The 115,343-nt window shown below is 72.5% G+C and carries 99 protein-coding genes and 2 pseudogenes (1 of these 101 only partly in view); 58 read left to right on the top strand and 43 right to left on the bottom strand.

Translation table 11 applies throughout. The annotated features are described in order from the left end of the window. Together PV342_RS19130 and PV342_RS19125 are read right to left on the bottom strand one after the other, a co-directional pair. On the bottom strand, positions 1-1,857 hold the 5' portion of the coding sequence (locus PV342_RS19130) for a Tex family protein (RefSeq protein WP_386992855.1). Its footprint begins 540 nt before the window's first position; 1,857 of the gene's 2,397 nt are visible here — the first part of the coding sequence; its start codon is at positions 1,855-1,857; its stop codon lies beyond the left edge, outside the window. A gap of 75 nt (positions 1,858-1,932) precedes the next feature. Further along, positions 1,933-2,511: a GNAT family N-acetyltransferase gene (locus PV342_RS19125; RefSeq protein WP_500318024.1), complete on the bottom strand. Its 579-nt coding sequence runs from the start codon at positions 2,509-2,511 to the stop codon at positions 1,933-1,935. Positions 2,512-2,580: 69 nt separating this feature from the next. Here PV342_RS19125 and PV342_RS19120 point away from each other — a divergent pair, with 69 nt between their 5' ends. Both PV342_RS19120 and PV342_RS19115 read left to right on the top strand, forming a co-directional pair. Further along, the gene (locus PV342_RS19120) at positions 2,581-3,444 is read left to right on the top strand and encodes a DUF6528 family protein (protein ID WP_500318023.1); all 864 of its coding nucleotides are present in this window, start codon (positions 2,581-2,583) and stop codon (positions 3,442-3,444) included. A 217-nt stretch (positions 3,445-3,661) separates the two neighbouring features. Next, positions 3,662-4,666 carry an aldo/keto reductase family protein gene (locus PV342_RS19115; protein ID WP_018562271.1) on the top strand — a complete coding sequence of 335 codons (1,005 nt, stop codon included), beginning with the start codon at positions 3,662-3,664 and terminating at the stop codon, positions 4,664-4,666. A gap of 58 nt (positions 4,667-4,724) precedes the next feature. Here PV342_RS19115 and PV342_RS19110 read toward each other — a convergent pair whose 3' ends face one another. From PV342_RS19110 to PV342_RS19100, 3 genes are all read right to left on the bottom strand, one after another. Further along, a complete protein-coding gene (locus PV342_RS19110) occupies positions 4,725-6,683 on the bottom strand; it encodes a primary-amine oxidase (protein WP_400797852.1) in 1,959 nt (652 codons plus the stop codon). A gap of 100 nt (positions 6,684-6,783) precedes the next feature. Then, positions 6,784-8,331 (bottom strand): APC family permease, encoded by a 1,548-nt coding sequence (locus PV342_RS19105; protein WP_400797849.1) that lies wholly within the window; start codon positions 8,329-8,331, stop codon positions 6,784-6,786. A gap of 55 nt (positions 8,332-8,386) precedes the next feature. Beyond that, positions 8,387-9,352: a hypothetical protein gene (locus PV342_RS19100; RefSeq protein ID WP_400797846.1), complete on the bottom strand. Its 966-nt coding sequence runs from the start codon at positions 9,350-9,352 to the stop codon at positions 8,387-8,389. A 272-nt stretch (positions 9,353-9,624) separates the two neighbouring features. Here PV342_RS19100 and PV342_RS19095 point away from each other — a divergent pair, with 272 nt between their 5' ends. The 3 genes from PV342_RS19095 to PV342_RS19085 all read left to right on the top strand — a co-directional run bounded on the left by PV342_RS19095 (position 9,625) and on the right by PV342_RS19085 (position 12,755). Continuing rightward, positions 9,625-10,959: an NsdA family TPR-like regulatory protein gene (locus tag PV342_RS19095; RefSeq protein WP_400797843.1), complete on the top strand. Its 1,335-nt coding sequence runs from the start codon at positions 9,625-9,627 to the stop codon at positions 10,957-10,959. A gap of 250 nt (positions 10,960-11,209) precedes the next feature. Then, on the top strand, positions 11,210-12,310 hold the full coding sequence (locus PV342_RS19090) for a WD40/YVTN/BNR-like repeat-containing protein (protein ID WP_472974997.1): 1,101 nt from the start codon (positions 11,210-11,212) through the stop codon (positions 12,308-12,310). 10 nt (positions 12,311-12,320) lie between these two features. After that, positions 12,321-12,755, top strand: coding sequence for an ankyrin repeat domain-containing protein (locus tag PV342_RS19085; RefSeq protein ID WP_400797837.1), 435 nt, complete (start codon positions 12,321-12,323; stop codon positions 12,753-12,755). 62 nt (positions 12,756-12,817) lie between these two features. Here the strand turns inward: PV342_RS19085 and PV342_RS19080 are convergent, their stop codons facing one another. Further along, entirely contained in the window at positions 12,818-13,714 is an 897-nt protein-coding gene (locus PV342_RS19080) for a hypothetical protein (protein WP_500318019.1), read from the bottom strand. Beyond that, entirely contained in the window at positions 13,714-14,994 is a 1,281-nt protein-coding gene (locus PV342_RS19075) for a VWA domain-containing protein (protein WP_500318017.1), read from the bottom strand. Before PV342_RS19075 ends, PV342_RS19080 begins: the two co-directional genes overlap by 1 nt. Before the next feature lie 404 nt (positions 14,995-15,398). Between PV342_RS19075 and PV342_RS19070 the strand changes: the two genes are divergently transcribed. Both PV342_RS19070 and PV342_RS19065 read left to right on the top strand, forming a co-directional pair. Beyond that, on the top strand, positions 15,399-16,919 hold the full coding sequence (locus PV342_RS19070; protein WP_500318016.1) for an ADP-ribosylglycohydrolase family protein: 1,521 nt from the start codon (positions 15,399-15,401) through the stop codon (positions 16,917-16,919). 413 nt (positions 16,920-17,332) lie between these two features. Further along, on the top strand, positions 17,333-18,199 hold the full coding sequence (locus tag PV342_RS19065) for a Sco1979 family transcriptional regulator (protein WP_500318014.1): 867 nt from the start codon (positions 17,333-17,335) through the stop codon (positions 18,197-18,199). A 58-nt stretch (positions 18,200-18,257) separates the two neighbouring features. On the opposite strand, the gene PV342_RS19060 is transcribed toward PV342_RS19065, so the two are convergent. Further along, positions 18,258-19,130 (bottom strand): SRPBCC family protein, encoded by an 873-nt coding sequence (locus PV342_RS19060; RefSeq protein ID WP_400797827.1) that lies wholly within the window; start codon positions 19,128-19,130, stop codon positions 18,258-18,260. Continuing rightward, complete coding sequence (locus tag PV342_RS19055; RefSeq protein ID WP_018560330.1) at positions 19,127-19,450, bottom strand: ArsR/SmtB family transcription factor; 324 nt, start codon at positions 19,448-19,450, stop codon at positions 19,127-19,129. Before PV342_RS19055 ends, PV342_RS19060 begins: the two co-directional genes overlap by 4 nt. A 131-nt stretch (positions 19,451-19,581) precedes the next feature. Between PV342_RS19055 and PV342_RS19050 the strand changes: the two genes are divergently transcribed. Together PV342_RS19050 and PV342_RS19045 are read left to right on the top strand one after the other, a co-directional pair. After that, positions 19,582-19,995, top strand: coding sequence for a PaaI family thioesterase (locus tag PV342_RS19050; protein ID WP_026251240.1), 414 nt, complete (start codon positions 19,582-19,584; stop codon positions 19,993-19,995). A 191-nt stretch (positions 19,996-20,186) separates the two neighbouring features. After that, entirely contained in the window at positions 20,187-21,425 is a 1,239-nt protein-coding gene (locus tag PV342_RS19045) for a phosphodiester glycosidase family protein (RefSeq protein WP_400797820.1), read from the top strand. Between the two features lie 43 nt (positions 21,426-21,468). Here PV342_RS19045 and pspAB read toward each other — a convergent pair whose 3' ends face one another. The 3 genes from pspAB to PV342_RS19030 form a co-directional block, all read right to left on the bottom strand. After that, complete coding sequence (gene pspAB, locus PV342_RS19040; protein ID WP_386997458.1) at positions 21,469-22,053, bottom strand: PspA-associated protein PspAB; 585 nt, start codon at positions 22,051-22,053, stop codon at positions 21,469-21,471. After that, complete coding sequence (gene htpX / locus PV342_RS19035) at positions 22,053-22,955, bottom strand: zinc metalloprotease HtpX (RefSeq protein WP_361008541.1); 903 nt, start codon at positions 22,953-22,955, stop codon at positions 22,053-22,055. Before htpX ends, pspAB begins: the two co-directional genes overlap by 1 nt. 108 nt (positions 22,956-23,063) lie before the next feature. Continuing rightward, positions 23,064-24,017: a quinone oxidoreductase family protein gene (locus PV342_RS19030; RefSeq protein WP_392605262.1), complete on the bottom strand. Its 954-nt coding sequence runs from the start codon at positions 24,015-24,017 to the stop codon at positions 23,064-23,066. Between the two features lie 397 nt (positions 24,018-24,414). Between PV342_RS19030 and PV342_RS19025 the strand changes: the two genes are divergently transcribed. The 3 genes from PV342_RS19025 to PV342_RS19015 are packed head-to-tail and all read left to right on the top strand — an operon-like array spanning position 24,415 to position 26,959. Beyond that, positions 24,415-25,314, top strand: coding sequence for a lysylphosphatidylglycerol synthase transmembrane domain-containing protein (locus PV342_RS19025; protein ID WP_400797815.1), 900 nt, complete (start codon positions 24,415-24,417; stop codon positions 25,312-25,314). 22 nt (positions 25,315-25,336) lie between these two features. After that, positions 25,337-26,428, top strand: coding sequence for a hypothetical protein (locus tag PV342_RS19020; protein ID WP_500318012.1), 1,092 nt, complete (start codon positions 25,337-25,339; stop codon positions 26,426-26,428). 48 nt (positions 26,429-26,476) lie between these two features. Then, entirely contained in the window at positions 26,477-26,959 is a 483-nt protein-coding gene (locus PV342_RS19015) for a GNAT family N-acetyltransferase (RefSeq protein ID WP_500318010.1), read from the top strand. 19 nt (positions 26,960-26,978) lie between these two features. On the opposite strand, the gene PV342_RS19010 is transcribed toward PV342_RS19015, so the two are convergent. Beyond that, on the bottom strand, positions 26,979-28,184 hold the full coding sequence (locus PV342_RS19010) for a citrate synthase (RefSeq protein WP_500318040.1): 1,206 nt from the start codon (positions 28,182-28,184) through the stop codon (positions 26,979-26,981). A gap of 55 nt (positions 28,185-28,239) precedes the next feature. On the opposite strand from PV342_RS19010, the gene PV342_RS19005 reads away from it, so the two are divergent. Beyond that, entirely contained in the window at positions 28,240-29,484 is a 1,245-nt protein-coding gene (locus PV342_RS19005) for a citrate/2-methylcitrate synthase (protein WP_500318008.1), read from the top strand. A gap of 175 nt (positions 29,485-29,659) precedes the next feature. Here PV342_RS19005 and valS read toward each other — a convergent pair whose 3' ends face one another. After that, positions 29,660-32,221, bottom strand: a complete 2,562-nt coding sequence (valS, locus tag PV342_RS19000; RefSeq protein WP_500318006.1) for a valine--tRNA ligase — start codon at positions 32,219-32,221, stop codon at positions 29,660-29,662. A 106-nt stretch (positions 32,222-32,327) separates the two neighbouring features. Here valS and PV342_RS18995 point away from each other — a divergent pair, with 106 nt between their 5' ends. Beyond that, positions 32,328-32,807, top strand: coding sequence for a MarR family winged helix-turn-helix transcriptional regulator (locus PV342_RS18995; RefSeq protein WP_386997466.1), 480 nt, complete (start codon positions 32,328-32,330; stop codon positions 32,805-32,807). 9 nt (positions 32,808-32,816) lie between these two features. Further along, positions 32,817-33,272, top strand: coding sequence for a universal stress protein (locus PV342_RS18990; protein WP_361008559.1), 456 nt, complete (start codon positions 32,817-32,819; stop codon positions 33,270-33,272). Positions 33,273-33,323: 51 nt separating this feature from the next. Here PV342_RS18990 and PV342_RS18985 read toward each other — a convergent pair whose 3' ends face one another. After that, positions 33,324-34,283, bottom strand: coding sequence for an NADP-dependent oxidoreductase (locus tag PV342_RS18985; RefSeq protein ID WP_500318002.1), 960 nt, complete (start codon positions 34,281-34,283; stop codon positions 33,324-33,326). A gap of 212 nt (positions 34,284-34,495) precedes the next feature. Between PV342_RS18985 and trxA the strand changes: the two genes are divergently transcribed. From trxA to PV342_RS18935, 10 genes and pseudogenes are all read left to right on the top strand, one after another. Beyond that, a complete protein-coding gene (gene trxA, locus PV342_RS18980; protein WP_018560345.1) occupies positions 34,496-34,879 on the top strand; it encodes a thioredoxin in 384 nt (127 codons plus the stop codon). Positions 34,880-34,912: 33 nt separating this feature from the next. Further along, positions 34,913-35,268 (top strand): annotated as a pseudogene (locus tag PV342_RS18975) (AMP-binding protein); the annotation flags it as partial. A 242-nt stretch (positions 35,269-35,510) separates the two neighbouring features. Next, positions 35,511-36,788, top strand: a complete 1,278-nt coding sequence (gene egtA, locus PV342_RS18970) for an ergothioneine biosynthesis glutamate--cysteine ligase EgtA (RefSeq protein WP_400797798.1) — start codon at positions 35,511-35,513, stop codon at positions 36,786-36,788. Next, positions 36,785-38,116: an ergothioneine biosynthesis protein EgtB gene (egtB, locus tag PV342_RS18965; protein ID WP_433426162.1), complete on the top strand. Its 1,332-nt coding sequence runs from the start codon at positions 36,785-36,787 to the stop codon at positions 38,114-38,116. Before egtA ends, egtB begins: the two co-directional genes overlap by 4 nt. A 28-nt stretch (positions 38,117-38,144) precedes the next feature. Next, positions 38,145-38,900, top strand: a complete 756-nt coding sequence (gene egtC, locus PV342_RS18960; RefSeq protein WP_386997471.1) for an ergothioneine biosynthesis protein EgtC — start codon at positions 38,145-38,147, stop codon at positions 38,898-38,900. Continuing rightward, entirely contained in the window at positions 38,897-39,859 is a 963-nt protein-coding gene (gene egtD, locus PV342_RS18955; RefSeq protein ID WP_386997472.1) for an L-histidine N(alpha)-methyltransferase, read from the top strand. The genes egtC and egtD overlap by 4 nt, the downstream gene beginning before the upstream one ends. Before the next feature lie 139 nt (positions 39,860-39,998). Further along, a complete protein-coding gene (locus PV342_RS18950; RefSeq protein ID WP_386997474.1) occupies positions 39,999-40,550 on the top strand; it encodes a MarR family winged helix-turn-helix transcriptional regulator in 552 nt (183 codons plus the stop codon). Between the two features lie 136 nt (positions 40,551-40,686). Continuing rightward, complete coding sequence (locus PV342_RS18945) at positions 40,687-41,469, top strand: GNAT family N-acetyltransferase (RefSeq protein ID WP_500318000.1); 783 nt, start codon at positions 40,687-40,689, stop codon at positions 41,467-41,469. 1 nt (position 41,470) lies between these two features. After that, complete coding sequence (locus tag PV342_RS18940; protein WP_400797786.1) at positions 41,471-42,379, top strand: lysophospholipid acyltransferase family protein; 909 nt, start codon at positions 41,471-41,473, stop codon at positions 42,377-42,379. 147 nt (positions 42,380-42,526) lie between these two features. After that, a pseudogene (locus PV342_RS18935) lies at positions 42,527-43,395 on the top strand (S1 family peptidase). 7 nt (positions 43,396-43,402) lie between these two features. Here PV342_RS18935 and PV342_RS18930 read toward each other — a convergent pair. Then, a complete protein-coding gene (locus tag PV342_RS18930) occupies positions 43,403-45,226 on the bottom strand; it encodes an AMP-dependent synthetase/ligase (protein WP_500317999.1) in 1,824 nt (607 codons plus the stop codon). A gap of 144 nt (positions 45,227-45,370) precedes the next feature. Between PV342_RS18930 and PV342_RS18925 the strand changes: the two genes are divergently transcribed. The 4 genes from PV342_RS18925 to PV342_RS18910 all read left to right on the top strand — a co-directional run bounded on the left by PV342_RS18925 (position 45,371) and on the right by PV342_RS18910 (position 50,283). Continuing rightward, complete coding sequence (locus PV342_RS18925; RefSeq protein ID WP_018560355.1) at positions 45,371-45,613, top strand: hypothetical protein; 243 nt, start codon at positions 45,371-45,373, stop codon at positions 45,611-45,613. A 164-nt stretch (positions 45,614-45,777) separates the two neighbouring features. Then, positions 45,778-47,253 carry an SDR family NAD(P)-dependent oxidoreductase gene (locus tag PV342_RS18920; RefSeq protein ID WP_500317997.1) on the top strand — a complete coding sequence of 492 codons (1,476 nt, stop codon included), beginning with the start codon at positions 45,778-45,780 and terminating at the stop codon, positions 47,251-47,253. Positions 47,254-47,343: 90 nt separating this feature from the next. Further along, positions 47,344-49,686, top strand: a complete 2,343-nt coding sequence (locus tag PV342_RS18915; RefSeq protein ID WP_500317995.1) for an FHA domain-containing protein — start codon at positions 47,344-47,346, stop codon at positions 49,684-49,686. Between the two features lie 3 nt (positions 49,687-49,689). Further along, positions 49,690-50,283, top strand: a complete 594-nt coding sequence (locus PV342_RS18910; RefSeq protein WP_392605294.1) for an SH3 domain-containing protein — start codon at positions 49,690-49,692, stop codon at positions 50,281-50,283. A gap of 17 nt (positions 50,284-50,300) precedes the next feature. Here PV342_RS18910 and PV342_RS18905 read toward each other — a convergent pair whose 3' ends face one another. Beyond that, on the bottom strand, positions 50,301-51,599 hold the full coding sequence (locus PV342_RS18905; RefSeq protein ID WP_500317993.1) for a streptophobe family protein: 1,299 nt from the start codon (positions 51,597-51,599) through the stop codon (positions 50,301-50,303). 89 nt (positions 51,600-51,688) lie between these two features. Between PV342_RS18905 and PV342_RS18900 the strand changes: the two genes are divergently transcribed. From PV342_RS18900 to PV342_RS18890, 3 genes are all read left to right on the top strand, one after another. Further along, complete coding sequence (locus PV342_RS18900; protein ID WP_500317991.1) at positions 51,689-52,552, top strand: DUF6777 domain-containing protein; 864 nt, start codon at positions 51,689-51,691, stop codon at positions 52,550-52,552. A 112-nt stretch (positions 52,553-52,664) separates the two neighbouring features. Further along, positions 52,665-52,772, top strand: a complete 108-nt coding sequence (locus PV342_RS18895; protein WP_500317989.1) for a hypothetical protein — start codon at positions 52,665-52,667, stop codon at positions 52,770-52,772. Then, positions 52,754-52,969 (top strand): MerR family DNA-binding protein, encoded by a 216-nt coding sequence (locus tag PV342_RS18890; RefSeq protein ID WP_500317987.1) that lies wholly within the window; start codon positions 52,754-52,756, stop codon positions 52,967-52,969. Before PV342_RS18895 ends, PV342_RS18890 begins: the two co-directional genes overlap by 19 nt. Before the next feature lie 506 nt (positions 52,970-53,475). Here PV342_RS18890 and PV342_RS18885 read toward each other — a convergent pair. After that, positions 53,476-53,931 carry a Crp/Fnr family transcriptional regulator gene (locus PV342_RS18885; protein ID WP_400797759.1) on the bottom strand — a complete coding sequence of 152 codons (456 nt, stop codon included), beginning with the start codon at positions 53,929-53,931 and terminating at the stop codon, positions 53,476-53,478. 46 nt (positions 53,932-53,977) lie between these two features. Next, positions 53,978-55,267, bottom strand: a complete 1,290-nt coding sequence (locus PV342_RS18880; RefSeq protein WP_500317985.1) for an alpha/beta family hydrolase — start codon at positions 55,265-55,267, stop codon at positions 53,978-53,980. 86 nt (positions 55,268-55,353) lie between these two features. Between PV342_RS18880 and PV342_RS18875 the strand changes: the two genes are divergently transcribed. Further along, on the top strand, positions 55,354-56,088 hold the full coding sequence (locus tag PV342_RS18875; RefSeq protein WP_391575969.1) for a DUF72 domain-containing protein: 735 nt from the start codon (positions 55,354-55,356) through the stop codon (positions 56,086-56,088). After that, positions 56,085-56,369: an acylphosphatase gene (locus PV342_RS18870; RefSeq protein ID WP_400797745.1), complete on the top strand. Its 285-nt coding sequence runs from the start codon at positions 56,085-56,087 to the stop codon at positions 56,367-56,369. The genes PV342_RS18875 and PV342_RS18870 overlap by 4 nt, the downstream gene beginning before the upstream one ends. A 28-nt stretch (positions 56,370-56,397) precedes the next feature. Here the strand turns inward: PV342_RS18870 and PV342_RS18865 are convergent, their stop codons facing one another. The 4 genes from PV342_RS18865 to polX form a co-directional block, all read right to left on the bottom strand. Further along, positions 56,398-57,828 (bottom strand): lipase maturation factor family protein, encoded by a 1,431-nt coding sequence (locus PV342_RS18865; protein WP_391575967.1) that lies wholly within the window; start codon positions 57,826-57,828, stop codon positions 56,398-56,400. Between the two features lie 91 nt (positions 57,829-57,919). Further along, on the bottom strand, positions 57,920-58,702 hold the full coding sequence (locus PV342_RS18860) for a VOC family protein (protein WP_018560367.1): 783 nt from the start codon (positions 58,700-58,702) through the stop codon (positions 57,920-57,922). A 145-nt stretch (positions 58,703-58,847) separates the two neighbouring features. Then, positions 58,848-59,258: a hypothetical protein gene (locus PV342_RS18855; protein ID WP_018560368.1), complete on the bottom strand. Its 411-nt coding sequence runs from the start codon at positions 59,256-59,258 to the stop codon at positions 58,848-58,850. A gap of 63 nt (positions 59,259-59,321) precedes the next feature. After that, positions 59,322-61,055 carry a DNA polymerase/3'-5' exonuclease PolX gene (polX, locus tag PV342_RS18850; protein WP_500317982.1) on the bottom strand — a complete coding sequence of 578 codons (1,734 nt, stop codon included), beginning with the start codon at positions 61,053-61,055 and terminating at the stop codon, positions 59,322-59,324. A 127-nt stretch (positions 61,056-61,182) separates the two neighbouring features. On the opposite strand from polX, the gene PV342_RS18845 reads away from it, so the two are divergent. From PV342_RS18845 to PV342_RS18825, 5 genes are all read left to right on the top strand, one after another. After that, positions 61,183-61,398, top strand: a complete 216-nt coding sequence (locus PV342_RS18845) for a dodecin (protein ID WP_089223498.1) — start codon at positions 61,183-61,185, stop codon at positions 61,396-61,398. A 76-nt stretch (positions 61,399-61,474) separates the two neighbouring features. Beyond that, positions 61,475-61,924, top strand: a complete 450-nt coding sequence (locus tag PV342_RS18840) for a VOC family protein (RefSeq protein WP_386997495.1) — start codon at positions 61,475-61,477, stop codon at positions 61,922-61,924. A 124-nt stretch (positions 61,925-62,048) separates the two neighbouring features. Continuing rightward, on the top strand, positions 62,049-62,609 hold the full coding sequence (locus PV342_RS18835) for a (2Fe-2S)-binding protein (RefSeq protein WP_500317979.1): 561 nt from the start codon (positions 62,049-62,051) through the stop codon (positions 62,607-62,609). Positions 62,610-62,613: 4 nt separating this feature from the next. After that, positions 62,614-63,603 carry an FAD binding domain-containing protein gene (locus PV342_RS18830; protein WP_400797721.1) on the top strand — a complete coding sequence of 330 codons (990 nt, stop codon included), beginning with the start codon at positions 62,614-62,616 and terminating at the stop codon, positions 63,601-63,603. Continuing rightward, positions 63,600-65,834, top strand: a complete 2,235-nt coding sequence (locus PV342_RS18825) for a xanthine dehydrogenase family protein molybdopterin-binding subunit (protein ID WP_500317977.1) — start codon at positions 63,600-63,602, stop codon at positions 65,832-65,834. The genes PV342_RS18830 and PV342_RS18825 overlap by 4 nt, the downstream gene beginning before the upstream one ends. On the opposite strand, the gene PV342_RS18820 is transcribed toward PV342_RS18825, so the two are convergent. From PV342_RS18820 to PV342_RS18800, 5 genes are read right to left on the bottom strand one after another with little or no spacing between them, the layout of a single operon-like run. Then, positions 65,831-66,481, bottom strand: a complete 651-nt coding sequence (locus tag PV342_RS18820) for a DedA family protein (RefSeq protein ID WP_400797715.1) — start codon at positions 66,479-66,481, stop codon at positions 65,831-65,833. The two genes, PV342_RS18825 and PV342_RS18820, sit on opposite strands and share 4 nt — an antisense overlap. A gap of 4 nt (positions 66,482-66,485) precedes the next feature. Next, on the bottom strand, positions 66,486-67,685 hold the full coding sequence (locus PV342_RS18815) for an ABC transporter ATP-binding protein (protein ID WP_386997501.1): 1,200 nt from the start codon (positions 67,683-67,685) through the stop codon (positions 66,486-66,488). 10 nt (positions 67,686-67,695) lie between these two features. Continuing rightward, entirely contained in the window at positions 67,696-68,535 is an 840-nt protein-coding gene (locus PV342_RS18810) for a carbohydrate ABC transporter permease (protein WP_500317975.1), read from the bottom strand. Further along, positions 68,532-69,416 carry a carbohydrate ABC transporter permease gene (locus PV342_RS18805; protein WP_361010290.1) on the bottom strand — a complete coding sequence of 295 codons (885 nt, stop codon included), beginning with the start codon at positions 69,414-69,416 and terminating at the stop codon, positions 68,532-68,534. Before PV342_RS18805 ends, PV342_RS18810 begins: the two co-directional genes overlap by 4 nt. Next, positions 69,413-70,684, bottom strand: coding sequence for an ABC transporter substrate-binding protein (locus PV342_RS18800; protein WP_500317973.1), 1,272 nt, complete (start codon positions 70,682-70,684; stop codon positions 69,413-69,415). The genes PV342_RS18805 and PV342_RS18800 overlap by 4 nt, the downstream gene beginning before the upstream one ends. Before the next feature lie 168 nt (positions 70,685-70,852). Here PV342_RS18800 and PV342_RS18795 point away from each other — a divergent pair, with 168 nt between their 5' ends. The 3 genes from PV342_RS18795 to PV342_RS18785 all read left to right on the top strand — a co-directional run bounded on the left by PV342_RS18795 (position 70,853) and on the right by PV342_RS18785 (position 74,198). After that, positions 70,853-72,112 carry an FUSC family protein gene (locus PV342_RS18795; protein WP_500317972.1) on the top strand — a complete coding sequence of 420 codons (1,260 nt, stop codon included), beginning with the start codon at positions 70,853-70,855 and terminating at the stop codon, positions 72,110-72,112. 20 nt (positions 72,113-72,132) lie between these two features. After that, on the top strand, positions 72,133-72,939 hold the full coding sequence (gene dapB / locus PV342_RS18790) for a 4-hydroxy-tetrahydrodipicolinate reductase (protein WP_386997505.1): 807 nt from the start codon (positions 72,133-72,135) through the stop codon (positions 72,937-72,939). A gap of 152 nt (positions 72,940-73,091) precedes the next feature. Beyond that, positions 73,092-74,198, top strand: a complete 1,107-nt coding sequence (locus PV342_RS18785) for a hypothetical protein (RefSeq protein ID WP_500317970.1) — start codon at positions 73,092-73,094, stop codon at positions 74,196-74,198. Between the two features lie 81 nt (positions 74,199-74,279). Here PV342_RS18785 and chvE read toward each other — a convergent pair whose 3' ends face one another. Further along, complete coding sequence (chvE, locus tag PV342_RS18780) at positions 74,280-75,386, bottom strand: multiple monosaccharide ABC transporter substrate-binding protein (protein ID WP_361010277.1); 1,107 nt, start codon at positions 75,384-75,386, stop codon at positions 74,280-74,282. Positions 75,387-75,658: 272 nt separating this feature from the next. Further along, complete coding sequence (panD, locus tag PV342_RS18775; protein ID WP_400797698.1) at positions 75,659-76,081, bottom strand: aspartate 1-decarboxylase; 423 nt, start codon at positions 76,079-76,081, stop codon at positions 75,659-75,661. Between the two features lie 889 nt (positions 76,082-76,970). Here panD and PV342_RS18770 point away from each other — a divergent pair. Further along, the gene (locus PV342_RS18770) at positions 76,971-77,528 is read left to right on the top strand and encodes a MarR family winged helix-turn-helix transcriptional regulator (protein ID WP_500317968.1); all 558 of its coding nucleotides are present in this window, start codon (positions 76,971-76,973) and stop codon (positions 77,526-77,528) included. A 649-nt stretch (positions 77,529-78,177) separates the two neighbouring features. Here PV342_RS18770 and PV342_RS18765 read toward each other — a convergent pair. Both PV342_RS18765 and PV342_RS18760 read right to left on the bottom strand, forming a co-directional pair. Beyond that, positions 78,178-79,659 carry a DHA2 family efflux MFS transporter permease subunit gene (locus PV342_RS18765; protein ID WP_500317967.1) on the bottom strand — a complete coding sequence of 494 codons (1,482 nt, stop codon included), beginning with the start codon at positions 79,657-79,659 and terminating at the stop codon, positions 78,178-78,180. Positions 79,660-80,235: 576 nt separating this feature from the next. After that, complete coding sequence (locus tag PV342_RS18760; RefSeq protein ID WP_400797689.1) at positions 80,236-80,817, bottom strand: TetR/AcrR family transcriptional regulator; 582 nt, start codon at positions 80,815-80,817, stop codon at positions 80,236-80,238. A gap of 418 nt (positions 80,818-81,235) precedes the next feature. On the opposite strand from PV342_RS18760, the gene PV342_RS18755 reads away from it, so the two are divergent. Beyond that, positions 81,236-83,467 (top strand): ATP-binding SpoIIE family protein phosphatase, encoded by a 2,232-nt coding sequence (locus PV342_RS18755; RefSeq protein ID WP_500317966.1) that lies wholly within the window; start codon positions 81,236-81,238, stop codon positions 83,465-83,467. Positions 83,468-83,581: 114 nt separating this feature from the next. Here the strand turns inward: PV342_RS18755 and PV342_RS18750 are convergent, their stop codons facing one another. Together PV342_RS18750 and PV342_RS18745 are read right to left on the bottom strand one after the other, a co-directional pair. Further along, entirely contained in the window at positions 83,582-84,568 is a 987-nt protein-coding gene (locus PV342_RS18750) for a zinc-dependent alcohol dehydrogenase family protein (protein WP_386997512.1), read from the bottom strand. Between the two features lie 135 nt (positions 84,569-84,703). After that, positions 84,704-85,288 (bottom strand): TetR/AcrR family transcriptional regulator, encoded by a 585-nt coding sequence (locus tag PV342_RS18745; RefSeq protein ID WP_500317964.1) that lies wholly within the window; start codon positions 85,286-85,288, stop codon positions 84,704-84,706. Between the two features lie 610 nt (positions 85,289-85,898). Between PV342_RS18745 and PV342_RS18740 the strand changes: the two genes are divergently transcribed. The 7 genes from PV342_RS18740 (at position 85,899) to PV342_RS18710 (ending at position 92,954) form a co-directional block, all read left to right on the top strand. Next, a complete protein-coding gene (locus PV342_RS18740) occupies positions 85,899-86,501 on the top strand; it encodes a VOC family protein (RefSeq protein ID WP_500317962.1) in 603 nt (200 codons plus the stop codon). 290 nt (positions 86,502-86,791) lie between these two features. Next, on the top strand, positions 86,792-87,922 hold the full coding sequence (locus tag PV342_RS18735) for an NAD(P)/FAD-dependent oxidoreductase (RefSeq protein ID WP_500317960.1): 1,131 nt from the start codon (positions 86,792-86,794) through the stop codon (positions 87,920-87,922). Between the two features lie 169 nt (positions 87,923-88,091). Next, a complete protein-coding gene (locus PV342_RS18730) occupies positions 88,092-88,556 on the top strand; it encodes a nuclear transport factor 2 family protein (RefSeq protein ID WP_500317958.1) in 465 nt (154 codons plus the stop codon). Continuing rightward, positions 88,553-89,413, top strand: a complete 861-nt coding sequence (locus tag PV342_RS18725; protein WP_500317956.1) for a fumarylacetoacetate hydrolase family protein — start codon at positions 88,553-88,555, stop codon at positions 89,411-89,413. Before PV342_RS18730 ends, PV342_RS18725 begins: the two co-directional genes overlap by 4 nt. A 104-nt stretch (positions 89,414-89,517) precedes the next feature. Next, positions 89,518-90,276, top strand: a complete 759-nt coding sequence (locus tag PV342_RS18720) for a CoA transferase subunit A (RefSeq protein WP_500317955.1) — start codon at positions 89,518-89,520, stop codon at positions 90,274-90,276. A 51-nt stretch (positions 90,277-90,327) separates the two neighbouring features. Next, positions 90,328-90,993: a 3-oxoacid CoA-transferase subunit B gene (locus tag PV342_RS18715; protein ID WP_400797667.1), complete on the top strand. Its 666-nt coding sequence runs from the start codon at positions 90,328-90,330 to the stop codon at positions 90,991-90,993. Between the two features lie 1,001 nt (positions 90,994-91,994). Then, complete coding sequence (locus tag PV342_RS18710; RefSeq protein WP_500317953.1) at positions 91,995-92,954, top strand: NADP-dependent oxidoreductase; 960 nt, start codon at positions 91,995-91,997, stop codon at positions 92,952-92,954. Between the two features lie 149 nt (positions 92,955-93,103). On the opposite strand, the gene PV342_RS18705 is transcribed toward PV342_RS18710, so the two are convergent. From PV342_RS18705 to PV342_RS18685, 5 genes are read right to left on the bottom strand one after another with little or no spacing between them, the layout of a single operon-like run. Further along, complete coding sequence (locus tag PV342_RS18705) at positions 93,104-93,967, bottom strand: MBL fold metallo-hydrolase (protein ID WP_500317952.1); 864 nt, start codon at positions 93,965-93,967, stop codon at positions 93,104-93,106. Further along, a complete protein-coding gene (locus tag PV342_RS18700; protein WP_500317950.1) occupies positions 93,964-95,391 on the bottom strand; it encodes an MFS transporter in 1,428 nt (475 codons plus the stop codon). The genes PV342_RS18705 and PV342_RS18700 overlap by 4 nt, the downstream gene beginning before the upstream one ends. A gap of 25 nt (positions 95,392-95,416) precedes the next feature. Beyond that, a complete protein-coding gene (locus PV342_RS18695; RefSeq protein WP_400797655.1) occupies positions 95,417-96,544 on the bottom strand; it encodes a zinc-binding dehydrogenase in 1,128 nt (375 codons plus the stop codon). Beyond that, positions 96,541-97,416 (bottom strand): NAD(P)-dependent oxidoreductase, encoded by an 876-nt coding sequence (locus PV342_RS18690; protein WP_386997324.1) that lies wholly within the window; start codon positions 97,414-97,416, stop codon positions 96,541-96,543. Before PV342_RS18690 ends, PV342_RS18695 begins: the two co-directional genes overlap by 4 nt. Positions 97,417-97,468: 52 nt before the next feature. Next, a complete protein-coding gene (locus PV342_RS18685; protein WP_500317948.1) occupies positions 97,469-98,392 on the bottom strand; it encodes an SDR family NAD(P)-dependent oxidoreductase in 924 nt (307 codons plus the stop codon). 132 nt (positions 98,393-98,524) lie between these two features. On the opposite strand from PV342_RS18685, the gene PV342_RS18680 reads away from it, so the two are divergent. From PV342_RS18680 to PV342_RS18650, 7 genes are all read left to right on the top strand, one after another. Beyond that, complete coding sequence (locus PV342_RS18680) at positions 98,525-99,409, top strand: helix-turn-helix transcriptional regulator (protein WP_400797646.1); 885 nt, start codon at positions 98,525-98,527, stop codon at positions 99,407-99,409. 260 nt (positions 99,410-99,669) lie between these two features. Beyond that, entirely contained in the window at positions 99,670-101,994 is a 2,325-nt protein-coding gene (locus tag PV342_RS18675; RefSeq protein WP_400797643.1) for an LLM class flavin-dependent oxidoreductase, read from the top strand. A 259-nt stretch (positions 101,995-102,253) separates the two neighbouring features. Then, the gene (locus PV342_RS18670; protein ID WP_400797640.1) at positions 102,254-102,640 is read left to right on the top strand and encodes a winged helix-turn-helix transcriptional regulator; all 387 of its coding nucleotides are present in this window, start codon (positions 102,254-102,256) and stop codon (positions 102,638-102,640) included. A gap of 583 nt (positions 102,641-103,223) precedes the next feature. Continuing rightward, complete coding sequence (locus PV342_RS18665) at positions 103,224-103,835, top strand: nuclear transport factor 2 family protein (protein ID WP_400797637.1); 612 nt, start codon at positions 103,224-103,226, stop codon at positions 103,833-103,835. 52 nt (positions 103,836-103,887) lie between these two features. Beyond that, positions 103,888-104,988 carry a Gfo/Idh/MocA family protein gene (locus tag PV342_RS18660; protein ID WP_405771612.1) on the top strand — a complete coding sequence of 367 codons (1,101 nt, stop codon included), beginning with the start codon at positions 103,888-103,890 and terminating at the stop codon, positions 104,986-104,988. A gap of 447 nt (positions 104,989-105,435) precedes the next feature. Further along, positions 105,436-106,650, top strand: coding sequence for an acyl-CoA dehydrogenase family protein (locus tag PV342_RS18655; RefSeq protein ID WP_500317946.1), 1,215 nt, complete (start codon positions 105,436-105,438; stop codon positions 106,648-106,650). A 191-nt stretch (positions 106,651-106,841) separates the two neighbouring features. Further along, the gene (locus PV342_RS18650) at positions 106,842-107,282 is read left to right on the top strand and encodes a nuclear transport factor 2 family protein (protein ID WP_400797629.1); all 441 of its coding nucleotides are present in this window, start codon (positions 106,842-106,844) and stop codon (positions 107,280-107,282) included. 119 nt (positions 107,283-107,401) lie between these two features. Here PV342_RS18650 and PV342_RS18645 read toward each other — a convergent pair whose 3' ends face one another. The 4 genes from PV342_RS18645 to PV342_RS18630 form a co-directional block, all read right to left on the bottom strand. Next, complete coding sequence (locus PV342_RS18645; RefSeq protein ID WP_500317944.1) at positions 107,402-107,572, bottom strand: hypothetical protein; 171 nt, start codon at positions 107,570-107,572, stop codon at positions 107,402-107,404. Positions 107,573-108,059: 487 nt separating this feature from the next. Then, positions 108,060-109,055: an ABC transporter ATP-binding protein gene (locus PV342_RS18640; RefSeq protein WP_500317942.1), complete on the bottom strand. Its 996-nt coding sequence runs from the start codon at positions 109,053-109,055 to the stop codon at positions 108,060-108,062. After that, positions 109,052-111,826 carry a hypothetical protein gene (locus PV342_RS18635; protein ID WP_500317940.1) on the bottom strand — a complete coding sequence of 925 codons (2,775 nt, stop codon included), beginning with the start codon at positions 111,824-111,826 and terminating at the stop codon, positions 109,052-109,054. The genes PV342_RS18640 and PV342_RS18635 overlap by 4 nt, the downstream gene beginning before the upstream one ends. Position 111,827: 1 nt before the next feature. After that, positions 111,828-115,166 (bottom strand): ABC transporter permease, encoded by a 3,339-nt coding sequence (locus tag PV342_RS18630; protein WP_500317938.1) that lies wholly within the window; start codon positions 115,164-115,166, stop codon positions 111,828-111,830. Positions 115,167-115,343: the final 177 nt, after the last annotated feature.

Raw genomic sequence — 115,343 nt, 5'->3', positions numbered from 1 at the left:
GATGTCGCTGACGGTCGGCAGACCGAAGGTGTCGTCGACGAACTCCTGCGGCCTCAGCCCCCGCAGCACCGTGGAGTTGCCGATGAGCGCCTTGATGTCGGTGCCCGCCGCCGTGCTCATGCGCCGTACGACGGGATAGGACTCGGGGTGCACGCTGGAGGCGTCCAGCGGGTCGTCGCCGTCGGGGATCCGCAGGAAGCCGGCGCACTGCTCGTACGCCTTCGGGCCGAGCCGGGCCACGTCCTTCAGGGCGGTGCGCCGGCGGAACGGGCCGTTGGTGTCCCGGTGGGCGACGATGTTGGCGGCCAGGCTCTCGGTGATCCCGGAGACCCGGCGCAGCAGCGGCACGGAGGCGGTGTTGACGTCGACGCCGACGCCGTTCACACAGTCCTCGACGACCGCGTCGAGCGAGCGCGAGAGCTTCACCTCGGACAGGTCGTGCTGGTACTGGCCGACGCCGATCGACTTGGGGTCGATCTTGACGAGTTCGGCGAGCGGGTCCTGGAGGCGGCGGGCGATGGAGACCGCGCCCCGCAGCGACACGTCGAGGTCGGGCAGCTCGGCAGAGGCGTAGGCGGAGGCGGAGTACACCGAGGCGCCGGCCTCCGAGACGACGGCCTTGGTGAGCTTCAGCTCCGGGTGGCGCTTGACGAGATCCGCGGCAAGCTTGTCGGTCTCGCGCGAGGCGGTGCCGTTGCCGATGGCGACGAGGTCGACCTTGTGCGCGGCGGCGAGCCGGGCGAGCGTCGCGATGGAGGCGTCCCACTGGTTGCGCGGCACGTGCGGGTAGATGGTGTCGGTGGCGACGACCTTGCCCGTCGCGTCGACCACGGCCACCTTGACGCCGGTGCGGAAGCCCGGGTCCAGGCCCATGGTGGCGCGCGTGCCGGCGGGGGCGGCGAGCAGCAGGTCGCGCAGGTTGGCGGCGAAGACCCGGACCGCCTCGTCCTCGGCGTCCTGGCGCAGCTGGACGCGCAGGTCGAGGCCCAGCCGTACGAGGAAGCGGGTGCGCCAGGCCCAGCGCACGCTGTCGCCGAGCCACTTGTCGGCGGGACGGCCGCGGTCGGTGATGCCGAAGTGGTGGGCGATCTTGCGCTCGAAGGTGGAGGGGCCCTCCTCGACGGGCTCCTCCGGCTCCATGGTGAGGTCGAGGACCTCCTCCTTCTCGCCGCGCAGCATGGCGAGCACACGGTGCGAGGGGAGCTTGGTGAACGGCTCGGCGAAGTCGAAGTAGTCCGCGAACTTCGCGCCCTCCTCCTCCTTGCCCTCGCGCACCTTGGCGACGAGCCGGCCCCGCTCCCACATCCGGGTGCGGAGTTCACCGACGAGGTCGGCGTCCTCGGACCACCGCTCGGTGAGGATCGACCGGGCGCCCTCCAGCGCCGCCGCGGCGTCGGCGACGCCCTTGTCGGCGTCGACGAAGCCGGCGGCCTCGGTCTGCGGGTCCAGGGACGGATCACCGACGAGGCGGTCGGCGAGCGGCTCCAGGCCCGCCTCGCGGGCGATCTGCGCCTTGGTGCGCCGCTTGGGCTTGTAGGGCAGGTAGATGTCCTCGAGGCGGGCCTTGGAGTCCGCGGCGAGGATCTGCGCCTTCAGTGCGTCGTCGAGCTTGCCCTGGGACTCGATGGACTCCAGGATCGCGGCCCGCCGCTCGTCCAGTTCGCGCAGGTAGCGCAGGCGCTCCTCGAGCGTCCGCAGCTGGGCGTCGTCGAGACCGTCCGTCGCCTCCTTGCGGTACCGGGCCACGAACGGCACGGTCGCACCGCCGTCGAGCAGCTCGACTGCCGATGTGACCTGACCTTCCCGTACGCCGAGTTCCTCGGCGATCCTGCGCTCGACCGAGACCGTTGTCGTCACGATGTGCGACCTGCTTTCTGGCTGGACTACCGGTGCATTATTGCGGAGCCCGGCCGTCCGGCCGCGAGCCTGGGCCTATGCCGCGCCGGAGTCGGCGCCGGAGTCCGGGCCGCAGTACGCGCCGGGGTCCGGTCCGAGACGCTTCTCGAACCAGTGGTCGGCGTAGCGTTCTCCGTTGTAGTCGGCGATCTCGCGGTAGCCCAGCTTCGCGTACAGGGTCCGTGCCTCGACCAGGTCGGCCCGCGTGTCCAGGCGGATCACATCCGCGCCCAGGTGATCGCGCGCCGCGCGCTCCGCCGCCCCCACCAGCAGCGCGGCCCCGCCGGTGCGGCGGGCCGCCGGGGCGACCCAGACACGGCGGAGTTCGGCGACGCCCGGGGCGAGGAGACGGACGCCCGCGCACCCGGCCGGGCGGCCCCCGTGCCGGCCGACGAGGAAGCGCCCGCAGGCGCCGGAGAGGTCGTCACTGGTGTGCTCGGTGAGCAGGTCGTCGATCTCGCCCCGGGTCATCGGCCTGCCGTAGTAGCGGCTGACGATGTCGTCGTAGTACCTCCACAGCAGGTCCTTCGAGACGGGGTCGTCAACGGCGAGCGGGGCGATCTCCCATTGGGGCGAAGCGTGGACGTTCGGTCGCGGTACGGTCACGCGGCCCATCGTGGCAGCACCCGCCGTCGCTATCCTCCGAATATTCGTTGGCACGTCAACGACGTACGGGGGCACGACATGACGCGGCACGCCGCGCGGAAGAGCCATCCCATCGCCACGGCGGACCAGTCCTGCAACGGCGTCCTGGTCTTCGACCCCGAGGCCGCCGACTGGTCGGGACCCGCCGCCGTGACCTGGCGCTGGAGTGCGCCGGGCGGGGCCGGCACGAGCTGGCAGCACCTGTCGGACGTGCGGCTGCGCAGGACGCAGGCGTACGGGCGGGTGGTGCTCGTGGCCGCGTCCGGCGGCCGGGCGGCGATGGTGCGCGAGGACACCGGGGCGATCGTGTGGCAGACGGTGACCCCGGCCGACAGCCCGCACGCGATCGAGCGCATCCCGGGCGGGGTGATCGTGGTGGCCTCCGGGGCGCCCGGGCGGCTGCGGCTGTACGCGGACACCGAGCAGAGCGCGCCGTTCCGCACGGTGCCGCTGCCGAGGGCGCGCGGTGTGCTGTACGACCCGGAGCACGGGGCGCTGTGGGCGATCGGCGCCGGGCGGCTGGTGCGCTACACGGTGTCGGGCCGGGGCGCGGCGACCACGCTGACGGAGCACAGCGCCGTCCGCTTCGAGGGCGAGGGCCGTGATCTGCAGCCGGTGTACGGCGAGCCGGGGTCGCTGTGGTTCACCGACACGTACGGGGTGTACCGGCTGGACGTCGCGACCCGCAGGTACCGGCAGGTGGACGGGGCGAGCTGGGTGAGCGCGTACACCAGCCAGCCGACCGGGACGCGGATCCGGGCCCGTTCGCAGGCGGCGGGGCCCCGCGGCTGGGGCGGGCCGACGGTCGAGTTCCTCGACGCCGACGGAACGCCGGAGTACGCGCGGACCCGTCCCGGTGCGGAGTTCGCCACGGTGCGCCTGTGGACCCCGGACTTCCGCTGAGGCGGACGCGACGAGGCGGGCCGGGTCGCGACAGAGCGGGCCGGGGCGGGGACCCGCCCCCGGGCCGCAACCCGGGCATGTAATGATCAGATGTACTTGCCCCTGCCACCTTTCCTGCGGCCGACGCCCGACCGGGCGCCGCGCCCCCGGCCGGCCCCGGTGCGCCAGCACCCGGCCGGCCGGCACCCACGCACACGCCCCCGGAGGCTTCGCTCCCATGGAATACCGCCATCTCGGCCGTAGCGGCCTGGTCATCAGCGAGATCGCGTACGGCAACTGGCTCACCCACGGCTCGCAGGTGGAGGCGGACGCCGCCACGGCGTGCGTGCGCGCGGCACTGGACGTCGGCATCACCAGCTTCGACACCGCCGACGTCTACGCGGGCACGCGCGCCGAGTCCGTCCTCGGTGAGGCGCTGAAGGGCGAGCGCCGCGAGGGCATCGAGCTCTTCACCAAGGTCTTCTGGCCGACCGGTCCGGGCCGCAACGACCGCGGGCTGTCGCGCAAGCACATCATGGAGTCGATCGCCGGCTCGCTGCGCCGCCTGCAGACCGACTACGTCGACCTGTACCAGGCGCACCGGTACGACGTGGACACCCCGCTCGAGGAGACGATGGAGGCGTTCGCCGACGTCGTCCACTCGGGCAAGGCCCTCTACATCGGCGTCTCCGAGTGGCCGGCCGAGCAGATCCGGCGCGCCCACGCCATGGCGCGGGAGCTGCGCATCCCGCTGGTGTCGAACCAGCCGCAGTACAACGCCCTGTGGCGGACCATCGAGGGCGAGGTCATCCCGGCCTGCGAGGAACTGGGCATGGGCCAGATCGTCTTCTCGCCGATCGCGCAGGGCGTGCTGACCGGCAAGTACCGGCGGGGGCAGGAGCCCCCGGCGGGCTCGCGTGCCACCGACGACAAGGGCGGCGCGGGCATGATCTCGCGGTGGATGCGCGACGACGTGCTCGACGCCGTCCAGCGGCTCCAGCCGCTCGCCGCGGAGGCCGGGCTGTCCCTGGCCCAGCTGGCGGTGGCGTGGGTGCTGCAGAACTCCAACGTCTCGGCGGCCATCGTCGGCGCCTCCCGTCCGGAGCAGGTCGCGGAGAACGCCGAGGCGGCGGGCGTCGTCCTGGAGAAGGAGCTGATGGCGCGCATCGAGGAGATCCTGGAGCCGGTCGCCGAGACCGACCCCAAGCGGGTCCACGAGAACGTCCCTCCGCACCGCTCCTGAGCGGTGCGCCCCGGCCCCGCGGTCCGCACGGACCGCGGGGCCGGGGCACGGGTGCGCGTCAGGCGGTGTGGCAGTGGCCCTCGCCCCGCGGGGTCTCCTTGGGGAGGTCGAGCGAGGGGTTGCGGTCGAAGAAGCCGGTCGGCTTGAGGGTGAACCCGCTGTGGTCGACGGGCATGACCGGCCACTCCTCCAGCCGCGGCAGGTGGGTGGGGCCGAAGGTGTGCCAGACGGTCAGCTCGGTGTCCTCCAGCGACTCGCCTCCCGCGGTCCACAGGGGCAGTCCGGCGCCGCCCGCGTTCTGGTTGGGGTAGTCGCCCGCGGGGAAGCGCCGCTCGGGGCGGTGCCGGGTGACCCACACGTGCTTGGTGCCGTAGGCCATGCGCCGGGCGACCGCCGAGTCGGGCTGGGCGAGCACGACCGGGCCGGGCTGCGGCACGAGGGTGTACGCCACGGGCTTGCCCATGCGGTTGAGGGAGCCGGGGTTGGTGATCCGCCAGCGGCGGCCCGCCAGCGGGTCGGCGAGGCGGCCGCCCTCGGCGCTGTCGGCGAGCGGGGTCACCCGGGTGGTGAAGACGTTGCCGTTGGGGTTGTCCGGTCCGCTCGGGACGGGGACGACGTCCACCTCCTCCACCGTGTTGGCGTGGCCGTCGACCGCCGCGTCCAGCCGTACGCAGAACAGGTGCTGGTGGAACGGGGCGAGCAGGCCGGGAGCGACCTCCGTGCCGACCGCGTCGGCGGTGCCGGGCTCGACGGCGGAGGTCTGAACGATGCCGGTGGACTTGGCCTCGAAGGCGATCGTGCCGTCCTGGTGGAAGTACCAGTAGAAGCCGTAGTCGTAGTTGCCCACGGTGGCGATGTAGGAGACGACCAGGCGGCGCGCGCGGCGGCTCTCGGCGGCCATGTCGTTGAAGATGTCGGTGTGCTTCCACAGGAGGCCGTAGTCCTCCTCGTGGATGCAGATGGCGTTGGGCAGCGTCTCGGGGTTGCCGAGGTCGTCGGAGAGGACGGCGTCGAGGTAGGTGATCTCGCCGAGGCAGTCGCAGCCCAGCTTCAGGGCGTTGGCGTTGCGGCCCAGCGAGTACTCGCCGGCGTCGAGGAAGGCGACCCAGTTGCGGTCGTCGCCGGGCTCGGCGTAGGCGACGGCCATCTCGGCCAGGGAGGCGCGGTGCAGCACGGGACGGACGCGGTCGCCGTCCTCGTGGGCGATCTGGTGCAGGACCAGGCCCTCGCGGCCGTTGAAGTCGATGCGGAAGCGCCACTTCTGCCAGGTCAGCAGGCGGCCGCTCAGGGCGAAGGACGGCCCCTCCGGCTGGGTGATCTCCAGCGGGCGCAGATCGGTGCGGGCCGGGCCGTTGAACTCGGCCTCGTAGCGGCCGCATTCGGTGGGAATCGGCACGGCGCCGGTGTCGATGAGGCGGACGACCTTGCGCTCGATGACGTCGACGTCGGCGACGAGCCCGGCGACCGGGTGCGCCCAGGGGCTGTCGGAGGCGTCGCAGCGCAGCCAGGTCAGGGAGCGCATCAGGCGGGCGCCGGGGCGGTCCTCGAAGCGCAGCGGGCCTGCGCCGAGGGGGGCGGCGACGGCGAGGTCGAGGTCGGTGACGCCGCGCTCGGCCATGGCCTTGCGCCAGCCGGGATCGGCCTTCACGACCTGCTCGACGATCTCGTACTCCTCGAAGGTGACCGGCGGCTGGCCCTCCTGCTCGGTGTCGAGTGCGCGGTGGGCGACGACGGCGCCCGCGGTGACGTCGACCAGCGCCTCGGCGGCGGCGCCGGTGACCGAGTCGAGGAGGGTGACGCGCAGCCGGCGTACCACAGGGTCCCCGTCGCGGTGGGCGTCGGCGGTGTGCCGGTCGGGCTCGTCGAGGAGGACCAGGGGGAAGCGGGTCGCGTCGGTGACCCTGCCCTCCTCGGCCAGGATGCGGCGGGCGGCGGAGATCTCGTCGGCGGTCAGCGGGTCGAGGGGGTGGGGTGCGGCGGGCGCGGCGTCTGCGTCGGTGTGGCAGCAGGAGGACATGGGACAACCCTCTTGTACGTGAGTCGTTGCGCTACGGGGCACTGCGGACCCGGCACCGGCCCGCCGCTCCCCGGCGGTGGGGGCGGCGGGCCGGACGGGGTCAGGAGGCGGCGGTCTCCGCTTCGGTGTCCGTGGTCTCACGGGCCTGCTCGATCCGGAACGCCTCGTTGCCGAGGCCGATGCGGGCGTGCATCTCGGGACGCGTGGAGCGCAGGACCAGGCCGTAGCCCAGGCCGCCGACGACGGTGACACCGATGATGCCGGGCAGCATCCAGGAGACGGCGGAGCCGGCGCCGGCGACCAGGACGTCGAAGTCCTTGACCGCGTAGACCGCGATGACGACCAGCGCGATGCCCGCCAGAGCGGAGGCCGCGATCCTCGGCGCCTGGGTGCGCAGCGCGCCGCGCCGGACGAAGTAGCCGATGACCGCGAAGGCCGTGGTGGCCAGCAGCACGATGATGCCCAGGGCGCCGACGTTGCCGCCCCAGGTGAAGAGCTTGAGCACGGGCGCGGTCGGGTCGTGGTCGGCGGCTCCGCTGCTGTCGGTGACGGCGAAGGCGACGACGGCGACGAGGGAGATGACGGTCTGCAGCAGCGAACCGTGGGCGGGGGCACCGCTCTTGGGGTTGGTACGCCCGAAGGCGGGGGGCAGCAGGCCCTCGCGGCCCATGGCGAAGGCGTAGCGGGCGACGACGTTGTGGAAGCTGAGCAGGCAGGCGAACATGCCGGTCACGTACAGGACGTGGAGGACGTCGGTAAAGGTGGCGCCGATGATCGACTCGCTGAGCCCGAACAGCAGCCCGGGACCCTGCTTCTGCGACTGGCCGACGATCTGCGACGGACCGGTGGCCACGCTCAGCGCCCAGGAGCTGATGGCGAAGAAGACCGCGACGAAGGTGACGGCGAGGAAGGTCACCCGGGCGACGAGCACCTGCGGCCGGCTGGTCTCCTCGGCGTAGACGGGGGGCTGCTCGAAGCCGACGAACGCGGCGATGCACAGGCACAGCGCCGTACCGAGCCCGGCGCCGCTGAGAGTGCCCGGGTCGAAGGCGTGCAGCGACAGTCCCTCCTTGCCGGGGTTGCCGATGGCGGCGACGTCGAAGATGACGACCAGGGTGATCTCGATCAGCAGCAGGACGCCCAGGACCTTGGCGTTGAGGTCGATCTTCAGCCAGCCGAGCGCGCCGACCACGAGGACGCCCAGGACTGCCGGTATCCACCAGGCGACCGTGGTGTGCAGGTAGGTCTCGAACAGTCCGGAGATCTCGAAACCGAACAGGCCGTAGACGCCGAACTGCAGGGCGCTGTAGGACACGAGCGCGACGAGCGACGCGCCGGCGCCCGCGGTGCCGCCGAGGCCGCGCGCAATGTAGGCGTAGAAGGCGCCCGCGTTGTGCACATGGCGGCTCATCTCGGCGTATCCGACGCTGAAGAGGATGAGCACCAAGCCGAGGATCACGAACAGCAGCGGCTGCCCGATGATGCCCATGACTCCGTACGCGGTGGGCATGACGCCCGCTACAACCATGAGCGGGGCGTTGGCGGCGACCACGGACAGGAGCAGGCCGGGCATGCCGAGCCGGTCGGCCCGCAGGGCTCTCTCCTCGCCCTTGAACGTGCTGATCCCAGGGTTGTTGCCCGTCAGCATGATGGTTCCTTCCTTGGAGGGGTGATGGTGTGCTGGTGCGTCATGTGAGCGGGCCCTACGGGGAGCCGGGGCCGAGGACGGCCTCGCGCGCGGCGCGGAAGGCCTTCTTGGGGTCGCGGTCCGGATAGGCCCACGGGATGCGGGTGGCGTGTACGCCGATCCGGTTGAACAGGGCCGCGGCCTCGGCGGTGCGGCCCTGCAGGTACTGCGCGTGGACGAGGAAGTTGAGGTCGAGGTGGAGGCGCGGGTGGTCGTGCCCGTCGCCGTCGAACTCCAGCCACCAGTCGAAGCCCCGCTTGAGCGCCTGCCGGGCCCGCCATCCGTCCCAGTGCCCGGAGGCCGCGGGGTCGGCGGGCAGGGTGCCGGCGGTGGCCTGGACGCGATACAGCTCCGCGTGCGCGACGACCGGGAGGACGGCCAGCGGTGAGCCGGCGGGCGCCTCGCCGACGGCCCAGTCCACGAACTCGTACACCTCGTGGAAGGCGCCGCCGTCCGCGGCCGCCTGGGGGCGCTCGGCGAGGCAGGCCGTCATCAGGTGGTGCCCGTGGTGGTGGCTGCGGTGGCGGCCGCGGACCTGGTCGAAGGCGCGTATCTGCTCGTCGTCACTGCCGGTGTGGCGGGCCAGGATCAGCAGGCAGAGCCACGGGGTGGGGTCGGCCGGCGTGAGCGCGGCGGCGGCGAGGCAGGCCTCGCGGGCCTGTTCGGGCTTCTCCTTGCCGGCGACGGCACGGAACACCGTCGCGGAGGCCAGCAGCGCGGCCGCGTCGGAGCTGCCGGGTTCGGCGAGTTGCCACTCGCGGGCCCAGGTGGCGCTGGCGCCGCCCTCGCCGAGGACGACCAGGCGGTGCCCGCGGCGGTCCCAGTCGTCGCCGGTCTCGGCGAGCAGGCTGCGGGCGGCCGTCCAGCGTCCCTGGGCGAGCGCGGCGCGGGCGTCGGCCAGTGGCTCGTCGTCCAGGGCAGGATCGAACCGCAGGTCGTCCCGGGAGCGGGAGAAACCGAACGGGGGTGGAGGAGGAGTCATCCTCGGGGTGCCTCCACGGCGCGCACGTGAGGTCCGGCCCGGGGCGGGGCTTCCCGTTCGGCGTCCGGTGATCGCTTGATCACACAAAGCCAACCGGTATGAGCAGGTCCACTTCAAGTCTGGTTCTGTTGTCTCGATGTAGTCCCGCACGTGTGTCCGAGCACGGGCGGGCGCCGCGGGACACGGAACGGGACGGATCGCGGCGATCGCCTGCGCGGCACACGCCGCGCCTGATATTCGAACGTACGAATATGAGACGAAGGAGCATCGCCGTGGCGGACGACACCGCGCCGGCACCGCCTCATCCCCTGGCGTCCGTACGGCGCAGCCACGGCTGGAGCTATCAGGACCTCGCTCGGGTCGTCGCCGACAACGCCCGTGCCCTGGGCGTGCCCATGGCGGCCCGGCGGGAGAAGGTGTGGCGCTGGGAACACTGGGGCGTGGTGCCGGAGAGGGACAGCCAGCGCGCCCTCGCCCGGGCGCTGGGCGTACCGCCACGGGAGGTCGACGCCCGCCCGTGGCCCGGCTGGTTACCGACGTTCGACGGCATCCCCGACGGGCTGCCGTGGACCCGGGCGGGCGGTCTCGACGCGCTGGACGCCCTGCTGGACGGCGGGGGACGCGATCCGCGGAGCCACCCCGTGCTGGAGGGACGGCGGTTCCGCGACGCCGTCACCGACTGGAGCGCCGCGACGGACGGCGCGCGGGGCAGCGGGCCGTCGCCGGGCGGCGCGGGAGCGGTCGCCGACCGGGAGGGGCCGGCGGCCGACGAGGAGACCGTGGCCTGGCTGGAGCGCGGTGTGCTCGGCCTGCGCCGGCTGGACGACCGGTTCGGCGGCGCGGCCGTGCGGCACCGGGTGGAGGCCGATCTGCGGATCGCCCTGGACCTGCTGCGCCGGGGGCCGTGCCGGGACGGACTCGACGCACGCCTGCTGCGCGCCGCCGCAGGGCTGGCCCAGCTGGGCGGCTGGTCCGCCACGGACTGCGGACGGCACGGGGCCGCCCAGCGGCACTACCTCACCGGACTGCGCCTCGCGCACGGCGCGGAGGACCGCCCGCAGGCCGCCAACCTGTGGGCGGGAATGAGCCTCCAGGCCGTGTTCGCGGGCCGCCACGACGACGCCCTCGCCGCGGCCCGGGCCGCGGAGTCCGCGGCGGCGGGGGCGACCTCGCGCACCCGCGCGATGCTCGCCACCCGCCGGGCCCGGGCCCACGCGGGACTCGGCGAGGACTCGGCGTGCCGCAGGTCGTTGGAGGAGGCGGGGCGGCTGCTGGACACCGCGCCGGGCGACGACGACCCCTCGTGGATCTACTGGTTCGACGAGGCGGAACTGTGCGCGCAGAGCGGGATCGCGCTGCTGGACCTCGGCCGTGCGGAGGAGGCCGCCCCGTTGCTGGAGAAGGCGCTGGCGATCCAGGATCCCCTCTACCGGCGCGACCGCACGCTCTACACCGCGCGTGCCGCGCTCGCCCGCGCCCTGACCGGCGACCTCGGCACCGCCCGCGCCCTGACCGGGGACGCCGTGGAACTCGCCCGGGACTGCGGGTCCCCCCGGGTGGCCATCGCCGTCGAGCAGGCCAGGACGGCGCTGTCGGCGGCCCGTTAACGATCCGTCCCTGCCGGACCGACCGGTGCCGCCGTCGCGGCGCGGGTCACCCGGGCCCGCCGCCGGCAGCGGGCCCGGGTGACGTACTCGGGGGCCGCGCTCACCGCGATCCGGCCGTGCTCCACGAGGCCGTCCGGCGCCCCGCGTGCGAACCCCGGGCCAGATGACCGCAGTCGGCGTGGTGGCCGCGGGCGCGGTGCGCCGGAGGCGGTCTGGTGCGGTGCCGCGCGGTGGGCTAGGTTGCCGCGCCATGACGCCGATGGGGACGATGAGACGGGTGTGGACGGCCGTGCTGTGCGGGGCGGCGCTCGCCGCGCTGACGGCGGTCCCGGCCCGCGCGACGGGTGAACGGCCCGGTCCGCGCTGGGAACTGAAGGAGACCGGCAGCACGGCGCGCTTCCGCGGGCTGGCGGCGGTCGGCAGGGACACCGCCTGGGTGGCCGGTTCCGAGGGCACGGTGCTGCGCACGGTGGACGGCGGACGCCACTGGGCGGACGTGTCGCCGCCCGGTGCCGCCGAGCTGCAGTTCCGTGACATCGAGGCGTTCGACGCGCGGCGCGCGGTGGTGCTGGCGATCGGCGAGGGCGAGGCGTCCCGCGTGCTGCGCACCCAGGACGGCGGCGTGACCTGGACGGAGACCTTCCGCAACACCGACCCCCGGGCCTTCTACGACTGCGTCACCTTCTTCGACGACCGGCACGGCCTCGCCGTCAGCGACCCGGTCGACGGCAGGTACCGGATGCTGTCCACCGCTGACGGGGGCCGCAGTTGGCGGGTGCTGCCCTCCGCCGGCATGCCGCCCGCGCTCGCCGGCGAGGCCTCCTTCGCGGCGAGCGGTCAGTGCCTGGTGAGCCGTGGCCCGCGCGACGTGTGGCTGGCGACCGGCGGGGCGTCGCAGGCCCGTGTCCTGCACTCCCGCGACCGGGGGCTGACCTGGACCGTGGCGGCGTCCACGCTGCCCGCCGGCGACCCGGCCAAGGGCGTGTTCGCACTGGCCTTCCGCGACGCGCGGCACGGGATCGCCGTGGGCGGGGACTACCGCCCCGACCAGGCCTCCCCCGAGGCCGCCGCGGTGTCCCGCGACGGCGGCGCGACCTGGTCCGGTTCCGGACGTCCCCCCGCCGCCTACCGTTCGGGCGTGACCTGGCTGCCGCACTCCTCGCGCGCGGCGATCGCGGTGGGCCCGTCCGGCAGCGACCTGAGCCTGGACGGCGGCCGGACCTGGCGGACGTTCGACACCGGGTCCTACGACACCGTCGACTGCGCCCCGGACCTGGGCTGCTGGGCCGCCGGCGAGCAGGGCCGCGTCGCGCGCCTCGGGATCGGCCGCGGCGGGGCGGCCACCGCGTGACCCGCTCCCGGTGAACCGCAGACGCCGCAAGAAGCTCAGCCGGGCCCTGGTGACCGCGGCGGGGAGCGGCGCCCTCCGTACCGCCCGGGAGCTGCTGCGCCGGGGGGCGTCCCCCGAACACGCCGACCCGGACGGCACGACCCCGCTCTACGCGGCCTCGGTGAGCGGCGCGGCAGCAGTGGCCGCGCTGCTCCTGGCGGCGGGAGCGCGGCCGGACACCGAGAGCGGCCACGGCGACGAGGGCACACCGCTGTGCGCCGCCGCCTGCTGGGGCCACGAGGAGACGGTGTGTCAGCTGCTGGCCCACGGCGCGGACCCCGGGCTGCGCGAGGACCACGGCACGGGGCTCACCCCGCTGGAATGGGCGGAACGCGGCCCGCACCCGGGGACGGCGGAGCTGCTGCGCGCGGCGGCGGCGCGGAGGGCGCCCGCCGGGCAGGGGTGAACGCGCACGCGCCGGTACGGAGCCTCCGGGGCTCCGTACCGGCGCGTGACCGGTCCCGCGGGTCAGGCGACCGGGCGGACGCGCCCCCGACCACGGGTGAGGCTGTAGCCGGCGACGCCCGCGAGCGCGGCGAGCACGCCTCCGGCCGCGGTCCAGATCCAGCGGTCGGACCACCAGCCGCCGCCCCAGCCGTCCTCGGGCTGGGCCAGACCCGCCGGCACCGGGGAGGCGCTGGGGTCGGCCTCGTCGTCCGCCGCCTCGTCGGACTCCTCCGTGGCGGAGGCGGAGGGCACGGCATTGGGGTCGAGGGTGGCCCCGGCCTTGGCGACGGGGGTGAGCGGGGCGGCGAGTTCACCGTCGACGGCCTTGGAGCCGCCCGCGTCCGTCGAGGTGGTGCCGATCTGCGCCTGGACGGGCAGACCGAGGTCCTGGTCCGGGAGCCGCAGCACGGTCAGCCGGATGTAGTAGGCGCCCGGCAGGGGGTCGTCGGCCCAGGCCTCGGACCACGCGCGGACGGTGCGCAGCCGGCAGCTCAGCTCCAGCTGGGTGTCCTGCGCGGACGCCGTCCTGGTCGGCTTGCCCGAGGCGCACGCCTGACGGCGGCGCAGGCCGTCGTAGACGTCGAGCTGCCAGGTCTGGTTGCCGTGCCGGGTCGCGGCCTCCGGCAGTGTGACGGTCGCGGAGACCGTGGGCACCTCGCCCGCGGCGGCGGGGAACACCCAGTACAGGTAGTCACCGGTGGAGGCACTGGCCGGGGTGGTCCGCACCCCCGGCCGGAGGTTGCCCGCGGTGCGGAACCCGGTGCCGGGCTGGACGGTCTCCTCGGTGGCGCCGGTGCCGCTCGCGCCCGGGCTGGGCGTGGCGTCGTCGGCCGCGGCGGTGCCCGCTCCGGCGGCGAACAGGGCCGCAACGGCGAGCAGTACGGCGGCCGCCCGGCGCGCCGTTCGGATGGTACGCATCAGTTGGTCCTCCAGACGGCGACGCGCCAGCGCGAGATCCAGCCCCACAGCACACCGGCGACCAGACCGGTCACGACCATCAGCGCCAGCAGCCACCAGCCGCGGCCCAGGCCGAAGGAGGCGACGTCGGAGGGCTCGTCGGGCGAGGAGACCAGGTCGACGCTGAGTTCGAGCGGCAGGCCCGGGGTGCGCTTGACGGCGTCGGGGGCGGAGAAGGAGTTGCTGACCTCGATGCACACGGTGCGGGCGGTCACGGCGTCGGAGTCGTCGCGTTCGGGCCAGGCGTAGCGCAGGCCGGACGAGATGACGTCGGTGCGTCCGCTGCTCGCCTCGGAACCCCGTACGAGTTCCCGGCCACCGCTGGTGACGGCCCGTACGAGGACGCCGTAGTCGCGGTTGACGGCGCGGTCGGCGCCGACGCTGACGGAGGCGCGCAGTTCCTGGCCGTCGGTGACGCTCACCCGGTACCAGCGGTGCTCGGTGAACGCCTCGCGGTCGCTGTAGACGCCGGCCCCGAGCAGCGGGGCGTCCCCGCAGCGGTCGGCGCCCTGGGTGACGGTGGGGGTGACGACCACGTTGTCGGCCGAGCGGTCGACGAGTTGCTTGATGCGGTCGGAGAGCTGGTCGGCGTGGTCGACGGCGGTGTAGGTGCCGCCGGTGGCCTCGGCGATGCAGCTGAGCTGCTCGCGGATCTTGGTGTTGGGCACCAGGCCGAGGGTGTCGACGACCAGGTGGGTTCCCTCGGCGGCGAGTTCGCGTGCGACCTCGCAGGGGTCGAGCGGCTGGCAGGTGTCCTCGCCGTCGGTGATGAGCACGATGCGGCGGGTGCCGTCGCCGCCGGCGAGGTCCTTGCCCGCGGCCTGCAAAGCGGGGCCGATCGGCGTCCATCCGGTGGGGGCGAGGGTGGCGACCGCCGTCTTGGCCTCGGTGCGGTCGACGGTGCCGACCGGGTAGAGAGCCTCGGTGTCCCTGCAGCCGACCTTCTTGTCCTTGCCGGGGTAGTTGGCGCCGAGGGTGCGTATGCCGAGCCGTACCTCGTCCGGTACGGCGTCGATGACCTCGTTGAACGCCTGCTTGGCCGCCGACATGCGGGACCTGCCGTCGATGTCGTTGGCGCGCATCGAACCGCTGACGTCGAGCACCAACTCGACCTTGGGGGGCTCGGGAGCGGTCTCCGGCCCGTCGTCCGCGGCGGCCGGCGCCGCGGCCGGGAAGAGCGCGGTGGCGAGGGTGGCCGCGAGGCCGCAGAGCCCCGCCGCCAGCCGTTTGCTTATGATCATTGGCGGATCCTATGGAAGATCCGCCGCCGCCCCCAACTCGGCCCGGCCCGCTCCTCCCTGGCCCTCCCCGAAGCGGCCCGGGACACGGCGCGGAGCAGCGGGCGTCCGCCGTCACCTCTCTCGTCCGGCTCGGCCGACCGGCCTGACGGCCCGTCACATCGGGCGCCCACCCCGCTGCCGCCACCTGCGGGACCGCGCCCGATCCGCCTCCCGAACCCATAGTGTCCTATTGACGATAAGGGGGGTCCCGTGGAAGGCTGACGTGGCATCACACCGGAGATCCCTTCTGAACCGGCAGCCCCGGAATGCCCCGGAGCCGCCGCGTTCGGCCAGGACCGCGCTCGCCCCGGCACCCGCCGTTCGCCCCGTCCCGCATGTGCCGCCGGATCATTTGGAGGACGCCCGTGGCCCACGCCCCCGTACCCCATCCCCACCTGGACGCACGGGCCGCCGACCGGGCCGCCGGGGTGCTGCTCGGCGCGGCCGTGGGCGACGCGCTGGGTGTGCCGTACGAGTTCAAGGCGACGCTGCGTGAGGACCAGCGGCCGCGGATGATCGGCGGCGGCCTGGGTCCGTACGAGCCGGGCGAGTACTCCGACGACACCCAGATGCAGGTCTGCGTCGCCCAGGTGGCGGCGACCGGGGCGGACCTGCGCGGCCCCGAGGCCCTGGACGCGATCGCCGCCGGCTTCCAGCGCTGGCTGAGCGAAGGCGCCAGCGACGTCGGCAACCAGACCCGAACGGTTCTGGGCGCCGCCGGACGGCTGCCCGGAAGCCCCGCGGAAGCACTGCGGGAGGCCGCGCGCCGGTACGCCGCGGGGCACCGGCTCACCGCGGGGAACGGCTCGTTGATGCGGACCGGGATCGTGGCCCTCGCGCACCTCGGCGACCCCGCCGCGATGGCCGAGGCCGCCACCGCCGTCAGCGCGCTCACCCACCCCGACCCCGACTGCGCCGACGCCTGCGTCCTGTGGTGCTCCGGCATCCGCACCGCCGTACTGCACGGCACCTTCGACGGCGTCCGCGACGGCCTGACCCTGCTCCCGCCCGAACGCCGCCAGACATGGGCCGACCGGCTGGACGAGGCACAAACCCACCCCCCGCACCACTTCGCCAACAACGGCTGGGTCGTCCACGCGCTCCAGGCCGCCTGGTCGGCCATCACCCACACCACCGTCCCCGAACTGAACCCCGCCCAAGGCCACTTCCCCGCCCAGCACCTGCGCCACGCCCTGGAAGCGGCCGTGCGGGCCGGCACGGACACCGACACCGTCGCGGCGATCACCGGCGCCCTGCTCGGCGCACGCTGGGGCTGCTCCGCCATCCCCCTGGACTGGCAGCAGACCGTCCACGGCTGGCCGGCCCTGACCGCTCCGGACCTCGTCCGGCTGGCAGTGCTCACCGCCCGGAGCGGGAACGACGACAACACCGGCTGGCCCTCGGCACCCCGCCTGCCGGCCGCCGGCCACGCCGGCTTCGCCGTTCCCCACCCGCACGACAACGGGGTGATCCTCGGCAACCTGGCCCTGGCGCAGGGCGCCGAGCCGGTCGACGTCGACGCCGTGGTCTCGCTCTGCCGTGTCGGTTCGGACCCGCTCCTGCCCGGCGCCGACGTCGAGCAGGTCCGGGTCTGGCTGGTGGACAGCGAGGGAGCGAACGCCAACCTCCACCACGTCGTGGACCAGGCCGCCCGCCAGGTACTGCGGCTACGGCGGGAGGGCAAGCGGGTCCTGCTCCACTGCCATGCCGGGCAGAGCCGCACCCCGGCCGTCGCCGCCGTCTACAGCCACCTGGCCAAGGGCACCGACGCCGAGAGCGCGCTGCGGGATCTGCGCCGCGCGCTGACCGGTGGCTGGCACCTCGACGCGCACCCCGAACTCCGGTCCGCCGTCCACGATCTGACCACCCCCACGGTGCCCGCCTGAGCCCGGCTCGACCAGGGCGGCCGGGAGGCACCCGGTCCGGAACCCGCCGGGCGTCCGTCCTGAGACTTCCCCGGGGAGCGAGTACGCCTCGGGCCGGGAGGAGCACGGCCGGGGTCGCCGCCCCGGTGGGTGAGCCGCGCCCGTCCGTAACCCCAGGCCCGGATCCCGCGTGACACCGGGGCCGGGGCCGGGGCGGCGACCGTCCGGACGGTCCTGGCCGAGGGCCGCGCTCGGCGCCGACCCGCCACGGAGGAGCCGCCATCACGTCAGATGAGCCCGACGGCACGTCAACTGTGTCGGCGAACCGCGGCATGGCGCGTTCTGCACTTTGCAAAGCGTCGCCAACATGCTGTGCCGCGCCCTGACGTCATGACAAACTACGCGGGGATCAGCGGTGTTGGAGGAGATTGACCGTGACTGAAGCGCGGGCGGCAAGCGCTCCCACCGTACTGCGGGTGGTACTCGGCAGACGCTTGCAGGACCTCAGGGAGAGGGCCGGGCTCTCCTACGAGCAGGCGGCCCGCGCCCTGGACGTCACTCATGCCACGGTGCGCCGCATCGAGAAGGCCGAGGTGGGCCTGCGGATCCCGTACGTGGAGAAGCTACTCCTCACCTACGGCGTCACCGCGCCCGCCGAGATCGCCAACTTCCTGGAGCTGGCCCGCGAGGCCAACCGCCCGGGCTGGTGGCACCGCTTCCGCGACGTGCTCCCGGAATGGTTCAGCGCCTTCGTCAGCCTGGAGGGCTCCGCCGAGCTGATCCGCGCCTACGAGCCGCACTACGTCCCCGGGCTGCTGCAGACCCCGCAGTACGCGCAGGCCGTACTGCGCGCGGGCCGGCCGCACGCCCCGCAGGAGGAGATCGAGCGCGGCGTCGCGCTGCGGATGCAGCGGCAGGCGCTGCTCACCCGCGACGACCCGCCGCTGCTGTGGGTCGTGCTGGACGAGACGGTGCTGCGACGTCCCATCGGCGGGCCCGAGGTGATGCGCCGGCAGATCGACCGCTTGATCGAGGCGTGCGGGATGCCCCAGGTGCGGCTGCAGGTGCTGCCCTTCGCCTCGGGGCCGCACCCGGCGATGTACGGGCCGTTCCACATCTTCCGCTTCCCGCTGCCGGAGCTGCCGGACATCGCGTACGCGGAGAGCCTGATCGGCGCCGTCTACCTCGACGAACGCGAGGACGTCTCGCGGTTCCGCGAGGCCCTGGACCGGATGAGCGCCCAGGCGCTGCCCGCGGGCCCCACCCGTGAGTTCCTGGAGGAGGCACGGGACCGCCTGTGAGGGCGGGCGCCGTGCCGTCCACGGGTCAGCGGGTCAGCGGGTCAGCGAGGTCCACGGGTCAGCGCGGCATCGCGGCCAGCTTCGCCGCGAGGCTCTCCACGCGGTCACGCCAGACGTCCAGCGCGTGGGCGGCGGGCACCTCGGGCACACCGGTCTGGGTGAGGACGAGCCGCGCGCCGTGCCCGGTGCCCCGGGTCAGCTCCCAGCGTACGGTGCCCTCGTGGCGGCCGTGAAGGTCCCAGGGGTAGGCGAGCACCTGCTGCGGGCGCAGTTCGCTCACCGGCCCGGCGGCGAAGTCGCCCACGACGAAGCCGCGCGGCACGGGTCCGCCGACCTCGGGCGCGGCCACCCCGCCGAGCAGGGTCTTCCACACCGTCGCCACGGGCTGGGTCAGCTGCCGCTCGAAGCGGATCCGCCAGCCGACGGGCAGTTCCTCGGCGGCACCGCGGTCGAGGCCGAACTCCTTGACGTAGCGCTCGTGGGCCGCCTTCATGTCCCCCGGGCCGGGCACGGGCTCGCCGGCCAGTTCGGGGTCGATGCCGGCGATGCAGGCGTCCCAGCCGGCCGCGAAGCTGGCGGCGCCCGGGCGGTCGGCGAAGGTGTGGGTCAGGATCAGGACGGAGCCGAGGGACTCCGGGATCAGCTCCCAGCGCAGCACGTCCTCGTCCCAGGTGTAGGCGACGACGTGCGGCGGGTCCCACTCGACGACCTCGCCCTCCATGGTCTCGCCCTCGCCGTGCCGGAACGGGAAGCGGACCTTGCCGCCCAGCCGCGGCTCCATCTCCACGTCGGAGGGGAACCACTTCGACAGGTGCCCGGGCTCGGTCAGGGCCCGCCACACCTTCTCCGGCGGGTGGGCGAGCCGCCGCTCCATCCGCAGCGCGGTCCGGCCGTCCGCGGTGGTCAGCGTCTCGCCGGTGTCCGTGGTCATGGCTCCTCCATCTCGTCAGGCATGGCGTCCAAATGCCGCTCCAGCGCGTCCAGGCCGGTGCCCCACAGGCCGCGGTAGGGCGCGAGCCAGGCGTCCACCTCCCGCAGGGGCTCGGGGCGCAGCTCGTACCAGCGGCGCTGCGCCTCGGCGCGCACGCGGACCAGGCCCGCCTCGCGGAGCACGCGCAGGTGCTTGGACGTACCGGGCTGGCTGAGGCCGAGGTGCTCGGTGAGTTCGCCGACGAGACGGGGGCGCTCCAGGAGCAGATCGAGGATCCGCCGCCGCGTCGGCTCGGCCAGCACGTCGAAGGGTATGGACACGCTCCCCAATATACTCCTGAGGATATATACCCGCAACGGAATGCAAGCGTCGCGCGCGAGGAGCGGCCGGACGCGCCCGAGGCTCTCCGCGCCCTGGTGCGCGCCCCCGACGGTGGGTCAGAATGTCCGCCGTGACGATCACCACCGCCGAGGCGGACAAGGTCCTGGCCGACAACTTCGCGCCCTGGGTGCAGGACCTGGGGCTCACCGTCGAGGAGACCGGGGAGCGGCACGCCGTGCTGCGGCTGCCCTGGTCGGACCGGCTGGCCCGGGAGGGCGGCGCGCTGTCGGGCCAGGCGCTGATGGCCGCCGCCGACACGGCGACCGTGATCGCGGTGTCGGCTGCGCGCGGCGGCTACGGGCCCATGACGACCGTCCAGCAGTCGACGACCTTCCAGCGGGCCGTCATGGGCACCGACGTCCTGGTCACCGCGCGGGTCACCAAGCTCGGGCGGCGGCTGGCGTTCATCGACATCGAGCTCACCCCGGAAGGCGCCGGCGAGCCCGCGGCGCACGCGACCACGGTCTACGCCTTCCCTGGCTGACGCGACCGGGGCGGCCAAGGGGCGGCCCTGGCGGCAGGGCCGCCGCACCCCGCCCGGCCGATCCCCTTCCCTCCGGCTTTTCACCGTATCGAGTCGGATCCCCTCGTACGCGGCGTGGTGGTGCGACAACCCCGCCGGTCCGGGCAACCATTGACCTCTCGTCAGGTAATCGGTTTTCGGGCTGGAGCGACGTGACTCGACGACCCCGCCGGGTGCGCCTGGCGATCTCGGCGGCGCTGGCGTGGAGCGCGCTGCTCGGCGGCACGAGCGGCGCCGTCGCGGCGGTCGCCGGTGACGGACTGCGCTACGGCGCGACCACCGTGCTCGTCCCGGGCGTGGACTACCGGACGTTCACCTACCGGGGAGCCCACGGCACGGCCCGCGGGCACCTGCTGACGGTGGACCTGCGCAGCCCCGGCGTCGCGGTGGACCTGCTGCACCCCGGCGTCGTCGCCGGCCGCGGCAAGGTCTCTGGGCTCGCGAACGCCGCCGGAGCCGTGGGCGGCATCAACGCCGACTTCTTCAACATGAGCGAGAGCCAGCACCCCGGGGTGCCCGCGACCGGTGCCCCGGTCGGGCCGGCGATCGCCGCCGGACGGACCCTGAAGTCGGCTGTGCCCCTGGGCCAGCGCTTCGGGCCCAGGCTCCCGCCCGGCACGTCGACCGAGGACGTCCTCGGGGTCGGGACCGACGGGGTCGCCCGGCTCGACCGGCTCCGGCTGGCGGGCTCGGTCGGCTTCGAGGAGGGCACGGTGGCCCTGGACGGACTGAACCAGTACGCGCTCCCGGTCGGCGGCGTGGGGGCGTACACCTCGGACTGGGGCAGCGCCTCCCGGCTCCGGGCCGCCTGCGGCGACGACATCAGGCGCGGGGCCCCGTGCAGCGACGACACCTACGAGGTCACGGTCAGCCAGGGCGAGGTCGTGGACGTCGCCGATCGTCCGGGAGAGGGCGAGATCCCGCCGGACGCGGTGGTCCTCGTCGGCCGGGAGGCGGGCGCGGAGGCGCTGCGCACGCTGGAACCCGGTGACACGGTGGACGTGCGGCAGCGGCTGGTGGCCTCCGCGTACGGCGGCGGCTACCGCTTCGCCGTCGGGGGCTGTCCGATCCTGCGCGACGGATTTCCGCTGGTCGGGCTGGAGAACGGCGTCGCGGCGACCCGCACGGCGGCGGGCTACGGCGCGGGCGGGCGGGTGATGTACCTGCTGGCCCTGGACGGCAGGGCCGAGTCCCGCGCCGGACTCACGGTCCTCGAACTCGCCTCCCTGATGTCCGGCATCGGCGCCCAGGCGGCCGTCAACCTCGACGGCGGCGGCTCCTCCACCCTCGTCACCCGATCCCCCGGCTCGCCTGCCGTCAAGGTCCGCAACCACCCGGCGGGCGGCACGGAACGCCTCGTCGCCAACGGCATCGGCGTCTTCGCCGGCTGAGGCCGCATGCCCCGGGGCGGTGCCGGCGCGCCCGTCCGGGGCCTCAGCCGCCCAGGCCCGGCGCGCCCCAGAGCGGGAACCAGCGGCCGAGGTCCTCCTCGAGGCGCAGGTCGTTCCCGAGCAGCGCCTTGACCTGGAGCTCCAGGGGGTTGTCGCGCTTCTCCCCCGCCAGCGGGGCGAACGGGTAGAACGACCCGCGTTTGTAGAGGTAGACCAGCGCCAGGGAGCGCCCCTCCTCGTCGCGGAAGGCGGCCAGCGAGCAGAGCAGCTGGGGGCCGAAGCCGTGCCCCTCCAGCGCCGAGTTGACCGCGTGGAGGTCGCCGACCAGGACCGGCAGGTCCTGTGCCGGGCGCCGGACGACCAGCCAGCTGTACCCGTACGCGTCACGAACCGACTCCACCGGGACGGCGCCCTGGCCGGTGTCCATGTCGAGGAGCGCCCGCACGTCCTGCTGGACCTCGGCGAACGCGCCCCCCTCCACGGCGGCGAAGCACACGGAGCCCACACCGGTGGGCCGGAATCCGGCCGCGGCCTCCAGGGTCACGGCCGCCGAGGGGAGCCCGAACAGCTGGTCCAGGTCGGGCCTGACGGGCTTGCTGCGGCCGAGCAGCGTGTCCAGGAACCCCATCAGCGCCGCCCCAGCTCGACGGAGATCCGGCCGAGCTGCTGCAGCCGCTGCTCCAGGGTGGGGTGCGTGGAGAGCAGCTGGGCCAGGCTCTGGCCGCCCGTGAGGGCGGGGACGAAGTAGAAGGCGTTGAACGGCTCGGCCTTGCGCAGGTCCTCGGTGGGGATGCGGGCCATCTGGCCGGAGACCTTGGTCAGTGCGGACGCCAGGACGGAGGGCCGCCCGGTGAGCAGTGCGGCGGACCGGTCGGCGGACAGCTCGCGGTAGCGGGAGAGCATCCGGGTCAGCAGGAAGCTGACGCAGTAGACGAGTGCGCTGACCAGCGGGATGAGGATGACCACGATCGCGGTGCCGGGGTCCCGGCTGTTGCGCCCGAGGCCGCCCCACAGGCCGATGCGGGTGACCACCCCGGCGAGGACGCCCAGGAAGGAGGCGATCGTCATGACCGCCACGTCCCGGTGGGCGACGTGGGACAGTTCGTGGGCGATCACGCCTTCCAGCTCCTCGGGCTCCAGCCGGCGCAGCAGTCCGGTGGTGGCGCACACCAGGGCCGCCTTCTCGTTGCGGCCGGTCGCGAAGGCGTTCGGGACGTCGCTGTCGGCGATGGCGACGCGGGGTTTGGGCATGTCGGCCAGGGCGCAGATCCGGTCGACGACGCCGTGCAGTTCGGGGGCCTGCTCGGGCGTGACCTCGCGGGCGCCCATGCTGAAGGCGGCGATCCGGTCGCTGAACCAGAACTGGGCGACGAAAAGCCCGCCCGCGACGATCAAAATCAGCGGCCAGGCACCGCGCAGCAGTGCCAGCAGGACGCCCACGAACACGACGTAGAGCAGCCCGATCATGAACATGGTGACCACCATGCGGGTGGTCAGCCCCCGGTCGGGGGCGAAGCGGGTCCTGTCCATGGCCCCTCCCGTTCCTCGGGCCGCCGGCCGCGGCTTCGTGCTCCGCTGTCGATTGTGCCTCCGCGCGGAGGCGAACGGCGGGGCGCGGGCGCGGCCGGCGCGCGGCGGTCAGCCCGCCGGGTCGAGCGTCAGTTTTCCGTAAGTACGGCGGGCCCGCAGGTCCTCGTGGGCGCGGGCGACATCCGACAGCGGGTAGCTCCCGCCCTCCTGGGGCTTCAGCCGTCCCTCGGCGGTCATGGCCAGCAGCTCGGCCATCGGCTCGCGGTACATGCCGGGGCGCCCCAGGCAGTGCATCAGCCAGAAGCCGACGACGGCCCGGGAGCGGCCCATGAGCTGCGCGGCCTGGACCGGGGCCGGGGGGACCCGGGAGGCGAGTCCGTAGGTCACCAGGCGGCCGAAGGGGGCGAGCGCGGCCAGCGAGGCGTCGAAGACCGGGCCGCCGGTCATCTCCAGCACGATGTCGACCTTCTTGCCGCCGTTGGCCTCGACGAGCCGCTCCTTCAGCCCCGCGGCGTCCGCCTCGATCGCGACGTCGGCGCCGAGCTCCAGCGCCAGGTCGCGCTTCTCCTTGGAGGAGGCGGTGGCGATGACCCGTCCCGCGCCGAACTCCTTGGCGAGCTGTACGGCGAGCGAGCCGGTGCCGCCCGCGGCGGCGTGGACGACCACGGACTCGCCCTCGGCCATGCGGGCGGAGGTGCGCAGCAGGTGCCAGGCCGTGAGGCCCTGCACGACCAGCGCGAGGGCCTGGCCGTCGGTGACGCCCTCGGGCACGTCGTGGGCGAGGTACTCCTCGACGACGGCCTTCTCGGCGTAGCCGCCGTTGTCGGTGAGGGCGACGACGCGGCGGCCCCCGGCGGTACGGCCGACCACCTCGGCTCCGGGCACGAGGGGCAGGGTGGCCTTGGAGAGGTAGGAGTTCTCCACCATGTGCGTGTCCGCGTAGTTGACGCCCGCCGAGGAGACCTCGACCAGCAGTTGCCCCGGCCCCGGCACGGGTTCGGGCAGGTCGACCTGCCGCAGCACCTCGGGCCCGCCGAACTCGGTGATCTGGATCGCGCGCACCGCGACTCCCTCCGCGTACGTCCTACGTCGTCCGGGCCACGATATCCCGTAACACCGACCAGTCGGTATGTGACGTTCACCGTACTCCGGAAGAAGAAGGACGGGCGCACCGAGCACCGTGCACCGCACGCCGTCCGCCCCTCCCCCGTCCGGCACCTCGCCCCGCCCCGACGCCACCGGCACGGGGTGCTCCGGGGGCGCGTCCGGCCCCGTCCCGTACCACGGGAGGGCCGGACGCGCCGCCGGATGAGCGGTACGGGTCGCCGCACCGTATGGTCGTGCGTAGGTACGGCAGGGGCTGCGCCGGGGAGCGCCTCACGGCAGCGGGGGCGACCGCGGCGACCGGAAGGGCAAGAACGGCATGTGGCGGCGCCTCCCAGTGCGTCAGATCGTCGGTGTGGCACCGCTGTTGGTGGTGGCCCTGATCGTCCTGCGGCAGTGGCCCATGGTCGACGCCGGTACCGACCGGCTGGGTTCCGCCGACGCCGAGTGGCTGCTGGCGGCCGGGGCCGCGACGCTGCTCGCCTGGGTGTGCTCGGCGGCCGCCCAGCAAGGTGCCGTGCTGGAACAACTGCCCCCGGGACGCCTGCTGGCCACGCAGTTCGCGGCCTCGGCGGCCAACCACATCCTCCCGGCGGGCGTCGGCGGAAACGCCGTCAACCTGCGCTTCCTGCTGCGCTGCGGCCTGTCGCCCAGCCGTTCCGCGGCCGCGCTGACCGTGCGGGCGCTGGCGGCCTGCGTGGTGCGGATCGGGCTGCTGGTCGTCCTGCTGGCGGCCTTCCCTCACGCCCTGGACATGCGCAAGGTCGTGCCCGGTCGGCCCGGCCTCGACCTCGCGCTGATGGCCGGGGCGGCGCTCTGCCTGGTCCTGGTCGTCCTGCTGTCGGTGCGCCACATCCGCCGCACGGTGGGCTCGTTCCTCGGCACGGTCGCCACCGACGTCCGGGCCGTGCACGGCCGTTCCGCGCGGGTGGCGGCCCTGTGGGCGGGCTCCCTGGCGTTCCCGGTGATGCACGCCGCGGTGCTGGTCGCGGTCGTACGGTCGCTGCACGCGCCGGTCCCGGCCGCGCACGTGGCCGTGGCGTACCTGGCGGGGAGCGCTGCGGCGGCCCTGCTGCCGACGCCGGGCGGACTCGGCTCGCTGGACGTCGCCCTGGCCCTGGCGCTGGTCACCGCCGGGGCGACCGGGGTGGCCGCGACCTCCGCGGTGCTGGCGTACCGCATCGTCACCGTATGGCTGCCCCTGCTCCCCGGTGTGCTGGTGCTGGCGGCACTGGTCCGCCGGAGGGTGCTGTGAACCGGCCGGGGAGGGAACTCCCGTGCGCGTCCTGACCGGTCTCGTGGGCGCGCTGGTCGTGGCCGGCACCTTCTCGTCGGTGCTGCGCACGCTGGTGATCCCGCGGCCCACTCGGTCCAGCTTCACGCGCCTGGTGCACATGGCGGTCCACCTGCCCTTCCAGTTCGTCGCGGACCGCTGCCGCACGCCCGAGGCCAAGGACCGCGTCCTCGTACCGGTGGCCGCGGTGTCCATCCTCGCCAACCTCGTCGGCTGGCTGGTCGCGTTCTGGGCGGGCTACGCCATGCTGCAGGCCGCCGTCAGCGACCTCGATCCGGTCGACGCGCTGCGGGAGGCGGGTTCGTCGCTGTTCACGCTGGGCTTCGCCAGCAGCCACCACGTCGACCTCACCGTCATCGACTTCATCGCCGCGGCGACCGGCCCGATCACCATCGGCCTCCAGATCGGCTACCTGCCGACCCTGTACGCCGCGTACTCCCGCCGCGAGGCGGAGGTGACCCTGCTGCAGGCCCGGGCCGGCAACCCGCCCTGGGGGCCGGAGATCCTCGCCCGCTACGCCCAGATCGGGCTCACCGACAGCCTCACCGAACTGTTCCGCAACTGGGAGCGGTGGGCGGCCGAGGTGAGCGAGAGCCACACCAGCTACACGGTGCTCAGCCGGTTCCGCTCCCCGCAGCCCGACCGCAGCTGGCTGATCGCCCTGCTGGCCGTCATGGACGCCGCCGCCATGCAGCTCGCCCTCAACCCCGGGCGCCCGCAGGCCGAGGCCCGGCTCGCCCTGCGGGCGGGCTTCGTCTGCCTGCGGGACATCGCCGGGATCTGGCGGATCCCGTACAACGCCGATCCCTCGCCCGACGCCGCGATCCGGCTGCCGTACGAGGAGTTCGCCGCGGCCGTCGCCCACGCGGCGGCCAACGGCTACCCGCTGGAGCGGACCGCCGAGGAGGCGTGGCCGCACTTCCGCGGCTGGCGGGTCAACTACGAGGACTTGGCCTACCGTTTCGCCTACCTCTTCGACGCGGTCCCCGCGCCCTGGTCCGGCCCCCGCCGCACCCAGGAGGAGACCCTCACCCCGGTCACCCCCGTCGACCGCAAGCCCGCCGGCCCGAAGTAGCGTCGGCCCGGTCGCCGGCCGGCGCGGCGGGCGCCGTACCGTGACACCATGCCCAGCACCCCCGGACCGACGGCCGTCACCCGCCCCGCGCGGCCCGCCGACCTGCCGCATCTGCTGCGGTGGGAGCGCGACTACATCCGTACCGTCGAACCGGCCGCCGAGGCGGCCTGGACCGGGGCGATCGACCGCAACCTGGCCCTGTGGGTGCAGTGCCTGGACCGCACCCTGATCCTGGAGGCCGACGGGGAACCGGGCGGCTCGATGATGTGGATGCCCACGGACGGCACGGACAGCACGGACGGCACGGCGACGCTGATCGGCATCCATGTCGTGCCCGCCCTGCGGCGCCACGGCTTCGGCCACCTCCTCCTCGACGCGTTCGCCGCGCAGGCCCGCGCGGCCGGCCGCACGACGCTCGCGCTCGGCGTCCACCGCGCCAATCCGGCCCGCCGCCTGTACGAGGACGCCGGCTACCGGCACACCGGCGAGGACGGCGACTACCTCCTGATGGAACGCCCCGCCACGCCCTGACCGGTGCCCCGCGGGGCGGTCACGCCGCCGGCACCGGCTGGGGCGGCACCGGGCCGACGTAACGGGCGGCCGGACGGATGATCTTGCTGTCCTCGGCCTGCTCCAGGACGTTGGCGCACCAGCCCACGACACGGGCGCAGGCGAAGGTCGGGGTGAACATCTCGCGCGGCAGGCCGCACAGCTCCATGACCACGCCCGCGTAGAACTCGACATTGGTGTGGAGTTCGCGGCCGGGCTTCAGCTCGGCGAGTATCTCCTCGACCCGCGCCTCGACCCGGACGGCGAGGTCGACGAGCGGGCCACCGAAGGAGAGGGCGATCCCCTTGAGCATCCGGGACCTGGGGTCCTCGGTGCGGTAGACGGGGTGGCCGAACCCCATGATGCGCTCCCCCGCCAGGACACGTTCGCGGATCCACGGGTCGATGCGGTCCGGGGAGCCGATGGCGTCGAGGGTGTCCAGGGCGCGGCTCGGCGCGCCGCCGTGGAGCGGGCCGGACAGCGCACCGACGGCGCCGGTGAGACACGCCGCGAGGTCGGCGCCGGTCGAGGCGATGACGCGGGCGGTGAAGGTGGACGCGTTGAAGCCGTGGTCGACGGTGGAGATCAGATAGCGCTCGACGGCCCGCGCACGGGCCGGGTCGGGCTCCTCGCCGGTGAGCATGTACAGGTAGTTGGCCGCGAACGGCAGGTCGTCGCGCGGTTCGACGGGCTCCTGGCCCTGTCCGAGCCGGTACAGGGCGGTCAGCAGCGTCGGCACGGCGGCGCTCGCGGCGAGGGCGTCGGACAGCCGTCGCTCCGGCTCGACGTCGTACAGCGGGCGGAAGCCCTCGGCCGCCCCCAGCAGGGACAGCGCGGAACGCAGCCCGGCGAGGGGACCGCTGAGGGCGCCGGCGCGGGCGACGGCGGGCAGCGCGTCGTGGACGGCCCCGGGCAGCCGGCGCAGCGGGGCGACGCGCCGGGCGAAGGCGGCGCGCCCGGCGGCGTCGGGCAGTGTGCCGAGCAGCATCAGGTGCCAGACGTCCTCGAAGGTGCGGCTCTGCGCCAGGTCCACGGCCGAGTACTGGCGGTAGTGGTAGAAGCCCTCGGTGCCGCGGACGTCGCCGAGCGCGGTCTCGGTGACGACGACTCCCTTCAGGCCGCGGGGTACGTCGGGGGTGACGGGCGTGACGGTCACGGTGGTCCTCCGGTCATGCTGCGACGACTCGACATTGATCAGACCATCCATCATTGATTCAATCCCCGTCAATATTGATTCAGTCAATATGTGATGGGATGGAGTCATGACGACGGAGGAACGGGCGACGGAGGAGCGGCTGAGCACCCGCGAGGCGGCCGAGCGGCTCGGGGTGAAACCGGAGACGGTGTACGCCTACGTCAGCCGCGGCCTGCTGAGCAGCCGGCGCGCCCCCGGCGGGCGGGGCAGCACCTTCGACCCCGACGAGGTCGACGCCCTCGCGCGCCGCAACCGCCGTGCCGCGCAGCAGGCCCCCGAGGAGGGCGCCACGGGCGCCGTACGCACCGCCATCACCCTCATCGACGGGGACCGCCACTACTTCCGCGGGGTCGACGCCACGGCCCTGGCCGAACGGTACGGCTACGAGGAGGTGGCGGAGTGGCTGTGGACGGGCGTCCTGAGCCGCGGCGTGCGCTTCACCGCGCCGCCGCAGGCACTGGCGGCCGCCCGGCGGGCGGTCGCGGCGCTGCCCGGGCACAGCGGCCCGATGGACCGGCTGCGGGCGATCGCCGTCGCGGCGGCCGTGGAGGACCCGCTCCGCTTCGACCTCTCCCCCGGGGCCGTGCTCGACGCCGCCCGCGGCCTGATCCCCACGCTCGTGCGCGCCCTTCCCGCGGCCGGGACCGCGCACCAGGGCGAGGGCCGGCTGGCCCGGCGGCTGTGGTCCCGGCTGACCGGCAGGCCGGCCGACGAGACGTCACTGCGGGTGCTGGACGCGGCCCTCGTCCTGCTCGTCGACCACGACCTGGCCGCCTCGACGCTCGCCGTGCGCATCGCGGCGTCCGCCCGTGCCCACCCGTACGCCGTGGTGTCGGCCGGACTCGGCGCCCTCGACGGCCCCCTGCACGGCGCCGCCAGCGGCCTCGCCCACCGCATGCTCTCCGAGGTCCTCGACCGCGGCAGCGCCGCGGCCGTCGTCGCCGACCACCTGCGCGCGGGCGGCCCCGTCCCGGGGCTGGGCCACCGCCTCTACCGGGCCGAGGACCCGCGCGCGGTCATGCTCCTCCGGCTGCTCGAGGACGTCCCGTACGCGGCCGGGGCCCTCGCCGCCGCCGGCGAGGTGGCCGCCACGACGGCCCGTCACACCCCCGTCCACCCCAACGTCGACCTGGCCCTCGCGGTGCTCTCCGTCTCCGCGGGCATGGCCCCGGAGGCCGGCGAGACGGTCTTCGCCGTCGCCCGGACGGCGGGCTGGATCGCCCACGCCTTGGAGGAGTACGAGGAGCCCCCGCTGCGTATGCGCCCGAGCGGCCACTATGTCGGGCCGCGCCCGCCGCAGCCGGTGCCGTAGCCGTTCTTGTCGGGGAGGGATCGGGGCGGCGCTCTGCCGGTGTTCGGCTGTCCCGTCGTCTCGCGCCCGAAGGACGCGAAGCGGCGGGCTGCGGAAGACGCGGCGCTCGCGGTGACAACGGCGGCGGAGTAGCACGGGGTGACGGCCGGCCGGGCCCCGGCCGGCCGTCACCGGGTCAGGAGGACGCCTCCGGAAGACGCACCTCGTACGCCAGCCCGTCACCGCCCGCCGGGACGCGTTCCACCGCCGCCGCGCGGGCCGCGGCGCGGACGTCGTCCTCGGCCATGGCGAGGAGCGCCAGCGCCGGGGCGGGACCGGTGACGACGAGCCGGGCGATCTCCGACCGCATCGACAGCCGCGCCTCGGACTTGGCCCTGCGGACCGCGGTGATCGCGTCGCGGGCGGTGGCCAGGACGCGCGGGTCGCCGTCGCCGGCGAGTGCCCGCACCGCGTCCGCGTCGGGCCACTCGGCGCGGTGGACGGAGTCCTCCCGCCACCACGACCAGACCTCCTCGGTGACGAAGGGCAGGAAGGGCGCGAACAGCCTCAGCAGGACGGACAGGGCGGTGGCCAGCGTGGCGAGGGCGGAGGTGTCGCCGTCGTAGGCGCGGCCCTTGACCAGCTCGACGTAGTCGTCGCAGAAGTCCCAGAAGAAGGACTCGACCTGTTCCAGGGCGCGGGCGTGGTCGAAGTCCTCCAGGGCGTCGGTGGCGGCGCGGACGGTCGACGCGAGGGCCGCCAGGAGGGCGCGGTCCAGCGGCGAGGTGATCTCCGGGACGCCCGCGTCCGGCGTCGCGCCGGAGGTGAGCACGAAGCGGCCGACGTTGAGGATCTTGATGGCGAGGCGGCGGCCGATCTTCATCTGCCCGGTGTCGAAGGCGGTGTCCGTGCCGGGCCGGGCGGAGGCCGCCCAGTAGCGGACGGCGTCGGAGCCGTGCTGCTCGAGCAGGTCCCCGGGGGTGACCGCCCTGCCCCGGGACTTGGACATCTTCTTGCGGTCCGGGTCGAGGATCCAGCCCGAGATCGCCGCGTGCCGCCACGGCAGGACGTCCTGCTCGGCGTGGGCGCGGACGATGCTGCCGAACAGCCAGGTGCGGATGATCTCGTGGGCCTGCGGCCGCAGGTCCATCGGGAAGACCTTGGCGAACAGCTCGTCGTCGGTGCCCCATCCGGCGGCGATCTGCGGGGTGAGCGACGAGGTCGCCCAGGTGTCCATGACGTCCGGGTCGCCGGTGAAACCGCCGGGCACCCCCCGCTGCTCCTCGTGGTAGCCGTCGGGGACGTCGGTGCCCGGGTCGACGGGCAGCGCGGACTCGTCGGGGACGAGCGGCTTGTCGTGGACGGGCTCGCCGGCCTCGTCGAGCGGGTACCAGACGGGGACGGGGACGCCGAACCAGCGCTGGCGGCTGATCAGCCAGTCGCCGTTGAGCCCGCCGACCCAGCTCTCGTAGCGGACCCGCATGTGCTCCGGGTGCCAGCGCAGTTCGCGGCCCCGCTGCAGCAGCCGGTCCCGCAGGGCCTCGTCGCGGCCGCCGTTGCGCAGGTACCACTGCCGGGTGGTGACGATCTCCAGCGGCCGGTCGCCCTTCTCGTAGAACTTGACGGCGTGGACGACCGGTTCGGGCTCGCCCTCCAGCTCGCCGCGCTCACGCAGCATCTCCACCAGCCGCTCGCGGCCGGTGTGCGCGGTGGCCCCGGCCAGCCGTCCGTACGCCTCGCGGGCCTGCGCCGTGCCCAGGGCGGCCGGCGGCGCGGGCAGGAAGCGTCCGTCGCGGCCGAGGACCGGGCGGGTGGGCAGACGGAGTTCACGCCACCAGGTGACGTCGGTGGTGTCGCCGAAGGTGCAGACCATGGCGATGCCGGTGCCCTTGTCCGGGTCGGCCAGCCGGTGGGCGTGGACGGGGACCTCGACGCCGAGGACCGGGGTCGTGACGGTCGTGCCGATGAGGTCCCGGTAGCGCTCGTCGTCAGGGTGGGCGACCAGCGCGACGCAGGCCGGGAGGAGTTCGGGCCGGGTGGTGGCGACGACGACCCGGCCGCCGCCGGGTCGGTGGAAGGCCAGCCGGTGGTAGGCGCCGGGACGTTCGCGGTCCTCCAGCTCCGCCTGGGCGACGGCGGTGCGGAAGGTGGTGTCCCACAGGGTGGGCGCCTCGGCCGAGTAGGCCTCGCCGCGCGCCAGGTTGCGCAGGAAGGCGCGCTGGGAGGCGGCTCGGGAGCGGGCGCCGACGGTCCGGTAGGTGAGCGTCCAGTCGACCGACAGGCCGAGGCGGCGCCACAGTTCCTCGAAGGCCTTCTCGTCCTCGGCGGTGAGGGCCTCGCACAGTTCGATGAAGTTCCGCCGGGAGACGGGCCGCTGGTGCGCGCCGGGGCGCTCGGGCGGGGTGAGACCGGGGTCGTAGGGGAGCGAGGGGTCGCAGCGGACCCCGTAGTGGTTCTGGACCCGGCGCTCGGTGGGCAGGCCGTTGTCGTCCCAGCCCATGGGGTAGAAGACGGTCTGCCCGCGCATGCGCCGGTAGCGGGCGACGGTGTCGGTGTGGGTGTACGAGAAGACGTGTCCGATGTGGAGCGATCCGCTGGCCGTGGGCGGCGGGGTGTCGATGGAGAAGATCTCCTCGCGCGGCCTCGACCGGTCGAAGCGGTGTACGCCCGACTCGTCCCAGCGCCGCGACCATTTCGCTTCGAGCCCGTCGAGGGAGGGCTTGCCGGGGACGTCGTGATGACGAGGCGGGGGGTTCATGCCGCCTCATGGTAGGCAGCCCGGCCCGGGTGGCCGAACGATTTATCCATCGAATCATTCGCGCCACCGATGATTCGGTAACGGACCTTTTTGCTAGGCTCGGACCATGGATTCCACGGCATCCGCGCCCGACTTCACCGGCCTGCTGCAGTACGCCAGCCACGCCATGACGAACCGGCTGGCCGCCGCCCTGGCCGAGGTCGGGCTCACCCCCCGCGGGTACTGCGTGCTGCTGCACGCGCTCCCCGGACAGCTGACGCAGGCTCAACTCGCCGAGGTCTCCCAGCAGGACAAGACCACGATGGTCGTCACCATGGACGAGCTCGAGCGGGCCGGCCTCGCCGAGCGGCACCCCTCCCCCACGGACCGCCGGGCCCGCATCATCACCGTGACGGAACCCGGACGGGAGCTCGTCGCCCGCGGCAGGGAGATCACCGCGCGCGTCCACGGCGACCTGCTGGCCGCCCTCCCCGAGGACGAGCGGACGGTCTTCGCCTCCGCGCTGCAGCGGCTGGTGGACGGCCATCTCGCCGCGGCCGGGGATTCCCCGCGTCCGGTGCGGCGCGCGCGCCAGTCGCGCACGTAGGCTCGGAACGTGAGCGACAAGGCGCCTTTCGAGCGGGGCACGGACGGCCCCAAGGTGATCGTGGCGGGACTGGACGGATCCGAGCCGTCGTGGCGCGCCGCGGCGTACGCGGCGGGGCTGGCGCGGCGCCAGAACGCGCTGCTGGCGATCGTCTACGTGCAGCCGGTCCTGGCGGCGGGAGCCGCCTTCGGCGCCCCGGTCGCGGAGGCGACCGCCGAGATCGCCGACCAGCTCAAGGCGGAGATAGAGAAGGCCGCCGCCCGCTTCCAGTCGGTGTCCAGCCTGCGCTGGGAGTTCCACACCTTCGTGGGCGACCCGTTCAGCGGGCTGTCGCAGGCCTCGAACGAACTCAAGGCGGACGCCGTCGTGGTGGGCGCGTCGGAAAAGGCCGGGCACCGGATCGTGGGCTCGGTGGCGGTACGGCTGGTCAAGGCGGGCCGCTGGCCGGTGACCGTCGTCCCGTAGGCTCCGCGGGCATCCCGGAGCGGGCGGTCCCGGCGGTCCCGGGCCCGGCGGTCAGGTCCCGTCGGCGACGTGGATGACGACCTTGCCTCGGCGGTGCTCGTGCTCCAGCGCCTCGTAGGCGGCGCGGGTCTCGGTGAGGGGCACCACGCGGTCGACCCGCGGGGTGAGCTTGCCGCCGTCGATGAGCCGTGAGACCGCTTCCAGGCCCGCCCGGTCCGGCTCGACGACGAAGAAGACGCCTCGGGCGCCGTGCGCGCGGGCGACGTCCGGGTCGGGCGGGGACACGATGCTCACCAGCAGGCCGCCCGGGCGCAGCACCGACCAGGAGCGGGCCTGCGTGTCGCCGCCGACGGCGTCGAAGACGACGTCCACGTCCGCCACCTCGTCCTCGAAGCGGCTGCCCGCGTAGTCGAGGACCCGCCGCGCGCCGAGTCCGGCGACGAAGCCGGCGTCGCGCGCGGCGGCGGTCGCCGTGACCTGCGCGCCGAGTGCCGCGGCGATCTGGACGGCGAAGGAACCGACGCCGCCCGCCGCGCCGTGCACGAGGACGTGCCGGCCGGGGGTGACCCCGGCGTGCCGGGCGAGCGCCTGCCAGGCGGTGAGCGCGGCGAGCGGGACCGAGGCGGCCGCGTCGTGGTCGATCCGCCGGGGCTTGGGGGCCAGGAGGCCCGCGGGGAGGGTGACGAACTCGGCGGCGGCGCCGTCGTGGACGAAGGGGATCAGCGCGTAGACGGCCTCCCCGACCCTCGGGGTGACGACGCCCGGTCCCACGTCGGCGACCACGCCGGAGACCTCGTGCGAGGGGATGGTGGGGGTGCGGTCGCGGCCGGAGCCGTCGAAGCTGTCGGTCCAGGTCGCGTCCCAGTCGAGCTCCCCCGCGGTCACGGAGGCCGCCCGCACCGCGACCAGGGCCTCGCCCGGGTGCGGCTCGGGGCGGGGCGCGGTCTCGTAGCGGAGCTGTTCCGGTCCGCCGCGCCGGTGGGCCCGTACGGCGTGCATCGTCGTCACCATCGACCGCTCCCGTGGTCGCTCCGTGCCTGCCCGGCGGGGGCGGCGGACGCCCCCGCCCCCTCCAGCATCCGGCCCGGCCCGGCTCCCGGCATCCCGTTCCGCGGGCGGCGGCAGGAGGACGCGCCGGGACGGCGTTCGGAATAGCGCAGCGCTGCCTTCGGTTACGGTCAGTGGGTCCCGACCGACGGCACCCGGAAGCAGGTAAGGGAAGCATGAGCACTGTTGAGCTCACCAAGGACAACTTCGACGAGGTCGTGGGCAACAACGATTTCGTCCTGATCGACTTCTGGGCGTCCTGGTGCGGCCCGTGCCGGATGTTCGCCCCCGTCTACGAGGCGGCCGCGGAGAAGAACACCGACCTCGTGTTCGGCAAGATCGACACGGAGGCGCAGCCCGAGCTGGCCGCCGCGTTCCAGATCCAGTCCATCCCGACGCTGATGATCATCCGCGACAAGGTGGCCGTCTTCTCGCAGCCCGGCGCGCTGCCGGCGCCCGCGTTCGAGGACCTGATCAAGCAGGCCCGCGACCTGGACATGGACGAGGTCCGCAAGTCCATCGCCGAGCAGGGCGCGGACCAGGACGCCCCGAAGGCCTGACATCTGACGGCTCGTCAACTATGGTGCGGCCCCATGGGACGTGCCATGGCGGAGTTCGTCGAGGGCCAGTGGGGCGATCCGCGCCCCGGGCTGCCGTACGGGGAGCGCAGGCTCAGCCGCCATGACGTCGCGGCCGCCTCCGCCGCCCGCGCGGCGCTCCCGGCCGACCTGCTGCCGCACGGCGCCGAACCGCACGTCGGAGTGCTCCTGGGCAACGTCCCGGAGTTCCCGCTGTGGCTCGGCGCCGCGGCGTACGCGGGGGCCGCCGTCGTGGGGGTCGACCCGACCCGGCGCGTGCGGAGCCGGCCCGGGACCCCGCGCACACCGAATGCGCGGTACTGGTCACCGAACGCGCGCACCTGCCGTCGCTGCGCGCCTTGCGACGGCCCTGACACCAACCCTCTGACCTGCACAGATGCGCCCTGGAGATGCGGGCCGCGAGGTGGCGGTCCACTCTTGATTCGGACCGGACGGCAGAGGCCGCCCTTGACACGGGTGTCACCTGCCGTCCCTCGGCCGTTCGCCCGGGGCGCTCTTGAGTGCCCCGCGCCGAAGGGCTTAGGTGGTACGGACACCGCCCGGCCGCGGCCGGGCGGACACGGAGAACCGCCTTCGACGGGAGGTCCCGGCCATGCCCGGCACCAGTCAGCGGATGGAGACGTCCGAACCGATCAGCGAGACAGCGGCGGAGGACCATATACAGGGCATCTGTTTCAAGACCGGCCCTCCGCGCCGCATAGGCGTGGAACTGGAATGGTTCCTACACGACCCGCACGACCCGGCCCGCCCGGTGGGCCCCGCACGGCTCGGCGCCGCCGTCGCCGGACTGCGCGACCTGCACCTCCGTTCCCGGCTCACGACCGAGCCCGGCGGACAGCTGGAGCTCAGCTCGCTGCCCGCCCCCACCCTGACTGCGTGCGTCGACGCCGCGGCCGCGGACCTCCACTCCGTACGCCACCGGCTCCGCCGGGAGGGCCTGGCCCTGGCGGGCCACGGCCACGACCCGTGGCGACGGCCGCGACGGCTGCTGGACGAGGCCCGGTACGCGGCCATGGAGACGTACTTCGACCGTTCCGGACCCGCGGGCCGGGCCATGATGTGCTCGACGGCCTCCGTCCAGGTCTGCCTGGACTCGGGCACCGAGGAGCCGGGCCCCTTCGGGCTCGGCAGGCGCTGGCTGCTGGCGCACCTGCTGGGCGCGGTCCTCGTGGCGGCGTTCGCCAACTCGCCGCTCAGCACGGGACGTCCGACCGGCTGGCGGTCAACCCGGCAGGCGGTGTGGGCGGCCCTGGACCCGGGACGCACCCTCGCCCCGCCCTCCGGACCCGATCCGCGGACCGCCTGGACGGCCTACGCCCTGGACGCCCCGGTGCTGTGCATCCGTGGCGAGGAGGCGCCCTGGACGGTGCCCGACGGGCTCACCTTCCGTGACTGGATCCGTGAGGGGTCGCACCGCCGGCCGACCCTCGCCGACCTGGACTACCACCTGTCGACGCTCTTCCCGCCGGTGCGGCCGCGCGGCTACCTGGAGCTGCGCATGATCGACGCGCAGCCGGGGCGGGACGGCTGGATCGTGCCGCTGGCCGTGGCCGTGGCGCTCTTCGACGACGCCGCCGCCTCCGAGGTCGCCTACCGGGCGGTCAAGCCGCTCGCCGACGCGGCGGGCCGGGACCCGGCGCCCCGCAACCCGCTGTGGCGGCGCGCCGCCCGGCACGGCCTGGCCGACCCCGAACTCCACGCCATCGCCGTGACCTGCTTCGCCGCGGCCCGCGAGGCCCTGCCCCGGCTCGGGGCGGACCGGGCCGTGCAGGGGGCGGTCGACGACTTCACCGAGCGCTACGTCCAGCGCGGACGCTGTCCCGCCGACGACATGCTCGACGCCCTTCTACGCAAGGAGAGCCGCACGTGACCGCACCCGCGCTCGACCCCGAAGCCCTGCGCCGGCGGGCGCTGGACGCCCTGACCACCGCGCGTGAGCGCACCCGGGCGCTCACCACGTGCGTCGACGACCGTGAACTCACCGCGCAGCACTCCCCGTTGATGTCCCCCCTGGTGTGGGACCTGGCCCACATCGGCAACCAGGAGGAGCAGTGGCTGCTGCGGAACGTCGGCGGCCGTGAGGCCCTGCGGCCCGACATCGACCCGATCTACGACGCCTTCGAGCATCCGCGCTCGGAGCGCCCCACGCTCCCGCTGCTGCCGCCCGCCGAGGCGCACGCCTACGCGGCCGAGGTACGCGGCAGGGTGCTCGACATCCTGGAGCGCGCGCCGCTGCACGGCACTCCGCTCACCGACGCGGCCTTCGCCTTCGGCATGATCGCCCAGCACGAACAGCAGCACGACGAGACGATGCTGATCACCCATCAGCTGCGCCGTGGCCCGGTGGCCCTGACCGCGCCCCCGCCGCCGCCCGCACCCGCGGACACGGCGCTGTTGCCGGCCGAGGTCCTCGTCCCCGGCGGTCCGTTCACCATGGGCACCTCGACCGAGCCGTGGTCGCTGGACAACGAACGCCCCTCGCACGTGCGCGAGGTGGCACCGTTCTTCATCGACACCGTCCCGGTGAGCAACGGCGCCTACCTGGCCTTCGTCGAGGACGGCGGCTACGAGGACGAACGCTGGTGGACCCCGGCCGGCTGGGCGCACGTCCGCGAACACGGCCTGGCCGCCCCGCTGTTCTGGCACCGGGAGGGCGGTGCGTGGCTGCGCCGCCGCTTCGGGGTGACCGAGCCGGTGCCGCGCGAGGAGCCCGTGCTGCACGTGTGCTGGTACGAGGCCGACGCCTACGCCCGCTGGGCCGGACGCCGGCTGCCGACCGAGACGGAGTGGGAGAAGGCGGCCCGGCACGACCCGGCGACCGGGCGCTCCCGACGCTACCCGTGGGGCGACGCCGACCCCGGCCCGGAGCACGCCAACCTCGGCCAGCGGCACCTGCAGCCGGCCCCGGTGGGCAGCTACCCGGCCGGAGCCTCGCCGCTGGGCGTACGGCAGCTGGTCGGTGACGTGTGGGAGTGGACGGCGAGCGACTTCACGCCCTATCCGGGCTTCGCCCCGTTCCCGTACAAGGAGTACTCGGAGGTCTTCTTCGGCCCCGACCACAAGGTGCTGCGCGGCGGTTCCTTCGCCGTGGACAAGGTGGCCTGCCGGGGCACGTTCCGCAACTGGGACTACCCGGTCCGGCGGCAGATCTTCTCCGGCTTCCGCACCGCCCGCGACGCCCGCCCGGAGCAGGTGTGAGGGCCCCGGGCAGACGGAGGCGCGGCTGATGTGCCGGCACCTGGCGTACGTCGGTCCGCCCGTCGCGCTCCGCGAACTCGTCATCGACCCGCCGCACTCGCTGTACCGCCAGTCGTGGGCGCCGCGGCGGCAGAAGTACGGCACGGTCAACGCCGACGGCTTCGGCCTGGGCTGGTACGCGGAGGGGGACCCGCTGCCCGCGCGCTACCGGCGCGCCGGGCCGATCTGGGACGACCCGTCCTTCGCGGACGTGTGCCGGGTGACGCGCTCCGGGGCGCTGCTCGGCGCGGTCCGCGACATCACCGAGGGCTCGGTGGCCGACGAGTCCGCCGCCGCCCCGTACACGGCGGACCGCTGGCTGTTCAGCCACAACGGCGCGCTGCGCGGCTGGCCGCACTCGGTCGCCGAGGCGGCCCGCACCCTGCCCCCCGAGGAGCTGCTGAGCCTGGAGGCACGCTGCGACTCGGCCCTGGCCTGGGCGCTGACCCTGCACCGGCTGCGGGCCGGCGCCCCGGCGGACGAGGCGCTCGCCGACGCCGTCGGCCGGCTGGCCGCGCTGACCCCCGACTCACGGCTCAACTTCCTGCTGACCGACGGCCTGGCGATCGCGGGCACCGCCTGGGGCGACACGCTCTGGTACCTGGACACGCCCGGCCGCTCCCTCGTCGTGGCCTCCGAGCCGTACGACGACAGTCCGCGCTGGACCGAGGTCCCCGACCGCCACCTGCTCTACGGCGATCCCACCGAGGTCCTGCTGATCCCGCTCAAGGAGCCGCACCTGTGAGCCCGTTCACCCTCACCCGCACCCTGCCCGCCGACGCCACCGCGGCCGCGCTGCGCGCCGACGTGGCCCACGGGCTGACCCGCAGCCCCAAGCAGCTCCCGCCCAAGTGGTTCTACGACGCCCGGGGCAGCGAGCTGTTCGAGGAGATCACCCGGCTGCCCGAGTACTACCCGACCCGCGCCGAGCGGGAGATCCTGCACGCGCGGGCGCCGGAGATCGCCAAGGCGAGCGGTGCCCGCACCCTGGTCGAGCTGGGCTCCGGCTCCTCGGAGAAGACCCGGCTGCTGATCGGCGCGCTGGGCGGGCCGCTGACGTACGTGCCGATCGACGTCAGCGAGTCCGCGCTCACCGGTGCGGGCCAGGCCCTGCTCGCCGACCACCGGGACCTGTCCGTGCACGCGCTGGTCGCCGACTTCGAGCACGGGCTCGCCCTGCCGGAGACACCCGGCCCCCGGCTGGTCGCGTTCCTCGGCGGCACGATCGGCAACCTCCTGCCGCAGGAGCGGGCCCGCTTCCTCTCCTCGGTCCGCGCGCTGCTCTCCGAGGGCGACGCGCTGCTCCTCGGCACCGACCTGGTCAAGGACGAGACGACGCTGGTGGCGGCGTACGACGACGCTCAGGGCGTCACCGCCGCCTTCAACAAGAACGTGCTGTCGGTCATCGACCGCGAGCTCGGCGCGGACTTCCACCCGGACGACTTCGACCACGTCGCCGTGTGGGACCGCGAGGAGGAGTGGATCGAGATGCGCCTGCGGGCGCGCGCCGACGTGACCGTGAAGGTCCCCGCGCTCGACCTGTCCGTGGACTTCGCGCGCGGGGAGACGATGCGCACCGAGGTCTCCGCCAAGTTCCGCGAGGAGGGCGTGCGGGCCGAGCTGGCCGCCGCCGGTCTCGCCCTGCGGCACTGGTGGACCGACGCCGAGGGCCGGTTCGCGCTGTCGCTGGCCTTCCCCGCCTGATCCGTGCCCGTCCGCGGTGGCCGGTCCCGGAGCGGGGCCGGCCACCGCGCCGCTTCCACCGCACCCCGGCGCGCCTGATGACCGCAGGCCGGCACGGGGACGGCCGGTCCGTCGCCGGGCCCCGGCGACGCGTACGATCATGCGGACGCCGCCGGAGCCGCCGGCGTACGGAGGAAGGACGACTCGCGTGGAGGACGCCGTCGCGACGGTGCTGCGCCAGTGGCAGGACGTCTACCCCGATCTGGACTTCGGGCCGGTCGCCGTGATCGGCCGGCTGAACCGCTGCGCCGCACTGCTGCAGCAGGTCACCGAGACGCCGCTGGGCCGCGAGGGCCTCAGCCGCCCGGAGTACGACATCCTCATCGCCCTGCGCCGCGTCGGCGGCGAGCTGACACCGGGCCGGCTGGCCCGGGAGACCTTCGCCTCGGGGGCCGCGGTCACCAAGCGGATCAAACTGCTGGAGGAGCGCGGCCTGGTGTCCCGCCGCCCCGACGGCCGCGACCGCCGGGTCTCCCACCTGCGGCTCACCGACGAGGGCCGGGCGCTCGTCGACCGCGTGCTGCCCGAGCAGCTCGCCTACGAGACGGGGCTGGTGTCCGGTCTCCCGGAGGCCCGCCGCGAGGAGCTGGCGGGCATCCTCGGCGAACTCCTGCTGCTGCTCGAAGGCCGCCTGGGCGCGCTTTCCGGGTGAAGCGGGCGGCCCGCGGGCCCACGGCACCGGCACTTCAGCGAGCCCACATCTGCCCGCTCCGTCAACGACACGCCAAGGCAAGGCCGCGACGGGACATCTAGGGGTGTCCCCGTCCCCCTGACCAGGGAATCGTGCCATGACCGCTTCGTACGAACTCGCTCCCGTCGTCGACACCCCGATCGACCGGCCCCGCTATTCGGTGAGCCTCGCCCAGGACGAGGCCGAGGTGCGGGCCGCGCAGCGTCTGCGGCACCAGGTGTTCGCCGGGGAGATGGGGGCCGTGCTGGACACCCCCGAGCCGGGCCTGGACGTCGACGCCCTCGACGCCTACTGCGACCACCTGCTGGTGAAGGAGGACCTCACCGGCGAGGTCGTCGGCACCTACCGGCTGCTCACCCCCGCGAACGCCCGCCGCGCCGGCCGCACCTACTCCGAGTCCGAGTTCGACCTGAGCCGGCTCGCCCCGATCCAGCACGACATGGTCGAGGTGGGCCGGTCGTGCGTGCACCCCGCGCACCGGGACGGGGCCGTCGTCGCCCTGATGTGGGGCGGCATCACCCGCTACATGGCGACCACCGGCCACAACTGGGTCGCCGGCTGCTGCTCGGTGGGGCTGAACGACGGCGGCGCGATGGCGGCCGGCGTGTGGGACCGCGTCTCCGCCAAGAACCTGGCCCCCGAGGAGTACCGGGTCTCCCCGCTCCGCCCCTGGGACCCGGCGGGCATCGCCCGCCCGGCCCGCACCACGCTGCCCGCGCTGCTCCGCGGCTACCTGCGGCTGGGTGCCTGGGTGTGCGGCGAGCCCGCCCACGACCCGGACTTCGGCGTCGCCGACCTGTTCATCCTGCTCTCGCTGGAGCGCACCGACGAGCGCTACCTGCGCCACTTCGGCGCCCTCGGCTCGCTCGGGTCGGCCTGAGATGGCCGCGACGTGGTGGTCGCCGGTCTCGTCCTGCACGCCGCAGGCGTGCGTGACCGGCGACGGTCCGGTGGTGGGCCGGGTCCGGCGGACGCTGCGGTACACCGCCGCGGTGGCCGTGCTGCTGGTCGGCGTCGCGCTGTCGGCGCCGCTCGGCGCGCTGTGCGGCCAGGCGGGGCGCGAGCGGCTGATCCGGCGGTGGACCCGCTCGGTGATGGCGGCCTTCGGTGTCCGGGTACGGCTGCCGGAACCGGCGCCGCGGGAGCCGGGCCGCGGCCTGCTGGTGGTCGCCAACCACGTGTCGTGGCTCGACATCCTTCTCGTCGCCGCGGTCTTCCCGGGCCGCAACGTCGCCAAGCGTGAGATCCGCGACTGGCCGGTGATCGGGCGGCTGTGCGTTCGCGGCCGCACGATCTTCATCGACCGCGAGCGGATCCGCTCGCTGCCCGGCACGGTGGCCGAGGTCGCGCAGGCGCTGCGCTCGGGCGCGACGGTGGTGGCCTTCCCGGAGGGCAGCACCTGGTGCGGCCGCGAGGAAGGACGCTACCGCCGGGCGCTGTTCCAGTCCGCGCTGGACGCGGGTGCCGACGTGCAGCCGCTGCTCGTCCGCTACCGGGACGCGGACGGGCGGCCCAGCACCGAGGCGGCGTTCCTCGGCGAGGACACCCTGATGGACTCGGTGCGCCGAGTGGTGGCGGCCCGCGGCCTCACCGCGGAGGTGGCGGCGCTCCCGCGCATCGCGGCGCACTCGCTGCCGGACCGGCGTTCGCTGGCGAGCGCAGCCCACCGTGCCCCGGCGCCCCGCCCGGCCGTACCGGTCCAGGCCGGACCCCGCGAGCACGGCACGAACGTCCGGATCGACGCTCCCGCCCTCCGGGCCGGCGAACGGGTCGCGGGGCTGCCCGGCTGACGGACCGTCACCGGGCCGCGCCCGCCGGCCATCCCTTCGGCCGGGCGCGGTCCGGCGGTCCGGGGCCCTCTTGTGACCACCCTCTCGAGTCATAACAATGTACATGCCAAAACCGAAAGAACTTCGGTCTCGAGAGGACCCCCCCACATGAAACGACCTCTCAGAGGATTCTTCGCGGCCGCCCTGGCGGCCCTCGCCGCTGTCGCGACCCTCGGCCTGTCCGCCGCCCCCGCCACGGCGACCGGCCCGGACGCCGCGGCCCACCCCACGCCGGCGCGGCGGTCACCGTCGACTTCGCGGGGACGGTGTCGCTCAGCAACTGCTCCGGATCGCTCATCCGCTTCCCGGGCTCCGCGTCCACCGACCCCGCCCTGGTGCTCTCCAACGGGCACTGCCTGACCAGCGGCTTCCTCGACCCCGGCGAGGTGCTGGTCGATCAGGCGTCCACACGCGCCTTCGGGCTGCTCAACGCCTCTGGGCGCTCGGTCGCCACGCTGCGCGCCACCAAGCTCGCGTACGCGACCATGACCGACACCGACATCTCGGTGTACCAGCTGGGCCGCACCTACGCGCAGATCCAGTCCTCCTACGGGATCTCGGCGCTGGAGGTCTCCGGTACGCACCCCGTGCAGGGCACGGCCATCAAGGTCGTCTCCGGCTACTGGAAGACCATCTACAGCTGCGGCATCGACGGCTTCGTCCACCTCCTCAAGGAGGGCGACTGGACCTGGAAGGACTCGGTCCGCTACACCTCCTCGTGCAACACCATCGGCGGCACCTCGGGGTCGCCCGTCATCGACACCGCGACCGGCAAGGTCGTCGCCGTCAACAACACGGGCAACGAGGACGGCGGCCGCTGCACCCTCAACAACCCCTGCGAGGTGGACGCGAACGGCACCGTCACCGTCCGCCGGGGCATCAACTACGCCGAGCAGACCTACGGGATCGGCGCCTGCGTGACCACGGGCAACCGCTTCGACCTCACCCTGCCGGGGTGCGGGCTCCCGAAGCCGTGACGGCGGTTCAGCGCCGGTACATCGCGTCGATCTCGGCGGCGTAGGCCTCCTCGACCGCCCGGCGCCTGAGCTTGCGCGAGGGGGTGACCAGCCCCCGCTCCTCGCTGAACGAGGCGGCCAGCACGCGGAACGAGCGGATCGACTCCGCCCTCGACACCCGCGTGTTGGCCGCCGACACCGCCCTGCGCACCTCGGTCTCCAGGTCCGGGTCGCGCACCAGCTCCTGCAGCCCCGCCTCGGCCTTGCCGCGCAGCCGCAGCCACTGGGCCGTCGCCTCGGTGTCCAGGGTCACCAGGGCCGTCACGTACGGCCGGTCGTTCCCGATGACCAGGCAGTGCTCGACCAGCGGGTGCTCGCGCACCCGTTCCTCCAGGACGGCCGGGGAGAGGTTCTTGCCGCTGGTGGTGACGATGATCTCCTTCTTGCGGCCGGTGATCGTCAGATAGCCGTGCTCGTCGAGGAAGCCGAGGTCGCCGGTGTGCAGCCAGCCGTCGCGCAGGGCCTGCGCCGTGGCCTCGGGGTCGCCGAGGTAGCCGGAGAAGACCGCCGGGCCGCGCAGCAGGATCTCGCCCTCGTCGGAGATCCGGACGGCGGTCCCGGGCACGGGGTGGCCCACCGTGCCGTAGCGCACCCGGCCGGGCGGGTTGGCGGTGGCCGCCGAGGTGGACTCGGTGAGCCCGTAGCCCTCGTACACCGTGACCCCCGCGCCCTCCAGGAACAGCCCGAGCCGCCGTCCCATGGTGGAGCCGCCGCTCACCGCGTTGCGGACCCGGCCGCCCAGCGCCTCACGGACCCTGGCGTACACCATCCGGTCGTAGAAGCGGTGCAGCACGCGCAGCGCCGCGCTCGGTCCCGGCCCGGTGCCCAGCGCACGGCGCTCGCGGGCCTCGGCGAACCGCACCGCCACGTCGACGGCCTTGTCGAACACCCCGAGGTGGCCCGCCTCCTCCGCCTTGTCCCGCGCGGAGTTGAAGACCTTCTCGAAGACGTACGGCACGGCGAGCACGAAGGTCGGCCGGAACAGCGCCAGGTCGGGCAGGAGTTCGGCGGCCGTCATCTCGGGCTGGTGGCCCAGGCGCACCCTCGCCCGCACGGCCGCCACCTGGATCATGCGGCCGAAGACATGGGCCAGCGGCAGGAACAGCAGCACGGACGGCTGCGCGGAGGCGCCGCTGTCGAAGACCGGTCGCCAGCCGGCGATGAGGTTGTCGGTCTGGCACATGAAGTTGCCGTGGGTCAGCACGCAGCCCCGGGGGCGCCCCGTGGTGCCCGAGGTGTAGATCACGGTGGCGACGGCGTCGGGGGTGACGGCGAGCCGGTGCCGGTGGACCACGTCATCGGAGATCCGCTCCCCGTCCGCCACGAGCTGCTTGACCGCTCCGGCGTCCAGCTGCCAGACGCGGGTCACGGCGGGCAGCCGGTCGATCACCGAGCCCAGCGTCATCGCGTGGTCCTCGTGCTCCAGGACGCAGCCGACGGCGCCGGTGTCGTGGAGGATCCAGCGCAGCTGCTCGGCGGAGGAGGACGGGTAGACGGGGACCGGCTGGGCCCCGACGGTCCACAGCGCGAAGTCGAAGAGCGTCCACTCGTAGCGGGTGCGCGACATGATCCCCACCCGGTCCCCGAACCGCACCCCGTGCGCGAGCAGCCCCTTGGCCAGGGCCATCACCTCGTCCCGGAAGCCGGCCGCGGTCACGTCCCGCCAGTGGCCGTCCTCCTTGCGGCCCAGCCGCACCTCGTCGGGGGCCTGCGCCGCGGTCTCGAACACCACGTCGGCGAGACCGCCGGCAAGGGTGGCCGGGACCAGCGCGGGCAGACTGAATTCGCGCACGCGGGCACCTCGTGGGGGTCGGGGCGGGCGGAGAAGCGTAACGTAACGGATCTCTCACTCACTGTCGGCCGAGGGCCCGTCGTCGTCCCGCTTCTTCACCAAACCTCCCCCGGCGAGAGATCATGGATACAGGAGGTGACCTCCATGACCACCAGGATCCGACTCCACGGCGGCCCCGGGGACGGTCTGACCCTCGGCATCGCCCTGGGAGCCGGGGGGCAGCCCCCCGAGGGCATCCTGTACGACCCGCTGGCCATCAGCGTGCAGGACGCCGGGGCGCACCAGGCGTGGCCCGACAGCGCCGCGTACTACAAGCGCCTCGAGCACATGGCCGACGAGCCGTGGGACTACGAGTACGAGAGCGAGGCCACCGCCCCCCTGGAGTGACCCGCAGCCGCGCCGCGGACCGCCTCCGGGACCGCCCCGGGGCACCTCCCGCGGCCGCCGGCCCGGGCACGGGTGAAAGCCGCCGTTTTGGCCGGGCGCCGCCGCCTCCGTAGAGTTCCGCAGGACACCAGCGGGAACACACGATCCAGGGAACGACGGCGGGCATGACGGCGACCGAGAACGAGCAGAGCACGGCCACGGCCTGGGACGGCGTCCCCGGCATCGACCCGGTACGCCTGGAACTGTGCCTCAGCGTGCTGAGGGAACTCGACGAGCTGCCGCTGGACCACCCCGACGCGATCACCGTGCGCAGGGCCACGGCCGGCATCTACCGGACGGTGAAGCAGCGGCGCCGCCAGGAGCGGCGTTCCGCCAAGACGGCCCACGACAAGTCCGTCACCGAGGCCACGGCCACCGGTTCCGCGGAACGCATCGACGACGAGACCCAGGGGCTGCTGCCGTCCTCCTCGGTCATCGGTGAGATCGCCGGCATTCTGCAGCGGCCGCGCTCCTGCTACGTGTGCAAGGGCCGCTATGTCGAGGTCGACGCCTTCTACCACCAGCTGTGCCAGAGCTGCGCGGCGTCCAACCGCGCCCGGCGCGAGGCGCGGGCCGACCTGAGCGGCCGACGCGCCCTGCTCACCGGCGGCCGGGCCAAGATCGGCATGTACATCGCGCTGCGGCTGCTGCGCGACGGCGCCCACACCACCGTCACCACGCGCTTCCCCGCGGACGCGATCCGGCGCTTCAAGGCGATGCCGGACAGCGACGAATGGATCCACCGCCTCAAGATCGTCGGGGTCGACCTGCGCGACCCGGCGCAGGTGGTGGCGCTCGCGGACTCGGTGGCCGCCGAGGGCCCGCTGGACATCCTGATCAACAACGCGGCGCAGACCGTACGCCGGTCCCCGGCCGCGTACGCGGAACTGGTGGCCGCCGAGTCCGCACCCCTCCCGGCCGGGGCCCTGCCGGCCTCGGAGGTCTTCGGCGCCTTCGGCAGCGGCGCCCAGCCCGCGCTGCCGGCCCCGCGCGCGGAGCTGGCCGCCCGGGCCCGGGAGGTCACGGACCTGGCGCTGGTGAGCGGTTCGGCCTCGCTCGCCCGGATCGAGGCCGGCACGGCGATCGACGCCGGCGGGCTGATCCCCGACCTGGACGCGGAGAACAGCTGGAGCCGCGCCGTGGGCGAGGTCGACCCGGTCGAGATGCTCGAAGTGCAGCTGTGCAACGAGACCGCGCCCTTCATCCTGGTCAGCAGGCTGCGCCCGGCGATGGCGGCCGCCGCCGCCCGCCGCAAGTACGTAGTGAACGTCTCCGCGATGGAGGGCAAGTTCACCCGCGGCTACAAGGGTGCGGGCCATCCGCACACCAACATGGCCAAGGCCGCGCTCAACATGCTGACCCGCACCAGCGCCCGGGAGATGCTGGAGAGCGACGGCATCCTGATGACCAGCGTCGACACCGGCTGGATCACCGACGAGCGCCCGCACCCGGACAAGGTCCGCATGGCCGAGGAGGGCTTCCACGCCCCGCTGGACCTGATCGACGGCGCCGCCCGCGTCTACGACCCGATCGTCCGCGGCGAGCAGGGCGAGGACCTGTTCGGGGTGTTCCTCAAGGACTACGCGCCGACCGACTGGTAAGCCCCGGCACCGTCCCTCAGGGCCATGTGACGGCCCGTTGCGGGTCAGGTGGGACAGGCGGTGCGGCCGGTCCGCGGCTACGATCGAAGCGTGGCCGAGCGAGGTTCCGCGCCCACCGCGCCCAAGCTCGTGCTCGAGACCGACGGGGACACCCGGATCCTGGTCCCGGGTCGGGACTACCACGTCGGTCGCGACCCCGACGGCGACGTCGTCCTCGACGACCCGCGGGTGTCGTGGCACCACGCGGTGATCCGCCCCGCGGGCGACAGCTGGATGCTGCACGACGTGGGCAGCACCAACGGCACCTTCGTCAACGGCCGGCAGGTCCGGCAGTGGGGCGTCGGCCCGGGCAGCGTCATCCGCTTCGGGCACGCCGAGCAAGGGCCGTGCGCCCGGCTGAGCAACGCGGAGGCCCCCACGGGCGTCTACCGGGCGCCGCCCGTATTGTCCCCCGCGGCGACGGGCACCTTCCGTCACCCGACGTCGGTCCGGTCGCTGCCGCACCGCACGATCCACATCGGGCGCGCCTCCGACAACGACCTGGTCGTCTCGGACCTGCTGGTCTCCCGCCACCACGCCGAGCTGCGGTCGCTGCCGGACGGCGGCTACGAGATCGTCGACCTGCACAGCCACAACGGCACCTACCTGGACGGCCAGCGCGTCGACCGGGCGGTCGTGCACCAGGGCGACATCATCGACGTCGGCCACGCGGTGTTCCGGCTGGTCGGCGAAGAGCTGCAGGAGTTCACCGACACCGGCGAGGTCTCGCTCAACGTCCGCGACCTGTCGGTGCGGGTGGGCGCCGCCGGCAAGGTGCTGCTGGACGACATCAGTTTCCCCGTCGGCGAGAAGTGCCTGCTGGCGGTGGTCGGGCCGAGCGGCTCCGGCAAGTCGACGCTGCTGAACGCGCTGACCGGGCTGCGCCCGGCGGACCAGGGCACGGTGCTCTACGACGGGCGGGACCTGTACCGGGAGTACGCGGACCTGCGCCAGCGCATCGGCCTCGTCCCCCAGGACGACATCCTGCACCAGCAGCTCCCCGTGGGCCGCGCCCTGTCGTACGCGGCCGAACTGCGCTTCCCCGGCGACACTGCCAAGGAGGAGCGGCAGGCCCGGGTGGACGAGGTGATCGCCGAACTGGGCCTGGAGGCCAGGGTGCGGCAGCCGGTCCACACGCTCTCCGGTGGCCAGCGCAAGCGGGTGAGCGTCGCCCTGGAGCTGCTGACCAAACCCTCGCTGCTCTTCCTGGACGAGCCGACCTCGGGCCTGGACCCGGGAATGGACCGCTCGGTGATGACGATGCTGCGCGAACTCGCCGACGACGGCCGCACGGTCATCGTGGTGACGCACAGCGTGCTCAGCCTGGAGGTCTGCGACCGCCTGCTGGTGATGGCGCCCGGCGGGCGCATGGCCTACTACGGGCCGCCCTCCAAGACCCTCCCCTTCTTCGGCTTCCGGCAGTGGCCGGAGGCCTTCGAGGCGTTCGAGCACGAGGAGAACCGCGACTGGACGGGCCAGTACGAGGCCTCCCCGCTCTACGACGAGTACATCGCGGCGGCGCTGGAACCCGCGGGCCCCGAGGCCCCGGGGGGACTCGAACCCCTCGAACCGCCCAAGCCCCAGGGCTGGGGCGGCCAGTTGTGGACGCTGGTCCGCCGCTACACGGCGTCGCTCGCCGCCGACCGCACCTTCCTGGCGATCATGGTGGCGCTGCCCTTCGTGATGGGCGGGATGGCGCGCGCCCTGGCGGGCGGCGCGCTGGGCCGCAACAACGCGCTCAATGTGCTGCTGATCCTGTGCGTCGGCTCGGTCCTCACCGGGGCGGCCAACGCGGTCCGCGAGCTGGTCAAGGAACGCGTGATCTACCAGCGGGAGCGGGCCGTCGGCCTGTCCCGCTCGGCGTACCTGGCGTCCAAGGTGGTGGTGCTGGGACTGGTCACCGTCGCCCAGGCGGTGGTGCTGACGATGGTGGCCCTGGTCGGCGTGCGGCTGAGACCCCAGGGCGGCGGCGGGGTCCTGATGCCGGCGCTGCTGGAGATCACGCTGGCGGTGGCGCTGCTGGCGTTCACCTCGATGATGCTCGGGCTGCTGATCTCGGCCCTGGTGCGGAAGGAGGAGGTGACCATGCCGCTGCTGGTGCTGCTCGCCATCGTGCAGGTCGTCTTCTGCGGTGCGCTGCTTCCGCTGCACGGGGTCCCGGGCCTGGAGCAGGTGGCCTGGCTGGTGCCGTCGCGCTGGGCACTGGGGGCGATGGCCGCGACGCTGGACCTGCACGCCATCACGCCCAGCACCGTCACCTCGGACCCGCTCTTCCGGTCCGTCCCCTCGATGTGGCTCCTGGACATGGGCATGCTCGTGGTGCTGTCGGCGGTCTTCGGGCTCGTCGTCACCAGGCTGCTGCGGCGCCAGGAGCCGGCCGTCATGCGGAGGTAGGCCGTGGTGTACGAGCCGGAGTTCGTCCCGACCCACGTCGCCCCGTCCGCGGGGCTCCCCACCTGGCGGGCGCCGGACGACTCCAGCCCCTCCGCCGCGCTGGACCCGCTGCTGCCGGTGCGGGTGACCGAGCACCGGGGCGACTGGGCGCGGATCGTGTGCTCCAACGGCTGGTCCGCCTGGGTGGACGGACGGCTGCTGATCACGGTCCCGCAGGGCCCTCCGGCCGTCGGCGGCTCCCCGGCCCGCACGGCGGACGCCCGGCCCCTGCTGGGCCGGCTGGTGGAGGCGCTCGGCTCGTACCGCTCCTTGGTGCAGGACCTGGCGGCCGGCCGGATCGACCTGGAGACCTTCGACCGCGGTACGAGCGGCATCAGGATCGGAGCCGTCGTCGACGGGGACGCGGTCTGGCTCTTCGACGCCGAGCACGACCGCTGGTGCTACTGCGACGGCACCCGCATGGCGACCTACGCCGCCTCCTCACCGCCCGACGCGCGCCCGGGCGACCCCGGCCCCCCGCCCCCGGCGAAGCCCCCGGTCGGCGGCGACTCCTCCCCCACCGAGACGCACCCGATCACGTGGACGGGTGAGGCCTGACGACGCGCGGGGCGGCGTCAGGGGGTCGTCCCGCCCGGCCGGGCGGGGCGGGCGCGGGCAACGAGGTGAGCGGCCATGCTGCCGAGCAGACCGGCCGCCACGCCCCACAGCGCGGCGATGCCGATCGCGGGGAGCAGGTTCGGGAGCAGCACGATCGAGCCGCCGAGGCCGCCGGTGTCCGAGGGGTCGCCGATGCCGAACAGGGACAGCCCGTAGTGCGCGTCGATCCGGGTGAGCACGCCGATCAGCAGCATGGCCACCGCGGACGCCGCCGCCAGGTGGACGGCGTTGCGCACGTGCCCCGTGCCGGGCGGCGCGCGCCGGGCGGTGGCCCAGCCGGCGCCCAGCATGGCGACGGCGACGGCGACCACCAGCCACCACGTCCTTCCGTCCTGCTCGGACAGCGACGCGAGGTCGAGCGTGACGTCCCCGTCCCCGCTGCGCAGCACGGCGGCCAGCGCCTCCGGCATCGGCACGCCGAGTGCCCCCTGCACATTGCCGTGCCACGAGGCGCCCATGCCGATCCCGAGCGCGAGCCAGGCCACGTTGGGCAGGCCGAGGAAGACCACGGCGAAGCCGTCGGCGGGCTCCGCGCGGGTGAAGGCGGTGACCACCGCGATCACGCCGCCGGCGACCACGTAGGCGAGCAGCACGCCCACCATGGCGCGGGCGGCCGGCCGGACGACGGTGTGCGCGGGCACCAGCCGGGACGGCAGCGGCGCCCTCCGCGACACGGCGAAGGCCAGGACCAGGACGACGGCCAGCCAGAGCAGCCCGGCGACGACCGAGACCGGTACGTCGGCGCGAAAGCCCACGGTGGGGGTGACCCCGAGCAGGTCGCCGAGGTCGTTGAGGAACTCCTCGCCCGTGGAGATGGTGAAGGTGTGGCGTGCGCCGAGGGCGATCAGCAGCGTGGCGAGGGCCCACAGCACGGCCGTACGGACGAAGAGCCACAGCATCCGGCGCCCGGGGACCACCGCGTGCCGGCGCAGCGGCCGTACGACCACGTAGGCGGTGACCAGGGCCCCGGCCAGGGCGACGGACAGCGGGAAGACGGTCACGGCCGCGTCCGACCGGGCGATGGTGCCCGCGCCGCCCTCCAGACCGACGCGGCCGCCGACGGCCATGACCACGGTGGCCGCGATGACCGGCAGGAACGCGCCCTGCGGCAGCTCCGAGGCCCCCGCCAGCCAGAGTCCGAGGGCCGCCACGACCACCATGACGGCGTACCCGGCCAGAACCGCCGCCAGCGCGTGCAGCCAGCCGTGGGCGAACCCCGGGGCGGGGGGCGGGGCGGAGGGCGGATGCCGGGTCACGGTGTCAGGCTAAGCAGCCCGGCGGCAGCCCGCCCGTCCGGAATGCCCCGGCTTGCGGCCCGGTCGGAGGGTGGACGGAGAATGCGGGAGTGACCCCACCTCCGCCCCGGGAGCCACCCGGCGCCCCCGACCCCGGCCATGCACCTCCCGCGCACGCGCGCCGGAGGTGGTGGACGTCGAGCGCCGGGCTGTCGGCACTGGCCGCGCTCGGGGCCGCGGCGCTCGTCCTGGCGGTCTTCCTGGCCACGCGGGGAGGGAGTGGGGGCACCGGCGCGCCGGAGAATAGCCCCTCGCCCACCCGGCCGCGGATCGTGCTGCAGCCGGCCCAGGTGGCGGGTCAGGACGCCTTCACCGCCGGCACGGCCGACGACCCCCCTCCCGCGGACGCCCCGGCGCCCACCCTGACCCCCGAACCCGCCGGCGCGTACGGGGCGCCGAGCGTCTCCGGCGGTACCCGCGCCCTGTACGGCGGCACCAAGGGCAGGGCCTCCTGCGACGTCGCCGAGCAGACCCGGTACCTGACCGAGGACCCCGGCAAGGCGGCCGCCTTCGCCCGGGTGGCGGTCATCGACACCGACGGGATCGGGCGGTACCTGAAGTCGCTCACCCCGGCGCTGCTGCGCGCCGACACCCGGGTCACCGACCACGGCTACGCGGACGGCTCCGCGACCTCCTTCGCGGCGGTGCTGGAGGCGGGCACGGCGGTGCTCGTCGACGAACGCGGCGTCCCCCGGGTGCGCTGCGCGGGCGGCAATCCGCTGTCGGCGCCGGAAGCGGCCGAGGGCGCCGGCCACAGCGGGCAGCCGTGGCCCGGCTTCCGCGCGTCGGAGGTCGTCGCGGTACGCCCCGCACCGAAGGCGCACGGGTCGTTCGTCCTGTACGACGCGGACCGCGACGAACTCTTCCGCCGCCCGGTGGGCACGCGGGGGGCCGAGGACACCTGGGTGGAGTGACCGGGGAACAGGGGCGCGAGCCTCCGGCCGCCGGAAGGTCCGGACCCGGCCGAATGGGCGACGACCAGGAACTCCTCGCCTCGGGCGGCTCGCCCGCCGTACCGGCACGCCGGTGCGCACCATCCGTTACTGGTCCGACATCGGCGCGCTGCCGCCGGCCGGGCGCCGCGCGGCGGCTACCGGCTGTACGACGCCGCCTCCGTGGCACGGCTGGAGCTGATCCGCACGCTGCGGGAGCTCGGCCTGGGCCTGGAGGACGTACGCCGGGTCCTGGAGCGGGAGACCACCACGGTCGCGGCCGTCGCCGCCGTCCATGTGGAGGCGCTGGACGCGCAGACAGGGCACCGCGGCTGCGCAGCGCGGTGCTCGGCAGCGTGGCGAAGCGGCAGTCGGACACCGCGGAGACGACTCTGCTGAACCAGCGGGCACGGCTGTCGGCCGACGAACGGGGACGGATCGCCGAGGAGTTCGCGGACGAGGTCTTCGAAGGGCTCGACGCCGGCCCCGACATCGAGGCCCGCATGCGGCGCACCCCCGCCGACCTCTCCGAGGACCCCACGCCCAACAGGTGGACGCCTCGGTGGAACCCGCCTTACAACGCGGCACAGCACCCGGCGCCGGGTGCGTCCGTGTGGTTCGCGCGCGCAAGGTCGGCGGCCTCGTCGGCCTCGACGGCCCGGCGCGGGAGAGCGGCGTCGCACCGGACGCGCCCGGGTCCGAGCCGTCCCGAGCGCGCTCCTGGACGCGGACGCGGACCGCGCCGCCGTGCCGGCCCGTCCGGGGCGGGCACGCACGGACGTGCGGAGCGCCACCGGCAGTCGCCGGCGGTCCTCGGCGGCGAGCCGCCGCGCCCCACGCACGTGGCCGAATTCAGTCGGCCGGCCGAGGCGCTCGGGGCGCATCCCCGAGGGTCGCCCGTGCCCTCAGGAATGCTCCTGCAGACGCGGGCCGTACATGTCGAGCATCCGGGCCCGGGCGGAGCCCAGCCGCTGGGCGATGGTCTGTGCGGCGGCCAGCACGATGGCCTGGCCCAGCACCGGGTTTTCCCGGCACAGGTCGCGGATCTCGGCGCCGCTGAACTCGTACGCCCCCACCGAGCCCAGCGCGTGGGCGCCGACCTGCCAGCGGTAGGGAGGGAACAGCCAGGACCAGCCGACGAGTTCGCCGGGGCCGAGGGTCTCGACGGAGACCGCGCCGCGGCCGGGCACGTCCATGTCGATGGAGACGGCCCCCGATTCGACCACCCAGAACCGGTCGGCGAATCTGCCCTCGTCGCAGATGCGCCAGCTCTGCGGGAAGCTGACCTTCTTGCCGTGCTCCAGGAAGGCCCGGCGATGGGCCGACGGAAGTGAGTCCAGCATGGTCACCGTGCTGCTCATCGGCGCATCCTCCTACTCCCTTCCACCCCCTGACCTCAGGGTACGGTCACGGACCGGCCGTCGCAGGGAGGTGACCGGCCAACCAGTCGCGCGCCAGGTGCGCCACCTCGTCGAGGGCTCCGGGCTCCTCGAACAGATGGGTGGCGCCGGGCACCACGTGAAGCAGGCTGGGGCAGCCGAGCGCTTCCTGGGCACGCCTGTTCAGCTCCAGGACGGCGGTGTCCCGGCCGCCGACGATGAGCAGGGTGGGTGCCCTGACCGCGCCGAGCCGGGGCGCGGCCAGGTCGGGGCGGCCGCCCCGGGACACCACCGAGGAGACGTACGGGGCGGCCCGGGGGTCGGCCGCTGCCCACAGCGCGGCGGCGGCGCCCGTGCTGGCGCCGAAGTAGGCCAGCGGCAGGTTCTCCCCGCGGGCCCACTCGGTGACGTCGGCCAGGCGGCCGGCGAGCAGTTCGATGTCGAAGACGTTGGCCCGGTCCGCCTCCTCGGCGGAGGTGAGGAGGTCGAACAGGAGGGTGCCGAGGCCGGCCTGGTTGAGCGCGGCGGCCACGGCGCGGTTGCGCGGGCTGTGCCGGCTGCTGCCGGTGCCGTGGGCGAAGAGCACCAGCGCCCGCGCGTCGGCGGGCATGGTCAGCGTGCCTGCGAGCCGCGTCCCGGCCCCGCCGCCCACGGCGAGGTCCACCTCGGTGGTCCGCGGTGCCCGGGCGGCGGCCTGCTTGAGCAGGCCGGACACCTCGTCGTCGGCGGTCTGGGAGAAGTCGTGGTACCACTCCCCCACCGCGAAGAAGGCGTTCGGCGCCGACAGGCACACCACGTCGTCGGCGGCGTGCCGCAGCGCGGGCAGCGACTGCGGCGAGGCCACGGGCACCGCGAGCACGATCCGGGCCGCGCCCTGGGCGCGGGCCACCTCGCAGGCGGCGAGGGCGGTGGCGCCGGTGGCGACGCCGTCGTCGACGATCAGCACCGTACGGCCGGCCAGCGAGGTGCGCGGCCGCCCCTCGCGGAAGCGGTGCGCCTGCCGGGCCAGCTCGGCCTCCTCGCGGTGCTCGACGCTGTCGATGTCGGCACGGGAGACGTGGCCCATGCGGACGATGTCGTCACTGAGCACCTTGGCGCCGCCCTCGCCGATGGCGCCGAAGCCCAGTTCCCGGTGGTAGGGGACGCCCAGCTTGCGGACGACGATCACGTCCAGCGGAACGTGCAGGGCCTGCGCCACCTCGTAGGCGACGACCACGCCGCCACGCGGCAGGCCGAGCACGATGGGGTTGTCGAAATCCAGATGCCGCAGCCGCTCCGCGAGCTGCCGTCCGGCATCGGCACGGTCTGTGAAGTGCATGGTTCCACCCCCGCGAGCGGGGAGATGCGGGACTCCTTACGACCTACCCTGAATAGGGACCAGCAAGCAACCGGCAGGGCCGCGCGATGTCCGTGCTCGTGGGAACCTCAGGGTGGCAGTACCGGGACTGGCGCGGCGTGCTGTACCCGCCACAGGTGCCGCAGCGACTGTGGCTGGAGGAGTACGCCCGCCGCTTCGGCACGGTCGAGAGCAACAACGCCTTCTACCGCCTGCCGTCCCGGGAGACGTTCGCGGGCTGGCGCGAGCACACGCCCGAGGGCTTCGTCATGGCGGTCAAGGCCAGCCGCTACCTGACCCACATGAAGCGGCTGCGCGACCCGGAGGAGCCGGTGCGGCGGCTGCTGACGCACGCGGAGGGGCTCGGCGACCGGCTGGGCCCGGTGCTGCTGCAGCTGCCGCCGAACCTCCGGGCCGACGCCCGTGTCCTGGAGACGTGCCTGCGCTGCTTCCCCGCGGGTGTGCGGGTGGCCGTCGAGCCGCGGCACGCCTCCTGGTGGACCCCCGAGATCCGCGCGCTGCTGAAGCGCCAGGGCGCGGCCCTGTGCTGGGCCGACCGGCGGGCGCGCCCGGCGACGCCGTTGTGGCGCACCGCGGACTGGGGCTACGTGCGCTTCCATGAGGGCATCGCCCGGCCGTGGCCCCGCTACGGGTCCCGGGCGCTGACCACCTGGGCGCACCGCATCGTGGACACCTGGCCGGAGGGCTCCGACGTGTTCGTGTACTTCAACAACGACCCCGGCGGGGCGGCCGTCCTGGACGCCGACGCCTTCCGCGACGCGATCCGCCGGGTCCGGCCGTGATCCGGCGCCGGGTCGTGGTGACGGGGGACGTCCAGGGGGTGTACTTCCGGGACACCTGCCGCATGACCGCGGACGGCACCGGCGTCGCCGGCTGGGTCCGCAACCGGCCGGACGGCACGGTCGAGGCGGTCTTCGAGGGCCCGCCCGAGGCGGTGGCGGAGATGGTCGCCTGGTCGCAGGAAGGCTCGCCGCTGTCCATCGTGGACCGGGTCGAGGTCGTCGAGGAGGAGCCGGAGGGGCTCACCGGCTTCGAGATCCGTCCCACCCCCTGGCGCGACTGAGGCCCGGGGCCGGGACGCACGGGCGTCGTCAGCCGTGGCGGCGCAGTCCCTCGCGGTCGACGGGCGGAAGGTACTCGCGCACGAGGCTCCGCTCCCACCAGGCCCCGGTGGCGCGCAGGGTGCGCCAGTCGGTGAAGCGGTAGTGGTAGAGGCGGGCGCGGACGTAGGTGGGCGGGGCGTCCGGGAAGGGGTTGCTCCGCAGCAGCCGCAGGGTGCGGGGATCGTTCTCCAGGAGCTTGCCGACGAACGGCACGAACCAGCTCCACGCGTAGGCCGAGGAGATCCCGGCGAACCACATCATCCAGTCCAGCCGCAGGTGGTACGGGGCGAACTGGCGGGGCAGCCGGTGCGGGTCGGTGGGCTTGCCCTTGAAGCCGTACTCCTTCCACACGGTGCCGGGGCCGGGTTCGGCGGCGTCGGTGCCCTCCACCACGACCTCCAGGCGCATCCGGTTGATGCTGCCGAAGGCACCGTAGGAGTTGACCAGGTGCAGCCGGTTGAAGGAGACGTTCATCATCTGGCCGCGGGAGAGCAGATTGCGGGCGGGCCAGTAGCTGAGCACGGCCACCAGGGCGGTGGCGGCGATCACCAGGGCCGCGTACCAGGCGGGCGGGGGGACGGACGCCGCGGGCGGCGGCGCTGCCGCGTACGAGCCGTCGAGGGCGGCGACGGCGAGGACGATCGTCAGCCAGTTCAGCCACGCGAAGTTGCCAGAGAGCACCAGCCACAGCTGGGTGAGGATGACGACGCAGGCGGCGACGCTCGCCACCGGTTGCGGGGTGAACAGGGCGACGGGCACGACCAGCTGGGCGAAGTGGTTGGCGGCGGTCTCGGCCCGGTGCGCCCCGCGCGGCAGGTGGTGGAAGAACCAGCTGAGCGGGCCGGGCATGGGCTGTGTCTCGTGGTGGTAGTAGAGGCAGGTCAGATCGCGCCAGCAGGCGTCGCCCCGCATCTTGATCAGTCCGGCGCCGAACTCGACGCGGAAGACCAGCCAGCGCATCAGCCACAGGATCAGCACGGGCGGCCCTGTGTCGTCGTTGCCGAGGAACACCGCCAGGAAGCCGGCCTCCAGCAGCAGGGACTCCCAGCCGAACGCGTACCAGGTCTGGCCGACGTTGACGATCGACAGGTAGAGCAGCCACAGCGCCGCCCACATCAGCATGGCGGCCCACAGCGGCACGAGGTCGGTGACGCCCGCGACGACGGCGGCGGACAGCGCGGCACCGCCCCACGCGACGGCGGCGAAGAGACGGTCGGAGTAGCGGAGGTGGAACAGGCTGGGCGCGTGACGGAAGGGCACGTCCCGCAGGAAGCGCGGGACGGGCAGCAGCCCGTGCTCGCCGATGAGGGCGCGGAACTGGCCGGCGGCGGTGAGGAAGGCGACCAGGTAGAGCACGCCCAGCCCGCGCTGGACGACGACGCGGCTCAGCCAGTAGTCGGGTGCCGTGAACCACTCCATGGCCGCTTCTCTAGTGCCCCACCGGGGTGTCCGCGACCCGGCGGGACGATGGCGGGGCGAGGTTCATCCGATGGGACGCGCCGGGCGCGTGCTACTGGTGGTCGGCGACGAGGGAGAGCAGTCCGCCCTCAGGGTCGCGGATGCCCGCGACCCTGCCGTAGGCGCTGTCGAGGGGTTCGCCGGTCACCTCGCCGCCGAGGTCCTTGGCGCGCCGGACGGCCTCGTCGACGTCGGCGACGGTGAAGAAGACGTGCCACCGCGGCCGGACCTTGGGGTCGGCCGCGGCCTCCACGCCCCCGCCGCGGATCCCCGCGACGCTGTGCCCGTCGACGTAGAGGACGACGCGGTCGTTCTCCCATTCCACGACGTAGCGGGGGCCGCGCCGGTCCCAGTGGAAGACCTCGCCGTAGAACAGGGCCGCGGCGAAGGCGTCGCGTGTGCGCAGCTCGATCCAGGACGGGGCGCCGTGCATCCGCAGCTTGCGGGCGGGGCCGTGCTCGCCCTCCCAGATGCCGAAGGAGGCACCCATGGAGTCGGCCACCAGCGCCAGCCGCCCGGCGTCGAAGTCGAGCGGGCCCACGGCCACCGTACCGCCGCGGTCACGGATGTCGGAGGCCGTGGCGTCGGCGCTGTCCACCCCGAAGTAGGTGGTCCAGGACACCGAGGTCTCCCAGTCGCGGGCGATGGCGCCGATGCCGGCCACCTCCGTGCCGTTCACCAGCGCGCGTTCGTAGGGGCCCCAGCGTGAGGGCCCGGGTTCGAACTCCCAGCCGAGCAGCGGTCCGTAGAACGCCTTCGCCACGTCCAGGTCGCGTGCCATCAGGCTGACCCAGCACGGGGCGCCCGCCACACAGCAGATCTTCGTGGTGGACACGTACCGGCCTCCTTGTCCTTCCCCGTTCCAAGAATGGCGGCAGCGGGTCCGGGAGGCATCTTCGGCGGTCCGTCGTACGTAACGCTGGTGGCCGGGCGCTCCGGCTCGGTGGCTCGGTGGGCCGGTGGGCGGTGGGTCAGGTGGCTCAGTGGCCGAAAAGGTGCATGCCCCGGCGGCGCGCCGACGCCGAGGGGGTCTTCTGCGTCGTGGCCGTCTCGTCGTCGGTCCTGGCGGTACCGGGGGCCGGGGCGGCGGTGGTGCCCGCGGCGGTGGCGTCGGGCGCGGCCTCGGCGGCACGGGCCCGGCGGCGCAGCCGGCGCAGCTCCGCACGGCGGCTGCGCTCGCGTCCGGCGCCGGCCAGGGCGATGACCGAGGCCAGGCAGAACACCAGGGCGAGCGCGAGACCGGCGAGGAACGCCCCGAGGGTGTTGACGGTGGCGATGTCAGAGCCGAACAACGTCACGGTGTAGTCGGGGCCACCCCCGAGGTTCTCCGCGATCAGGAGCCCGGTGAAGGCGGCGGTGGCGCCCATGAGCACGAATCCCAGCAGCAGCATCGTGTCCTCCTCGATGTCGGGGCGTGGTACGGGGCCCTTTCGCTGCGCCTACCCCGGGTACGGTCACGGATGCGTACGGCGGCCCTCGCGCAGGAAGCGCCGCAGCCGGGTGAGCGGCCAGGCGTTGACGACGTCGTCCTCGGTGAGCCGGCCCCGCTGGGCGGTGCCGACGCCGTAGCGCATGAAGTCCAGGTGGACGGTGGAGTGCGCGTCGCTGTCGACGGCGAACCGCACGCCGTGCCGGCGGGCCCTCAGGATCAGCTCGTCGCCGAGGTCGAGCCGGTCGGGCTGGGCGTTGACCTCCAGCGCGGTGCCGGTGCGGGCGCAGGCGGCGAAGACCTCGTCGAGGTCGGCGTCGACACCCGGGCGCCTGCCCAGCAGCCGGGTGGTGGGGTGGCCGATGATGTCGACGTACGGGTTCTCGGCGGCGCGCACCAGGCGCCGGGTGAGGGCGTCGCGGTCCTGGTTGAAGTGGGAGTGGAGGGAGGCGACGCACAGGTCGAAGCCGGCCAGGAACTCGTCCGGCCAGTCCACGTCCCCGTCGGGGCCGATGTTGAGTTCGGTGCCGTGCAGGACGCGCATGCCCTTGTGCGTGCGGTCCAGGCGGCGGACCTGCTCCCGCTGGGCGAGGATCTTCGCGTCGGTCATGCGCTGCATGTACAGGTTGGGCGCGTGGTCGGTGACCGCGTAGTAGGCGTAGCCGCGCGCGGCCGCGGCCGCAACCATCTCCTCCAGCCCGGCGAGGCCGTCCGTCAGGTCGGTGTGGGTGTGCAGGTCGCCGCGGACGGCGTCCAGGGCGAGGGGCACGGGCAGTTCCCCGGCCAGTCCCTCCTGGATCTCGCCCCGGTCCTCCCGCAGCGTCGGCGGTATCCAGGGCAGGCCGAGCCGGGCGTAGACCTCCTCCTCGGTCCGGGAGACGATCCGCTCGCCGGTCGCGGTGTCGAAGAGCCCGTACTCGGAGAGCTTGAGGCCGTGGTGGACGGCCAGCTCGCGGACGCGGATGTTGTGGGCCTTGGAGCCGGTGAAGTACTGCAGCGCCGCGCCCCACGCGTCCGGCGGCACCACCCGCAGGTCGACCTGGAGGCCCTTGGCGGTACGGATCGAGGTCTTCTTCGCGCCCCGCACGACGACCTCCGCGGTCACGGGCATCCGGACGAACGCCTCCATGAAGGGCCCGGACCGCTCCGCGGCGACGAGGACGTCGACGTCGCCGACGGTCTCCCGCATGCGGCGCAGCGAGCCGGCGTAGGTGCAGCGCTCGCAGCCGGGGAGCGCGGAGAGCTCGGCGACGACCTCCTCGGCGACCTCCATGGCGACGTCGAGCGGGACCCGGCCGCCCGAGGACCGCAGCAGGCCGATGCCGTGCAGGAGGTTCTCCTCGGTGCGGGCGCCGAAGCCGGGCAGGCCGCGCAGGCGCTCCTGGTGGATGGCGTCGGCGAGTTCCCGCACCGAGGCGATGTGCAGCTCCCGGTAGAGCATCATGGCCCGCTTGGGGCCGAGCGTCGGGATCGCGGTCATCTCCCGCACACCCGCGGGGATGCGGGCGCGCAGCTCCTCGAGGGCGGGCACGGTGCCGGTGCGCAGGTACTCGGCGACCTTCGCGGCCACCGACTTCCCCACGTCGGGGATCTTCCGCAGCTCCCTGTCGTCGAGCCGGGAGACGTCCTCGTGGTGGCCGCCGATGGCGCGGGCGGCCTTCTCGTAGGCGCGCGCCTTGAACGCGTCGCCACCGGTGATCCGGATGAGGTCGGCGTACTCGCGGAGCAGGGCTTCGACCTCGTCGTTCGCCCTGGCCATGTGGGGCCCCTTCCCGCGGCACGCCGCGGGCTAACGCCCCGGGGCCCCTTCCCCTCGCGGCGCGACGGGTGATGAGGCACCGTGGAGGGGCGGCGGAACCGCCCGTCCCACCGATCAGGGAGGCCCCATGACCGACCACACGTACCGGGTGACCGAGATCGTCGGCTCGTCCAGCGAGGGCCTGGACGCCGCCATCCGCAACGGGCTCAGCCGGGCCTCGGAGACCCTGCGCAACCTCGACTGGTTCGAGGTCACACAGATCCGCGGTCACCTGGCGGACGGGCAGGTCGGGCATTACCAGGTCGGACTGAAGGTCGGCTTCAGGATCGAGGAGAACGGCTGAGCCGCTGTCGTACCCGTCGGGCAGGATGGCCCCACCGGTGCGGGCACCGGGCGGGCCACTTCGACGGAGGCACACCATGGTCGCTTTCCAGCTCACGATCGACTGCGCGGATCCGGAGGGCCAGGCGCACTTCTGGGCGACCGCGCTGCGCTACCGCGTCGAGGACGCGCCGGACGGCTTCCCCACCTGGCGGGAGTACTGGCTCTCCGTCGGTGTGCCGGAGGAGGAGCTGGGCAAGGGCGACTGCAGCGACTCCGTCGTGGACCCGGAGGGCGGCGGCCCCCGGATCTGGTTCCAGCAGGTGCCCGAGGGCAAGGTGGTCAAGAACCGGCTCCACCTCGACGTCATGGTGGGCGGCGACCGGGCCGAGGTACCCCTGGAGACCCGCAGGGAGCGGGTCGAGGCCGAGGTCGGCCGCCTGGTCGCAGCGGGAGCCTCGCGGCTGCGCGTGCTCTCCGAACCGGGCGTGGACCACTACGGGGTGGTGATGCAGGACCCGGAGGGCAACGAGTTCTGCGTGGCCTAGCCGCTGCCCGGCCCAGGGGTGTGCCGCGGCTCGCCCCAGGGCCGCGGCACACCCCCATGATCCCGGTTGCGGGTCGTTGACGGGCGAAACAGCATGAAAGGGAGACCGATCTGGAGGTGGACCGGTGTCCTCACATATCTCGGCGAACACCGCGGCGGAAGCCGGCGTCCTGCCGGAGCGCGGACCGGACCCCGTCCGGGTCACCCTGCACGTCAACGGGGAGCGGCGGGCGGTGGACATCGAGCCCCGGGTGAGCCTGCTCGACGCCCTCAGGGAGCATCTCGGTCTGACCGGCGCCAAGAAGGGCTGCGACCAGGGCGCCTGCGGGGCCTGCACGGTGCTGGTGGACGGGCAGCGCGTGCTGGGCTGCCTGACGCTCGCCGTCACGTGCGAGGGCCACGAGGTCACCACCATCGAGGGCCTGGCCCAGGAGGGCCGGCTCGACCCGATGCAGGAGGCGTTCATCGCGCACGACGCCTTCCAGTGCGGCTACTGCACCCCGGGGCAGATCATGTCGGCGGTGGCGCTGCTGCGGGAGGGACACGCCGCGGACGACGCGGAGATCAAGGAGTGGATGAGCGGCAACATCTGCCGTTGTGCCGCGTACCCCAACATCCGTGCGGCGATCCGCGCGGTCCGCGACGCGGAACCGGACGCCGCCTCCGGAACCGGCAGCGGAGCGTGACATCATGCGGCCCATCAGCTACACCCGCGCCACGGGCACGGCGGACGCGATCGCGGCCGTCACCGCCGACCCGCAAAGCCACTTCCTGGCCGGCGGCACCACCGAGGTCGACCTGCTACGGCAGAACGTGCTCGCGCCGCGCCGGCTCGTGGACATCAACGACCTCCCCCTGACCGGGGTGGAGGGCATGCCGGACGGCTCGTTGCGGATCGGCGCGCTGGCCCGGATGAGCCAGGTCGCCGAGGCGCCGGTCGTACGGGAGCGCTTCCCGTTGATCGCCCAGGCGCTGGAACTCGGCGCCTCGGCCCAGTTGCGCAACATGGCCTCCATGGGCGGCAACATGATGCAGCGCGTGCGGTGCGGCTACTTCCGCGACACCGCGTCGGCCTGCAACAAGCGCGTACCGGGGAGCGGTTGCGCGGCGATCGAGGGCACGAGCCGCGGGCACGCGGTCCTCGGCACGAGCGCGCACTGCATCGCCACCCACCCCTCGGACGTCGCCGTGGCCCTGGCGGCACTCGACGCCAGGATCCGGACCGAGGGGCCCGGCGGTGAACGCTCGTACTCCTTCGAGGAGTTCTTCCTGCTGCCCGGCGACACCCCTGACCGGGAGCACCCGCTGGAGCACGGCGAGCTGATCACCGTGATCGAGGTGCCCTCGGTGCCCATCGCCCGCCACTCCACGTATCTGAAGGTCAGGGACCGCGCGTCGTACGAGTTCGCCCTGGTCTCGGTGGCGGCCGCGCTGGCGCTGGCGGACGGGCTGGTGCTGGACGTCCGCCTCGGGCTCGGCGGGGTGGGCACCCGGCCCTGGCGGGCCGAACGCGCCGAGGAGTTCCTGCTCGGGGCGCCGGCCATCCCGGAGAACTTCCACGAGGCCGCACGGGTCGAAATGGCCGCGGCGCGCCCCACGTCGATGAACGCCTTCAAGGTCGAACTCGCCTGCCGCACCATGGTCCGCGCGCTCGAGACCCTCACCGGGAGCCCGTCGTGACCGCGGCCGTCGGGCAGCCGATGGACCGGGTCGACGGCCGCCCCAAGGTCACCGGATCGGCGCGGTTCTCGGCGGAGATCCCGCTGCCCGGCATGGCGTACGCCGCCCTCGTCGGGGCCCACATCGCCTCCGGGCGGATCACCTCGATCGACGCCCGCGAGGCCGAGGCCGCCGAGGGGGTCCTCGCGGTCCTCACCCACGAGAACACCCCGCCCATCGTGGCGCAGCCGCCGCTGATCCCCTCCCTGGCGGGGACGGCGGCCCCCGGCCAGACGTTCTTCCCCCTGCAGGACGACGTCGTCCACTACGCGGGCCAGCACATCGCCGTCGTCGTCGCCGACACCCACGAACGGGCCCAGCACGCGGCGAGTCTGCTGCACGTGCGGTACGCGGAGGAGCCCTCGGTCACCACCCTCGACCAGGGCCGGGACCTGGCCCGTGTACCCGAGGCGATCTTCGGCGGCTTCATGCCGGGACGCATGAGCCGGGGCGACCTGCGGAAGGGGATGGACGAGGCCGACGTACGGCTGAACGTCACCTTCACCTACGCCGCGAACAACCACAACCCCATCGAGCCGCCGGCGACCACCGCCTCCTGGGAGGGCGGCGAACTCACCCTCTGGGACGCCACGCAGGGCGTCACCTCCACCCAGCAGACGGTCGCCGCGCTGCTCGGTCTGCCGGTCTCCCGGGTACGGGTCGTCGGGCACTACACGGGCGGCAGTTTCGGCGGCAAGGCGATGATCTGGCACCACCCCGCCCTCGCCGCGATCGCCGCCCGGGCGGTGGGCCGCCCGGTGAAGCTGGCGCTGACCCGTGAGCAGATGTTCACCTCGATGGGGCACCGCGAGGAGCAGGAGCAGACGATCACGCTCGCGGCGGCCGGGGACGGGCGGCTCACCGCGCTGCGCCACCACAAGCTCTCCCCCACCTCGCACTTCGACGAGTGGGCCGAGCCCTCCCTGGGCGTCGCCTCGCAGATCTACGGGTGCCCCCACTACGAGGGCGAGTACCGGATGTTCCGCGCGAACACCATGACCCCGACGTTCATGCGCGCGCCCGGCGAGGCCTCGGGCATGTTCGCCATGGAGTGCGCGATGGACGAGCTGGCCGAGCGCCTCGGGATGGACCCGCTGGAGCTGCGGCTGCGCAACATCACCGCGACCGACCCGATGACGGGCGACCCGTGGTCGAGCTGGGGGCTGGAGGAGTGCTACCGCCGCGGCGCGGAGCGCTTCGGGTGGGCGGGCCGCGACCCGCGGCCGCGCTCCCGGCGTGAGGGGCACTGGCTGATCGGCACCGGCATGGCCAGCGCCGGGTACCCCGTCGCCCAGCCGGTCACACCGCAGCGAGCCCGCGCGCGCCTGTACGCCGACGGAACGGTGCTGGTGCAGGCGGCCACGCCCGACTTCGGCACCGGTGTGGCCACGGCCATGACCCAGGTCGCCGCCGACGCCCTCGGCCTGCCCGTCGAGCGGTGCCGCTTCGAGAACGGCGACACCGCCCTCCCTCAGATCGCCGCGGCCGTGGGCTCCGCCGGTGCCGGCATGATCAGCGCGGCCGTCCACACGGCCGCCGCCGCCCTGCGGGACGCGCTCGTCGCGCGGGCGGTCGCCGACGCCGAGTCGCCGCTGCACGGGGCGGACCCAAAGTCCGTCGAGCTCCGGGACGGGCGCATGGTGCTCCGGGACGACCCCGGTACGGGCGAGACCTACGCCGAGATGATGCACCGTCAGTTCCTGCCGGACCTCGAGGCCCTGGGCTCGTGGACCCCCGACCCCGGCGCGAACGGGCACGCCCTGATGACCTTCGGCGCGCAGTTCGCCGAGGTCGCCGTCGACGCCGACCTCGGTCTCGTCCGGGTCCGCCGCATGGTCGGCGCCTTCGCCCCGGGGCGGGTCCTCAACCCGAAGACCGCGCGCAGCCAGCTCATGGGCGGCATGATCTGGGGCCTCGGCCAGGCCCTCCTCGAGGCCAACCGCATGGAGGCCCGAACCGGGCGCTGGGCGGCCTCGAGCCTCGGCGACTACCTGGTCGCCGTCAACGCGGACGCGCCGGACGTCGAGGTCGAGCTCGTCGAGGTCGAGGACACCGTCGTCAACCCCCTGGGCGTCAAGGGCGTCGGCGAGATCGGCCAGGTCGGCGCGGGCGCCGCCATCGCCAACGCCGTCCACCACGCCACGGGCCGCCGCGTCCGCAAGATGCCGATCACCGTCGAGGACCTGCTCTAGGAGGTGTCCCGGCGGCCGCGGCCCCGGCGGCGGATGAGGTAGCGGGCGGTCAGGGCGGCCGCGATCAGGGCCACGGCGATCAGGGCGTAGAGCTGGAAGCGGGTGAGCCAGGCGTAGAGCGTGCCGAGGCGGGTGCCGGCGGCGTAGGCCAGGGCGGCCCAGACGCCGACCCAGAGGACCGCGCCGAGGGTGTTGCACAGCAGGAAGCGCCACCAGGGCATGCCCGCGGTACCGGCGATGATGCCGTTGGTCTGGCGCAGGACGTCCACGAAGCGGGCGAGCAGGACGACGAGGTCGCCGCGGCGGGCGAAGAACTCCTCCCCGCGCTCGAAGCGTTCCGGGGTGAGCAGGACGTAGCGGCCCCAGCGGTGGACGAAGGCGCGGCCGCCGCTGCGGCCGATGAGGTAGCCGAGGCAGTCGCCCGCGACGGCCGCGACGACGGCGACCGCCACGACGGCGGCGATGTCCATCCGCCCGGTGCCCGCGTAGGCGGCCGCGACGACGAGGACGGTCTGACCGGGCACCGGGATACCGCCGTTGTCGAGCAGGACGAGGACGCCGACCGCCAGGTAGCCCCAGTCGTCCAGGAGCGGGGCGAGGTGCGCGAGGGGTCCGGGGAGGGGTGGCGGGACGGCGGCCGGCGCCATGGGCTCACTCCGCGGCCGTGTCGCGGGGGCGTTCGGGGAGCGTGAGGTTGTCGCCGGTGGCCGGGTCGAAGACGTGGGCCTGCGCGGTGTCGAGCCACAGGCGCAGGCGTTCGCCCTCGCGGGCCCGGGTCCTGGCGGAGAGCCGGGCGACGGTCTCGGGCCCGCCGGCGCCGGTGTCGGCGAGGCCGGAGTCGGCGGCGAGTTCGGCCAGTTGCTCCGCGGCGGCCGCGCCGCCCTCCTGGGCGAAGTGGACGTAGACATCCGAGCCGAGGGACTCGCGGACGTCGACGGTCACGGTGACGGTGGCGCCGCCGCGTTCCGGGTCGACGAGCGCGGCGTCCTCGAAGTGCTCCGGCCGGAAACCCGCGATGACCTCGCGCGGCGCGCCGCGGCGTGCCAGGGCGGCGCGGAGGCGGTCGTCGAGCGGCAGGTCGCCGAGCGGGGTGCGCAGCCGGTCCTCCTCCACCGTGGCGGGCAGGAAGTTCATCGCGGGCGAGCCGATGAAACCGGCGACGAACAGGTTGCGCGGGCGGTCGTACAGCTCCTGCGGCGATCCGGTCTGCTGGACGAGGCCGCCGCGCATCACGACGACGCGGTCGCCGAGGGTCATGGCCTCGGTCTGGTCGTGCGTGACGTATACCGTGGTGGTGCCCAGGCGCCGCTGCAGCCGCGCGATCTGGGTGCGCATCTGGACCCGCAGCTTGGCGTCGAGGTTGGACAGCGGCTCGTCCATCAGGAAGGCCTTGGGCTCGCGGACGATGGCACGGCCCATCGCGACGCGCTGGCGCTGCCCGCCGGAGAGGTTGGCGGGCTTGCGGTCGAGGTGCCCGGTGAGGTCGAGGACGCGGGCCGCCTCCTCCACCTTCTCCCTGATGACGGCCTTGTCCACGTGGGCCAGCCGCAGGGCGAAGCCCATGTTCTGGCGGACGGTCATGTGGGGGTAGAGGGCGTAGCTCTGGAAGACCATGGCGATGTCGCGGTCCTTGGGGGCCTTGTCGTTGACGACCTGGCCGCCGATGCGGAGGGTGCCCTCGGTGATGTCCTCCAGCCCGGCGATCATGTTGAGGGTGGTGGACTTCCCGCAGCCCGACGGGCCGACCAGGATCACGAACTCGCCGTCCGCGATGGCGAGGCTGACGTCGCGGACGGCGACCGCGCCGTCGGGGTAGCGCTTGGTGACGCCTTCGAGGGTGATCTCGGCCATGTGCGGTCCTTCAGCCCTTCACTGCGCCGGAGGTCAGTCCGGCCACGATGCGCCGCTGGAACAGCAGCACGAAGACGACGATCGGGACGGTGATGACCACGGCGGCCGCCGCGATCGAACCGGTGGGCTGCTGGAACTGGGAGCTGCCGGTGAAGAAGGCGATGGCCGCCGGGACGGTGCGCGCGGCGGTGGTGGAGGTCAGCGAGATCGCGAAGAGGAAGTCGTTCCAGCAGAAGATGAAGACCAGGATCGCCGTGGTGAACACCCCGGGTGCCGCGAGCGGCGCGATGACCAGCCGGAAGGCCTGGGCGGGGGTTGCCCCGTCGACCTTGGCGGCCTTCTCCAGGTCCCAGGGGATCTCGCGGAAGAACGCCGACAGCGTGTAGATCGCCAGCGGCAGCGAGAAGGTCATGTACGGGATGATCAGCCCGGCCCACGTGTCGAACAGGCCGAGGAAGCGCTCGATGTCGAAGAGCGGCGACACCAGGGAGATCGGCGGGAACATCGCGATCAGCAGCGAGGTGCCGATCAGCAGCCCCTTGCCGGGGAAGCGCAGCCGGGCCACGGCGTAGGCGGCCATGGTGCCCAGGGTGACGGCGACGACGGTGGAGATCAGGGCGATCCCGATGGAGTTGACCAGCGCGCGGGTGAACTCGGAGGTCGCGAAGATGCCGCGGTAGTTCTCCAGCGTCCACGTGCGGGGGACGAAGCTGCCGTCGGAGAGGGTGGCGGGGTCCTTGAAGGACAACGCGACGATCCACCACACCGGGAACAGCGCGTAGAGCATGACGGCGGTGTTGACGACGCTCCAGCGGGCGATCCGCCGCCGCTGCGCCGGGCTCGTGCTCATCGTCCGGTGTCCTCCGTTCCTGGGGCGGCCGTGCCGAACAGCCTGATGAAGGCGAAGGCGATGACCGCCACGCAGAGGAAGATCAGCACGGAGATCGCCGAGCCGATGCCGAGGTTCAGCGCCGTGAAGAGGTTGTCGTAGCCGAGGATCGACACGGAGCCGGTGCCGTTGGAGCCCTGGGTGAGCACGTAGATGTTGTCGAAGATGCGGAACGCGTCGAGGGTGCGGAACAGCAGCGCCACCAGGATGGCGGGTTTCATCAGCGGCAGTGTGACGAGCCGGAAGCGCTGCCACCGCGTGGCGCCGTCGACCATGGCCGCGCGCAGGGTCTCCTCGGGCACCAGGGCCAGCCCGGCGAGGAGCAGCAGCGCCATGAAGGGCGTGGTCTTCCAGACCTCGGCCAGGATGATCAGCCCGATGGCCTTCCAGTGGTCGGTCAGCGGGGCCTCCCCCGCCGAGTCGACGAGGTAGCCGATGCCGGGGGTCCAGGCGTACTGCCAGGAGAAGGCGGCGACGACGGTCACGATGCCGTACGGCAGCAGGACCGCGGTGCGCACCGCGGGGCGGCCGAGGATCGCCCGGTGCATGACGACGGCCAGGCCCATGCCGAGGACCAGTTCCACCGCCACGGAGACGACGGTGATCAGGCAGGTCACCTGGAACGCCTCCCACCAGAACCCGGAGCCCAGGACCGCGGCGTAGTTGTCCAGGCCCACGAAGCGGGCCAGCTGCGGGAAGCGCAGGTCGTAGCGGTGCAGGGAGAGGTAGAGGGCGTAGAGCACGGGGTAGGCGGTCACGGCGAGCATGACGAGCACGGCGGGGGCGCAGAGCAGCCAGCCGAGCCGGCGCTCCTGGCGGGCGCCCGCCGACAGCCGCGTCACGGGACCAGCCCCTTGGACTGCAGGGCGTCCTCGATCTGCCCCCGCAGGTCCCGGACGGAGGCAGCGGGCTGGATCTCGGCGGGTGGTGACAGGGTGTGGGACACCGCGATGGACACGTTCTGGTAGGCGGGGGTCTGCGGACGCAGGGCGGCGTTCTCCAGCTCGGCGAGGATGTCCTGGGCGAAGGGGTAGCTCCGCTCGATCCGGGGGTCGTCGTAGAGGGAGCGCAGGGTCGGCGGCAGGCCGCCGCGGAGCGCGGCGGCCCGCTGGTTGTCCCGGTCGCGCAGGCACAGCGCCGCCTCGAAGGCGAGCTCGGGCCGGCGGCTGTGGGCGCCGACGGCGAGGTCGATGCCGCCGATGGTGACCCGTGCGGGGCGGTCGGCGTCCACCCGGGGGTAGCGCGCCCATCGGAAGTGCCGGAAGAGCTCCGGGTTGTCGGCCTTCATCGCCGGATACACGAAGGGGTAGTTCACCTGGAAGGCGGCGCTGCCGGACTCCATGGCGAGCCGGTTCTGGTCCTCCGTCTGGTTGGACAGCGACGGGTCGGCGGCGGGAGAGACCGCCAGGTCGCGCATGATGCCCGCGGCCCGGACGGCGGGCGCGCCGAGCGAGGGCGCGGTCGCGTCGGCGTTGAGGATCGAACCGCCCGCGCTGGCGACGAGCGTGTTGAACCAGACGGTGAGCCCCTCGTACTGGGCGCCCTGGACCTCGATCCGGTGGGGTTTGCCGGCCTTCGCCAGGGCGCGTGCGGCGTCGAGCATCCCGGCCCACGTCGTGGGCGGCTCCGACACGAGGTCCGCGCGGTACCACAGCAGCTGGACGTTGGTGTTGTAGGGAACGGCGTAGAGGCGGTCCTTCCAGGTGGCCGTGCGCACCGGTGCGTCGAGGGTGTCCCGGACGGCCTCGGCGCGCCGGGTGCCGGTCCACGGGCGGATCCAGCCGGCCTCGGCGAACTCCGGGGCCCAGGTGACGTCCAGGCCGAGGATGTCGAGCGCGGGGTCGCGTGCGGCCAGCCGGCGTACGAGCTGCTGCCGCTGGCCGTCGGCCGTCCGGGGGAGTTTGTTGTAGCGGATGACGTAGCGTCCGCCGGAGGTCCGGCTGCAGCGGTCGGCGGCCTCCTGCAGCGCCCCGGAGTCGTCGGGGAAGTTGTACCAGTCGAGCGTCGCCCCTCCGGACGTCCGCGAGGCGCCGCTGCCGCACGCGACCGCGGCGGCCGCGAGGACGAGCACCGCGGCAAGGGCCCGCGAGCGCCGCACCGCGCACGCCATAGGCACCTCGCTCCCCTGCTCGGACACACTCCGGCCCCGGACCATGAAGCCCCCGCCGGGGCCTCCGACGCAGCCTCAGGGGCGTGTCGGGGCCGGGTATTCACGCGGTCGGCGCAACCGTGCCCGCTGCACCGGTGCCGGCGTCCCGGGCCCGGGGAGACTGGCAGGGTGCCCGGCGCCCTCCCCGCCCCGCTCGCCGACCTCCTGCGGCGCACCAACGAGCCGATCGTCGTGCAGACGGCGCGCTCCACCGTGGCCGCGGTGCTGTCGTACGCCGTGGCAGTCTGGCTGCTGCCCAACCCGGCGCCGCTGACGGCGCCCCTGACGGCCCTGCTCGTGGTGCAGGTGACGCTCTACACGACGGTGACCACGGGCATCCGACGGGTGGTCAGCGTGGTGGCCGGCGTCCTCATCGCGGTGGGCTTCGCGGAGCTGATCGGGCTGACGTGGTGGAGCCTCGGGCTGATCATCCTGGCGTCGCTGGTGACCGGTCACTTCATCCGGGTGGACGAGTTCGTGGCCGAGGTCGCCATCAGCGCGATGCTCATCCTGGCCGTCCCCGCCCCCTCCGGCGAGGCGCTGGACCGCGTGCTGGAAACCCTGGTCGGGGCCGGTGTCGGGGTACTGCTCAACGTCGTCGTACCGCCGCCCGCCTTCGTGGAGCCGGCCGGTGACGCGGTACGCGAGCTGGCGGAGCACATGCGGGCGCTGATGCTCCGCATGGGCCGTCAGGTGCGCGCCGGAGCCACCGCCGGGCAGGCCCGCTCGTGGCTGATGGACGCACGCCGGCTGGACAACGAGGTCGCCCGCTTCGACGCCTCGCTGCGCAGGGCGGAGGAGGGGACCCGGCTCAACCCGCGGGTCAAACCGGCGGAGGGCGCGATGGCCCGGCTGCTGCTGCGCAGCGGGCTGGACACCCTGGAGGTCTCGACCGTCCTGCTGCGGACGCTGTGCCGCTCACTGACGGAGCTGGACCGCGAGCGCGGCGCGCGGGAGCCGCTGTTCACCGGTGAGCTCGCCGCCGGCATCGACGAGTTGTTCGCCGACCTGGCCGACGCCGTCGACAGTTTCGGCCGGCTGATCGCGGCCCAGGTCACGGAGGGCGCCGACCAGGCGGAGGCCCGGCTGGAGGACGCCCTGCGGCGCGGCCGGGAGGAAAGGGACCGGATCGCCGTGCTGCTGCGCGCGGAGACGGAGCGGCGCTGGGAGAGCTGGGACCTGTACGGGGCTCTGCTGGCCGACATCGACCGGCTGCTGGACGAGCTGGACCTCGAGAAGCGCTCCCTGTGGCTGTCGGAGCAGCTGATCGCCGCCGCGCCGCGCCCGCCGACGCTGTCCGGCCGGATGCGCCGTCAGGCCCGCTCCGCCGCGGCCCGGCTGCGCCCCAGGTCCCCCGGTGGGACGGGTTCCGGGCGGGACGGTCGGTGATCATGCCTCATGCTGGTGGGATGGACCTGCTGAACGTGTGCGTCGCCGGGGCGACGGGCTGGACCGGGGAGGCGGTGGCGCGCGCCGTCCTGGACTCCGCGGACCTGCGGCTGCGGTCCGCGGTGGCACGGTCCGCGGCCGGCGCCGACCTCGGGGCGGTGTGGGGCGGTCCCGAGCTCGGCGTGCCGGTCTTCAGCACGGTCGACGACGCGCTGGACGATGTGGACGTCCTGATCGACTACACCTCGCACACCGCGGTCGGGCGCCATGTGCGCACCGCCGTGGTCCGGGGGGTCGGGGTCGTGGTCGGCTCGTCGGGCCTGTCCGGCGCCGACTACGAGGAGATCGCCGCGCTGGCGGAGGAGCACGGCGTCGGCGTGGTGGCCTCGGGGAACTTCTCGCTGACCGCCGCCCTGGCGCAGGCGGCCGCCCGGCTGGCGGCCCGGCACCTGCCCCACTGGGAGATCATCGACTACGCCTCCGCGACCAAGCCCGACGCCCCCAGCGGCACCGCACGCGAACTCGCCGAACAACTGGCCGCCGTACGGCGGCCCGAGTACGCCGTGGACCCGGAACACACCGCCGGGCACCCGGAGGCCCGCGGCGCGTCGATCGCGGGCACGCAGGTCCACTCGGTGCGGTTGCCGGGCTACACCCTCGCCGTGGAGGCGCAGTTCGGGCTGCCGGACGAGCGCCTGGTGATCCGGCACGAGGCGGGGACCTCCCCCGCGCCCTACGTCGCGGGGACGCTGCTGGCCACTCGCGCGGCCGCGGCTCGCCGCGGTCTGGTGCGCGGTCTCGACACCCTGTTGCTCAGCGGGGACTGACGTTCCGTACCTCGTGGCACTGCGTCACTTCCTTGGCCACGCTGTCGCCCGGACGCTCCGCTCGACGGGCGGCCGTTTACCGCGCGACGTACGACTGGATCGCAGGGGCGGCGGCGATCGCCGCCCGCCACGCGTCCGAAGGAAGGACCCTCATGCGAACCAGGCTGATGCGCCGCAGCGCTCTCGGCGTCGCGACCGGACTTCTCGCCACCGGTCTACTGGCCGCGTCGACCGGCAGCGCCGTCGCCACGCCGGGAAGCGACGACGGCAGGAACAGCTCCCACAGCAAGGGCAGCGACGACTACGGCGACGACGACAACGGATACGGCGACGACGGCGGGGACAACGGCTACGGCGGGGGCAACGGGGACGACGGGGGCAACGGGGACGACGGGGACGACGGGGACAACGGTTACGACGACAACGGCCGCGGCGGCGGGGGCGGCGGTGGCGGTGGGGGTGGCGGCGACAACGGCCGCGGGGGCGGCGGCGGTGGCGGTGGCGGCAACGGCGGCAGCTGGAACGGCGACGGCGGCGGCGACAACGGCCGGGGCGGCAACGGAGGCGGCGGTGGTGGCGACAACGGCCGCGGCGGCAACGGAGGCGGCGGTGGTGGCGGCGACAACGGCCGCGGCGACAACGGCGGCGGCGACAACGGCCGCGGGGGCGGTGGCGGTGGCGGCAACGGCGGCAGTTGGAACGGCGGCGGCAACGGCGGTACCGACTGGAACGACAACGGCAGTGGCGGCGGTGGCGGCCGAGGCGGCAACGGCGACGACGACAACGGCCGGGACGGCGGCCGCGACAACGGCGGCAAGAACAACGGCAACAACGGCAACGGGGGCGGCAACGGAGGCAACAACGACGACAACGGCGACAACGCGACCTACAAGGACAAGGACGACAACGGGAAGGGCAACAGCAAGGGCAGCAACAAGGGGAGCAAGGGCAAGAGCGACAAGGGCGGCAAGGGCGGCAAGAGCGGCAAGAGCGGCAAGGGCCACGACAAGGGCCACGGCAAGAAGCACAAGAAGCACCACAAGAAGCAGTGCAACAAGCACGGCTACCGGTTCAGCTTCAGCTACAAGTACAGCGTGAGCTACGGCTATGGCATGGGGTTCGGCCAGGGCGTCCACGCCCTCGGCCTCGGCAAGGGCCACGGCGGCTACGGAAAGGGCTCCGGCTTCACCTACAGCGACAAGTTCGACCGCGGTTACGGAGGTCTGTACGACTACGGTCTGATGAACGTGCTCATCTGACGCGGGGCTGCCGCCGGGTACGACGAGGGCCGGGAGGAACGATGTGTTCCTCCCGGCCCCGCGTACGTGCGGACTCCTGCCTCAGTTGAGGTCGGAGGCCTTGATGTAGCCGCTGTCGACGAGCAACTTCTTGTAGTTGGACTTGTCGACGCTGACCGGGGCGAGCAGGTAGGCCGGCACGACCTTGTTGCCGTTGTCGTTGCCGGTCTTGTCGTTGATCTCGGGCTGCTTGCCGCTGAGGATGTCCTGAGCCATCTTGACGGCGACCTCGGCGAGCTTGCGGGTGTCCTTGTAGACCGTCATCGACTGTTCGCCGGCGATGATCTCGTTCACCGACTCGGTCTCGGCGTCCTGACCCGTGATGATCGGCATCGGCTTGGCGGTGGTGCCGTAGTCGTCCTTCTTCAGCGCCTTGATGAGACCGCGCGCGATGCCGTCGTTGGGAGCCAGGATGGCGTCAACGGTGGAGCTGCCCTTGTAGAAGTCGTTGAGCCGGGTCGTCATCGTCTCCTGGGCGATGTCCGCCTGCCACTTGAAGGTGGTGACCTGGCTCAGACGGGTCTGCTTGCTCGGGACTTTCAGCTGACCGTCCTCGATGAACGGGTTCAGCGTGTCCATGGCACCCGAGAAGAAGCCCCGGACGTTGTTGTCGTTGGCGTCGCCGGCGAACAGCTCGAGGTTGTAGGGGCCGGCGTTGCCGCCCTTCTTCAGCCCGAGCTTGTCGATGATGTACCGGGCCTGGAGCTCGCCGACCTTGTAGTTGTTGAAGCTCGCGTAGTAGTCGACGTTGCTGGAGCCCAGCAGAAGGCGGTCGTAGGCGATGACCTTGACGCCCGCCCGGGAGGCCTTCTGGAGCGCGTCACCGAGCTCGAAGCCGTCGACCGCGCCGATGATGAGGAGCTTGTCGCCCCGGTCGATCATCGCCTCGACCTGCTCGACCTGCTTCTCGACGCTGTCCTCGGCGTACTGCTTGTCGGTCTTGTACCCCTGCTCCTTGAACAGCTTTTCCATGTTGTTGCCGTCGGCGATCCACCGGGTCTGCTTCGTGGTGGGGAGGGCGATGCCCACTGTGACCTCGCCGCTCTGCCCGCCCGAATCGTTGCCGCAGCCGGTGGCCGCGGCCGTCAGGGAGAGCGTGAGGACCGCCAGGGTCACGGTGCGCAGTCTGGCAGCTCCGCCAGCGTGCATGGGACTCAGTTCCTTTCGGGCCGAACAAAGGTGTGCTCTCATCGCCCACCCCCGAGAGCGACAGTGTCCGGGCCCGTCACGGAGATCCGTGGCAGCTCAGCGATCCGCCGGAGCCCGGTGAACTGCTGATGCGTCAGGCCCGAGGAGTACTGTGGGGGACCGACGGCAGCACGCCGCGCCCCCGGTCCCGACGAGGTCCGTGATCACCGGACCCCACCTGGACGGATACCTCGAATGGATCCGGACAATAGCACAGCCGCTCGTACGGACGTTCAGGCGACCGGCACTGCGTTCGGGCTCGCCTGGGTGCCGCTTCCCGGGACCGGCTCGGAGGCGTCGTCACCCAGCGCGACGATCCGGTTGCCGGCGTCGACGTGCACCACGCGCGGCCGCAGCGCGCGGGCCTCCGCGTCGTCGACCTGCGCATAGCTGATCAGGATGACCAGGTCGCCGGGGTGCACCAGATGGGCGGCGGCGCCGTTGATGCCGATCACCCCGGAACCGCGGCGGCCCTCGATGACATAGGTCTCCAGGCGGGCGCCGTTGGTGATGTCGACGATGTGGACCAGCTCGCCGGGAAGCAGGTCGGCGGCGTCCATCAGATCGGCGTCCACGGTGACGGAACCGACGTAGTGCAGGTCGGCCTCGGTCACGGTGGCACGGTGGATCTTGGACTTGAACATGGTACGCAACATGGGGACACTCCTGCCAATAGGCTCCCTGCCTGCGTTTTTGCAGGTCAAGGGCTATTTCGACACCCTACAACGAGTCGCATGTCCGGGCAGCCTTCCCCAGGGTTTTCAGAACTCATGCTGACCACTTGCTGACTTTTCCGATGCGTCGTCAGGCAGCTGGGGCATGACTTTGCCCTGCCCCGGAGCCCACCACGACGACAGCCCGAGCCTACGCAGCACTGTCCGAACAGCGTCCGTGATCACTGTCACTCGGGCGGCTGGACGGCAATCCGGGAGCTGAGGCGGCCGGCCGGGAGTGGGGCCACGCGCCGCCACAGGTCCCTCTACGTGACCTCACAGGGCGAAACACCTATGGATCATGAAGGAATCCGAGCGGCTGACATCGCGGCCGATAGCAGTGAATCGCGGCTCAGCCAAGCCGGCGATTCTCACGATCATGGCTGTAGCTCGTCCGGTGACTCTTGGCGGTGGCACAGGGCGGGTGCCAACGATGTCTGGAATCCGGCCAGAGCAGGGCGCGAGCGATGCCGCGTTCTGGCTCCGGACAGTCTCAAGGAGCCGCCTTGCCCGCAGAACCGCGTTCACACCCCGACCGAACCCACATCGAGATCAGCCCACCACTCCGGGACCGTGGCGTCGAACATGTCCTTATTAATACTTCTGAGGTGGCTGCGATGCGTCAGCTTGGCGATGGAGCCACATGCCACCGGGTTCCGCATGGCTTCGCCCGGCAGCGCCCGCCCAAGTCGCAGGTCGCGTCCGCAACGGCCATCCGGGCGTAGCCGTGACCGTCCGGCCGACTGCCGCACCGGAAAGCCAGCCAATATGGAACATATATCTTCTATGCTGCAGACGGTAGCATTCGTCTCCGTGAACTAAGGTGGTCGCTGTGACTTCACAGCGCCGCACCAGTGCAGAGGGCCCTGAAAGCGGGCTTGACATGGAGGACAACTTCGGCTTTGCCCTCGGCGTGGTCTTTCGCGCTTACGCCAAGGTCGTCGAGGCGGCCGTCGCCGAGATCCCCGGGGGCCCCCGCGGCTACTTCACGCTCATGGCTGCCATCCAGGGCCACGCCAACAGCCAGCGGGCCTTGGCCAAGCGCCTGGGAATCGACCGCACGATCATGACGTATCTCCTGGACGACCTGGAACGCGCCGACCTGGTGGAACGCAAGCCGGACCCCTCCGACCGCAGGAGTCGGCACATCGTCGCCACCGAGCACGGAAGGCAGCGCTGGGAGGAACTCAGCGGCCCGGTCGGCCTGGCCGAGCAGCAACTCCTGGACGTTCTGCCCGAGGAGTCGCGGGCCACCTTCCGCGCCTTGCTGCGCACCCTCGCCCACCACGTGAGCCCGGACGACCCCATGGTGCAGCCCTCGCGGGCGATCGCCTCCCAGAAGCCCGACCGGCCACCCGCTGGTCGCACGGGCCGGCGATCCACCACCTGAGCTCGCAAGGCGATGACTCGCACTGGCGACCGCACGAGTTCGCCAGGTTGGAAGGCGACATCTGCGTGAGTCATCTCCTGGAGCACTCCCTGGAGTGGCGATACCGGGACACGGCCGCCGCCACCTACGGCCCCATACTCCTCACCGAGGGACCAGCCGTCACGATGGGACGCATGGCGGCTGAGACACAGGCACCGGTGTGCGGGGCCGCAAACGGAGTCCGGCGCCAACGACATGCCGGAACTGCGCATGCGGCTCGTGGTGGACGTTCTCGTCCTCTGCTCGCCACGGCCGCCCGGAGCGGCGCCCTCTGACGTTCACGCAAGCGGGAGAGTGCGGGAGACGTCGCGGGGTCGCCGGGATCAGTACGCGACCGACGTTTGCAGCCGTGCGAGCGAGGATGCCAGGGAACTCCCCCTTAACCCGCCCATGAATGTTCGTGTGCAATCCGCCCCTGGCCGCTGAACCGTTCGGCAGGCGCCGTCAGGCCTGTCCGCCGTGGGCTTACGTCGGCGGCGAGTCCGTAGCGACACGCCGTGAGAGTCCGCGCTGCTGGACGGCGGGTCGGCAGACCGCGCCGGCATTCTCGGCACCGCCGGCCGCAGTACGGCAGGACCGGGGGCGCGGCACGCCCCCGGTCCTGTTCTCGTCACTCCGCGTGCTGGAGCTCGGTCTCCGCGCTCTTGGCCGCGACCTTCGACTGGCGCTTCGGATTGCCGGCGTTGACGGCGAAGAACGCGACCAGTGCCGCGGCAGCGAGGAATCCGGTGCCCCACCAGTAGGCCGTGGAGTAGCCGTGCACCAGCGACAGGTTGGTGAGGGATGCGGAGCCGTGGTGGGAGGCGACGTACCCGGTGGTGGCGCTCGCGGCAATGGTGTTCAGCAGCGCGGTGCCGATGGAACCGCCCATCTGCTGCGCGGTGCTGGTCATCGCGGAGGCGACTCCGACGTCGCGAGGCTCAACACCGTGGGCTCCCAGGCTGAACGCGGGCATGAACGCCGTGCCGATTCCGACACCCACCACGATCTCGGCAACCGCGATGAAGCCGAACGAGGAATCGACGTCAAGCAGGGCGAGCAGCAGCACACCGGCGCCGGACACCGCGTAACCGACACCCATCAGCAGCCCGGGCCGAACCCGGTGCGAGAGGCGGGCGCCGATCTGCGTGGAGCCGATGGCCTGCGCCGCGGCCATCGGGATAAAGGCCGCACCGCTCTGCACCGGCGAGTATCCCTTCACCAGCTGGAAGTAGTAGCTGAGGAAGAGGAACATCCCGAACATGGACATGACGGACAAGGCCAGGGAAAGATAGGAGCCCGCGCGGTTGCGTTCCGTGAGGACGCGCAGCGGCAGCAGCGGTGACTTCACCTTGGCCTCCAGCACGACGAAGGCCGCCAGCAGGAGGACGGACAGGACGAACATGCTGATGGTCACACCGGCGCCCCAGCCGTCGCTCTCCGCTTTGGCGAAGCCGAACACCAGGGCGACGGCACCGCCGCTGGCGAGGACGGCCCCCGGGACGTCCAGCCGTCCGCGGCCCGCGTGCGCGCCGGCGTCACGGACGACGGCCAGGACGCCGATGATGCCGATGGCAGCAATGGGGAGGTTGATGTAGAACCCCCAGCGCCAGTCGGTGTACTCGGTGAACACTCCGCCGAGCAGCAGGCCGAGGGCGCCGCCCGCGGTGGCGATGGCGCCGTAGATGCCGAAGGCCTTGGCGCGCTCCTTGGCATCGGTGAACGCCAGCGAGATCAGCGCCAGGGCGGCGGGGGCGAGGAGCGCGCCGAAAACGCCCTGGAGGGCGCGGGCAGTCAGGAGCGTGGGCAGGTTCTGCGCCGCGCCGCCTACGCCCGAGGCCAGGGCGAAGCCGACCAGTCCGATCACGAACACCCTCTTGCGGCCCCAGAGGTCGCCCAGGCGCCCGCCCAGAATGAGCAGGCCTCCGAAGGCCAGGCCGTAGGCGGTGATGACCCATTGCCTGCCGCCGTCGGTGAAGTGGAGGTCATGCTGAGCAGACGGCAGAGCGATGTTCATGATCGCCCCGTCGAGGAAGACCATCAGCTGGGCTACGGCGATGAACAGCAGGGCCAACCAGCGCCGGGGGTCGGGATGGTGGACGTCTTGGGACATGACTTGCATTCCTTGAAGGTGTCGGTTGTCGGCCGGGCTTTTTCAGCCGGTCCGCGTGAGTGGCGGTCTGCGCCGTGCCGGTGGTGCGGGCGCGCTCGATGGCGTCGATCAGGCGCTGGACATGGCATGACGGCGGGCGCCACGCGGGTTCCGGCGGCCCGGGTCCGGGGCGAGCCGGGAGGACAAGCGGGCGTCGTTGCCGCACAAGGGGTGACGGAGTTCGCCGGGCGCGTCGCGACCCACGCACGACTCGGATAGCCGGAGGAAGCGGACAACGGGGTCCGCGCCCCACCCTCCGGCCAGGAGGCAATTGGCGGCTTGCGTCAAAGGCTCTTCACGGTCCTTGCACGCGGCTGCGGCGGCCCGCGCCGAACCTTGTCGCGACGTGCTGACGCGATCGAGGCCCGGCGACGCCGCGATGGCGGGACGCGCGAGACGGGGCTCCGTCCTGATCCCTCCACCGAACCGGTTCATCCCGCCTCCATTCTAACACGAACGATCGTTAAATTAAGCAGACATGCGAATACCCGGCTGCCGTTGCGGCGACAGGACCGGTCGGAACCCGGCGTTGCGGAGTCAGCGAAGGCAGTTCAGGGCAACCTCCGCGGCCTGCGTCAGCGCGGCCCGGTCCGGATTTATGGCCCCCATGACCCGCAAGCCCTGGAAGGTCATGGCGAGGAAACCTGCGAGGTCTGCGGCGCTCTGACCGGCCGGGATCTCGCCCCGCCCTTGCGCCTCGGCAATGACCTCGAAGAGCGTGAGTTCCAGCAGCTGCGTCGTTGCTCGAAGCCGCTCGGCCACCTGCGCATCGCTGTGCGCACGCTCCATCGCCGCCCCCACAATCAAGCATGACGCCTGGCCGGGACCGCAGGTCACTTCGTCGATCACTGCCGCGAAAGCCGCACGGATCGTCTCCCTCGCGTCACCGCCGGCGCGCAGCATCTCGATGAACGGCAGCGCGTAGCGCCGCCGGTACAAGTCCAGTGCAGCAAGGTAGAGACCTTCCTTGCTGCCGAAGGCCGCGTAGATCGAACCGCTGCCGATCTCCATGGCGTTCGCCAGGTCACGCACGGAAGTGCCACCGTATCCGGTCCGCCGGAACGCCTGCATCGCCGCGGTGACGGCGGCTTCGGTGTCGAACTCGCGAGTACGTGCCACATACCCGACCGTACCTATTGATGGAACGATCGGCAAATAAAGATGGAGGTCTTGCGGCTGGTCGTCGCTGACTGCTCCTGGACGGGTTTCCGGGCACGGGTGGGGCGGACATCTGGTCCTGAAGGCATGTCGTGCGACGTCATCCGGCGGTCGCCACCCAGCGTGAGGCCTGGCGGCTCCTGGGCAGCAGGTCCTCACGGCATGCGCGAAGGCCGGGGTGACCTCTCGGGCCGCAGATCCCATAGCGCCGTGCGGGCAAGGCCAGCGGCCAGCGCAGGCCGGGAAAGCGCCGATGACCGCTCCGGCTTCAGGGCCGGCAAGTGAGGCACCGCAGACGCGGGTGGTCCTGGCGTCCACCACCCCACCCGGCCCCTGTCTCGCCTCGCCTCGCCTCGCGCTCCATCATGGAAGTCGTACGGTGCTCGATCAACCGACCACGAGGTTGGCGGACCATGCCGTGATTGCAGACATACGCCAGGACCAGCTGTTCGCGGGCGCTCTCGAACGCTCCGTGCGGGAGTTCGGTGCCTTTGTGGCCATCGTTTACGTGGCCCAAAGGGGCGAGCGGGACCTGATCGCTGCGGCCGTGGGCGGGGCGCCTCCCGCGGTATTCACCATGCCGGACCGCATCCACCACGAGAGCACCCACGCCTCGGCCACTGCCTGGCGTACCGGGCGCCCCGTGACGTCGAGCCTGCCCGTCGCGACTCCGGAAGCGGATCCCTCCTCGCAGCTCATCTCCTATCCGTACTCCGTCGTCTCGGTTCCTCTCACGTCCGGGGACGGGGTCTTCGGCGCGTTGACCGCACTATGGGTCCCGCCCCGGCCTGCCGCGACGCCACGCCTACTGGACGGACTTGCCGAAGTGGGTGCGCGACTGGAGGCCGACCTGCGCAGCCTGCCGCCCCGAGAAGAGGCGGCCGCCATCAGACCCTCACCCATGATCGTCCCGGTGCTCGGGAGGACGAGCCCGGCGGCGGGTCCGCACCGATGGGGCTTGCCCGAGCTTGCCGGTTCTTCAGCGCTCTCGCAGATGTACCACTTCCACAAATTGTCCGCTCGACTCAATCGCGCTTCCGGCACCGAGGGCGTCGTGTGCGCGGCCAGTGAGTTGATCATGAGGCCCTTCGGTGCGCATGCCCTCGTCCTGGTGGTCGGCCAGGCGGGCCGGTTGCGGGTCGTCGGCCACGACGGCAACGCCCGACTGGCACGGAGCATCCACGGCTGCCCGCTCGACCGCAGAGCCCCCACCGCAGATGTACTGCGCGCCAACAAACCACTCTTCCTCCCGGACCGCGACGCGGTCCTGCGTCTCTACCCCGATACCGAGGTCACCGGCCAGGAGGCCCTGGCGGTCGTGCCCGTCGCCGGCAGCGGCCAAGTCCTCGGCTGCCTCGTACTCGGCTTCGACACGTCCAGGGACTTCCCAGCCGATGAACAGACGCTCCTGCTGATGATGTCCGCCCACCTTGCCGTCGCCATGGAGCGAGAGTCTCTCACCGAAGCCGAGCACACGCTGATTGACGCCTTGCAGCGCAAGCTGCTGCCCCGCACGCTCCCCGAATGGTCGGAGCTCGTCGCGACCGCCCGCTACCAATCGCCCCCAACCGCATCCGAAATGGGCGGTGACTGGTACGACGTCATCGCGCTTCCGGGCCGGCAAGTCGGCCTCGTCGTAGGAGACGTGGAGGGCCACAGTGCCGACAGTGCCGTCATCATGGGGCAGCTCCGGAGCAGTCTGCACGCGTACGCCGCCGAGGGGCACGACCCGGCCGACGTCCTGGCCAGGTCCAGCACGCTGCTGGCCGAACTGGACACCGAACTTTACGCCACCTGCTGCTTCGTTCGCGTGGACCTGGAGTTCGGCGTTGCCGAAGTCGCCCTGGCCGGACACCCGGCGCCCCTGCTGCGCGGACCGAACGGGACGATCGTCACTGTGGACGCGCCTGCCAATGTCCCGCTGGCGGTCATGCCCGGGGAGCACGCTTATGCCACCGCAGAGACCGCTATCGCTCCGGATACGCTGCTGATGCTGTACACCGACGGGCTGGCCCGCGAGCGGCGCGGCGATCCCTCCGTCGATGCCCGTCGACTACTGGAGTCGGTCGAGGGCGTGGAGCGCAGGTCCCTGGACGGGCTCGCGGACATGATCATGCAAGGAGTGGTCGATACGGAATGCTCCGCGCGCCCCTTCGACGACATCGTCTTGCTGTTGGCCCTGTTCGAGGGCAATCCTTCCACCCCTTTGCCGAGAGTCGACCGCATGTCGATCACCCGGCACGACATCCAGGGCGTCAAAGCTGCGCGGCGCTTCGTCCGGGGCTTCCTGCGTCGCCGCGGGCTCTCCTGCCTCGTCGACGACCTGGAGGTCATCTCCTCGGAAGCCGTCACCAACGCGCTCATCCACGCCGACAGCGAGGTGGAGGTGCGGTTGCGCGAGTATCCCGACAGAGTTCATCTCGAAGTGCGGGACACCGACGCCAAACCCCCCATACCCACCTCCGTCACCAGCTCGCCCGCGACGAACGAGATCGCCGAGCACGGGCGGGGGATGGGCATCGTGGACTGGCTCGCCACCACGTGGGGCAGCTCGCCGAACGGGCGCGGCAAAACGGTCTGGGCGGATGTCGCCAAGCAGCAGCGAGAATGACCCCGAGGCCGAACGCCCGCTGCCAAGCGGGCGTTCGTTCAGCCCTCGCCCGCAACCACCGCTGACCCATGCGCTCCGGTCCGGCCGCCGTGACGGCCGGACCGGAGCGGTGCGTCACTCGGCGACGTCCACGACGACCTTGCCGTCGGCCTCCCCGCGCTCGACCAGCTCGTGCGCCGCGGCGACCGTGGCCAGCGTGAAGTGGCGTGTGTCAACGCGGGGCTCCAACGCGCCCGCCTCGGCGAGGACGGCGGCCTGCCGCATGATCTCGCCGTGGTGCTCGCGCCCGCGACCGGTGAGCATCGGCAGCAGGGTGAAGACCCCGGAATAGGTGGCCCCGCGGAAGGACAGCGGTGCGATGCTGTGGGTGCCCCAGCCGAGGGCGCTCACCACGTGCCCGGTGTAGGTGCGCACCGCGGTGAAGGAGGCGTCGAGCGTCTCCCCGCCGACGGTGTCGTAGACGACGTCGAAGCCCTCGCCGCCGGTGTGCTCGGCGACGTAGGCGTCGACCGGGGTGGTGGTGCGGTCGATGGGGGTCGCCCCGAGGCCGGCGATGGTCTCCAGGCTCCGCGGAGAGCCGGTGGCGAAGACCTCCGCGCCCCGGGCCCGGGCGAGCTGGACGGCCACGTGGCCGATGCCGCCCGCGCCGCCGTGGACGAGCACCTTCTGCCCCTCGTGCACGCCCGCCCGGTCCACCAGGCCCTCCCAGGCGGTGATGAAGACCAGCGGCAGCGCGGCTGCCTGACGCATCGTCAGCGAGGCGGGCTTGCGGGCCAGCAACCGGGCGTCCACGGCCGCGTACTCGGCCAGCGACCCCTGCAGGTCGCCGACCCCGCCGGTCAGGCCGAAGACCTCGTCCCCGGGCGCGAAGCCGGTGACGTCCGCCGCGGTCTCCTCGACCACCCCGGCCAGGTCCAGGCCGAGCACAGCGGGCAGCGCCTTGCGGGCGTGCGCGGCCTTTCCCGCGCGGATCTTGGTGTCCAGGGGGTTCACCCCGCTGGCCGCGATCCGCACCAGCACCTGGCCCGGACCGGGCGTCGGCTTGGGGATCTCGCTCAGGGTCAAGGGGCCGCCGAACTCTTCGAGCACCACGGCACGCATCGTGGCGCCAACCGGCATACGGGAGGATGTCAAGACAGTTCCTTTCGAACGGACAGGTCTGTTCTTTTTGGAGGATCGACCTCCCCGTCAGCGGCGCGAACGCCGACAACGGAGCGGACGAAGTGGCTGTGCGGATCAGGCGGTGGGCGGGCAGGCCCGCTCGACCACGGCGCGTGCCGCGGCCTTGGCGGCGGCCGGCATCGCCGGATCCTGTTCGAGCTTGCCCGCGGCCAGGGTGCCGTCCACGAGCAGGGTCAGCTGCAGCGCGAGCGCGTCGGGGTCCGCGGCGCCGGCCGCCTCGGCCAGCCCGCGCACCCACACCCGTACGGCCCGCTTGTGCGCCACGGTCACCTCGTGCGGCAGGCTGCCCGGCTCGCTCTCCGCGGCGGCGTTGATGAACGGGCAGCCGTGGAAGCCGTGGCGCTCGTACGAGGCCGAGACCGCGTCGAACAGGCCGACCAGCTGCTCGCGGGGATCGTCGCCCGCCGCGAGCGCGGCGGCGCGCAGCCTGCCCCGCCAGGAGTCGTCGACCCTGCGCAGGTACGCGGCGGCCAGCTCGTCCTTGGAGGGGAAGTGCACGTACAGGGTGGACTTGGCCACGCCCGACTCGGCGATGATCCGGTCGACGCCCACACCGCGCAGGCCGTGGGCGGCGAACAGCGCCTCGGCCGTGGTCAGTATGCGCTCGCGCGCCGGGGGGCGCTTCACCGTCGTGGGCATGGTGTTCACCGTGGTCCTCGCCGGGGCCCGGCGGGCCCCTCCCGGCAAAACTAACAGACAGGTCTGTCCGATGCGGGTGAGGCCCCGGTCACACCGGGACTGCCGACCCGTGGCGCGCTCCGCCGCCTCGCGGAGAGCGCAAGGCGGCCTCCGCGACGCGATCGCGCCGCACCGCACCCCCGAAGGGCGTCGGCGGACTGCGCGCCTCGAGCGAAGCAGGCACTTACTTTTCCTTAGCGCCTAATGTTTCTCTTGGCCGCTGAAGCCGACGGCCTCACCATGGGACGCATGACCGAGCACATCCGGCCCTCACCGGCCGGCCGCCCCGTCCGCCGACGCTGACGCAACGGCTGGTCACCGCGGCAGTCCGGATGACGGCGGGGACAGGCCGACGGCGAACACGTCCAGGTCGCGGTGACGGCTCGGGCTGCACAAGCCGTCTCACGTGCCTCACGCAATTCTGCCGTGCGGCACCGCCGGGGTGCCGGTCTTCGCTGACGGGGCCCCACCGTAGCCCTGGCGGCAGTTTCAGCCGGGCGCGGCCGCGCCCCAAGCATGCGGACAACGCCGGTCCGACCCGATGGCCGTCCCAACACAAGGAGGAAAGACGATGGTGTCTCCTGCCAAGCTCGCACATGTGGTCCTGCGGACGCAGCACCTCAAGGAAATGCGGGAGTGGTACGTGACCGTGCTCGACGGCAAGGTCATGCACGAGGACCCGGCTTCGGCCTTCATCACCTATGACGACGAGCACCACCGGATCGCGCTGGCCAATATGGGCGACCTGGAGAACCCCGACCGGGCCGAGCCGGTCCGACCGATCGTGAAGCAGGAGAAGCCCGCCCCCGTCACCGCGGACACCGACATCTTCCAGGCGCTCGCCGGTCCTGCCACGGGGCTGTTCCACATCGCCTTCACCTACGACACGCTCCCGGAACTGCTGGACACCTACGAGCGGCTGGCCGCCGCCGAGATATGGCCGGTTCTGGCGATGAACCACGGCGTGACCACCTCGATGTACTACCGGGACCCCGAGGACAACCTGGTGGAACTGCAGATCGACAACTTCACCACGGCTGAGGAGGCCGAAGACTTCATGCAGGGCGAGGTCTGGCTCCGCCGCCCCGGCGGCGCCCCCATCGACCTCGACGACCTGGTGCAGCGCTTCCGGGCCGGCGAGTCCTTCGAGGACTTGGTCAAGCCGACCTGGTGACCTCCTAAGAGCACCTGCCTCTCGTACTTGTGCGGGATACGAGAGGCAGGTTGCCCGCGGCGACCCTCGCGCGGGCCCTGGCTGGTGCGGCGGACGATCCCGGACGGACAGCCGCCCGCCGCACCAGCCTCCCCTCCCCCGCTGCTGATGTCCCGGCGGGACGTCATGTGCCGACCGTCGCTGCTCATCGAGACGGTCTGAAACGCGACACCACGCATGGGATCCCAGCAGCTCCCGCAGCTGCAGCAAACGAACGTGCGGCCGTGACCACCGATTTGGAGAAACAGCACATGTCCCAGGAATCCGACAGCCGTCCCAGTGTCGTGGTGATCGGAGGCGGCTATGCCGGCATCCGTGCGGCCAGGGAGCTGGACGACATCGCCGACGTCGTCCTCGTCGAGCCGCGCGACTCCTTCCGCCACAACATCGGCTCACTGCGCGCGGCGGTGCAGCCGGACTGGGCGCCCAACATCTTCATGTCCTACGAACGCCTGCTCTCGCGGGGCAGCGTGGTGCACGATCGGGCCGCGCGAGTCGAGCCCGGCCGCGTCGAACTGGTCTCGGGTGAGGTCCTGCGTCCGGACTTCCTGGTGCTGGCGACCGGATCGCGGTACCCCTTCCCGGCCAAGGACGGGGAGGAGAGCAGCGAAAGGTCCAAGGACAACTACGCCAGGACCGCCAAGGAGTTGGAGCGGGCGGACCACGCAGTGATCCTGGGCGCGGGTGCGGTCGGTATCGAGATGGCCGGTGAGATCCTGGCGCAGTGGCCGGACAAGAAGGTCACCCTCCTCGATCCTTCCTCGGACGTGCTCGGCGGCAACTACCCCGAAAAGCTGCGGACGGCACTGCGGAAGATGATCACCGAGGCCGGAGTGGACCTGCGCCTGGGAGAGGGTTTCACGGAACTGCCCGAGGCGCCGGCTGGGGTGGTGGCGCCGTTCACGGCGCAGACCACCACGGGCCAGACGATCGAGGCCGACCTGTGGCTGCGCTGTTTCGGCGGAGCGGTGCCCTCCGACTATCTCGCCGGGAGCCTGGCAGCGGCCCGAAACACCTCGGGAACCGTGCGGGTGGGCGACGACATGCGGGTCGAGGATCACGAGACCGTCTACGCGGTGGGCGACATCGCCGATCTCGGCCTGCCGACCGCGTTCCTCGCCGACCTGCAGGCGGAGGTGGCCGCAAAGAACATCCGGCGGCACATCGTCGGTGAGAAGGAGGGGCAGGACGCCACGTTCGCAGACCCCTTCCCGCACCTCGTCGTGCCCTTCGGCCCGGGCAAGGGCACCGGCTGGCTGGTCCACCAGGAGGATCTGCTCGACGATACCTCGGTCGCGCAACTCAAGGGCGACCACCTGCTCGTGGCCATGTACACGGACAAGCTCGGCCTGACCGAGGGCGCCTGGACCCTCGGCCACTGATCCTGCCGCAACGGCCACCCATCGGGTGAGCCGGCATTCAGGTGGGCGGCGCCCCACGCGCCGGATCGCGGGCGTGTCTGCCACGCCCGGGGCGTCACCCCCCCCACCGGGGCCACTGAGAAGGCTCACTCAACGACGCACACCCCAATCCCGAAGACGAGGCTCAGTGATGGCCGAACCAACCACCGCCACGGAGCGGCAGCCTGGTACCGAACCCGACCTTGCGGCCCTGCGGGCCCGGGTGGCGTGCCTGGACGTGATCGACGCGATCTTCCGATGGGTCGACGCCGGTGAGGCCGCGCGCACCGTGGAACTGTTCACCCCGGACGGTGAACTGGTGATGGGTCCGTCGTCCTTCTCGGGAGCCGGGCTGACCGCGGCCATGCAGGCCCGGCAGGAGGAGAGCGCCAAGCAGGGAGTCCACGTCCCGGCCGCCTCGTCGTTCCGGCTGCTGTCGCCCACTGAGGCGGAGGCGCAGACGTACCTGCATCTGTACCGGCAAGCAGACCAGCGGGCGGGCGCTGCCCCGTTGCCTCGTGCGGTGACGCTGCTCACGGACCGGTTCGTCAAGGGCGAGGACGGCCGCTGGCTTATCGCCCGGCGGGTCGTGGACATCGTCGCGGGAGGTGAATGACCGTGCGCCTCTACCGCACGACCGCGGGGCTGGCACGTGGCGAGGGTGATGAACTCGCCCTGCTGGACCTCCCCCACCTCGATGTCGCCGATCTGCTGTCGGAGGGCATCGAACGAGCCCGACGCGCCCGTGTCCGCAGCCGAATACCGATTCATGACGCGGTGCTCCTGTCACCGGTGGCGCTTCCGGGCACGGTGGTGATCGCCGGAGCCAATTACCGCGATCACGTGACGGAGGCCGGCATGCCGACCCCCACCGCCCCGGTGTTCATCACGGTGACGGGCATGAGCGCGACCGGGCCCCACGACCCCATCTGGCTGCCGGCCGAGGCCCCCTCGCAGGTCGACTACGAGGCAGAACTCGCCGTGGTGATCAGCAGGCCGGGGCGGGACATCCCGGTGGGACGGGCGTGGGACCACGTCGCGGGGCTGATCGCGGTCAACGACGTCTCCGCCCGCGACGTGCAACTGGCGGCGATGACGGAAGGCGTCGTCACCGACATCGACGGAGTGCGGAGGGGAAAGTCCTTCCCGCATTTCAAGCCCATGGGTCCGGCACTGGTCACGGTGGACGAGACCGGCACCGACCTGGACCTGGCGATCCGCACATACGTCAACGACGAGGTGCGCCAGGACTCCCGTACCAGCGAGATGATCTTCTCTGTCCCGGAAGTCATCTCGCATGTCTCGGCCACGACGCCCCTGCTGCCCGGCGACGTGGTGCTGACCGGGACACCCGGCGGCGTCGCCCTGGCGACCGGCCGATATCTGCGCTCCGGGGACGTGGTCACCGTGGAGATCGAGGGGCTGGGCCGGCTCCGCAACCCCGTGCTCATGGCTCCCACGGCCCCCCGCTAGGTCGTGTGCCGCCGATCAGGTGCCCGGCGGCACCTGCTCCAGCCGTGTGCCAACACGGCGGTGATCCCGCGCGCGCACCCATTTCCGAAGTAAAGGAACGTCAGATGGACAAGGTGGTCGGCTCGGCACACGACGCGGTGGCCGACATCCCCCGTGGCGCCAGCCTCGCGGTCGGCGGCTTCGGGCTCTCGGGCATCCCCTCCACCCTCATCTCCGCTCTTGTCGCCGCAGGCACCTCCGGTCTGGCCGTGGTGTCCAACAACTGCGGTGTCGACGACGGCGGCCTGGGGCTCCTGCTGCGGGCAGGCCGCATCGCCCGCATGACCTCGTCCTACGTCGGGGAGAACAAGGAGTTCGCCCGCCAGTACCTGGAAGGCGAGCTCGAGGTGGAGCTGGTGCCCCAGGGAACCCTCGCCGAGCGGCTGCGCGCCGGCGGCACGGGCATCCCGGCCTTCTACACCCCGGCCGGTGCAGGAACCCTCGTGGAAGAGGGCGGCCTGCCCTGGCGTTACGCGCCGGACGGCAGCACGGCGGTCGCCTCCCCGCCCAAGGAAGTGCGGGCATTCGGCGGCCGCCGGTACCTGCTGGAAGAGGCCATCACCACCGACTTCGCGCTCGTCCGGGCGGCGGTCGCGGACCGGCACGGCAACCTCGTCTTCCACGCCGCCGCCCGCAACTTCAATCCGCTGTGCGCCATGGCCGGCCGGACGACCGTGGTGGAGGCCGACCGGATCGTCGAGCCCGGTGAGATTCCGCCCGACGCCATCCACCTGCCGGGCATCTATGTCGACCGCGTGGTGGCCGCCGACGTCGCGGACAAGCGCATCGAGCGCCGCACGGTGCGCGTGCCGAACGACGTCTGACTCACCCCCTCGACACGCCACACCCACCGCAAACACGACGCAGGAGGAACAGTGACGACCACCGGGACCCACAGCGGCGATCTGCGCGACGCGCTGGCCGCACGCGCGGCCAGGGAACTGACCGATGGCCAGTACGTGAACCTCGGCATCGGCCTGCCCACTCTGATCCCCAATCACCTTCCCCCCGGAGTGCACGTGGTGCTGCACGCCGAGAACGGGATCCTCGGCGTCGGCCCCTACCCGCACGAGGACGAGGTGGACCCGGACCTGATCAATGCCGGGAAGGAAACCGTCACCGTCCTGCCCGGCGCCGCCTACTTCGACTCGGCGGCGTCCTTCGGCATGGTCCGCTCCGGCCGCATCGACACGACGATCCTCGGCGCCATGCAGGTGTCCGCCGGCGGAGACCTGGCCAACTGGACGATTCCCGGGAAAATGGTCAAGGGCATGGGCGGCGCCATGGATCTCGTCCACGGCGCCCGCAGGGTTGTCGTCGTCATGGAACACACTGCCCGCGACGGGTCCCCGAAAATCGTCCGGGAATGCACCCTGCCGCTCACCGGCCGCGGTGTCGTCGACCGGATCATCACCGAGATGGCGGTGTTCGACGTGACTGCCGACGGCCTGCATCTGGTGGAACTAGGTCGCGGCGCCACTGTCGACACGGTGCGCGCGGCAACCGAGCCGCCGTTCTCCGTTGCCGACCCGCTGCGGTAACCGACATCAAAGTGCCCGTCAGCTGTCGCAAGTCCACGGCCAGGTAAGTGGCGCAGCTCTCCGCCGCCGCCATTGCGGCCGGCGAAGTCGGGATGCGCGGCGTCGATACCGGTGCCCAGAACGGCCATGTCCACACCTTGCCCGAGCGACGAATTCCGGAGAGGACGCTCAAGAATAGGGTGGGCTCCGCGCCGCAAGAGTCCGGGTTGAACGATCACGGACGCCAGGGTGCACAGGCGATTGACGCACGCCGGTCCGTTCACCGGCGGGTCGCCCGTGACGCAAACACCCGTCGAGAGGTGACTGGTCAGAGCCCCGCCGGGCTCCGGTGGCTCTGCCAGTAAACCCCAAGTGGAACGAAAGGTCAAAAAACTGCGCCACCTCCCCTCTCCGCACATCCGCTCCTTTTCGCCCACGGTTCAATCTGTATCGTTCGCTCAAAGAGGAGATACACTCCGTTCCATGGGATGCGCAGAGGATTCGACATGGAGGAGTCATACGTGTGGCGATGAACGCCTTCCGGAAGACCTGCGCATCGCAGACGGGACGTATGCCCGGGAGCAAAACCCTCTGCCGCTCATCGAGGCCCTGCGTGGCGGCTCCTCTGGACGGGAGTTGCCCGTGCATGTCTGATTGACACGGTGGAGGAGATCGTTCGTGTCGCCATGGGCAGATCTGTCTGATCGTCGGCGTCGCTATCGATCAGACCTGGCCTGGCCTGGACGGAGCGCCGTCCCGCGGGTACTCGGCCGGCATCCCCGACCTCGTCGCCCCGCCAAGAACATCGCCGCGCTCTCCACCCACCTACGCGGCCTCCGCGCAGGCCCCGCACAGCCCCGGGCCTTCACCTACGCCGACACAGGCCACCAGTTGACGGACCTCATCGAAAGTGCTTCAGCCGAACGGGCTGTACACGTCTTCGGCTGACCCGGCCGGATGCCCCGGCTGGGCACGACCCCTCCCTGCCACGCATACGCAACTTCGGCCCATGAAGAGGAACCATGAAAACAGTGGGAGTATCCCAATTCGGAGGGCCGGAAGCCCTGCGCGTCTTTGAGGTGCCCGAGCCTCATGCCGGTCCCGGACAGGTACGCATCCGGGTCCACGCCGCCACGGTGAACCCTGGCGACCGCTACCTGCGCAATGGCGCGCTGGGACCCACGTCCCCCGCACCCCCTTATATCCCCGGCATGGAAGCAGCCGGGGTACTGGACGAGATCGGCAGCGATGTGGAAACCGATCTGCGTCTCGGGGACCGGGTGATGGCCATGGCCGACCCGAGGGGTCCCCTGGGCGGCGCCTACGCGCAATACGTCGTCCTGCCCGCGGCGCAGGTCGCCCGGGCGCCGCAGGGGACGACCCATGCCGAGGCGGCTACCCTGCCCATGAACGGGCTGACCGCGCGGCTCGCTGTCGACCTGACCGGGCTTTCACGGGGGCAGACGCTCGCGGTCACCGGCGCAGCGGGAGCCGTCGGCGGCTACGTGACCCAGATGGCCAAGGCGGACGGACTCACCGTCGTCGCGGACGCCTCGCAGGCCGATGAGGAACTCGTGCGCTCGTTCGGTGCCGACATCGTCGTACCGCGGGGGGCCGATGTTGCCCAGCACATCCTGCGAGCAGTCCCGGCGGGAGTGGCAGGGCTGGTCGACGCGGCGGTCATCGGCTCGGCTGTGGTGGCCCCGGCCGTCCATGACGGCGGCGTCATCGTCACCGTCCTCGGCGAAGGATCCCGCGCCATCAGCCCCGAGGAGATGCGGCGGCGGTCTCTGCGTATGCACATGGCCTTCGTCCCGGACTACCTGGGCGACCGCAGCCGGCTCGATGACCTGCGTGAACTGACCGAAGCTGGAAGGCTGACCCTACGCGTGGCCAGCACCTTCCCTCCCGAACGGGCCGCCGAGGCCCATCGTCAGATGGAGGCCGGCGGCGTCCGTGGACGCCTCGTCCTGGAGTTCTGAACCGCCTGAGGCGGCCGGCCGCGTCACCGGTCTTAGGCCTCTCGCACCGCGAGACGACCGCCTCAGGGGAACGGACCGCTCGGCGCGACGCGTGGAACGCGGCGCGCCGAGTCTCCGGGCCGCGGGGGCCAGTGTCCGCACGGTGCCGATCACGTGCAACTTCCCGACCGCCAGGTGCGGGTGGGGAACACGGTCCCGGTGAAGTGAGGGCCGATGGTGGCGGTGCCGGGCCGGGAGAGCTCGCCGACGAGCGCGTGCCGCGAGGCGACTGCGGCCTGCGGGTCGAGGTCGCCGGTCCAGCACATGTCCGGGTGCAGGATCTCGGCGGCCGTGTGCATGGCGTCGCCTACGACGATCGCGCGCTGAGTACCGTACCCGGACAGGACGAAACTCACGTGTCCCGGGGTGTGCCCGGGTGTGAGAAGGGCCTCGATTCCCTGGTAGGGCTGGTCGCCGGTGCGAAGGTCGTGGCGGCGTGAGCCGATGACGCTGTACTGCCGCGGGGTCGGTGCGGTCAGGCGTGCCATGTTGGCGGGCTGACCCCAGAAGTCGAATTCGCCGACGCCGACGAAGTACTCGGCATTGGGGAACGTGGCTCTGGTGGTGTCGTCGTCAGGGGTGATCCAGCCGACGTGGTCGGCGTGGAGGTGGGACAGGAGGACCGCATCGATGTCGTCCGGCCGAAGGCCCACTGCCGCGAGACTGTCGAGCAGTTGCCCGCCGGCCATCACGCCCGCGGCCAGGGCGGGGTCCGGGGACGGTATGGGGATGATACGCGGCCCGATTCCGGTGTCGATGAGTATGCGTGCGGCAGGTGTCTCGACGAGGAGGGCGCCGACACTGAGCAGCAGCATGCCGTCCTCGTCGAGCAACTTCAGCTCGGGATCCCGCGCGAGGTGCGCATGTTCCGGGTATGCCTGCAGAGGATGGGCGCGGATGACGCCGTCGGGAAGGTAGCGGACGTTCAGGTCCCCCAGGCGCATGGCTTCGCCGGGTGCGGGTGTCGCGGTCATGTTCTTTCTCCTGGAGAGGCTTGTACGGGGCGCCGGCGACCGGTCACGCCGCTCACCACGGCGACGAGCAGCCAGATGACCACTCCGGCGAGAGCCGCCACGGCATAGCCGCTGTCATCGGGGTAGGGCGATCCACGCGGTGTGCGGGATTCCAGGACGCCGGCGGTCAGGACGCTGCCGAAGCCGTAACCGACGTAGCGGAAGACCTGGTTGAAGCCGAGTGCGCTGCCGCGTTGATCGCTGCCGGTGTTCTCCACGATGAGTCCCGGTGCGGTGGAGAAGACGATGCCGATCCCGATGCCCGCCAGGAGCATCGCGGCCACCAGGCCCGGCAGGCTGTGCCGCCAGAGGGCGAACAACGCCATCGCGGACATCATCACGACGCCGGCCAGCGGCAGCGTCCAGCGTGCCGGGAGCCACCTGCCCAGTCGGCGGGTGATCCATCCGGCGGCGAGACTTCCCAGCGCCTGCGGGAGCATGAGGAGACCGGCGACCACTGCGGACTTGTCGAGCCCTCCGGTCGTCGACGGTGCCTGAATCATGCGGGTGCTCACGGACAGCAGCAGGTACATGCCGATCCCGGCCAGCAGCACGGTGACGTGGGCGCTGAGCACCGGACGTACCCGCAGCTGCCGGAGGTCGACCAGCGGGTGCTCCGTACGCGTCTCAAACCAGGTCCAGGCCGCGCCCACGAGCAGCGCCGTACAGCCGGCCGTGAGGGTGGCCGGTGACGTCCAGCCCCATTTCCCGCCTTCGGAGGTGGCCAGGATCAAAGCCGTGACCGGTAGGGCGAACAGGACGGCGCCAGGCACGTCGATCGCTGACGCCGGGCGGTCACGGGGGGCGGGGACGACGGCCGGCGCGGCGAGCAGGGCTGCCACGGTGACCGCGACACCGAACCAGTAGGCGCCGGAAATGCCCGCGCCCTGGGCGAGAACTCCGGTGAGGGGGTAGCCCAGCCCGACTCCCGCCGCGTTGACGATCGAGAGGATCGCGACAACGCGCTTTCGACGATCGGGATCGCCGGAGAAGGTGTCGCTGGCGACAGCGATGGTCATCGGTGCCAGGCCCTGCCCGGCACCCTGCAAAGCGCGGCCGATCAGGAGCACAGGGAAGTTCGAGGTGCCCAGGGCGGCGACGACCGAGCCGATCGCCACGAGCGTGAGTGCCACCAGAACCGCGATGCGCCGGTGACGGGTGTCACCAAGCCTGCCCATCACGGGGGTGATCGCCACCGCGACGAGGACGGTGATGGTGAGGGTCCACTGAGCCGTCGCCAGGGACACCTGCGTGGACTGGGCGATGGCCGGCATGAGCGGGGCGCCCAGGCTGCTGACCAGGGCGCCCACGAGGGTGATCAGAAGAAGACCGGCGACCCGCCACCGGTCCCCCCGCGCAGGGGAGACCGGGACGGTGTCTCTCACAGGAGGGATGGGATTCACCGCTACCTCAGGCCCAGTCGAATGCGATGACGGGCTTGATCTCGCTCCACGTACGCATCCGCTCGAACGCCGTGTTGATCTCGTCCAGCCGGTACCGGTTCGAGAGCAGGGCGTCCCAGGCGAAGCGGTCCGCGTGGGTGCGGAGGAAGTCCAGGGCCTTCCAGTAGTGGTCGACGCCAGCGGATCGGGACCCGATCAGCGTCGCCTGCTTGTGCATGATCACACTGGGGTTGAACGGCACGTCGCGCTGATGGGCCTGGCCGACGATGAGGTAGCGGCCACCGGGCCGGAGCATGTCGATGCCCTCGGGGAAGGCCGACGGGACACCGGACATCTCCAGCACGACCTCGGCGCCCCGGCCGTCGGTCAGGTCCTTCACGATCGCTGCGCGCTCCGTGCCGGAGGTGACCTCGGCCACGTCGATACACACGTCGGCGCCCCATTGGGCGGCGACCTCGAGCCGCTCGGCGGGACCGCCGATCACGATGACCCGGCCCGCACCCTCGGCGACCGCCTTGGCCACGGCGAACAGTCCGACCGGTCCGGCGCCCTGCACCACGACCGTGTCGGTCGCGGCTATTCGGCCCAGCCGTTCGAAGCCGTGCATCACCGTGCGCAGCGAGCACGCCGCGGCGGAGGCCACCGCGTCCGGGACATCGTCCGGGACGCGGACCCTGCCGGCGGTCGGGTACACGTACCCGTATTCGGAGAAGCCGCCGTGCAGGAACGGGTAGGTGTGAGCGCTCTCGGTCATGTAACGGCGCCGGTTCTCGCACAGGCTCGGCTCGCCGTCGATGACGCAGGCGCGGCAGCGGCCGCACATGCCGTGGGTCCAGACGACCCGATCGCCCTCCGCGAGTGGCTGGCCGAGCGAGTCGGTACGCGGACCGTCGCCGAAGGCCGCGATCCGGCCCACCATCTCATGCCCGAGGATCAGGGGAAGTGCGCCGCCGACATCACCCGCTGAGCCGTCCGCGACATGTACGTCGGTGCCGCACAACGTCGCGGCGGTCATGCGGACCAGCAGCGCGTCCCGCTCGATGACCGCGGGTATCTCCACGTCCAGTACCCGCAGTGCTTCACCGGTGGCGGTCAGTGCGGCCGCGCGGCTGGTCGCCGGGATCTCGGCGGTCACTGGTCACTCCCCTGGGCTGTGGCGCTCCTGCGGGTACGGGCCACCATGCGGGCCGCTTCGACCAGGCCCGCGGCGCCGGCGAGGCCGCGTTCCAGCACCTCTGAGGGGTCACCGCCGCCCGCGCGCACGGCGTCGGCGAAGTGGTGCATGTCCTTGTGCATGAGGGTGTGGACGTGTTCGGCCAGCTCCGGTGTGATGTCGCCGCCCAGGGCGCGGAGCGCCGCGCTGCCACCGCTGCTGGCGGAGACCACGTCGATGAGGGCCGGAACGTCCAGACCGACCTGGGCGGCCAGGCCGAGGACGTCCTCGGCGTTCTTCATGTTGGTGATGGTCAGCGCGTTGTTGAACAGCTTGGTGAACTGGCCCGCGCCGGCCGGTCCCATCAGCTTGACCGTGTCACTGAACGTGGCGAACACCGGCCGGGCCGCCTCGAAGGCGTCCCGGGACCCACCGGTGAAGGTGGTCAGGGTGCGGGCGCGGGCGCCGGGGCTGCCGCCGCTGACGGGTGCGTCGAGGTAGATCCCTCCGGCCCGGGCGACGTGTTCGGCGATGCGTACGGCCTCGGTGGGGTCGCCGGTGCCGTGGTTGACGATGATCGTTCCGGGAGCGACAGCGGCCAGCAGGCCTTGTCCGTCCAGGACGTCCCACAGGTCGGCGTCGTCGCGCAGGCACAACCCGATCATCCGGACGGACGCCCCGAGGTCGGCGACGGTGTCGTGAACGGTGTGCGGGACCTTCTCCACCGCGGCCAGCGAGGCGGGGCGCCGGGCCCATACATGCAGTTCAAAGCCGTGCTCGCCGATGGCTTCGGCCATGGGGCCGCCCTGGTCGCCGAGACCGATGAAGCCGATCTTCTTGATGGTCACCTTCATTGCGTGGTTCCTTCGTCGGAGCGGATGGGACACGAGCGCCGGACCGCCGCGCTCAGCGGACGATGTCACTCGCCAGTTCCCACAGGCGCTCGGCGTTCGCCGGGTCCAGCGCGTAGCGGGCCACGCCGGGAACACCGAGCTGCGTGGGACGGGCGTCGACGACCGGCGCCTGGTTGACATCCTCGAAGTAGCGGCCGCCGACCCCTTCGACCAGGGGTGACGCGGCGAGGAACACGGTGGTCGCGGCGCCCTGCTCGACCGTCTTGCGGTACGGCTCGGGTGTCCGCAGGCCGCCGGTGTGGCGCTGCAGGTTGGTCGCGATCGCACCGGGGTGCAGAGCGTTGGCCGTGATGCCCTCGGAGGACCAGCGGCGCTGCGCCTCGACGGCCAGGAGGACCTCGGCCGTCTTGGACTGCCCGTAGGCGGTGAGTGCGTCGTAGGGGCGGAAGCGGAAGTCGATGTCGTCGAAGACGACGGGAGAGAACAGGTGGCCGCCGGAGGACACCGAGACCAGGCGCGCACCGTCGGCGTCGGCGAGCGCACGGTGCAGTCCCAGGGTCAGGGCGAAGTGCCCCAGGTAGTTGGTGGCGAACTGCTGCTCGTGGCCGGCGATGCCGCGCTCGAGCTCCGGCGGCATCATGATTCCGGCGTTGTTGATCAGAACGTGCAGCGGGCCCTGCCAGGCGGCGGTGAAGGCGCGTACCGACTCCAGGTCGGACACATCGAGGCGGGCAACGTGGATCGCGTCGTTCCCCGTGGCCTTGCGCAGGTCAGCTGCGGCCTGCTCGCCGGCCTCGGGACGGCGCACCGCGAGCGTGACCTCGGCACCGGCGGTCGCCAGAGCGCGGGCGGTCTCGACGCCGATGCCCGAGTTGGCCCCCGTGACGACCACCCGCCTGCCGGCCAGGTCGACGCCCTCGATCACCTCGGAGGCGGTGCTGTCGCGGTTGAACTCGGTGGTGAAGAGCTGGGACATGTGATGCATTCCTCCTGGTTCGCGGACTGTGCGGCCAGGCTGCACCGAACGCCGGCAGGCGGACCAGGACGGGCTGAGACCGGGACCGGCAGGGCCACCCAGGGAACCGGCATGCCTTCGTACGCTGGAAACATGCCAGCCACCGAAGACGCCAACGCACTGGGTCGCTACCTGCGCGCCCGCAGGGAGCTCATCTCACCCGACGAGGCCGGCATTCCCGATCAAGGCAACCGGCGCGTCCCGGGGCTGCGCCGCGAGGAAGTCGCCTTCCTCGCGGGAATCAGCTCCGACTACTACAACCGCCTGGAACAGGGCCGCGACAAGAATCCCTCCGAGCAGGTCCTGCGCAGCATCGCCCGCGCCCTGCGACTGGACGAGGAGGCCACGGCCTACCTGCTGCAGATCGCCGCACGGAAGAACCCGCAGCGCAAACGGCCCCGCAGGCCCGAGAAGGTCAGCGACGGCTTTCGCACCCTCATCGACTCCTGGCCGCTCACTCCGGCATACGTCCACGGCAAGTACATGGACATACTCGCCGCCAACGACCTCGCCATCGCGCTCTCGCCATTCAACGCCCCCGGCCACAACGGCATCCTCGCCGCATTCCTGGAACCCGAGATGCGGGAGCTCTATCAGGACTGGGACGACATGACCGCCCGCGTCGTCCCCTACCTGCGCTCCATCGTCGGCGCCGACATCCACGACCCGCGACTCGTCGAGATCGTCGGCGAGCTCACCCTGGGCAGCGAACGCTTCCGCACCCTCTGGGCCCGCCAGGACGTCAAGCACAAGACCAGCGGCACCACCTTGTTCCGCCACCCCCAGGCCGGCCCGCTGGAACTGCGCTACGAAAAGCTGCTCATCCCGGGCGCCGGGCAGACGCTGATCACCTACCACGCGGAGCCGGGCAGCGCCTCCGAGGAACGCCTGCGCCTGCTCGCCAGCATGCACGCCCCGGACCGTGCCGGCAGTTCACCGGCCGGCGACCAGCCTGCCCACGGCAACACCGCCTCGTAACCATCGGGTGCAACATCATCGGCCGCACCGTAATGCGCGCGAACGGTGCGGCCGGCGGCGCTCCACGGCCTGACCCATCACCGCGCGCCAGGTGTTCTGCCCCCCGCAGCCGCGGCATGCGGCGACCTTTCGCCGGTGCCCCGCGGTAGTCGTCCGTCTCTTCGCCCAGACGCCAGGAATGTGCAGCTTCAGAGATGTGTTGCTTTCGATACCATATATTTGGCAGATGAACTGCCTGACAGCCCACCCAGAGGACGTGCATGCCCGACTACGGCCACGAGCTCTTGCTCGGCACATTCATCACCCCCACCGCACAGGACCCGGCGCGAGCCGTGGCGCTTGCGGAACTCACGGAGGCTGCCCAGCTGGACGTCGCCACGTTCCAGGATCATCCGTACAATGCGGACTTCCTCGACACCTATACGCTGCTGACCTGGGTGGCGGCCAGAACCAGCCGCATCCACGTATCGGCGAACGTCACGAACCTGCCGCTGCGGCCACCGACGATGCTCGCCCGGACGGCGGCGAGCATCGACCTCCTGTCCGGGGGCCGGTTCGAACTCGGACTCGGCGCGGGCGCCTTCCCCGACGCCGTTCACGGCATGGGCGGACCCCGTCTGAGCCCTGGGCAGGGCGTCGAGGCTCTCGACGAGGCGATCGACATCCTCCGCGGCGCCTGGGACAGCGGCGAGCGCGGCTCCCTGCGTTTCCAGGGTGAGCACTACACCGTCCCGTCGATGAAGCGGGGGCCGCGCCCCTCTCACGACATCAGCGTGTGGCTGGGCGCCTACAAACCGCGCATGCTGAGCCTGACAGGCCGCAAGGCCAACGGCTGGCTTCCGACACTGGAATACCTCCGGACCCCGGGGATGGCGGAGGCGAACAAGATCATCGACGACGCCGCCCTCGAGAAGGGCCGCGACCCGAAGGAGATCCGGCGCCTGCTCAACCTCTTCAGCGTGGACTTCACCGCCACACGGCGCGGTCACCTCCAGGGCCCGCCGCGACAGTGGGTCGAAGAACTGCTTCCGCTGGTCCTGGAGCAGGGTTTCTCGGCGTTCCTCATCGGCCGCGACGACACCCGGCTGATCCGGACCTTCGGCGAGGAGGTGGCTCCCGCCCTGCGTGAGGCCGTCGCCCGCGAGCGGTCGACCGCCCCCGCCGGCACCGGCACGGTGCCCGACCGACCGGCTGTCGTCCTCGCCGGGCGGCGCGACACCATCGACTACGACGCGGTCCCCGCATCCCTGGCGCAGAAGGTCGTCGAGCCGGGCGACCCCGCCTACGAGGACGTCCGCCACAGCTATATCCATCCCGGATCGCCCGCCCTGGTCATCCGGGCCGAGAACTCAGACGACGTCGTTGCCGCCCTCGCCTACGCGCGCGCCCAGAACGTCGCGCTCTCGGTACGCAGCGGCGGCCACGGCATCAGCGGCCGGTCCACCAACGACGGCGGCATCATCATCGACCTGTCGAAGATGAACTCCGTCGAGGTCCTGGACCGGACCACCGGACGCATCCGCGTCGGCCCCGGCGCACGCTGGGGACATGTGGCCCGCGCGCTCGCACCTCACGGGCTGGCCATGAGCTCCGGCGACTACGGCGACGTCGGTGTCGGCGGCCTCGCCACCGCCGGCGGTCTGGGTTACCTGGCCCGCAAGCACGGCCTGACCATCGACCACCTCACCGCCGCCGAGATCGTCGTCGCCGACGGCCGCAGGCTGCGCGTCGACGCCGAGCACCACCCGGAACTGTTCTGGGCGATCCGGGGCGCGGGCGGCAACTTCGGCATCGTCACCGCCTTCGAACTGCAGGCGTACGAGGTCGAGAACGTCGCCTACGCCACGCTGGTCGTGGACGCCACCAACACGGCCGACTTCCTCCTGGAATGGGGACGGCTGGTCGAAGCCGCCCCGCGGGAGATCACCAGCTTCATATCGATGTTCCCCGGCCGCCGCGGCGGGCCGGTCACCGCACAGATCACCCTGGTCTACGCGGGAGACGACACCGAGGACGCGCAGAACGCCCTGACCCCGTTCATGGGCGCCGGCCCGGTCCTGGACCAGCAGGCGCAGCTCGTCCCGTACCACCTGATCGTCGCCCCGCCCGAGAACCAGCACCGCGGCCAAGGCCTGGGAAACACCCGCAGCGGGCTGCTGGACCACATCACCCCGGAGGCCGCCGCCATCGTCGAGAAGGCGATGAAGTCGGGCGACGTGATGGTCATGCAGTTCCGCTCGATGGGCGGCGCCGTGCACGACATCCCGGAGGACGCAATGGCCTGGTCGCACCGCACCCAGAACTTCTCCGTCATCGCCGCCACCGCCTCCAGCCATGTCAGCCGCATGAACGCCCACTGGGCACGGCTGTACCCGCACCTGAACGGCATGTACCCCAGCTTCGAGACGGACACCGACCCGGCCCGTCTAGCGGACGCGTTCCCAGAGCCCGTCCTCACCCGGCTCCGCGCCCTGAAGGCCGCATGGGATCCGGACAACGTCTTCAATCGCAACTTCGCCATCCCGCCCGCGGCGCCCTGCGACGGTGCCGCCCACGCCGGCGGAGCAGCCCCCGCCCGGCGCTGACCCTCAAGACCTTCCGCGCCGGGCTCCCGCCGGGCCCGCACCGGGCACCGTCGTCCTTCCCGAGAACGAGAAAACGGCGCTCGTCGCTGGCGCGTTGACAACGGCGGCAGCAGAGCGGTGCCACAGCGAGATTCAGATGCGGCAACCGTCGTGCAACGCGCGCCGCTCCCGCCGTCCGGTGCCGGGAGGTGTGCCGGCTCTCCGGCCGACCCTCGGTCTCCGTCGACCAGGCAACCGTCCTTGAATTGGAGTTTTCGGAATGCATGCTTCACCATCCGCGCAGTGCACAGAACGCACCATCGACGACAGCGCCTGCCCGAATCTGCTGGGCGCGCTGGAGCTTGTCGGGCGACGTTGGACGGGAGGAATTCTGGCGGCCGCCGCACATGGCGCCCGGCGCCACGGAGAGTTCCGGACGATGGTCGGTGGTATCTCCGACCGCCTGCTGACCCAGCGCCTGAAGGAGTTGGCCGCCGAGGGGCTGATCGAGCGCACGGTGATGCCGACCACGCCCGTGCAGATCCGCTACCGCTTGACCCCGGACGGCCAGGCACTGCTGAAGGCACTCCAACCCCTGGCCCAGTGGATGGCCCGCCGCTCCGTCCCGGTGGGCACGGCGCAACCGCCCGCCCACCACCCCGGCTGACCGCAGGGCGGTGGCGCCACGTGTGCACCGCCGCCATGGAGCCGGGTGAAAACCCGGCGCCCCGTCTTGGACCCGGGGCCATGCCGTCTCGGTTGAAGTGCCGTCCTCGCACGCCGCACCTGTCTCCCACCCCGAGGCCATGACCCGGCTCATCGAGCGTGCGGCTGACCTGCCCTCGGTGGCCGCCCCGAGCCTCGCGCCACCGGCGGCCGTACCTGGCTGCCGATCGGCCTGGCCGCGGGCGCCACAACCCTGGGACGCGGAGGCTGCCCAGGGCGTCGGACCCAATCGAGTCGCCAGCCGGCCAGGTGGACGGGGGGACTCACTGCGTGAGCGGCCCGTGCGGGCGACGAGCGAGCGATCTTCGCCCCGAACGATCGCTACAAATATTCCTCACATTTGAGGCAGAAAATTCGATTATTTTTTTGACGCATCGTTCCACATAGGGTTGACTGGCTGATGTGGCCGGGCCACGACCGACCGGTAGTGCGGCGCTTCTCGGTGAGCGCCACGTCGGTCACTCACAGGCCCGGGACTCAACGAACGCCGCCCACGCACGGATGCGGCGCCGAAAGGAATCAGCATGAGCAAGCAGGAATCCCGCACGCCTTCCGCATGGCGTTCACGTGTGGTCGGCGCCGCCGCCGTGGCCGCACTGCTGGCCGGCGGGGGCGCGGGCGCGGCCGCCTGGGCCTCCCAGCCCGCGTCCGCCGCGCACCACCCCGCGCAGTCCGCTGCGGCGCACAACGCGGCCACGGTGCAGCGGCTCGCCGACATCGAGGACATCCGCCAGCTGAAGGCGCGCTACTTCCGCTACATCGACAGCAAGCAGTGGTCCAAGCTGGCCGCGCTCTTCACCGCCCACCCCACCATCGACGTGGGCGTGAAGTACAGCAGCGGCAAGGACCTCGCAAAGAACACGGCGGCGCTCCTGGGGGACGCCCCCACCGCCCACCAGGGCTTCCTGCCCGAGATCCAGGTGCACGGGAACCGCGCCACGGCGATCTGGGCGATGGAGGACTACGTGAGCTTCCCCGCCGGATCCAGCTACAAGAACGGCTTCCACGGCTACGGCGAGTACCGCGACACCTACCAGCGGATCCACGGCCACTGGTACATCTCCAGCACCGTGCTGTCCCGGTTCCGGGTGGACACCGTCCCCAACTGGACACCGTCCACCGCGCCGAAGAAGTAACACCCACCACCCCCTCGGCCCGCACAGGGCCCGTCACCTCAGGAGTAACGACATGAGCACCATCGGCGTCGGCATCATCGGCGGCAGCCCGGGCGGCTGGGCCTCCATCAGCCACATCCCCGCCCTCAAGGCCCTGCCGGACTTCACACTGCGTGCCGTCAGCACCTCCCGCCGCGAGTCCGCCGAGGCGGCCGTGCGGGAATTCGGGGTGGAGGCGGCGTTCGACAACCACGCCGCCCTGCTGGCCCACCCGGGGATCGACATCGTCGTGGTGGCGGTCAAGGTCCCCCACCACCGGGAACTCATCACGGCCGCGATCGACGCCGGCAAGACCGTCTACAGCGAATGGCCGCTGGCCCTGAACCTGGCGGATGCCACCGAGCTCACCCAGCGTGCAGACGCCGCCGGGGTGCGCACCGCCATCGGCCTGCAAGGCCGCTACCACCCCGAACTGCGCTACGCGCGCCACCTGATCCAGAACGGCAGGATCGGCCGGGTCATCGGCACTACTCTCGTCGCCTCCGGCATGGTCTGGAACGGGCAGACCACCAGGGCCCACACCTACTGGTACGACGAGACGCAGGGCGCCACCCCCCTGTCCGGCGCCGCCCTGCACGCCATCGACGCACTGAATGTCACTCTCGGGGAATTCGACCACCTGTCGGCCAACCTCGTGCGCGGCCGCACCGAGGTGACCGTCACCGACGACGGCAACACCGTGTTCCCCGTCACCGCCCCCGACCAGATCTCGGTCATCGGCACCCTCGAGAACGGCGCCGCGGCCTCGGTCTTCTACCGCGGCGGCGCCTCCCGCGGAGACAACTTCCGCTGGGAGATCAACGGCACCGACGGCGACATCGTCCTGACCGCCCCCTGGGGCAACATCCAGGTCACCGACCTCACCCTCGAAGCCGGCTTCGGCGAAGACGCCACCGTGTCCAAGCTCGAGGTGCCCGCCGAGTACTCCGCCGGTATCCCCGACGGCCTCGTCGGCCCCGCCAGGAACGTCGCCGCGCTCTACACCCACCTGGGACGCGACCTGCGCGAAGGCACCCACACAGCCCCCGACTTCACCTATGCCCACACACGCCACCGACTGATGGACGCCATCAAGGACTCGTCCCGCCAGCAGACCGCGCAGACCCTCGGCTGACGTCGCGCGCGAGACCGTTTCCCTCCTCGGGCCGCGGGCCACCATGACGCAAAACTTTAACGAACGCTCGATATAAGATCGATTCCGCCTCTCGCCCCATGAAGCCGGGCGCCAAGCGTTCGGGCCGGGTTCGCCCGAGCCGGCGCCCGTGCCTCTCGCCGGGCTGACGCACCCTGGCAGCAGCTCAACACGGGCTGCCACGGCATGCGAACAACCGGACGTCACCGCGGACGGGGCACCTGCCATCCACCGACGACGAAGGTGTCGGCAGCGTTGCCGGCATTGCCGGCTTGGCATCCCGCCCCGCCCGGTGGGGCCGCTTTTCGGGTCAAGGCGCCGGCGGGTCTCGTGCCGGCGCCGGGGCGGCGGGGCGGCACACCTGCTGTCTCCGCCGGCAGCGCCGCGTCTCGAGCAGCACACTCAACGACCACGACGGAGAAGACATATATGCACAGCTCCACGTCCCACGGCGTGCCCGGCGGGCCGGTCGAGGCCGGTCCCACGTCCGAGTCGGTCGCAACGGCGGCCGCGTTGCAGCCGCTGCTGCGGAAGCACGCCGCTCGCGGTGACCGGGACCGCGTCGTACCAGCCGAGATCGTCCATGCGCTGTCCGACGCCGGCGTCTTCCGGCTGCTGACACCGAAGCGATACGGCGGTCAGGAGGCGGATCTGCGCACCCTGACCGATGTCTCGGAGGCGCTCGGCGAAGCCGACGGCTCGGCGGCCTGGGTCGGGATGATCATCTCCGTGACGAACTGGCTGGCGTGCTTGTTCCCGGATCAGGCCCAGGAGGAGGTGTTCGGAGCCGACCCTGATGCACGGGTGACCGGTGTGGCTGCACCGACGGGCATCGGGAAGCGGGTGGCGGGCGGCTGGCGGGTCAGCGGCCGCTGGTCGTACAACTCTGGGGCACCGTACGCGACCTGGGCGGCAGTCGGAGCACTCCTGCAGGACGAGGATGGTGCGGTCGCGGATCAGGCCCTGGTGCTGATTCCCGCCTCGGAACTGGTCATCGAGGACACCTGGCACACCGCCGGGATGCGGGGTACCGCCAGCAACACCCTCGTCGCGCGGGATGTGTTCGTCCCCGCTCACCGAATCCTTTCGGTCACGGAGGCGGCAGAGGGGGTCTACCCGCGCTCGCCCCGCGAGGAGGAGCTGTACGGCGCTTCGTTCGGCCCGATGCTGCTGCTGTGCCTGCTCGGTCCGTTGCTCGGGCTGGGCAAGGCGGCTCTGGACGTGGTGGTACGTGCTGCGGTGTCCAAGCCGCTGTCGTTCACCGTTCACAACCGGCAGGCGGACTCGGTGGGGATCCAGACGCAGGTGGCCGAGGCCGCGCTGAAGATCGAGACAGCCAGGCTTCTTACCCACCGCGCGACCTCGCAGGTCGACCAGGCGGCCGCCGCCGGTCCTCTGGAATATGCCGCGCGCGCCCACATCAGGGCCGAGGCCGGCTACGCGGCCCGCCAGATCCTCGAGGCCATCGGCATCCTGCTGGACGCGCACGGCGCCTCTGCCTTCGCCGAGGCAAACACCCTGCAGCGCATTTGGCGTGATGCGAACACCGCAGCCCGCCACGCCGGCCTGATCCCTGCCGTCGGCCTGGAGGTCTACGGCAAGACACTGCTGAATGTGAACGAGCGAGTGAGCCTCATGGTCTGACCCGGCAGCCGGAGGGGGTCCGCGCCCGGTGGGGCGCTGTACCCATTCAGACGCGGGGCGGGCCTCACCCGTAGGCGAGGCCGTCCGAACCCGCACACACCCGCCGCAGATACGAGTGCCATGAGGCGGGACCCATTCGATGAGGTCCACCGTCCTGGGCCCAATACATCGGAACACCAACGGAGAGCGCCATGACCGCATACCAGACACTGTCAGACATCGAAGAGATCAAGAAGCTCAAGGCACGGTATTGCCGTTTCGTCGATACGCGCAACTGGCTGGGCCTGCGGGGCCTGTTCACCGATGACGCCCGTTCCACCCTCGGCGGCGAGGACCAGTCGGCCGATGAATTCGTCTCACTCGCGCGTGAGTGGCTGGGCGAATCGACGAGCGTGCACAGCGTGTGCATGCCGGAAATCGAGATCGCAGACCCCGGCACAGCCAGCGGTGTCTGGGGCATGGAGGACATCGTCACCTTCCCCAGTAACCCCGGCGAGGCACCCAAGGGCATCCATGGCTGGGGCCACTACCAGGAGGAATACCGCAAGGTGGACAACCGCTGGCTGATCCACCGTATGGCCCTGCACCGCCTGCGGCTCGACCCCCTCGAGGGCGGCTTCCCCGACGCCTGACCGGCGGATACCCGTGCGGCGAGCTCCGGGACCCCGGCATCACGGGAACCGGGGCTTCGTCGGCACGGGCGGTGTCCCGTCGTATCGACCACGGCACACCCTGCTGCGGGCCGGCCCCCTCAACGGGCGGTGCACCGCTGCCGGACGACGGGGCTCGATCCGCTTTGTCGGACATCCGAGATCCGGGGGTTCAGCCCCGCGAGGATGATGCCGGCGGCCACCAGCGTATCGGCGTCGAACCGCATGACCGTCAGCGCCTTGCCGTCCCCCTCCAGCGTCTTGAACGGCATGTGTGCGCCCGGGGCCGGGCTGTACCGTGGCGGTGCGCCGTCCTCCGGGCGGCGTCGTCACGGTCACCCGGTCACCCGGTCACCCGGTCACCAGACGCACGGTCGCGAAGTGGGGCTTCGGCGCGGCGGTGGGGCGGGCAGTGGCCCCGGAGGGCTCCGTCCGCGAAGCGGCGACGGCCTGCACACCTCTGGTGGCCACCACCAATTCCGCCGATATGGCCGCCGTCAGGCGGGTCCAGGTCAGCAGGAAAGGCCCGGGAGCGGATGTGCTGTCGGAACGCGGACGCAGCGGCGTCGCCGGTTGGGGATGGCGGCGAAGGTGGGGACGCTGATGCTCGGTCGGGCGCAAGCGGTGCTGCGGCTGTTGTCGGGACCGTGCGTCTCATGTGAACAGCGGAGGCCGGCACACAGACCTCTGCGACCCCCGCGAGGGTGATGTGCCGGTGCCGGGCCGACGTGGCAACAGACCTGCTTGCCGGTTGTGCTCTCAGTTGTCGTGGAGGTCGGGGCGCACTTCGATGTGGTCGGGTTCGAGGTCGAGCAGGACTCGGTGGCGGATGTCGAGGGCGGTGGCGAAGTCGCCTGGGAGCTGGAGACGGCCGGCCCGGTCGACGGTGGCGTATTCGCGGGCGTGGGTGATGATGTTGCCCTGGTCGTCGACGGTGGTCTGGCGCAGGACCTCGGAGGCGGTGCGGCCGTCACGGATGGCGACGGTGCGGTCGACGGCCTGGGCGACGGCCTGGTCGTGCGTGACGATGACGATGGTGGTGCCGAGTTCCTGGTTGGCGGTACGGAAGGCGGCGAAGACCTGTTCGGCGTTGGCGGAGTCGAGTTGGCCGGTGGGTTCGTCGGCCAGAACCAGGGCGGGGTGGTTCGCCAGGGCGACGGCGACGGCCGTGCGTTGTTGTTCGCCGCCGGACATCTGCTGGGGCCGGCGGTCGGCGCAGTGGGCGATGCCGAGCATCTCCAGGAGTTCCGCGGCGCGGGTGGCACGTTGTCTGCGGCCCTTGGCGCCGCCGGCCAGGCGCATGGGCAACACGACGTTCTGCAGGGCCGTGAGGTAGGGCAGAAGGTTGCGGGACGTCTGCTGCCAGACGTAGCCGACGACTTCGCGCTGGTACCGCAGGCGGCTGCCGCCGTCCAGGTCAAGGAGGTCGAAGCCGGCGACGGAGGCGGCGCCGGCGGTGGGGGTGTCCAGTCCGGCCAGGATGTTCAGCAAGGTGGACTTGCCGGAGCCCGACGCACCTACCAGGGCCATGAGTTCGCCGCGTGCGACGAGCAGGTCCAGGCCCTGCAGGGCCTGGACCTCGACGCCCTGGGCAGTGAAGATGCGGACCAGGCGGTCGCAGGCGATGAGAGCTTCCTGGCCGTAGGCGGGGCGTTCGCGGAGCCGGGTGGCGCGTCGCTCCAGCTCGGCCAGGGTCACCCCAGGCCCCGCGGGAACGGAGGTGCCGGTGGTGGTCTGAGTGGTGCCGTCGGTCATGCTCGGTCTCCGATCCGCAGTTCCGTTCCTTCGCCGCGTCGTCCGGTGGCCCAGGCCTGTGCAGCCAGGACCGCGCAGGCCAGTGCGATAAGCGCGGCTGACGGCAGGAGCAGGGAGGCGAGGTCGGTGCGCAGTACCGCCGCCGAGACGTCGGTGGCGGGTGTGGTGGTGGTGAATGCCAGCGCCGTGAGGTCGACACCCGGCCGCAGGAGCGGCACGGTCACGACGCTGGCCAGGACACCGCCGACCGTTGCGAGCAGGACCTGCGGCAGCATCTCCAGGACCGCCAGCCACTGACGCTGGCGGCCGGTCATACCCATGGTGCGCAGTCGGGCCAGCAGTGCCCGCCTCTGCGGCGCGTTGTGCAGCAGCGACATCAGCAACGCCAGCGCACTGAACCCGGCACCGGCCGCAACCGCCGTCAGATACACGCTTCGCGCGCCGGACTGCAACGCCGTCGTCCGCCCGTACGCGGCCCGCTCCTGCGAACGCAGGGAGATCCGCAGCCCGGGCAGCGCCGCCTTGCGCGCCACGGTGCGCAGCGCCGTGGCATCGAGGTCCGCACCGGACGCCAAGATTACGTTGGGTGCCAGCAGTTGGAGCCGCGCGTCGGGGTGGGCCCGGCGCATGGCCGCCGCCGAGACGATCATGAAGTCCCCGGTCGTCACGGCCGGCGAGACGTCCATTGTCGCGACGAACCGCACCCGGGTCGGGCCGGCAGCCGCCGGAACCTCACCCGTCGACCCGCCGAATGCGCGGGCGAGCCGGGGCGATACGACCGCGGGCAGCGGTTCACGCCCATCGTCGGCGGCGAGCGCTCCGGCCGGGAGGGGGGCACCAAGGCCCGTCTCCGCAATGAGGTGGGCGTACCGCTGCGGGTCGGCGACGATCAGGGTGTAGAGCAGGCCGCTCGACGTGGCCGGCCTCGCCCTCTCGATGTGCACGTGCAGGGTGTCGCGCACTCCGGGAACCAGGCGGATGCGAGCCTCCAGCCCCTTCGGGAGAGCGGCCGTCGATTCCAGGCGGGCGTCGGCGCCGACCGCTGTGAGGGCGGCGTGGTCGCGTCCCTCCTTCACGCCGGCGAGGACAGCGCCCCCGAAGGAAGTCACGGTCAGAGCAGTGATCATCGCCAGCAGTGGCAGCGCCGCGGTCGCGGGAGTACGGCCGGCTCGTGCCGCACCGATCAGCAGCACTGCGCCGTTGAGGCGTGCGGCAGGTCGGCCCAGAAGTCGTACTGGCAGCGGATACAACCGCAGCAGCGCGAGCGCGGCAACCACTGCCACCAGTACCGGGGCCGCGGCCGTGAGCAGGTCCGCCCCGCCGTCGGCAGTGCCACGACGGCGCAGCGCGATCACGGCACCGGCCACGATGACGGCGATCGTCACTTCGCCGACGGTCCGGCGCCGCGACGGGCGTACCGCCACCAGATCCTCCCGCTGCTCCGGACGGGGCCTGCGGGCCGCGACCAGAGCACGCAAGGGAAGGGCGAGTGATCCCACGACGGCGGCTGCGGCGGCGAAGACCACGGACGGCGTGAGGCGCTCGGCCGGGAACAGTGCCAGCGCGAGTCCCAGGCCGAGGGCCGCCGACGGTGCCGCGACCACCGTGCTCTCGCCGAGCAATCGGGCGGCCAGGCCCGGTAGGGCGATGCCCCGAGCGCGCAGCAGCGTCAGCTCCGCCCGGCGCCGGGCCGCCTGGAGTCCGGCGGCGATCACGAGCACGAGGGCGGCGACCGTGCCGCTGCCCACAGCGGCGACCATGGTCAGCGGCTGGGCCGCGGCACGCTCGCGGAGGAAGGGGGTCAGCACATCGGCGAGCCCTTCCTCCTCGACGGTCAGGCCGGGCTGCCGGGCAAGCGTCTGCAGCCGGGCGGCGTCCGGGCCGGCGTTCAGCGCGGCAATCAGGTCGCGGGCGCCGGGGGCGTCACGCGCGGTGAGGGCGTCGATGTGGGCCGGGTGACGCCAGTACGCTTGCGCCCCGTCCCGGAGGCCCAGCAGTGCGGCCGCGCCGTCCGGGTCGATGAGCGCGGTGAAATGCCAGTGCCGCGTCGGATCGGGCTGACCAGGGAGCACGACCACACTCGGCGCGCGCAGGTCGGGCTGGGCGTTCCAGTAGGTTGCCGACGGCGACCGAGGTTTGAGGATTCCGGTGACGAGAACCGTGGTCTCCCCGCTCGGGCCGGGTAGGTGCAGGAGCCTGCCCGCGTTCAGGCCCATCACCTTGGCGGTGCGGTCGGTGACGGCTGCCTCGATGACGCCGTGGTCCGTGCCGCCGGGGCGGGGCAGCCGCCCGGCGACGACCCGGATGCGGGCGGCGAGGTCCTGCTGGGCGACCAGCGTGATCTCCGGGGCGAGGCTCTTGGTGATGCGGGGCAGCCCGGGGTCGGTGACCCGGTTGGCGCGCGCGGTGCGCACACCGTAGACGGTCTGGCCCTTGTCCAGCGCCAGCGGTGGCCGGACGACCTGCTGGAACGCTCCCTCGGCCGAAGCCAGCGCGTCCGGGGTCAACAGCGCCTCGGCGTTGTACGGGTAGGCCATGCGCGACACGTCGAGCGACATGCTGACGCTGCGTCCGACCACGGTTGACCGTCGCAGCGAGTCGCGCAACGCGTCGTTCTCGTACCGGTCCACGACTCGGGGCAGCGCGGCTGCCAGGAACGCCGTCACCAGCACCAGCGCGGCCAGAGCGACCGTCGCACCGGGAGCGGCCCGGAACCGGGCACGGATCCAGGACACGTCCCCGTGACCGCGAGAAGTCCGCGACTTGGTCATGTCACTCACCTCCTTGACGGCGCAGCGCCTGAACGGGCTCCACCGACCGCAGCGCTGTCAAAGCGATGACCAGCAGCGGCACCACGGCCACGATGACCAGCAGTCCGACGAGCGAACCGGCAGGCAGCTCCACCCGCACCGCGGGCACGGGATTGTCCGCACCGGTGGTCAGCACGATCAGCGGCACGACCAGCCGGGTCAGCAGGCCTCCCAACACCGCCCCCACCGTCACCGCGACCAGCACCAGAAGCCCCTGCTCGGCGGCGGCCACCCGGGCGAGCGAACGCCGTGGGGCACCCAACGCAGCAAGGATCGCCATTTCCTGCGCTCGCTCCCGCATCGCGCCTACTGCCGTGGCCGCGAACCCGACCGCGGCCAGCAGCGACGCCGTCACCACCGCGGCGGGCAGAGCCGACAGGGGACCGGCGCCCAGCGGATCGCTCCGCAACTCGTCCCGCTGCTCGTCACGGACCAGGACCGAGGTGATGTCACCACGGGCCCGCAGGACGGACGCCACCTGCGGACCGGCATGCGGATCGGTGGTGATCCACCACTCACCGGGCTGCAACCCGTTCTGGTCCAGCCCCGCCAGCGCGCGGTTGACCGTCCGGAGGTCCAGCAGGATCGCACCGCCGTCGCTGTCCGGGGACACGGCGCGGGTGGTGGGCAGGGCACGCAGCGTTCCCGCGACGCGAACGGTCAGTTTCACACCCCGCACGTCGACGCTCACTCTGTCGCCCACCCGGGCATCGACCGCACGCAGGAACGCACCGGTGACCAGTGCGGGCACCTCGCTCCTGAACGGAGTACCGGCTCGCACACTCACCATCGCACCGTGCGAGCCGCCTTGGACGGAGTCCTGGAAGGGCTCCGCCCCCGTGTCGTAACGCACGGTCAAAGGCGTGTCGCTGTCGGAGCGTGGAGTTTCCGCCCGCGAGTTGCGGTAGCCGTCCGCGGGGTCCTCCTTGAAATCCGGGGCCTCGATCCGGGTGCGGGCACTCCAGGCCGTGCCGTTCGGCACGGACACGGCCTCCGTTACGCCACCTGCCGTCACCACGGTCAGCGTGGTCAGGGAGAGACGGTGGTGCTCGGCCCGGCGAGGCACCAGGTAATCGGCCTTGAGACCACTGAGCCGCAACGGACCGGCCGGTCCGGAACCGGCTGCCCGGCCGGCTTCGGCGGCGAAGTCCGCCTCGAGCACATGTCGCCGGCCGTCCGCGGGAACCTGCCCCAGAGCAAAGGTGTATGGCGCCCCGTAACGGTCGGTAAAGGTCGCCGATATGCGGTCGGTGACGGTGCCGGTGGCCGACCGGCCGTGGGCTCCCACGACCTCCAGGCTCACGACCAGCCGCAGCCGGGCGGCGCCCTCCGGAAGCACGAACCCCGCGTCGGGGCCTGAGGCCCCCTTGGGCCGCAGGGGCCGTACCAGGTCCGCGACCGACCGGTCTGCGAGGTCCTCGCGCAGCCTCATCACCTCTCCTGCGGCCGAGGAGTCCATGACCAGCACGGTTGCCTCGCGATCCCTGGGCAGCGGCACCTCGCTGCGGTTGACCGGCATCACCGCGGTGATGCCGGATACGTCGTCGTACACGCCGCCCTGCCCGAAGGGCGTGGTGGACGTTCCGGTCACACGGACGTCCGAACCCACGGCGAAGTCCGCCTGGTCACTTTGTGAGCGCGTCCAGCTCGCGCTCTCCCCGAGGGCGAAGATGCTGATCGACATCGCGAAGACCAGCAGCAGCGCGGGCGTGGTCCCGCGTCCGGGCCGCCGAGAGAGCTGCCAGCCGGTCAGCGCCGCCGCCAGCCCTCGGCCTCGTGCCGCGCGCCGCTCCCCCAGCCGGGCGACCAGCGGCAGCAGGCGCAGGGTAAGCACTGCGCCCGCCAGCAGACACAGCGCCGGTGCGACCACCAGGACCGGATCGAGCCCGAGGGCTCCACCACTGTCGACCGTGAGCACACCTGATCCGCCGCCGCGCCGGGAGAGCTGCCAGAACGCAAGGGCCGCCACGACCACCAGGCCGATGTCGCCCCCTGCCCTCGCGGCGGCGGGGAGGGAATGCCGGCCGGTGGCCGCCGCCTGCTCACCCGCGTGCGTCCCCGGTCGTCGCAGCGACGGAGCCAGCACGATGAACGCGCAGGCCAGCGCGGCGACCGTGGCCACCCACCAGGTAGTGGAATCCGATGCGTCCAGCGACACCCCGGCGCGGGCGAGTGCCCCGTGTGCGGCCAGCAGCTGAACCAGCGGATCGGCCAGCAGTGGCGCGAGCACGACGGTCGGCAGGGCCAGTAGCAGGGCCTCGGTCGCGGCAAGACCGGTGACGTGGGCGCGGGAGCCGCCGCGGGCGCGCAGCCAGGCGGTCTCCCCGGAGCGTTCGGCGGCCAGCAACCCGGCGACCAGGAACAGCGCCAGGGCGGCCAGCAGTCCCAGCTGCAGGGCGCTGATCAGCAGGGTTGAGCGGCTGACCAGCAGGGTGCCCCGCAGGTCCTCGAGCAGGTCGGGGAGGTCACTCTCGGCGACGACGGTCCCGCCCGGTGACAAGCGGTCCAGGCGCCGCACGGTCTGCTCGGCGGCGCGCCGCACGTCGTCCATGCGGCCGACGGTCATGGCCGAGAAGTCTCCGCCGGCCTGCCACTGCATCTCGGCCGCGGGAACGGCACCCGAGGAGAAGGACCGCGGGTCGGTCAGCAGGGGCCCGTAGGTGGTGAACGCCAGCGTCCGCACGCCGCGCCCGGCGAGCGGGTCCAGCCGCCAGTACAGAGCGGTGGGGTCGGTGGCCCGGTACGCGCCGGTCAGCCGCACGCGCAGCGACGGCCCGCCCCGCCGGTCGGCCAACGTGATCACGTCACCGGGCCGCAGCCGCAAAGCCGCGGCGACGGCCTCCGGCACCGCCACCGGAACCGGGCCCTCGGCGGGCGCCGGCCCGGGCAGGTCTCCCCTGGTGAGCGTCACCCGGGACGGGTCGAAGGTGGCCAGCAGCGTCAGGTCCGGGTCGCCCGTGCGGGGCGAACCCGCCGCGCGCAGGCTCAGCGGGAGACCGTACGGGCCGGAGCGCGTCGTGGAGGCGACACCTACCGGCAACCCGTCGTAGGCGCCCGAGATGGCCTTGCGCACCGCGGCGTCCATCCGCGCCGGGTCCTGAACCCCGACGCCGGACTTCACTTCGATCAGCGTCCGGTCTGCCGACTGCTCCTGCAGTGCCCGCCGCAGGCCAGCGTCCCCGATCGACGATCCGAACGCCGCGAGGGCAGCCACCGCACACGTCGTCAGCACGATGGACAACAGGGCCGCGCCGAGCAGGAGCCGATGGGCGCGCAGACGCCGCAACACCAGACCCGTCACCGTGCCCCCCATCGGTAGAGGTCGTGTCGCACGAGAACAGCTGACGCTGTGCGCGGGCGGAGGACGTGCAAACCACCGGACGGCTGTTCGCGCAGGATGCGAATCTGGAACGAGTCCGGGCAACTGCCTGCGGTGGACGATGTCGGCACCCGGCACAGGGCTGTTGTAACGGAGGGG

This window comes from Streptomyces sp. PA03-3a (assembly GCF_033792735.1).
Lineage (GTDB): Bacteria > Actinomycetota > Actinomycetes > Streptomycetales > Streptomycetaceae > Actinacidiphila.
This window is presented reverse-complemented; position numbering and strand designations above follow the sequence as displayed.

Excerpts from the sequence above, each read along its gene's own strand:
- PV342_RS19120 (WP_500318023.1), top strand. The coding sequence starts at position 2,581 with ATGACGCGGCACGCCGCGCGGAAGAGCCATCCCATCGCCACGGCGGAC.
- PV342_RS18800 (WP_500317973.1), bottom strand. The coding sequence starts at position 70,684 with ATGGCGTGCGCGGTGCGGCGCTCGCGGGCCCTTGCCGCGGTGCTCGTC.
- PV342_RS18830 (WP_400797721.1), top strand. The coding sequence starts at position 62,614 with ATGCGGCCCATCAGCTACACCCGCGCCACGGGCACGGCGGACGCGATC.
- PV342_RS19010 (WP_500318040.1), bottom strand. The coding sequence starts at position 28,184 with ATGGATGGTCTGATCAATGTCGAGTCGTCGCAGCATGACCGGAGGACC.
- PV342_RS18920 (WP_500317997.1), top strand. The coding sequence starts at position 45,778 with ATGACGGCGACCGAGAACGAGCAGAGCACGGCCACGGCCTGGGACGGC.
- PV342_RS18730 (WP_500317958.1), top strand. The coding sequence starts at position 88,092 with ATGGCCGAACCAACCACCGCCACGGAGCGGCAGCCTGGTACCGAACCC.
- PV342_RS18880 (WP_500317985.1), bottom strand. The coding sequence starts at position 55,267 with ATGCACTTCACAGACCGTGCCGATGCCGGACGGCAGCTCGCGGAGCGG.
- PV342_RS19100 (WP_400797846.1), bottom strand. The coding sequence starts at position 9,352 with ATGACTCCTCCTCCACCCCCGTTCGGTTTCTCCCGCTCCCGGGACGAC.
- PV342_RS18650 (WP_400797629.1), top strand. The coding sequence starts at position 106,842 with ATGACCGCATACCAGACACTGTCAGACATCGAAGAGATCAAGAAGCTC.
- PV342_RS18665 (WP_400797637.1), top strand. The coding sequence starts at position 103,224 with ATGAGCAAGCAGGAATCCCGCACGCCTTCCGCATGGCGTTCACGTGTG.
- egtC (WP_386997471.1), top strand. The coding sequence starts at position 38,145 with ATGTGCCGGCACCTGGCGTACGTCGGTCCGCCCGTCGCGCTCCGCGAA.
- chvE (WP_361010277.1), bottom strand. The coding sequence starts at position 75,386 with ATGCACGCTGGCGGAGCTGCCAGACTGCGCACCGTGACCCTGGCGGTC.
- PV342_RS18765 (WP_500317967.1), bottom strand. The coding sequence starts at position 79,659 with ATGTCCCAAGACGTCCACCATCCCGACCCCCGGCGCTGGTTGGCCCTG.
- PV342_RS18660 (WP_405771612.1), top strand. The coding sequence starts at position 103,888 with ATGAGCACCATCGGCGTCGGCATCATCGGCGGCAGCCCGGGCGGCTGG.
- PV342_RS18875 (WP_391575969.1), top strand. The coding sequence starts at position 55,354 with ATGTCCGTGCTCGTGGGAACCTCAGGGTGGCAGTACCGGGACTGGCGC.
- PV342_RS18635 (WP_500317940.1), bottom strand. The coding sequence starts at position 111,826 with ATGACCAAGTCGCGGACTTCTCGCGGTCACGGGGACGTGTCCTGGATC.
- PV342_RS18710 (WP_500317953.1), top strand. The coding sequence starts at position 91,995 with ATGAAAACAGTGGGAGTATCCCAATTCGGAGGGCCGGAAGCCCTGCGC.
- PV342_RS18950 (WP_386997474.1), top strand. The coding sequence starts at position 39,999 with ATGCGGACGCCGCCGGAGCCGCCGGCGTACGGAGGAAGGACGACTCGC.
- PV342_RS18845 (WP_089223498.1), top strand. The coding sequence starts at position 61,183 with ATGACCGACCACACGTACCGGGTGACCGAGATCGTCGGCTCGTCCAGC.
- PV342_RS18750 (WP_386997512.1), bottom strand. The coding sequence starts at position 84,568 with ATGCGTGCCGTGGTGCTCGAAGAGTTCGGCGGCCCCTTGACCCTGAGC.
- PV342_RS18925 (WP_018560355.1), top strand. The coding sequence starts at position 45,371 with ATGACCACCAGGATCCGACTCCACGGCGGCCCCGGGGACGGTCTGACC.
- PV342_RS18645 (WP_500317944.1), bottom strand. The coding sequence starts at position 107,572 with ATGCCGTTCAAGACGCTGGAGGGGGACGGCAAGGCGCTGACGGTCATG.
- PV342_RS18940 (WP_400797786.1), top strand. The coding sequence starts at position 41,471 with ATGGCCGCGACGTGGTGGTCGCCGGTCTCGTCCTGCACGCCGCAGGCG.
- PV342_RS18705 (WP_500317952.1), bottom strand. The coding sequence starts at position 93,967 with ATGACCGCGACACCCGCACCCGGCGAAGCCATGCGCCTGGGGGACCTG.
- PV342_RS19115 (WP_018562271.1), top strand. The coding sequence starts at position 3,662 with ATGGAATACCGCCATCTCGGCCGTAGCGGCCTGGTCATCAGCGAGATC.
- egtA (WP_400797798.1), top strand. The coding sequence starts at position 35,511 with ATGCCCGGCACCAGTCAGCGGATGGAGACGTCCGAACCGATCAGCGAG.
- PV342_RS18640 (WP_500317942.1), bottom strand. The coding sequence starts at position 109,055 with ATGACCGACGGCACCACTCAGACCACCACCGGCACCTCCGTTCCCGCG.
- PV342_RS19110 (WP_400797852.1), bottom strand. The coding sequence starts at position 6,683 with ATGTCCTCCTGCTGCCACACCGACGCAGACGCCGCGCCCGCCGCACCC.
- PV342_RS18865 (WP_391575967.1), bottom strand. The coding sequence starts at position 57,828 with ATGGAGTGGTTCACGGCACCCGACTACTGGCTGAGCCGCGTCGTCGTC.
- PV342_RS18885 (WP_400797759.1), bottom strand. The coding sequence starts at position 53,931 with ATGAGCAGCACGGTGACCATGCTGGACTCACTTCCGTCGGCCCATCGC.
- PV342_RS18655 (WP_500317946.1), top strand. The coding sequence starts at position 105,436 with ATGCACAGCTCCACGTCCCACGGCGTGCCCGGCGGGCCGGTCGAGGCC.
- PV342_RS18675 (WP_400797643.1), top strand. The coding sequence starts at position 99,670 with ATGCCCGACTACGGCCACGAGCTCTTGCTCGGCACATTCATCACCCCC.
- PV342_RS18810 (WP_500317975.1), bottom strand. The coding sequence starts at position 68,535 with ATGAGCACGAGCCCGGCGCAGCGGCGGCGGATCGCCCGCTGGAGCGTC.
- PV342_RS19080 (WP_500318019.1), bottom strand. The coding sequence starts at position 13,714 with ATGCGTACCATCCGAACGGCGCGCCGGGCGGCCGCCGTACTGCTCGCC.
- PV342_RS18690 (WP_386997324.1), bottom strand. The coding sequence starts at position 97,416 with ATGAAGGTGACCATCAAGAAGATCGGCTTCATCGGTCTCGGCGACCAG.
- PV342_RS19060 (WP_400797827.1), bottom strand. The coding sequence starts at position 19,130 with ATGACCACGGACACCGGCGAGACGCTGACCACCGCGGACGGCCGGACC.
- PV342_RS19015 (WP_500318010.1), top strand. The coding sequence starts at position 26,477 with ATGCCCAGCACCCCCGGACCGACGGCCGTCACCCGCCCCGCGCGGCCC.
- PV342_RS18725 (WP_500317956.1), top strand. The coding sequence starts at position 88,553 with ATGACCGTGCGCCTCTACCGCACGACCGCGGGGCTGGCACGTGGCGAG.
- PV342_RS18670 (WP_400797640.1), top strand. The coding sequence starts at position 102,254 with ATGCATGCTTCACCATCCGCGCAGTGCACAGAACGCACCATCGACGAC.
- PV342_RS18995 (WP_386997466.1), top strand. The coding sequence starts at position 32,328 with ATGGATTCCACGGCATCCGCGCCCGACTTCACCGGCCTGCTGCAGTAC.
- PV342_RS19090 (WP_472974997.1), top strand. The coding sequence starts at position 11,210 with ATGACGCCGATGGGGACGATGAGACGGGTGTGGACGGCCGTGCTGTGC.
- PV342_RS18785 (WP_500317970.1), top strand. The coding sequence starts at position 73,092 with ATGCGAACCAGGCTGATGCGCCGCAGCGCTCTCGGCGTCGCGACCGGA.
- pspAB (WP_386997458.1), bottom strand. The coding sequence starts at position 22,053 with ATGGGGTTCCTGGACACGCTGCTCGGCCGCAGCAAGCCCGTCAGGCCC.
- PV342_RS18735 (WP_500317960.1), top strand. The coding sequence starts at position 86,792 with ATGTCCCAGGAATCCGACAGCCGTCCCAGTGTCGTGGTGATCGGAGGC.
- PV342_RS18815 (WP_386997501.1), bottom strand. The coding sequence starts at position 67,685 with ATGGCCGAGATCACCCTCGAAGGCGTCACCAAGCGCTACCCCGACGGC.
- PV342_RS18745 (WP_500317964.1), bottom strand. The coding sequence starts at position 85,288 with ATGCCCACGACGGTGAAGCGCCCCCCGGCGCGCGAGCGCATACTGACC.
- PV342_RS18820 (WP_400797715.1), bottom strand. The coding sequence starts at position 66,481 with ATGGCGCCGGCCGCCGTCCCGCCACCCCTCCCCGGACCCCTCGCGCAC.
- PV342_RS19105 (WP_400797849.1), bottom strand. The coding sequence starts at position 8,331 with ATGCTGACGGGCAACAACCCTGGGATCAGCACGTTCAAGGGCGAGGAG.
- PV342_RS18945 (WP_500318000.1), top strand. The coding sequence starts at position 40,687 with ATGACCGCTTCGTACGAACTCGCTCCCGTCGTCGACACCCCGATCGAC.
- trxA (WP_018560345.1), top strand. The coding sequence starts at position 34,496 with ATGAGCACTGTTGAGCTCACCAAGGACAACTTCGACGAGGTCGTGGGC.
- dapB (WP_386997505.1), top strand. The coding sequence starts at position 72,133 with ATGGACCTGCTGAACGTGTGCGTCGCCGGGGCGACGGGCTGGACCGGG.
- PV342_RS18720 (WP_500317955.1), top strand. The coding sequence starts at position 89,518 with ATGGACAAGGTGGTCGGCTCGGCACACGACGCGGTGGCCGACATCCCC.
- PV342_RS18855 (WP_018560368.1), bottom strand. The coding sequence starts at position 59,258 with ATGCTGCTGCTGGGATTCGTGCTCATGGGCGCCACCGCCGCCTTCACC.
- PV342_RS18985 (WP_500318002.1), bottom strand. The coding sequence starts at position 34,283 with ATGGTGACGACGATGCACGCCGTACGGGCCCACCGGCGCGGCGGACCG.
- PV342_RS18840 (WP_386997495.1), top strand. The coding sequence starts at position 61,475 with ATGGTCGCTTTCCAGCTCACGATCGACTGCGCGGATCCGGAGGGCCAG.
- PV342_RS19075 (WP_500318017.1), bottom strand. The coding sequence starts at position 14,994 with ATGATCATAAGCAAACGGCTGGCGGCGGGGCTCTGCGGCCTCGCGGCC.
- polX (WP_500317982.1), bottom strand. The coding sequence starts at position 61,055 with ATGGCCAGGGCGAACGACGAGGTCGAAGCCCTGCTCCGCGAGTACGCC.
- htpX (WP_361008541.1), bottom strand. The coding sequence starts at position 22,955 with ATGGACAGGACCCGCTTCGCCCCCGACCGGGGGCTGACCACCCGCATG.
- PV342_RS18685 (WP_500317948.1), bottom strand. The coding sequence starts at position 98,392 with ATGTCCCAGCTCTTCACCACCGAGTTCAACCGCGACAGCACCGCCTCC.
- valS (WP_500318006.1), bottom strand. The coding sequence starts at position 32,221 with ATGAACCCCCCGCCTCGTCATCACGACGTCCCCGGCAAGCCCTCCCTC.
- panD (WP_400797698.1), bottom strand. The coding sequence starts at position 76,081 with ATGTTGCGTACCATGTTCAAGTCCAAGATCCACCGTGCCACCGTGACC.
- PV342_RS19125 (WP_500318024.1), bottom strand. The coding sequence starts at position 2,511 with ATGGGCCGCGTGACCGTACCGCGACCGAACGTCCACGCTTCGCCCCAA.
- PV342_RS18680 (WP_400797646.1), top strand. The coding sequence starts at position 98,525 with ATGCCAGCCACCGAAGACGCCAACGCACTGGGTCGCTACCTGCGCGCC.
- PV342_RS18740 (WP_500317962.1), top strand. The coding sequence starts at position 85,899 with ATGGTGTCTCCTGCCAAGCTCGCACATGTGGTCCTGCGGACGCAGCAC.
- PV342_RS19005 (WP_500318008.1), top strand. The coding sequence starts at position 28,240 with ATGACGACGGAGGAACGGGCGACGGAGGAGCGGCTGAGCACCCGCGAG.